This window comes from Campylobacter lari subsp. concheus, from assembly GCF_008245025.1.
Classification (GTDB): domain Bacteria; phylum Campylobacterota; class Campylobacteria; order Campylobacterales; family Campylobacteraceae; genus Campylobacter_D; species Campylobacter_D concheus.
Genome location: NZ_CP043426.1, coordinates 111323 through 226665 on the forward strand (window position 1 = coordinate 111323; position 115343 = coordinate 226665).

Annotated in this window: 124 protein-coding genes and 4 pseudogenes (1 of these 128 cut by a window edge); 77 read left to right on the forward strand and 51 right to left on the reverse strand. The window is 29.7% G+C overall.

All coding sequences use genetic code 11. The annotated features are described in order from the left end of the window. Positions 1–142 precede the first annotated feature (142 nt). The 9 genes and pseudogenes from CLCT_RS07795 to moaC form a co-directional block, all read right to left on the reverse strand. Positions 143–1240, reverse strand: a pseudogene (locus CLCT_RS07795) (inverse autotransporter beta domain-containing protein); the annotation flags it as partial. A gap of 317 nt (positions 1241–1557) precedes the next feature. Next, positions 1558–2199, reverse strand: coding sequence for a potassium channel family protein (locus CLCT_RS00675; RefSeq protein WP_149061956.1), 642 nt, complete (start codon positions 2197–2199; stop codon positions 1558–1560). Beyond that, positions 2196–3530 (reverse strand): annotated as a pseudogene (locus CLCT_RS00680) (TrkH family potassium uptake protein). The gene CLCT_RS00675 and the pseudogene CLCT_RS00680 overlap by 4 nt, the downstream one beginning before the upstream one ends. Before the next feature lie 92 nt (positions 3531–3622). Next, the gene (locus CLCT_RS00685) at positions 3623–4957 is read right to left on the reverse strand and encodes an anaerobic C4-dicarboxylate transporter (protein WP_149061957.1); all 1335 of its coding nucleotides are present in this window, start codon (positions 4955–4957) and stop codon (positions 3623–3625) included. Positions 4958–4975: 18 nt separating this feature from the next. After that, the gene (locus tag CLCT_RS00690) at positions 4976–6388 is read right to left on the reverse strand and encodes an aspartate ammonia-lyase (protein ID WP_039667880.1); all 1413 of its coding nucleotides are present in this window, start codon (positions 6386–6388) and stop codon (positions 4976–4978) included. A 384-nt stretch (positions 6389–6772) separates the two neighbouring features. Continuing rightward, positions 6773–7861: a methyl-accepting chemotaxis protein gene (locus tag CLCT_RS07800; protein WP_410689608.1), complete on the reverse strand. Its 1089-nt coding sequence runs from the start codon at positions 7859–7861 to the stop codon at positions 6773–6775. Between the two features lie 54 nt (positions 7862–7915). Further along, positions 7916–8758, reverse strand: a pseudogene (locus CLCT_RS07805) (cache domain-containing protein); the annotation flags it as partial. A gap of 309 nt (positions 8759–9067) precedes the next feature. Further along, on the reverse strand, positions 9068–9331 hold the full coding sequence (locus CLCT_RS00700) for an HP0495 family protein (protein WP_039667882.1): 264 nt from the start codon (positions 9329–9331) through the stop codon (positions 9068–9070). Next, entirely contained in the window at positions 9309–9782 is a 474-nt protein-coding gene (gene moaC / locus CLCT_RS00705; RefSeq protein ID WP_039667883.1) for a cyclic pyranopterin monophosphate synthase MoaC, read from the reverse strand. The genes CLCT_RS00700 and moaC overlap by 23 nt, the downstream gene beginning before the upstream one ends. 87 nt (positions 9783–9869) lie before the next feature. Here moaC and CLCT_RS00710 point away from each other — a divergent pair, with 87 nt between their 5' ends. Beyond that, positions 9870–10031, forward strand: coding sequence for a highly acidic protein (locus CLCT_RS00710; protein ID WP_039667884.1), 162 nt, complete (start codon positions 9870–9872; stop codon positions 10029–10031). 2 nt (positions 10032–10033) lie between these two features. Further along, entirely contained in the window at positions 10034–11344 is a 1311-nt protein-coding gene (locus CLCT_RS00715; protein WP_039667885.1) for an MFS transporter, read from the forward strand. Here the strand turns inward: CLCT_RS00715 and cheQ are convergent. Then, on the reverse strand, positions 11313–11789 hold the full coding sequence (cheQ, locus tag CLCT_RS00720; RefSeq protein WP_039667886.1) for a cheVAW transcriptional regulator CheQ: 477 nt from the start codon (positions 11787–11789) through the stop codon (positions 11313–11315). The two genes, CLCT_RS00715 and cheQ, sit on opposite strands and share 32 nt — an antisense overlap. Before the next feature lie 111 nt (positions 11790–11900). On the opposite strand from cheQ, the gene CLCT_RS00725 reads away from it, so the two are divergent. Next, positions 11901–12284: a group III truncated hemoglobin gene (locus tag CLCT_RS00725; protein ID WP_039667887.1), complete on the forward strand. Its 384-nt coding sequence runs from the start codon at positions 11901–11903 to the stop codon at positions 12282–12284. A 14-nt stretch (positions 12285–12298) separates the two neighbouring features. Here CLCT_RS00725 and CLCT_RS00730 read toward each other — a convergent pair whose 3' ends face one another. The 4 genes from CLCT_RS00730 to recA form a co-directional block, all read right to left on the reverse strand. Next, entirely contained in the window at positions 12299–12982 is a 684-nt protein-coding gene (locus tag CLCT_RS00730) for an AMIN domain-containing protein (protein ID WP_039667888.1), read from the reverse strand. Then, positions 12972–13133, reverse strand: coding sequence for a hypothetical protein (locus CLCT_RS07725; RefSeq protein ID WP_163197158.1), 162 nt, complete (start codon positions 13131–13133; stop codon positions 12972–12974). Before CLCT_RS07725 ends, CLCT_RS00730 begins: the two co-directional genes overlap by 11 nt. 116 nt (positions 13134–13249) lie before the next feature. Next, a complete protein-coding gene (gene eno, locus CLCT_RS00740; RefSeq protein ID WP_149061958.1) occupies positions 13250–14494 on the reverse strand; it encodes a phosphopyruvate hydratase in 1245 nt (414 codons plus the stop codon). Continuing rightward, positions 14494–15531, reverse strand: a complete 1038-nt coding sequence (gene recA / locus CLCT_RS00745; protein WP_039617275.1) for a recombinase RecA — start codon at positions 15529–15531, stop codon at positions 14494–14496. Before recA ends, eno begins: the two co-directional genes overlap by 1 nt. Positions 15532–15641: 110 nt before the next feature. Here recA and CLCT_RS00750 point away from each other — a divergent pair, with 110 nt between their 5' ends. Genes CLCT_RS00750 through CLCT_RS00760 form a run of 3 tightly spaced genes read left to right on the forward strand, consistent with a single transcriptional unit; the run spans position 15642 to position 17571 of the window. Next, on the forward strand, positions 15642–16505 hold the full coding sequence (locus CLCT_RS00750; RefSeq protein ID WP_039667891.1) for a menaquinone biosynthesis family protein: 864 nt from the start codon (positions 15642–15644) through the stop codon (positions 16503–16505). Between the two features lie 26 nt (positions 16506–16531). Then, a complete protein-coding gene (gene fliQ, locus CLCT_RS00755; RefSeq protein ID WP_012660903.1) occupies positions 16532–16798 on the forward strand; it encodes a flagellar biosynthesis protein FliQ in 267 nt (88 codons plus the stop codon). Continuing rightward, positions 16795–17571 carry a UDP-N-acetylmuramate dehydrogenase gene (locus tag CLCT_RS00760; protein ID WP_039667892.1) on the forward strand — a complete coding sequence of 259 codons (777 nt, stop codon included), beginning with the start codon at positions 16795–16797 and terminating at the stop codon, positions 17569–17571. The genes fliQ and CLCT_RS00760 overlap by 4 nt, the downstream gene beginning before the upstream one ends. On the opposite strand, the gene CLCT_RS00765 is transcribed toward CLCT_RS00760, so the two are convergent. Genes CLCT_RS00765 through topA form a run of 5 tightly spaced genes read right to left on the reverse strand, consistent with a single transcriptional unit; the run spans position 17564 to position 23094 of the window. Then, entirely contained in the window at positions 17564–18214 is a 651-nt protein-coding gene (locus CLCT_RS00765; protein WP_149061959.1) for a hypothetical protein, read from the reverse strand. The genes CLCT_RS00760 and CLCT_RS00765 overlap by 8 nt on opposite strands. Beyond that, complete coding sequence (locus CLCT_RS00770; RefSeq protein ID WP_149061960.1) at positions 18214–18972, reverse strand: 3'(2'),5'-bisphosphate nucleotidase CysQ family protein; 759 nt, start codon at positions 18970–18972, stop codon at positions 18214–18216. The genes CLCT_RS00765 and CLCT_RS00770 overlap by 1 nt, the downstream gene beginning before the upstream one ends. A 39-nt stretch (positions 18973–19011) precedes the next feature. Continuing rightward, complete coding sequence (locus CLCT_RS00775) at positions 19012–20190, reverse strand: sodium/hydrogen exchanger family protein (protein ID WP_052239414.1); 1179 nt, start codon at positions 20188–20190, stop codon at positions 19012–19014. Further along, complete coding sequence (locus CLCT_RS00780) at positions 20171–21007, reverse strand: biotin synthase (RefSeq protein ID WP_149061961.1); 837 nt, start codon at positions 21005–21007, stop codon at positions 20171–20173. The genes CLCT_RS00775 and CLCT_RS00780 overlap by 20 nt, the downstream gene beginning before the upstream one ends. Next, entirely contained in the window at positions 21007–23094 is a 2088-nt protein-coding gene (gene topA / locus CLCT_RS00785; protein WP_039667896.1) for a type I DNA topoisomerase, read from the reverse strand. Before topA ends, CLCT_RS00780 begins: the two co-directional genes overlap by 1 nt. A 122-nt stretch (positions 23095–23216) precedes the next feature. On the opposite strand from topA, the gene CLCT_RS00790 reads away from it, so the two are divergent. The 3 genes from CLCT_RS00790 (at position 23217) to CLCT_RS00800 (ending at position 28567) form a co-directional block, all read left to right on the forward strand. Then, on the forward strand, positions 23217–24932 hold the full coding sequence (locus CLCT_RS00790) for a motility associated factor glycosyltransferase family protein (RefSeq protein WP_149061962.1): 1716 nt from the start codon (positions 23217–23219) through the stop codon (positions 24930–24932). A gap of 74 nt (positions 24933–25006) precedes the next feature. Beyond that, a complete protein-coding gene (locus CLCT_RS00795; protein ID WP_149061963.1) occupies positions 25007–26707 on the forward strand; it encodes a flagellin A in 1701 nt (566 codons plus the stop codon). A 159-nt stretch (positions 26708–26866) separates the two neighbouring features. Next, entirely contained in the window at positions 26867–28567 is a 1701-nt protein-coding gene (locus tag CLCT_RS00800; RefSeq protein ID WP_149061964.1) for a flagellin A, read from the forward strand. Positions 28568–28601: 34 nt separating this feature from the next. Here CLCT_RS00800 and CLCT_RS00805 read toward each other — a convergent pair whose 3' ends face one another. The 4 genes from CLCT_RS00805 to pseI all read right to left on the reverse strand — a co-directional run bounded on the left by CLCT_RS00805 (position 28602) and on the right by pseI (position 35313). Beyond that, positions 28602–30482 carry a motility associated factor glycosyltransferase family protein gene (locus CLCT_RS00805; protein ID WP_149061965.1) on the reverse strand — a complete coding sequence of 627 codons (1881 nt, stop codon included), beginning with the start codon at positions 30480–30482 and terminating at the stop codon, positions 28602–28604. 72 nt (positions 30483–30554) lie between these two features. Further along, positions 30555–32288, reverse strand: a complete 1734-nt coding sequence (locus tag CLCT_RS00810) for a motility associated factor glycosyltransferase family protein (protein ID WP_149061966.1) — start codon at positions 32286–32288, stop codon at positions 30555–30557. Positions 32289–32348: 60 nt separating this feature from the next. After that, positions 32349–34271, reverse strand: a complete 1923-nt coding sequence (locus CLCT_RS00815; RefSeq protein WP_149061967.1) for a motility associated factor glycosyltransferase family protein — start codon at positions 34269–34271, stop codon at positions 32349–32351. Between the two features lie 13 nt (positions 34272–34284). Beyond that, complete coding sequence (gene pseI / locus CLCT_RS00820; protein ID WP_149061968.1) at positions 34285–35313, reverse strand: pseudaminic acid synthase; 1029 nt, start codon at positions 35311–35313, stop codon at positions 34285–34287. A 110-nt stretch (positions 35314–35423) separates the two neighbouring features. Between pseI and CLCT_RS00825 the strand changes: the two genes are divergently transcribed. Genes CLCT_RS00825 through CLCT_RS00835 form a run of 3 tightly spaced genes read left to right on the forward strand, consistent with a single transcriptional unit; the run spans position 35424 to position 36894 of the window. Continuing rightward, the gene (locus CLCT_RS00825; RefSeq protein ID WP_149061969.1) at positions 35424–35846 is read left to right on the forward strand and encodes a chemotaxis protein CheX; all 423 of its coding nucleotides are present in this window, start codon (positions 35424–35426) and stop codon (positions 35844–35846) included. Beyond that, positions 35843–36139 carry a flagellar motor switch protein FliN gene (gene fliN, locus CLCT_RS00830; protein ID WP_039667904.1) on the forward strand — a complete coding sequence of 99 codons (297 nt, stop codon included), beginning with the start codon at positions 35843–35845 and terminating at the stop codon, positions 36137–36139. Before CLCT_RS00825 ends, fliN begins: the two co-directional genes overlap by 4 nt. Beyond that, positions 36136–36894: a hypothetical protein gene (locus CLCT_RS00835; protein ID WP_149061970.1), complete on the forward strand. Its 759-nt coding sequence runs from the start codon at positions 36136–36138 to the stop codon at positions 36892–36894. Before fliN ends, CLCT_RS00835 begins: the two co-directional genes overlap by 4 nt. Here CLCT_RS00835 and CLCT_RS00840 read toward each other — a convergent pair. The 5 genes from CLCT_RS00840 to plsY form a co-directional block, all read right to left on the reverse strand. After that, entirely contained in the window at positions 36891–38387 is a 1497-nt protein-coding gene (locus tag CLCT_RS00840) for a Ppx/GppA phosphatase family protein (RefSeq protein ID WP_149061971.1), read from the reverse strand. The two genes, CLCT_RS00835 and CLCT_RS00840, sit on opposite strands and share 4 nt — an antisense overlap. After that, a complete protein-coding gene (locus CLCT_RS00845) occupies positions 38387–38632 on the reverse strand; it encodes a YfhL family 4Fe-4S dicluster ferredoxin (protein WP_012660922.1) in 246 nt (81 codons plus the stop codon). The genes CLCT_RS00840 and CLCT_RS00845 overlap by 1 nt, the downstream gene beginning before the upstream one ends. A gap of 114 nt (positions 38633–38746) precedes the next feature. Further along, positions 38747–39421: a homeostatic response regulator transcription factor HsrA gene (hsrA, locus tag CLCT_RS00850; RefSeq protein ID WP_039667907.1), complete on the reverse strand. Its 675-nt coding sequence runs from the start codon at positions 39419–39421 to the stop codon at positions 38747–38749. Between the two features lie 77 nt (positions 39422–39498). Further along, on the reverse strand, positions 39499–39816 hold the full coding sequence (locus CLCT_RS00855; protein ID WP_039667908.1) for a dihydroneopterin aldolase: 318 nt from the start codon (positions 39814–39816) through the stop codon (positions 39499–39501). After that, entirely contained in the window at positions 39801–40412 is a 612-nt protein-coding gene (plsY, locus tag CLCT_RS00860; RefSeq protein WP_149061972.1) for a glycerol-3-phosphate 1-O-acyltransferase PlsY, read from the reverse strand. The genes CLCT_RS00855 and plsY overlap by 16 nt, the downstream gene beginning before the upstream one ends. 199 nt (positions 40413–40611) lie before the next feature. On the opposite strand from plsY, the gene CLCT_RS00865 reads away from it, so the two are divergent. From CLCT_RS00865 to recO, 33 genes are all read left to right on the forward strand, one after another. Beyond that, positions 40612–41646, forward strand: a complete 1035-nt coding sequence (locus CLCT_RS00865) for a cytochrome-c peroxidase (RefSeq protein WP_149061973.1) — start codon at positions 40612–40614, stop codon at positions 41644–41646. A 92-nt stretch (positions 41647–41738) separates the two neighbouring features. Then, on the forward strand, positions 41739–43085 hold the full coding sequence (locus CLCT_RS00870; RefSeq protein WP_149061974.1) for a COG3014 family protein: 1347 nt from the start codon (positions 41739–41741) through the stop codon (positions 43083–43085). Further along, complete coding sequence (locus CLCT_RS00875; RefSeq protein ID WP_080755059.1) at positions 43082–43411, forward strand: YcfL family putative periplasmic lipoprotein; 330 nt, start codon at positions 43082–43084, stop codon at positions 43409–43411. The genes CLCT_RS00870 and CLCT_RS00875 overlap by 4 nt, the downstream gene beginning before the upstream one ends. Before the next feature lie 10 nt (positions 43412–43421). Continuing rightward, positions 43422–44051 carry an LpoB-related protein gene (locus tag CLCT_RS00880; protein ID WP_170230428.1) on the forward strand — a complete coding sequence of 210 codons (630 nt, stop codon included), beginning with the start codon at positions 43422–43424 and terminating at the stop codon, positions 44049–44051. Positions 44052–44075: 24 nt separating this feature from the next. Continuing rightward, positions 44076–45419 carry a DUF6844 domain-containing protein gene (locus CLCT_RS00885; RefSeq protein WP_149062766.1) on the forward strand — a complete coding sequence of 448 codons (1344 nt, stop codon included), beginning with the start codon at positions 44076–44078 and terminating at the stop codon, positions 45417–45419. A 9-nt stretch (positions 45420–45428) separates the two neighbouring features. Further along, positions 45429–46586, forward strand: coding sequence for a hypothetical protein (locus tag CLCT_RS00890; protein WP_149061976.1), 1158 nt, complete (start codon positions 45429–45431; stop codon positions 46584–46586). Between the two features lie 124 nt (positions 46587–46710). Next, positions 46711–47019 carry a 50S ribosomal protein L21 gene (gene rplU, locus CLCT_RS00895; RefSeq protein ID WP_012660931.1) on the forward strand — a complete coding sequence of 103 codons (309 nt, stop codon included), beginning with the start codon at positions 46711–46713 and terminating at the stop codon, positions 47017–47019. Positions 47020–47029: 10 nt separating this feature from the next. Beyond that, on the forward strand, positions 47030–47284 hold the full coding sequence (gene rpmA / locus CLCT_RS00900) for a 50S ribosomal protein L27 (protein ID WP_002862355.1): 255 nt from the start codon (positions 47030–47032) through the stop codon (positions 47282–47284). 95 nt (positions 47285–47379) lie between these two features. Then, on the forward strand, positions 47380–48423 hold the full coding sequence (gene obgE / locus CLCT_RS00905; RefSeq protein WP_149061977.1) for a GTPase ObgE: 1044 nt from the start codon (positions 47380–47382) through the stop codon (positions 48421–48423). After that, positions 48423–48890, forward strand: a complete 468-nt coding sequence (locus tag CLCT_RS00910; protein WP_149061978.1) for a DUF6194 family protein — start codon at positions 48423–48425, stop codon at positions 48888–48890. Before obgE ends, CLCT_RS00910 begins: the two co-directional genes overlap by 1 nt. After that, positions 48887–49798 (forward strand): methionyl-tRNA formyltransferase, encoded by a 912-nt coding sequence (gene fmt / locus CLCT_RS00915; RefSeq protein ID WP_039667917.1) that lies wholly within the window; start codon positions 48887–48889, stop codon positions 49796–49798. Before CLCT_RS00910 ends, fmt begins: the two co-directional genes overlap by 4 nt. Further along, complete coding sequence (locus CLCT_RS00920) at positions 49779–50414, forward strand: biotin--[acetyl-CoA-carboxylase] ligase (RefSeq protein WP_039667918.1); 636 nt, start codon at positions 49779–49781, stop codon at positions 50412–50414. The genes fmt and CLCT_RS00920 overlap by 20 nt, the downstream gene beginning before the upstream one ends. After that, positions 50411–51193: a ParA family protein gene (locus tag CLCT_RS00925; RefSeq protein WP_012660935.1), complete on the forward strand. Its 783-nt coding sequence runs from the start codon at positions 50411–50413 to the stop codon at positions 51191–51193. Before CLCT_RS00920 ends, CLCT_RS00925 begins: the two co-directional genes overlap by 4 nt. A gap of 3 nt (positions 51194–51196) precedes the next feature. Next, positions 51197–52048 carry a ParB/RepB/Spo0J family partition protein gene (locus CLCT_RS00930; protein ID WP_039667919.1) on the forward strand — a complete coding sequence of 284 codons (852 nt, stop codon included), beginning with the start codon at positions 51197–51199 and terminating at the stop codon, positions 52046–52048. Positions 52049–52111: 63 nt separating this feature from the next. Further along, positions 52112–52537, forward strand: coding sequence for a FoF1 ATP synthase subunit B' (locus tag CLCT_RS00935; RefSeq protein ID WP_039667920.1), 426 nt, complete (start codon positions 52112–52114; stop codon positions 52535–52537). Positions 52538–52546: 9 nt separating this feature from the next. After that, a complete protein-coding gene (locus CLCT_RS00940; protein WP_039667921.1) occupies positions 52547–53059 on the forward strand; it encodes a F0F1 ATP synthase subunit B in 513 nt (170 codons plus the stop codon). Continuing rightward, positions 53059–53580: a F0F1 ATP synthase subunit delta gene (locus CLCT_RS00945; RefSeq protein WP_039667922.1), complete on the forward strand. Its 522-nt coding sequence runs from the start codon at positions 53059–53061 to the stop codon at positions 53578–53580. The genes CLCT_RS00940 and CLCT_RS00945 overlap by 1 nt, the downstream gene beginning before the upstream one ends. Positions 53581–53589: 9 nt before the next feature. Further along, positions 53590–55095 (forward strand): F0F1 ATP synthase subunit alpha, encoded by a 1506-nt coding sequence (atpA, locus tag CLCT_RS00950; RefSeq protein ID WP_149061979.1) that lies wholly within the window; start codon positions 53590–53592, stop codon positions 55093–55095. A gap of 9 nt (positions 55096–55104) precedes the next feature. After that, positions 55105–55989, forward strand: coding sequence for an ATP synthase F1 subunit gamma (gene atpG, locus CLCT_RS00955; protein WP_149061980.1), 885 nt, complete (start codon positions 55105–55107; stop codon positions 55987–55989). A 14-nt stretch (positions 55990–56003) separates the two neighbouring features. Further along, a complete protein-coding gene (gene atpD / locus CLCT_RS00960) occupies positions 56004–57458 on the forward strand; it encodes a F0F1 ATP synthase subunit beta (RefSeq protein ID WP_039667925.1) in 1455 nt (484 codons plus the stop codon). A gap of 3 nt (positions 57459–57461) precedes the next feature. Then, positions 57462–57854, forward strand: a complete 393-nt coding sequence (atpC, locus tag CLCT_RS00965; protein WP_012660943.1) for an ATP synthase F1 subunit epsilon — start codon at positions 57462–57464, stop codon at positions 57852–57854. Then, entirely contained in the window at positions 57854–58414 is a 561-nt protein-coding gene (locus CLCT_RS00970) for a MotA/TolQ/ExbB proton channel family protein (protein ID WP_039667926.1), read from the forward strand. The genes atpC and CLCT_RS00970 overlap by 1 nt, the downstream gene beginning before the upstream one ends. A 3-nt stretch (positions 58415–58417) precedes the next feature. Further along, positions 58418–58804: an ExbD/TolR family protein gene (locus CLCT_RS00975; RefSeq protein WP_012660945.1), complete on the forward strand. Its 387-nt coding sequence runs from the start codon at positions 58418–58420 to the stop codon at positions 58802–58804. A gap of 3 nt (positions 58805–58807) precedes the next feature. Next, a complete protein-coding gene (locus CLCT_RS00980) occupies positions 58808–59587 on the forward strand; it encodes a Tol-Pal system subunit TolA (protein ID WP_039667927.1) in 780 nt (259 codons plus the stop codon). Further along, positions 59584–60783, forward strand: a complete 1200-nt coding sequence (gene tolB, locus CLCT_RS00985; protein ID WP_039667928.1) for a Tol-Pal system protein TolB — start codon at positions 59584–59586, stop codon at positions 60781–60783. Before CLCT_RS00980 ends, tolB begins: the two co-directional genes overlap by 4 nt. Before the next feature lie 68 nt (positions 60784–60851). Next, a complete protein-coding gene (gene pal / locus CLCT_RS00990) occupies positions 60852–61337 on the forward strand; it encodes a peptidoglycan-associated lipoprotein Pal (RefSeq protein ID WP_039667929.1) in 486 nt (161 codons plus the stop codon). An 11-nt stretch (positions 61338–61348) separates the two neighbouring features. Next, entirely contained in the window at positions 61349–62338 is a 990-nt protein-coding gene (locus tag CLCT_RS00995; protein ID WP_039667930.1) for a Tol-Pal system protein YbgF, read from the forward strand. 13 nt (positions 62339–62351) lie between these two features. Beyond that, entirely contained in the window at positions 62352–62936 is a 585-nt protein-coding gene (locus tag CLCT_RS01000; RefSeq protein ID WP_149061981.1) for an FKBP-type peptidyl-prolyl cis-trans isomerase, read from the forward strand. Beyond that, positions 62936–63856 carry an ACP S-malonyltransferase gene (gene fabD / locus CLCT_RS01005; protein WP_149061982.1) on the forward strand — a complete coding sequence of 307 codons (921 nt, stop codon included), beginning with the start codon at positions 62936–62938 and terminating at the stop codon, positions 63854–63856. Before CLCT_RS01000 ends, fabD begins: the two co-directional genes overlap by 1 nt. Then, positions 63853–64539 (forward strand): 5'-methylthioadenosine / S-adenosylhomocysteine nucleosidase / 6-amino-6-deoxyfutalosine hydrolase, encoded by a 687-nt coding sequence (locus CLCT_RS01010; RefSeq protein ID WP_039667933.1) that lies wholly within the window; start codon positions 63853–63855, stop codon positions 64537–64539. The genes fabD and CLCT_RS01010 overlap by 4 nt, the downstream gene beginning before the upstream one ends. After that, on the forward strand, positions 64536–65297 hold the full coding sequence (locus CLCT_RS01015) for a PP-loop family protein (protein ID WP_039667934.1): 762 nt from the start codon (positions 64536–64538) through the stop codon (positions 65295–65297). Before CLCT_RS01010 ends, CLCT_RS01015 begins: the two co-directional genes overlap by 4 nt. Continuing rightward, complete coding sequence (locus CLCT_RS01020) at positions 65290–65802, forward strand: cysteine hydrolase family protein (RefSeq protein ID WP_039667935.1); 513 nt, start codon at positions 65290–65292, stop codon at positions 65800–65802. Before CLCT_RS01015 ends, CLCT_RS01020 begins: the two co-directional genes overlap by 8 nt. 1 nt (position 65803) lies before the next feature. Beyond that, positions 65804–66418 (forward strand): recombination protein RecO, encoded by a 615-nt coding sequence (gene recO / locus CLCT_RS01025; protein ID WP_039667936.1) that lies wholly within the window; start codon positions 65804–65806, stop codon positions 66416–66418. Here the strand turns inward: recO and CLCT_RS01030 are convergent. From CLCT_RS01030 to bamA, 7 genes are all read right to left on the reverse strand, one after another. Then, a complete protein-coding gene (locus CLCT_RS01030; protein ID WP_070256278.1) occupies positions 66402–66722 on the reverse strand; it encodes a hypothetical protein in 321 nt (106 codons plus the stop codon). The two genes, recO and CLCT_RS01030, sit on opposite strands and share 17 nt — an antisense overlap. 61 nt (positions 66723–66783) lie before the next feature. Further along, positions 66784–67710 (reverse strand): tRNA dihydrouridine synthase, encoded by a 927-nt coding sequence (locus tag CLCT_RS01035; protein ID WP_039667938.1) that lies wholly within the window; start codon positions 67708–67710, stop codon positions 66784–66786. Then, on the reverse strand, positions 67707–68690 hold the full coding sequence (locus tag CLCT_RS01040; protein WP_039667939.1) for a hypothetical protein: 984 nt from the start codon (positions 68688–68690) through the stop codon (positions 67707–67709). Before CLCT_RS01040 ends, CLCT_RS01035 begins: the two co-directional genes overlap by 4 nt. Continuing rightward, positions 68687–69043: an RNA polymerase-binding protein DksA gene (dksA, locus tag CLCT_RS01045; RefSeq protein WP_039667940.1), complete on the reverse strand. Its 357-nt coding sequence runs from the start codon at positions 69041–69043 to the stop codon at positions 68687–68689. Before dksA ends, CLCT_RS01040 begins: the two co-directional genes overlap by 4 nt. A gap of 8 nt (positions 69044–69051) precedes the next feature. Beyond that, the gene (locus CLCT_RS01050) at positions 69052–69507 is read right to left on the reverse strand and encodes a 23S rRNA (pseudouridine(1915)-N(3))-methyltransferase RlmH (protein ID WP_039667941.1); all 456 of its coding nucleotides are present in this window, start codon (positions 69505–69507) and stop codon (positions 69052–69054) included. A 2-nt stretch (positions 69508–69509) separates the two neighbouring features. Further along, positions 69510–70352, reverse strand: coding sequence for an acetyl-CoA carboxylase, carboxyltransferase subunit beta (accD, locus tag CLCT_RS01055; protein WP_039667942.1), 843 nt, complete (start codon positions 70350–70352; stop codon positions 69510–69512). Between the two features lie 50 nt (positions 70353–70402). Next, positions 70403–72619: an outer membrane protein assembly factor BamA gene (gene bamA / locus CLCT_RS01060; RefSeq protein ID WP_149061983.1), complete on the reverse strand. Its 2217-nt coding sequence runs from the start codon at positions 72617–72619 to the stop codon at positions 70403–70405. 78 nt (positions 72620–72697) lie between these two features. Here bamA and CLCT_RS01065 point away from each other — a divergent pair, with 78 nt between their 5' ends. From CLCT_RS01065 to ribD, 13 genes and pseudogenes are all read left to right on the forward strand, one after another. Next, a complete protein-coding gene (locus CLCT_RS01065) occupies positions 72698–73525 on the forward strand; it encodes a chorismate mutase / prephenate dehydrogenase (protein ID WP_039667944.1) in 828 nt (275 codons plus the stop codon). A gap of 72 nt (positions 73526–73597) precedes the next feature. Beyond that, entirely contained in the window at positions 73598–74977 is a 1380-nt protein-coding gene (gene pgp6, locus CLCT_RS01070; protein WP_149061984.1) for a peptidoglycan metallopeptidase Pgp6, read from the forward strand. Positions 74978–74979: 2 nt separating this feature from the next. Next, positions 74980–75864 carry a UDP-3-O-acyl-N-acetylglucosamine deacetylase gene (gene lpxC, locus CLCT_RS01075; RefSeq protein WP_039667946.1) on the forward strand — a complete coding sequence of 295 codons (885 nt, stop codon included), beginning with the start codon at positions 74980–74982 and terminating at the stop codon, positions 75862–75864. A 41-nt stretch (positions 75865–75905) separates the two neighbouring features. After that, entirely contained in the window at positions 75906–76313 is a 408-nt protein-coding gene (locus CLCT_RS01080) for a tRNA threonylcarbamoyladenosine biosynthesis protein TsaB (protein WP_149061985.1), read from the forward strand. 8 nt (positions 76314–76321) lie between these two features. After that, positions 76322–77200 (forward strand): homoserine kinase, encoded by an 879-nt coding sequence (thrB, locus tag CLCT_RS01085; RefSeq protein ID WP_039667948.1) that lies wholly within the window; start codon positions 76322–76324, stop codon positions 77198–77200. A gap of 24 nt (positions 77201–77224) precedes the next feature. Further along, positions 77225–77491: a DUF448 domain-containing protein gene (locus CLCT_RS01090; RefSeq protein ID WP_012660968.1), complete on the forward strand. Its 267-nt coding sequence runs from the start codon at positions 77225–77227 to the stop codon at positions 77489–77491. After that, positions 77472–80108 carry a translation initiation factor IF-2 gene (infB, locus tag CLCT_RS01095; protein WP_149061986.1) on the forward strand — a complete coding sequence of 879 codons (2637 nt, stop codon included), beginning with the start codon at positions 77472–77474 and terminating at the stop codon, positions 80106–80108. Before CLCT_RS01090 ends, infB begins: the two co-directional genes overlap by 20 nt. Continuing rightward, complete coding sequence (gene rbfA / locus CLCT_RS01100; RefSeq protein ID WP_149061987.1) at positions 80105–80467, forward strand: 30S ribosome-binding factor RbfA; 363 nt, start codon at positions 80105–80107, stop codon at positions 80465–80467. Before infB ends, rbfA begins: the two co-directional genes overlap by 4 nt. Beyond that, a complete protein-coding gene (gene rimP, locus CLCT_RS01105) occupies positions 80457–80879 on the forward strand; it encodes a ribosome maturation factor RimP (protein ID WP_149061988.1) in 423 nt (140 codons plus the stop codon). The genes rbfA and rimP overlap by 11 nt, the downstream gene beginning before the upstream one ends. A 73-nt stretch (positions 80880–80952) precedes the next feature. Beyond that, positions 80953–81239: pseudogene (locus CLCT_RS01110) on the forward strand (hypothetical protein). An 11-nt stretch (positions 81240–81250) separates the two neighbouring features. Then, positions 81251–83212, forward strand: a complete 1962-nt coding sequence (locus CLCT_RS01115; protein WP_149061989.1) for an McrB family protein — start codon at positions 81251–81253, stop codon at positions 83210–83212. Continuing rightward, complete coding sequence (locus CLCT_RS01120; protein ID WP_149061990.1) at positions 83205–84563, forward strand: McrC family protein; 1359 nt, start codon at positions 83205–83207, stop codon at positions 84561–84563. Before CLCT_RS01115 ends, CLCT_RS01120 begins: the two co-directional genes overlap by 8 nt. A gap of 8 nt (positions 84564–84571) precedes the next feature. Next, positions 84572–85564 (forward strand): bifunctional diaminohydroxyphosphoribosylaminopyrimidine deaminase/5-amino-6-(5-phosphoribosylamino)uracil reductase RibD, encoded by a 993-nt coding sequence (ribD, locus tag CLCT_RS01125; protein WP_149061991.1) that lies wholly within the window; start codon positions 84572–84574, stop codon positions 85562–85564. Here the strand turns inward: ribD and sppA are convergent. Both sppA and mqnF read right to left on the reverse strand, forming a co-directional pair. Further along, the gene (gene sppA, locus CLCT_RS01130; protein WP_039667955.1) at positions 85561–86454 is read right to left on the reverse strand and encodes a signal peptide peptidase SppA; all 894 of its coding nucleotides are present in this window, start codon (positions 86452–86454) and stop codon (positions 85561–85563) included. The two genes, ribD and sppA, sit on opposite strands and share 4 nt — an antisense overlap. Continuing rightward, entirely contained in the window at positions 86442–87665 is a 1224-nt protein-coding gene (mqnF, locus tag CLCT_RS01135; protein WP_149061992.1) for an aminofutalosine deaminase family hydrolase, read from the reverse strand. Before mqnF ends, sppA begins: the two co-directional genes overlap by 13 nt. An 88-nt stretch (positions 87666–87753) precedes the next feature. Here mqnF and aroQ point away from each other — a divergent pair, with 88 nt between their 5' ends. From aroQ to mnmA, 11 genes are read left to right on the forward strand one after another with little or no spacing between them, the layout of a single operon-like run. Then, positions 87754–88236 (forward strand): type II 3-dehydroquinate dehydratase, encoded by a 483-nt coding sequence (aroQ, locus tag CLCT_RS01140; RefSeq protein WP_039625266.1) that lies wholly within the window; start codon positions 87754–87756, stop codon positions 88234–88236. Further along, entirely contained in the window at positions 88233–89258 is a 1026-nt protein-coding gene (locus tag CLCT_RS01145; RefSeq protein WP_149061993.1) for an aminopeptidase P family protein, read from the forward strand. Before aroQ ends, CLCT_RS01145 begins: the two co-directional genes overlap by 4 nt. Position 89259: 1 nt before the next feature. Continuing rightward, positions 89260–89733, forward strand: coding sequence for a 2-amino-4-hydroxy-6-hydroxymethyldihydropteridine diphosphokinase (folK, locus tag CLCT_RS01150; protein WP_039667959.1), 474 nt, complete (start codon positions 89260–89262; stop codon positions 89731–89733). 8 nt (positions 89734–89741) lie between these two features. Further along, entirely contained in the window at positions 89742–91124 is a 1383-nt protein-coding gene (flhF, locus tag CLCT_RS01155) for a flagellar biosynthesis GTPase FlhF (RefSeq protein ID WP_039667960.1), read from the forward strand. Continuing rightward, a complete protein-coding gene (flhG, locus tag CLCT_RS01160) occupies positions 91117–91980 on the forward strand; it encodes a flagella biosynthesis ATPase FlhG (RefSeq protein ID WP_039625269.1) in 864 nt (287 codons plus the stop codon). The genes flhF and flhG overlap by 8 nt, the downstream gene beginning before the upstream one ends. Before the next feature lie 14 nt (positions 91981–91994). After that, the gene (locus tag CLCT_RS01165) at positions 91995–92351 is read left to right on the forward strand and encodes a hypothetical protein (RefSeq protein WP_149061994.1); all 357 of its coding nucleotides are present in this window, start codon (positions 91995–91997) and stop codon (positions 92349–92351) included. After that, the gene (locus CLCT_RS01170; protein WP_039627867.1) at positions 92338–93024 is read left to right on the forward strand and encodes an RNA polymerase sigma factor FliA; all 687 of its coding nucleotides are present in this window, start codon (positions 92338–92340) and stop codon (positions 93022–93024) included. Before CLCT_RS01165 ends, CLCT_RS01170 begins: the two co-directional genes overlap by 14 nt. Further along, on the forward strand, positions 93024–94115 hold the full coding sequence (fliM, locus tag CLCT_RS01175) for a flagellar motor switch protein FliM (protein ID WP_039667962.1): 1092 nt from the start codon (positions 93024–93026) through the stop codon (positions 94113–94115). The genes CLCT_RS01170 and fliM overlap by 1 nt, the downstream gene beginning before the upstream one ends. Beyond that, on the forward strand, positions 94105–94944 hold the full coding sequence (fliY, locus tag CLCT_RS01180) for a flagellar motor switch protein FliY (RefSeq protein WP_149061995.1): 840 nt from the start codon (positions 94105–94107) through the stop codon (positions 94942–94944). Before fliM ends, fliY begins: the two co-directional genes overlap by 11 nt. Then, positions 94941–95576 carry an LOG family protein gene (locus CLCT_RS01185; RefSeq protein ID WP_149061996.1) on the forward strand — a complete coding sequence of 212 codons (636 nt, stop codon included), beginning with the start codon at positions 94941–94943 and terminating at the stop codon, positions 95574–95576. Before fliY ends, CLCT_RS01185 begins: the two co-directional genes overlap by 4 nt. After that, entirely contained in the window at positions 95539–96555 is a 1017-nt protein-coding gene (gene mnmA / locus CLCT_RS01190; protein ID WP_149061997.1) for a tRNA 2-thiouridine(34) synthase MnmA, read from the forward strand. Before CLCT_RS01185 ends, mnmA begins: the two co-directional genes overlap by 38 nt. A 36-nt stretch (positions 96556–96591) precedes the next feature. On the opposite strand, the gene CLCT_RS01195 is transcribed toward mnmA, so the two are convergent. Next, positions 96592–96843: a helix-turn-helix domain-containing protein gene (locus CLCT_RS01195; protein ID WP_039640720.1), complete on the reverse strand. Its 252-nt coding sequence runs from the start codon at positions 96841–96843 to the stop codon at positions 96592–96594. Between the two features lie 92 nt (positions 96844–96935). On the opposite strand from CLCT_RS01195, the gene CLCT_RS01200 reads away from it, so the two are divergent. Together CLCT_RS01200 and CLCT_RS01205 are read left to right on the forward strand one after the other, a co-directional pair. Further along, entirely contained in the window at positions 96936–97214 is a 279-nt protein-coding gene (locus tag CLCT_RS01200; protein ID WP_149061998.1) for a hypothetical protein, read from the forward strand. Beyond that, positions 97214–97687: a hypothetical protein gene (locus CLCT_RS01205; protein WP_149061999.1), complete on the forward strand. Its 474-nt coding sequence runs from the start codon at positions 97214–97216 to the stop codon at positions 97685–97687. The genes CLCT_RS01200 and CLCT_RS01205 overlap by 1 nt, the downstream gene beginning before the upstream one ends. 77 nt (positions 97688–97764) lie before the next feature. Here the strand turns inward: CLCT_RS01205 and CLCT_RS01210 are convergent, their stop codons facing one another. From CLCT_RS01210 to CLCT_RS01225, 4 genes are read right to left on the reverse strand one after another with little or no spacing between them, the layout of a single operon-like run. Beyond that, the gene (locus CLCT_RS01210; protein WP_012660989.1) at positions 97765–98256 is read right to left on the reverse strand and encodes a phosphatidylglycerophosphatase A family protein; all 492 of its coding nucleotides are present in this window, start codon (positions 98254–98256) and stop codon (positions 97765–97767) included. 2 nt (positions 98257–98258) lie between these two features. Continuing rightward, positions 98259–99419 (reverse strand): sulfate adenylyltransferase, encoded by a 1161-nt coding sequence (locus CLCT_RS01215; RefSeq protein WP_149062000.1) that lies wholly within the window; start codon positions 99417–99419, stop codon positions 98259–98261. Beyond that, the gene (locus CLCT_RS01220; protein ID WP_039667971.1) at positions 99397–100272 is read right to left on the reverse strand and encodes a DNA-binding transcriptional response regulator; all 876 of its coding nucleotides are present in this window, start codon (positions 100270–100272) and stop codon (positions 99397–99399) included. The genes CLCT_RS01215 and CLCT_RS01220 overlap by 23 nt, the downstream gene beginning before the upstream one ends. Further along, positions 100269–101384, reverse strand: a complete 1116-nt coding sequence (locus CLCT_RS01225) for a bifunctional 2-C-methyl-D-erythritol 4-phosphate cytidylyltransferase/2-C-methyl-D-erythritol 2,4-cyclodiphosphate synthase (protein WP_039667972.1) — start codon at positions 101382–101384, stop codon at positions 100269–100271. The genes CLCT_RS01220 and CLCT_RS01225 overlap by 4 nt, the downstream gene beginning before the upstream one ends. A 107-nt stretch (positions 101385–101491) precedes the next feature. On the opposite strand from CLCT_RS01225, the gene CLCT_RS01230 reads away from it, so the two are divergent. Continuing rightward, positions 101492–102595 carry an Mrp/NBP35 family ATP-binding protein gene (locus tag CLCT_RS01230; RefSeq protein ID WP_149062001.1) on the forward strand — a complete coding sequence of 368 codons (1104 nt, stop codon included), beginning with the start codon at positions 101492–101494 and terminating at the stop codon, positions 102593–102595. Positions 102596–102604: 9 nt separating this feature from the next. Next, positions 102605–103768, forward strand: a complete 1164-nt coding sequence (locus CLCT_RS01235; protein WP_039627879.1) for a 2,3,4,5-tetrahydropyridine-2-carboxylate N-succinyltransferase — start codon at positions 102605–102607, stop codon at positions 103766–103768. Positions 103769–103778: 10 nt separating this feature from the next. On the opposite strand, the gene CLCT_RS01240 is transcribed toward CLCT_RS01235, so the two are convergent. The 4 genes from CLCT_RS01240 to galU form a co-directional block, all read right to left on the reverse strand. Continuing rightward, the gene (locus tag CLCT_RS01240) at positions 103779–104660 is read right to left on the reverse strand and encodes an Mbeg1-like protein (protein ID WP_149062002.1); all 882 of its coding nucleotides are present in this window, start codon (positions 104658–104660) and stop codon (positions 103779–103781) included. 9 nt (positions 104661–104669) lie between these two features. Continuing rightward, positions 104670–105119, reverse strand: coding sequence for a Dps family protein (locus CLCT_RS01245; RefSeq protein ID WP_039667974.1), 450 nt, complete (start codon positions 105117–105119; stop codon positions 104670–104672). 128 nt (positions 105120–105247) lie between these two features. Continuing rightward, on the reverse strand, positions 105248–106471 hold the full coding sequence (locus CLCT_RS01250; protein ID WP_149062767.1) for a glucose-6-phosphate isomerase: 1224 nt from the start codon (positions 106469–106471) through the stop codon (positions 105248–105250). Beyond that, complete coding sequence (galU, locus tag CLCT_RS01255; RefSeq protein ID WP_149062003.1) at positions 106461–107291, reverse strand: UTP--glucose-1-phosphate uridylyltransferase GalU; 831 nt, start codon at positions 107289–107291, stop codon at positions 106461–106463. Before galU ends, CLCT_RS01250 begins: the two co-directional genes overlap by 11 nt. 74 nt (positions 107292–107365) lie before the next feature. Between galU and CLCT_RS01260 the strand changes: the two genes are divergently transcribed. After that, positions 107366–107947, forward strand: a complete 582-nt coding sequence (locus CLCT_RS01260; RefSeq protein WP_149062004.1) for an IMPACT family protein — start codon at positions 107366–107368, stop codon at positions 107945–107947. A gap of 19 nt (positions 107948–107966) precedes the next feature. Here CLCT_RS01260 and CLCT_RS01265 read toward each other — a convergent pair whose 3' ends face one another. Genes CLCT_RS01265 through CLCT_RS01275 form a run of 3 tightly spaced genes read right to left on the reverse strand, consistent with a single transcriptional unit; the run spans position 107967 to position 110253 of the window. Next, positions 107967–108299, reverse strand: coding sequence for a hypothetical protein (locus CLCT_RS01265; protein WP_149062005.1), 333 nt, complete (start codon positions 108297–108299; stop codon positions 107967–107969). Positions 108300–108349: 50 nt separating this feature from the next. Beyond that, positions 108350–108682 (reverse strand): hypothetical protein, encoded by a 333-nt coding sequence (locus CLCT_RS01270; RefSeq protein WP_039617462.1) that lies wholly within the window; start codon positions 108680–108682, stop codon positions 108350–108352. Further along, positions 108679–110253: an ABC-F family ATP-binding cassette domain-containing protein gene (locus CLCT_RS01275; RefSeq protein WP_047207957.1), complete on the reverse strand. Its 1575-nt coding sequence runs from the start codon at positions 110251–110253 to the stop codon at positions 108679–108681. Before CLCT_RS01275 ends, CLCT_RS01270 begins: the two co-directional genes overlap by 4 nt. A 53-nt stretch (positions 110254–110306) precedes the next feature. On the opposite strand from CLCT_RS01275, the gene CLCT_RS01280 reads away from it, so the two are divergent. Together CLCT_RS01280 and CLCT_RS01285 are read left to right on the forward strand one after the other, a co-directional pair. After that, on the forward strand, positions 110307–111311 hold the full coding sequence (locus tag CLCT_RS01280) for a diguanylate cyclase domain-containing protein (RefSeq protein WP_149062006.1): 1005 nt from the start codon (positions 110307–110309) through the stop codon (positions 111309–111311). Between the two features lies 1 nt (position 111312). Further along, positions 111313–112680 (forward strand): phosphomannomutase/phosphoglucomutase, encoded by a 1368-nt coding sequence (locus CLCT_RS01285; RefSeq protein ID WP_149062007.1) that lies wholly within the window; start codon positions 111313–111315, stop codon positions 112678–112680. On the opposite strand, the gene tilS is transcribed toward CLCT_RS01285, so the two are convergent. Both tilS and rimO read right to left on the reverse strand, forming a co-directional pair. Further along, entirely contained in the window at positions 112661–113620 is a 960-nt protein-coding gene (gene tilS / locus CLCT_RS01290; RefSeq protein ID WP_149062008.1) for a tRNA lysidine(34) synthetase TilS, read from the reverse strand. The two genes, CLCT_RS01285 and tilS, sit on opposite strands and share 20 nt — an antisense overlap. Beyond that, on the reverse strand, positions 113613–114929 hold the full coding sequence (gene rimO / locus CLCT_RS01295) for a 30S ribosomal protein S12 methylthiotransferase RimO (protein ID WP_149062009.1): 1317 nt from the start codon (positions 114927–114929) through the stop codon (positions 113613–113615). The genes tilS and rimO overlap by 8 nt, the downstream gene beginning before the upstream one ends. Before the next feature lie 78 nt (positions 114930–115007). Between rimO and prfB the strand changes: the two genes are divergently transcribed. Further along, positions 115008–115343, forward strand: partial view of a peptide chain release factor 2 gene (gene prfB / locus CLCT_RS01300; RefSeq protein ID WP_149062010.1) — the 5' portion only. It continues 765 nt past the right edge of the window; 336 of the gene's 1101 nt are visible here — the first part of the coding sequence; its start codon is at positions 115008–115010; the stop codon falls past the right edge of the window.

Here is a 115343-nt window from a genome sequence, read left to right on the forward strand (position 1 = left end):
TCATAGCAATATTTTTAACTGCTTGGTTAAAACCATTTTTTAGCATAATACAATGAGTATTATCTCCTAAATTTCCACAATAAGAAATATGATAAGCATTATTAATAGCTTTATATTCAAGCACCATAGAATAATCTCTATCTATAAAATGAGTTCTAGAGCCTTCAATAGTGTTATTTATACCTGCTAAGTTTGTATCAAAAGCATGTTTGAGGGCATCTTTGTCTAAAGGTATATTAAAATTCATAGCTATATTTGTACCTTGTTTATCACTTTCATTACTTCTTTTATGACTTAATGAAAAAGTTAATGCTGGACAAGGTGAATAAGTAATACCTCCTTCATACACTAAAGGATTTTTTTCTAAATCTTCATAGCAGTTTACATTGCCAAATGGAGCTACTTTTTCTCCATACCATTTACTCATATTAGCAAAAATAGCTACATTGCTCATAGCAGGGAAAGCATATTTAATACCCATATCCCAACCATTAGCAGGGCGTTCTAAGAAAGTTAGATCATTATTTGCATTTTTAAAATCATAACTATTAATCCAATCACTTAATCTTTGATAAATATTAGCATGGAAAGCTAGTGTATCTAACATACTTTCAAAGCCCAAAGATATTCTTTTATGTTCTCTACTAAAATCATGATCATAAACTAAATTTAATCCTAGCATGATATTGCCTGAATTATTTAATGCTAACGCATTAGGATAATATCTTATATCACCACCAAAATGACCTATGATTCTATTATTTTCATATCCACCTATACCGCTTTGTAAAAAATAAGATATTTTTGGATTATCTTCACTCATAATAGGTAAAAGAACTTTAGCATTACCACTTAAGCCACCTCTGTCATTATAGTTTAAATTAAACTCACTATTAATGGAGTGATTAAGAGCATGTAAATATTCTTGGATTAAAGTATTAGCTTGTAAGCTTAAATAATTACCTGCTAAATCTCTTATAAGCTCATCTCTTTCTTTATTATCTTTGGCATTATATATATTGCCTATGGTTTGAATAGTATTAATAACCTTATTAGATAATTCTTCATCTTCTTTACTAAGATTAGAATCTTTCTTTGGTTTTTCTTCTAATAGCTTTTTAACTCTTGGGTCAATGCTATTATGTTCTTTAAGTATTTGCTTTTGATCATGATTTACATGATTAAGAGCAAGAGTTTGATTGTTATCTATAATGATTTTATCTTGATTTTTTAAAATCATTATTTGAGAAAAAAGAAAAGTGTGAATTAAGTAAAACGAGTAAAAGTGTTTTTTTCATATCCCCCCCCCATAACCTACATTTAATTTTTATCTGTGATGAGAATATGATAACACAAAAAATACAAAATCGATAAAAAAGTTATAAAAATATTGAAAATTAGCCAAAAAACTATCAAATATAATAATTATTTATAAACTATAATCAAAATTACTTTTATTTTTTATTAAAAAAATGCATATATTTATTATTATTTAAATATATGAAAAAAACTTATCATTTGCTTTTTAAAAATAATGAAAAATAAGCTTTAAATTTATTAATATGCATATTGATTTAGTTCTTCTTGGGTGCCAAGTAGCATTAGTATATCATTTAAATAAGCGGTAGTTTCTAAATTTGGCATAATACTCCAAGTATCATGTTGTTTGTGTGCAATGACTTTTAAGTTTTGACCAATAGATTGCAAAGTTTTTCCTGCTAGGTTTTCATCCACTAAAAGTTTTGCTACTTTGATGGTATTGACTGAAAGATCTATGATCTCAAAATTTGGATTAGTGATAAGAATTTTAGCCAAACGCTTTGCTGATTCTTTTTCAGGATAGATGACTTTATTAACCCCAAGTTTTGAAAGAATTTGTCCGTGTGTAGAAGAGTTTGCCTTGGCAATGATGTTTTTTACTCCAATTTCTTTTAAAGCCATGAAAGTAAGTATGCTTGATTCTAAATTTTCGCCTATGCTAAGTATGACAACATCTGCATTTGCATAACCTGCTTCTTTTAAGGCTATAGTATGAGTAGAATCTAAAATATAAGCAAAGTCTGCATGATCTTGTAATTTCTTAACCACTTCTTCATCAATATCAGAAACAATAACTCTTTTACCTTGATCAATAAGCTCTTTTGCTAAAACTGAGCCAAACCTTCCAAGTCCTATAATATCATAAGTTTCTTTTTTCATAATATTATCTTTCCTTTTGGATAATTCAAGTATTTTTGTTTTTCTTTAAAAAATATACTAAATAAAAATGCAAGCACACCCACTCTACCGCTAAGCATTAACAATATGATAAGTAATTTACTTTCAGAGTTAAAAAGCGCACTAAGCGATAAAGTCCCACCATCGCCTACGGAAACTCCTACTGTAGCAAATGCTTTCAAAAAGCAAGGGTAAAAAGCTTTTATCATCTTCAATTAAGGATAAAATTAATACACAAGTGATGATATATACAATAGAACTTACTGTTATAATAAAAGCTTTGTTGATAGTTTCTGTAGGAATTTCAAAGTTGAAAATCCTTGTATTGCTATCTTTGATACTCCAATAAGCATAGATTAGCAATACAGCAATTGTAGTTACCTTAATACCCCCAGCTGTTCCACCAGGTGCACCACCTACAATCATAAATAAAGATCCAAAAAATAAGCTTGCATCTTTAAGGGTGCTAAGATCAAGAGTGTTAAACCCTGCTGTTCGGTAATTTACTGCTGTAAAATATGCACTTATAGTTTTATCAAAAAGTGAAATTCCCCTATGCTTTTTGGATTATGGTATTCAAATAAAAAGACCACTAAGCTTGCAAAAACAATCAATACAACAGTGGAAATTAAAACAAGTTTTGTGTGTAAACTTAAGTTTGCAAAACGTTTTTTAGAAAAAAAGTATAATTCTAATAATACAAAATACCCTAAACCTCCAATGATAATCAAAGAGGTAATAACAAAATTAATCCAAAAATCATCTCTATAAGGCATTAGACCGCTTTCAAATATACTAAACCCTGCATTATTAAAAGCAGAAATAGAGTGAAAAACACTAGCCCATAGAGCTTCACTTAAATTCATATCAAGCTTAAATCTTAAAAATAACAATAGAACACCTAAAAGCTCAATAGTAAATACAAAAAAATAAAACCTTTTTTAAAAATCCTATAAGACCATCGGCTTCAGGATAAATCAAGGATTCTCTTAAAAGATTTTTTTCTCCAAAACTCATCTTTTTGCGTACTAAAATATATAAAGCCATAGCTATACTCATATAACCCAAGCCACCTATTTGAATAAGCAATAAGATAACAAGTTGTCCATAAAAGCTAAAATCTAGTGAGGTATTTAATACAATAAGTCCTGTCATACTTACAGCTGAAGCACTAGTAAAAAATGCATCTAAAAAAGATATGGGCTTAGTGTGCATAATAGGAAGCATTAGAATAAAGGTGCCAAAAAGTGTAACTAGGATGTAACCTATGATAAAATTCTTATACTTTTTCTATCCAAAGATAATTTTGTCATTTTGATTCTTTAAAATTAAGAAAACATTCTACTTAAAGTTGATTAATAAACAAAAAGAGAACTTTCCACATTTTAATGTGGAAAGTTAAGTATTAAAGCATTCCTACTGCTAAGAAACCTAGAGCAACAGCTATAGCTATAGCTAATACACCAGGGATAAAGAATGCGTGGTTAAATATGAATTTTCCAATTCTTGTTGTGCCTGTATCATCCATTTGAACTGCACCTAATAAAGTAGGGTAAGTTGGAAGAACGAAAAGCGCTGAAACGGCAGCAAAACAAGCAACTAGCATATAAGAGTCTGCAGGGTTTGTAGCTGAAATTCCTAATGCAGCAATGATAACTGGAACAATAGCTTTTGCAGTAGCTGCTTGAGAATATAAAAGCATACTAGCAAAGAAGAATGCAACTGCAAGCATAGCTGGAGTTTGTTTAACCCATTCACCTGCTACTTCTTTAATACCTGCTTCATGACCCGCAACGAAAGTATTTCCAAGCCAAGCAACACCAAATACACATACACAAGCTGTCATACCTGATTTAAATACACTTGTATCTAAAATTTTTGCAGGTTCAACTTTACATAAGAATGTAATTAAAGTTGCAGCAGTTAATAAGAAGCTCATAATCGCAGCATCTCTTGGAATAACTACTGGATCGATCCATTTGATATTATTAGAAATTGCTGTAGCATAAAGAACAACTGCTAATACTGTAAATAAGAAAATAGCAACTGAAAGTTTTGCACCTGGTTTGTCTTCACTTTGTAAAACATCAGAAGCGTTTTTTACAAGACCGGCTTTTAGGCGTTCTTGATATACAGGATCTTTGCTAAGATCCATTGGAGTGATTAAACTTACAATGAAAGCTGTAATCATACAAGCAGCAAAAGTAGTTACAATCCAAATACCAATTAATGCAGGATAATTCCAACCAAGCGGTTCTAATACGCCAGTCATATAAACAACAGCAGCACTAACAGGAGAAGCCGTAATACCAATTTGTGAAGCAACAACCATTAGTGAAAGTGGAGCTGATGGTTTGATGTTTTGTGATTTTGCAACATCAATAACAACAGGCATTAATGAAAACACTGCATTACCAGTACCTGCTAAAATAGTTAGTAACCAACCACATGCTGGTGCAAGGTAATTGATAAATCTTGGATGTTTACGTAAAATTCTTTCAGTAACTTTTACCATATAATCCAAACCACCCACTTGTTGCATAGCAGAAATTGCAGCAATAGCTGCAGCAATGATTAAGATAACATCCCAAGGAATATTACCTGGCTTCATACCCAAAACAAGACCTAAAACAACAACACCCAAACCTCCAGCATAACCTATTGCTATGCCACCGAGGCGGATACCTATGAATATTGCCCCAAGAAAGACAACAAGTTGTAAAATAATCATAATATCCATGATTAAACTCCTAAATTATTAAGCTTTTCTTTTCTCTGTCATGTGAGGATTTAACATATTTTCTGGTGTTAAAATTCTTTCAATTTCTTCTTTTGGAAGATATCCTCTTTCAAGACAAATATCGCCAACTGCTTTACCGGTTTCCAAAGCTTCTTTAGCAATACTAGCAGATTTTTCATATCCTAAAATAGGATTAAATGCTGTAACAATACCGATTGAGTTAAGTACAGATTGTTTGCATGCTTCAGGATTTGCTGTCAAGCCTCTTACAGCTTTTTCGGCTAGAGATTTCATTGCATTTTCAAGCAATACTATAGAGTTAAATAAGCCATAAGCAATACCTGGTTCAAATGCATTAAGTTCGAATTCTCCTCTTTCAGAGCAAAGCATAATAGTAACATCATTTCCTATAACTTCATAGCAAGCTTCACCTACTGCTTCACAAATTACTGGGTTTACTTTACCTGGCATGATAGAACTACCTGGTTGCATTTTTGGTAGATTAATTTCACCTAAGCCGCATCTTGGACCTGAATTCATTAATCTTAAGTCGTTTGCAATTTTAGATAATCTTACTGCTGCAGTTTTTAATGCACCGCTTACATGTACAAAGTCAGCTGTATCTTGAGTTGCAGCGATAAAATCTTCAGCTGGTTTAAATTCAACACCAGTAATTTCTTTTAATTTTTTCTCAACCACAAATTTGTAATCAGGATGACAGTTAATTCCTGTACCAATAGCTGTTGCACCAAGATTTAAATAACTCATTGACTCACGAGCTGCTGTGATTTTTTCAATATCACTTTTAATATAGCTAGCAAAAGCGTTGAAAGTATTTCCTAAAGTAGTAGGGACTGCATCTTCAAGCTCAGTTCTACCCATTTTAATGATATCTTTGTATTCTTTAGCTTTAGCTTCTAATTCAGTTTTTAAAAGTTCCATGGCTTTTAAAAGATCAGTAAGTTTTGCATAGGTAGCCACTTTGATTGAACTTGGATAAGTGTCATTTGTAGATTGACCTAAATTTGTATGATCATTTGGATGAAGATATTGGTATTCACCTTTTTTGTGTCCCATACTTTCAAGAGCAATATTAGTGATAACTTCATTAGTGTTCATGTTTGTACTAGTACCAGCACCACCTTGGATCATATCTACTACGAATTGATCTAAAAATTCACCAGCAATCAATCTATCGCAAGCTTTAGCAATAGCATCAGCTTTGTTAGCATCAAGAACTCCAACTTCTTTGTTAGCAAGAGCAGCTGCTTTTTTAACTTGAGCGAAAGCTTTTACAAAATAAGGATAATCTTGTAATCTTCTGCCACTCATATGGAAGTTTTCTAGTGCTCTAAAAGTTTGCACTCCATAATAAACCTCGTCAGAAATTTCTAACTCGCCAATAAAGTCGTGTTCTTTTCTTGTTCCCATGATGTACTCCTTGTGGGTTTTATTTAAGTTTTGTTTATAAACTTAATGAGTATTATATAACAATTTTTTATAATAGTTTCATAAATTTTTCTGAATTTATCAAAAATCAATAAAAATATATAAAATAAATTAGAATATTGATATTCATTTTATAAATATAGTGCTTTTTTGGTAGATATTTGATGTTTGTAGAGTTTATTATTGCTTTTATTGTTTATTTTTAAAAAGTTTATATTGATTTTTTGTATAATTTTAAAATTTATAAAAGACAAAAAGATTATTAATTTGATAAATTAAATTTGAAAGTTTTACTAAGTTAACTAGTTTACTAATTAATCCCTGCTTTTATATCAAACTAAACCCATTAAGGGTTTAGTTAATTATTTAAAACTTTTTCTTCCTAGCATCTTCTAAGATATCACTAGCTATTTTATTTACATTGTCAGCTACTATAGCACTATCATTAGCTATTTTTAAATTCTCTTGAGTTACATGATCAATTTGTGCTACAGCATCATTAATTTGAGTAATACCTGTAGTTTGTTCTTTAATACTCTCACCCATTTCATTAATAGATTGAACTAAGATATTAGTATTAGCTTCTATTTCACCTAAAGACTTTTGAGTTCTTTCTGCTAGGTTTCTAACTTCATCAGCAACAACAGCAAAGCCACGTCCATGTTCACCTGCACGTGCTGCTTCAATAGCTGCATTTAATGCAAGTAGATTAATTTGATCTGCTATATCTCCAATAATAGAAGTAACATTTTTAATCTCTTCACTTTGAGCAATTACTTCACTAGTTTTATGAGATACATTTTGCATAGAAGAAGTAATCTCTTCTAATGCCGCTGCTGTTTCTTCTAAAGAAGAAGCTTGACTTGAAGAAGAATCTGTTAAGTTCTTAACAGCACTTTGTAATTTACCACTTTCACTAGCAAGTAAGTTAGCAAATTCAGATGATTGTCTTAGCATAGCTACGATTTCTTTACCTAATACATTGGTTGTTACTTCAACTCCACCTTTAGCATTAGCAACTTCTGTTGTAAAGTCTAATGCTTTATAACTATCAAATACTCTATTGATTTCATTCATATTAGAACCTACTTTTTGTTCTAATACATTAAGCATTTCATTTAATACATTTTTTAATTCTATTAATTGAGGATTAGCAGGCATTGCATTAATTCTTGCTGTTAGATTACCACTTTCTATTTCTCTAGCAGTTTCTACTGATTGTTCTACAGCTTTAGTATCTTGTTCTAATGCATTTTTAGTTTTAGTGATGTTTTCGTTGATAGCTTTTGCCATAGCACCAAGCTCATCATTTGTTTTAACATCTATCATAGCTGAGTCTTTGGTTTTATGATTGATGAAGTCAAAGAAAGAGTTGAGGCCGGTTTGGATTTTTTGGAGTGGTGAGATATAATAAGATATAATAAAATAAAGTAGTATTATACTTAATATAACCATTACTGTAACAGCTATAGTTTGAATTGAAGCTGTTTTAAAAATTGGTTCATTAATTATATCAGCACTTTCTGTACTACAAACAAGATATGAAGAAATTTGAGCACAAATTCCTAATCTTTCTTTATTTTTTAAACCATATTCAAAAAAAGTATAATCTCCATTTTTTTTATACGCATTTAATACAGGAGTGTGGTCTACAGAAGGATCCAATAGTTGTTTATTTTTCGCAACAAATACTTTTCCATTATGATCAAATAAGAAACTATTTCCAGGCATAGATTCAAAGTCTTTTTGAAGATCTTTAATTGGAATATCAATCCCTATAACACCAATAAATCGATTATCTTTATAAATTGCTTTTGTATAAGTTATAACATACTGATTTGTTGCTTTATCTATATAAGGAGTAGTGATAAATACGTTATTGGTCTTCTTAGCTTCTATGAACCAAGATCTTGTTCTGGTATCATAATTCATAGCTTTACCATAAATTCCAACATTTCTATTTTTTTGGTCACTATTGTTGTCACTAACAATATTTTCACCGTTATCTAAACCTATAAAAACAGCTAAAACTCCCGAGGCTTTTCTATAAGATTTTAAAGTTGATCCAATGTTTTCAATTAAAGCTTCTTCAGAGTTTAATTTTTCGTATGGATGCTCCAAAATACTTTTTTCTAAATTTGTAATTAAATTTGTATTAATATCTCTGAAAGTTTCTAAAGAAATTTTAGCAACTTGTAGAATATCATTTTGCCTTTTTAATTCATTGGAATATAGAAAATTTTTAGTAAAATAAAAACTTAGTATACCTAGAATAATCAAGCATAAAGCCGCAAATAAATTTGCTACTAACGATAATTTTATTTTTAAACTACTAAGCATTAATGTCTCCATAATTTTAAATTTTTTAAATTTTAGAACTTAAAATTAAATTTTTTATTAATATTTTGGTTTTTTTTAAAAGTCTTTTTCATTGATGTTATATTTAGATTAAATAAGTTTTTTTGAGCTATTTTATCAAAACATTTGTTTTACTTTTTAAGTAAATAATATGAATTTTATTTTAAAGTGTTATTGATAAAATTATTTTGTTTAGTCATTACACAAACCTCATTTTTTGCTTTCTAAGCATTTATTAATTGTATAAATTTAAATTTTTTTATAAATTTCAAAAAATAACATTAGCTTTTCAGATTTTCTATATTATAATACAAATTTGGCTTTGCTTTTTAATTGATTAAAGATATTTAAACGATCGCTTTTGCTATCAACATAAACACTTAAAAGATAACTTTTGTATGTTCCTTGTTTACTAGTATTTGAGATTTTGTATTTAAATTCTCTTTCATTAAGTATTTGAGTAAAAACTTCTAAGGCATCAACCCCAGCTTCAAAAACGACTTTATAATCCCAAAAAGTAGGGTAATTTATAATAGGTTCTTTTTTAAGATCGCATATATTTACCACTTTTTCCTCCTTCTTTGCTTTCTAAAACTATATTAGTAATTTGCATGCTTTTATCAATAGCCTTAACCATATCATAAATAGTTAAAAGCCCAATGCTAACAGCAGTTAAGCTTTCCATTTCAACTCCGGTTTTTCCTTCGCATTTTACGATTACAAAAAGTTTAAAAGAATATTCTTCTTTGTTTTCTTCTATGTGAGTTTGTACTTTTGAAATCATTAAAGGATGACACATTGGAATGAGATTTGAAGTTTGCTTAGCTCCCATGATAGCTGCTGCGATGGCAGTTTGTAAAACAGGTCCTTTTTTAGCTTTATTTTCGATAATAGCTTCAAATGCTTCTTTACTCATGTATATTTTACCACTTGCACAAGCTTCTCTTTGGGTAATATCTTTTTGACTTACATCTACCATTTTGGGATGATTTTTTTCATCTAAATGTGTTAAATTCATATTTTTCCTTAAGTAAAGTTTGAAAAATTATACCAAAATGTATATTTTTATATTAAAATACTACTAAAAAATTTTAAAGGATTTGTAATGGCTTATGATGATGAAGAATTTGAAAATTACGATGATGAAATGTATGATGAAACAGATGATGATACTTATGTAAACAATCAAAGATCGTATAATTATGATGATGATGATTATGAATACGATGATGATTATAGTGATGATGATACTTATGAGATGGATTAAGAGTGAGTAAAAATCTTAGTAAAAAAGATATAAAAGTTTTAGGTCTTTCTTCTTTGGGAGGGACTTTAGAATTTTATGATTTTATCATTTTTGTATTTTTTGCAAGTTATATTTCTAAAAATTTCTTTCCTGAAAATTTAAGTCCATTTTGGCAAATGTTTAATACTTATGGAATTTTTGCTGCAGGATATTTGGCTAGACCACTTGGCGGTATAGTTATGGCTCATTTTGGCGATAAATTTGGTCGCAAGAAAATGTTTATGCTTAGTATTTTGCTGATGGTTGTGCCAACTTTTATGCTCGCTTTTATACCTGCTTATGAAAGTATAGGATATTTATGTATAGTATTTTTAGTGTTTGTAAGGATTTGTCAAGGTATAGCTATAGGCGGGGAATTGCCTGGTGCTTGGGTTTTTGTGTTTGAGCATGCTCCAAAGGGTCAAAAACGCACTTATCTTGGAATTTTAACAGCTTCTGTGGTAGGTGGAATTTTACTTGGTAGTTTTGTGTTTTTGATGATGAATAAACTTTTCACGCAAGAAGAGCTTTATGAGTGGGCTTGGAGAATTCCATTTTTTCTGGGTGGAATTTTTGGGATTATTTCTGCATATTTGCGTAAATTTTTAAGAGAAACTCCTGTTTTTGAGAAAATGAAAAAAGATAAAGCCTTAGAAAAATTTCCTTTAAAAGAAGTGTTTAAAAAGGCTAAACTAGGTATAGTACTTTCTATGTTAATAACTTGGGTTTTAACTGCTTGTATTGTTGTGATGATTTTAATCATACCTTCTTTTATGGCAAAAATTTTAAGTATTGATGCAAGCATTCAAACTTATATGCAAATGCTTGGTATAGTTGTACTTGTAATTGGTTGTATATTAAGTGGAATTTTGGCTGATAAAATAGGTATGGTAAAAGCTTGTGTGATTTTTTCATTAGGATTTTTCTTAACTTGCTTGTTTTATTTTAATACTCTTTATACCAAAATACCTGATTTTAATACAGTGAGTGTGTATTATTTGTCTGCTTGTTTTTTTGCTGGAGTGATGAATTTTTGCCCTTTAATGATGAGTGAAGTATTTGATGCTAAGATTAAATTTTCAGGACTTAGTTTTTCATATAATATAGCTTATGCATTGGCCGGTGGTTTTACCCCGCAACTTGCTCTATTTTTACACACCATTGCTTTAGGAAATTTAGAAAATATTGCTCGTTTTTCTTTGGGATTTTATATGCTAGCTATGGCTATAATCTCACTTTTTTCTGCTTTGATGTTTAAATATCTTAGTAATACCCAACGCACATACTCTCAGTAATTTTAATACGCTTTTCCAAAGGAGTAGGGCTAAAAAAATGGCATTTTTCGATGTAAATATTATAATTATAATCTAGCTTTAAAAGATCGTAAAATGCCTTTAAATTTACAAATTTAACTCCACACACTTCTTTTATATCTAAGATTTTATAAATTTGAGAATTATTTTTTTCTACTAAATGAGATGGGGCTAAAGTGGTAAATGAGCAAAAAGCACTTGCTAACACGTAGCCGCTTAAATTTTCACATTTTTGTATAAGGTGTTGATGTTTTTTTAAAATACTTTTTTTGTTTAAAAATATCACCCTTGTGCCTTGATAGCGTGCTGCTTGAACATTTTTCCAAAATTTGTAGGCGTTTTTAGAGATATTTGCTAATTGATGCAACTGCACATTTAAGACATAATCATCTAAGAATTGATTAGGTGGTAAAATAGTATAAGTCATAGTTTTTTTCTTTAGTTTTGTTTTTGAAATTATACTAAAAATTGATTTTTGTTTATATTTTTAATTTATAAATTTAATACAATAAGTAAAAATTATTTTTTAAGGAAAAGCATGAAATTTGAAACTATTAATCATGATGGTATAAAAAAACTTATGAGTGTTTTTTATGCAAAGGTTAGAGTGGATAAAGATTTAGGGCCTATTTTTAATGAAAAAATCGGCACAGATGATGAGAGTTGGAAAAAGCATAAAGAAAAAATAGCAAGTTTTTGGGCAGGGATGTTTTTAGCTGATCCAAGTTATAGTGGTTCACCTTTGAGAGCCCATCATGAATTACCTCCATTTCCAAGAGAATTTTTTGATATTTGGCTTAATCTATTTGATGAGAGTTTGCAAGAAGTTTTTGAAGATGAACCAAGAAATATCATTATGGAAAGAGCCAGAATGATAGCTCAAAGATTTCAAATGATTATTTATGATCATAGATTTGCTTAAGAGTTTAAAAACTCTTAGCGATAGTTAAATGTATGTAAGTTTTCACTATGTGAATATTTATAACTATATTTTCCATCAAGATATATTACCAAACGATAATATCCTTTATGTGAACCAAATACAACTTTTCTAACTTGTGCTGTATTAACTTGCAGCGTTTTGGTGTTGAAATTTTGTTTTTTAGCAAAATCTATAATAATTTTAGTAGGATCACCTATAGATAGATGTCTTAGTATTTTATCCTGGGTTTTGATATTGATTTTGTTATTGTAAAAACCAAGAGAAATAAAATTATAAATATTTCCACTAAAAAGCGGTGTTTCTATATTTAAAGTAGTGTTATTTTCTTCTGTTTTTGAGTTTTTATTTCCTTGTTTTTGTGGCACGGTTACAGATACATCAAGTATAGGCGTGGCATTTGGACTTTTAGTTTTTATAAATGAGTAGGTATCATGCCAGTTAATACTTTTGTATATATCTAGAGTGGTTTGCTCTTCAGAGCCATCAAGGTTAATGTAAGTAATGGTAATATTTTTTAAAATTCTCGCATCAGAATTAAAGTTAAAATCTTGCCTTTGAAAAGGACTAAGTTTTGCAAATTCGGTATTTTTTTGTTCTATATTATTATCAAAAGGATTATCTTTTGCATTTAAAAATACACAAGAAAGTAAAAACAATATAAAAAATTTAATTCTCATGCGAATTTTCTCCCTTAAGTCTTAAAAGTTGCAAATATTCTTTTTGAGCTTGAGCATTTTTAGCTTTTAAAGTCATTATATTTTTTTCTAAAATTTTTTGCTCTTCTTTAAGTGTTAGTAGTACATCTAGAGAAGATTTACCAAAAAACATATTGCCAAAATACATAGCAACAATAATAGCTACAAATGATAAAGCAATAGTCTTGATGAGTTGATGATGAGCTTCCTTTTTTTTGGAATGCTCATCATACTCTTTTAATAAATCGCTCAGAGTTTATCTCCTAAATATTCATCATTATCAAGTTCTATTTCTAATAAGCGATTGTATTTAGCAGTTCTTTCACCTCTTGCTAGGGCTCCTGTTTTGATTTGTCCCGTATTAAGCGCTACTGCAAAATCAGCTATAAAAGCATCTTCGCTTTCGCCACTTCTATGACTCATAATACATCTGTAATTATTTCTATGAGCTAATCTTACTGTTCTCATAGTTTGAGTGATTGTTCCAATTTGATTAGGCTTAATCAATACAGCATTTGCCATATTTTTTATGATACCTTCTCTTAAAATATCTTCATTAGTTACAAATAAATCATCACCCACAAGTTGAATTTTATTGCCAAGCTTTTGAGTAAGTTTAATCCAACCTTCATAATCATCTTCAGCTAAACCATCTTCAATACTGAAAATAGGATATTTAGCACAAAGTTCCTCATAACGCGCGATTAAGTCTTCACTTGAGAAAACTTTACCTTCTAAGTGATATTTACCATCTTTATAAAGTTCACTACTTGCTACATCTAGAGCTAGTTTGATTTTATTTTCATAACCTGCTTTTTTAATACAAGTCATTAAAAGATCAAGAGGTTCTGTATTATTTGCTAAATTTGGTGCAAAACCACCCTCATCACCTAAAGCAGTAGAGTGACCTAGATTAGCTAGTTCTTTTTTCAACACAGCATAAATTTCACAAACTGATCTTAATCCTTCTTTAAAGCTTGAAAAACCAAAAGGCATAATCATAAATTCTTGAAAATCTACGCTATTGTTTGCATGCGCACCACCATTTATTATATTACACATTGGCACGGGTAATACGCTTGCGTTTGCCCCACCTAAATAGCGGTATAAAGGCACACCTAAAGCATTAGCAGCAGCGCGTGCTGTTGCCATAGAAATTCCTAAGGTTGCATTTGCTCCTAGGTTAGAGTAGTTTTTTGTCCCATCAAGCTCTAAAAGAGTATTATCTAGCTGGGTTTGATTAAATGCGTCAAGCCCTATAATATTTTCAGCTATAATGCCATTGATGTTTTCAATAGCTTTTAAAACACCTTTACCGCCAAATCTTTCATCATTATCTCTTAATTCTAAAGCTTCTTTTTTTCCTGTGCTTGCGCCACTTGGAACGATAGCACTTCCCACGCTGCCATCACTTAGCATGATTTCAGCTTTAATGGTAGGATTGCCTCTACTATCTAAAACTTCAAAAGCTCTTAAATCTTCAATAATCAACATTATTCCTCTCCTTCTTCATCGTCTTCTTTTGCACCCAAAATCATACTATCTATACCGATTGAGTTTTGTATAGCTTGAGTAATTTCATCTGCAATAGCTGGATTTTCTTTTAAAAAAGCTTTGGCGTTTTCTCTGCCTTGGCCAAGTTTAGAGGCCTTGTAAGAAAACCATGCGCCACTTTTATCAATAATATCAAGTTTTACACCATAGTCTATTAGTTCACCTTCGCGACTTACACCTTCACCAAACATCACATCAAATTCAGCCTGTTTAAAAGGAGGGGCTACTTTATTTTTAGCCACTTTTACCTTAACACGGTTTCCAATAGGCTCATCATTTTGTTTTAAAGTAGCTGTTTTTCTTACATCTAAACGCACTGAAGCATAAAATTTTAAAGCATTTCCACCGGTAGTTGTTTCAGGTGTTCCATAACCCATCATACCTATTTTCATACGAATTTGATTGATGAAAATTACAGTAGTGTTCATTTTATGAACGATACCGGTTAATTTTCTTAAAGCTTGGCTCATTAATCTTGCTTGAAGACCTACATGTTGATCTCCCATATCACCTTCAATTTCTGCTTTTGGAGTAAGTGCAGCAACACTATCTACTACTATTAGATCAATAGCCCCGCTTCTTGCTATAGTTTCAACGATTTCTAAAGCTTGCTCTCCAAAATCTGGTTGAGAGATATAAAGATTTTCTGTATCAACACCTAAATTTTTTGCATATCTTACATCAAGAGCGTGTTCAGCATCTATAAACGCACAAACTCCGCCTTTTTTTTGACATTCTGCTATGATGTGTAAGGTAAGTGTAGTTTTACCTGAACTTTCAGGTCCGTAAATTTCTATAATTCTTCCTTTTGGAACCCCACCAATGCCTAAAGCTAAATCAAGTCCAACAGAACCTGTAGGAATAGAATCAATTTTTTCAACTTCTTTATCGCCAAGTCTTAAAATAGTGCCTTTTCCAAAGGTTTTATCAAGACTTTTTAAAGCTGCATCAAGTGATTTTCTTTTATTATCATCCATGCTTGTTAATCCTTTTATAATATGTTTAAAATTGTATCAAAAAGAAATTTAATATAAGTTTTTATTTTGAATTTTGCTAAAATACTTTTTTAAATTTTTCAAGGAAAAAAATGAATAAAAAAATTAGCGTAGCGCACTCTCCTGATGCTGATGATATTTTTATGTATATGGCGATTAAATTTGGTTGGGTTGGGAATGCTTATGAGTATGAAAATACAGCCTTGGATATACAAACTTTAAATGAACTTGCATTAGAAAATATATACGATGTTAGTGCGATATCTTTTGCACTTTATCCTTTGATAGCTAGTGAATATGCTTTATTAAAAACTGCTGTGAGTTTTGGCGAGGGTTATGGGCCAAAGCTTATTAAGAAAAAAGATAAAAAATTAAAGCCAAATTTTAAAGTTGCTTTAAGTGGAGCGCACACTACTAATGCTTTAATCTTTCGTATAAAATACCCACAAGCTAGGATAATTTATAAGAATTTTTTAGAGATTGAAAAAGCTGTTTTAGAAAATGAGGTTGATGCGGGAGTGCTTATACATGAGAGTATTTTAGAATTTGATTCTGGTTTGTGTGTTGAGGCTGAACTTTGGGATATTTGGCAAGAATTAGCTAAGGATGATTTGCCTTTACCTTTGGGTGGTATGGCGCTTAGAAGATCTTTACCACTTAATGATGCTATAGCGGTTGAAAAAGATTTGATTAAAGCAGTAGAAGTAGCTGATCATAATAGAAAAATCTTAGCTTCCATGCTTTTAGAGCGTAATTTAATACGCGTTGATGCACAAAAACTTGATGTGTATTTAAATTTATATGCGAATAAAAACTCTATAAATATGAACGATAAACAATACAATGCCATAGATAAGCTTTTTGAGCTTGGGTTTAATCATGGATTTTATGAGAAATTAATAAAAAGCAAAGATTATCTTATACCTAGTGAGTATGAAGAATTTAGAAATTCTTGATAGAATTTAAATTTTAAGGAGTAAATATGGAAAGTACTTTAGTAGCCTTGGGTGTACAAACTTTTAAAATCACACTTATGCTTTCTTTACCTATGCTTTTAGCAGGACTTATTGCAGGGCTTATTATAAGTATTTTTCAAGCTGTAACGCAAATTAATGAAGCTACGCTTTCTTTTGTGCCAAAAATTCTACTTGTTGTTGTGGTGATAGTATTTTTAATGCCTTGGATGATAAGTTCCATGATTGATTTTACAACGAATATTTTAAATCAAATTCCAAGCTTTATTCGATGATTATTGATTTTTCTAAGTATTCTTCTGTGCGTATAGGCGAGAGCTTTGAAGTGCAAGTGCTTGAAGAGCTTTGTGAATTTGATGGTTTTTTAATAGGTGGGGCAAATAATCTTTTAATCTCTCCAAAATCCAAAAAACTAGGAATTTTAGGGAAAAGTTTTGATTATATTAAAATTTTAGAGCAAAATGAAAAAGGTATGTTTTTAGAGATAGGTTCTAGTGTGAAATCTTTTAAAATGTATCATTTTGCTAAAGAAAATAACCTAAAAGGCTTTGAGTTTTTAAGAAATATCCCAGGAACTTTGGGTGGTATTTTAAAAATGAACGCAGGATTAAAAGATGAGGATATTAGTAAAAACTTAATCAGTATTCGCACTTTTAATCAAGAAATTTTAAAACAAAATATTGCTTTTGCTTATAGGTTTAATCCTATTAAAGAAGTGATGTTTAGTGCGAAGTTTTTTTTAGAATATGGCTTTGATCCAGTTAAAGATGAACTTTTAAAAAATGCAAGAAAAAATCAACCCAAAGGCGCTAGTTTTGGTTCTATTTTTAAAAATCCCAAAAACGATCATGCAGGAAGGTTGATAGAAGCAGTTAATCTTAAAGGTTTTAGTAAAAATGATGCGATGTTTAGTAATGAACATGCAAATTTTTTAATCAATAAAAAACACGCTAGTTTTGATGATGCTATATTTTTGATAGAGCTTGCCAAAAAAAGAGTTTTTGAAGAATTTGGGATTGTTTTAGAAGAAGAAGTGGTAATTATATAGTATTTTTAATATCTTCATAAACAATTGTAGCTATCTCTTGGACTAATTCTTGATAAGATTTATTTTTATTATTTGTACTAAATTGAGTATTGATAGCAAGAATTTTATGATCTTTTAATTTTTTTGTTTTAGCATTAAAAAGTTTGTACTCTATGTCGGCTTTGACTTCAAAATTTGAAAAAAGCAAGAAATTTTGTTGAATTGCTTGAATGCTTTTTAAATCTAGTAAAATAATAAAATCAGCCTTTTTAAAACGATTAAATTCTAAAAACTCACTTGCATTGATGAAATTTTTATTTTTTTGCAAGATATTTTGGCTATTGATATAAGTTTGATTTTCTTTTTGACTAAGCAAGGTGAAATTATTTTGCTTATTTAAAATAGCACTTAATGCTTTTAGTGTGTCTTTTGCCATGGTTTTAGCATCAATTTTTAAGTTTGAAAAATAAAAATTATATTCTTTTTCATAACTTGGTACTAAAGCTAAGGTACTAATATGTGAGAGTTTGTCGTAATTTATATTTTGTTCAAGATTGATGATATTAAAATCATCGTTATTTTGTAATTTGATGATTTTTTTATTCGCAAAAGAGTTAGCATAAATAGCACTTAAAAAACAAAAAAATACTAAAAAAAATCTCACTAAAAACCTTTTAATTTAAATTCATTCTTAGCAAAAGCTATAAAACTTGGAAGTTTAAAATCAGAACTATTATAATCTAAAGCCTTTTTATTAAAATCATATAAAATTCCACCATTTTGTTTAACTAAAAAATCTCCCGCAGCTATATCCCAAGCTTTTGGACCACCAAAACGCGGGTAAATTCCAGCTTTTGCTTCAAGTAAATATACAAATTTCAAAGCAGATGAAACCTTAATACCCTCAAGATGATTTTGAATGAAAAAATCTTCATTATTATCATGATTTTTAGAGTAAAGGGCTATATTTTTAACTTTTTCATATTGCGCTAAACTAAGATTTAAAATTTTATCATTTTTATAAACCTTAGTATGAACATGTGCATAATAAAATGCATTATTTTCTACATCACCTATGAGTGAAAGTATAGGGGTGTTTTTATGGATTAATGCAATTAAAACACAATATTCTTTATCTTTTTTAGCATAAGATTTAGTGCCATCAAGTGGATCTATAAGCCAAAAATATTCTAAGTTTTTTCTTTCTTCATAAGAAAGTATATTTTCTTCAGAGCATATAGCTATATTGCTTGAAGCTAAAATCTCACTAATAGCTTCATTAGATTTTATATCAGCTAAACCTACCGGAGAATCATCGTCTTTAAGCCACAAGGTATTTTTATCCTTATATTCAAGTAATACTTTAGAGGCTTCCTTGCCTGCTTTTAAGGCTAATTCTAAAAGTGTGTCTAAATTTTTCATAAATAAAGTATAGCAATTTTATATAAATACTTAGTAGAATTATTTTCTACTAAGATTATTGATAAATTTAATTAAGCTAATGGCTAAAATTGCTTCAAGTAAAGCAGTAAGTACTAGTCCTGAGTATATATCTTGAGTGATGATATTGGTTTGATAAGAAAGCGTAGCTACTGCTATGAGTAAGGTTAGTGGCATAGAATGACTTAGGCCAAATAAAAAGGTATTTTTTAAACCAAGTATTTTTACAAAAGTCATAGCACAGAGTATCCTTAGTCCTATCATAAAGGCAGTTAGTGAAAAAGCTATGAGTAAAACTTGAGGGTTTAAAAGCATTTGGAGTTTAAAACTTGAGCCTATATAGATGAAAAATATGGGGATTAAAAAGCCATAACCAAAACTAGAAAGTTTATGTTCAAGATCTTTTTTATGATCAAAAAAAGTAGCTATAAATGAACCTGCTATAAAAGCTCCAAGTGCAACTTCAAGTTTAAAATAAATCATAATAGCAACTATGGCTATGAAAATTGCCATGCAAAATCTTATATCTTTTTCGTTTTGATCCTGCCAAGGCATGAGTATGGTTTTAAGCTGCGGATACCACCAAAAAAGCACTTCTAAAAATTTAAATCCAAAAATACAAAGTGCTAAAAATCCTACTAAATATAATAAATTTTGAGTGAGTGAGAAAAGATCGGCTCCTTTTCCCAAAAACGCTGCAGTTATGGTAAGCAAAACTATGCTTACAACTTCAGCCAAAGTGGCTACCACCATAGATATATTAAGCCACTCACAGTTTTTGCCAAAATCTCTATAAAGCGTTGAGAGTAAACCCACGCTCATAACAGGTATGATAATGACAAAAATATAAGAAATATCTATACTTTCAATTGCTAAAACACTAAAAGCATATAAAAGTATAATGTAGATAAAAGCCTTATTAAGTAAGCTTCTTTCTGTGTTTAAAAAGGTTTTAAGATTAACTTCCATACCCGCAATAAACATAAGATAATAAAATCCTGCATTAGCTAAAAGCTTAAAATTCTCACTCTCGCCTATAAAACCCAAAAATCCTATAAAAGAACCAAGCATAATTTCAGTGGCTGAAAGAGGGAGTTTTAAAAATTTAGCAATATAAGGTGAAGTAAGTAAACATCCTGCTACGACTAATAAAATTTTTAAATCCGTAGCAGCTTGAGCATCAATGGCATGAGCTAGCAAAGCTAAATCCCATTTGTTTTAGTTTTTGTATGTCTTTGCTAGGTTCTTCGCCTTTAGTTGTAAGATAATCACCCACTACTATAGCACTAGCTCCTGCATTAAAAATTTCATATTGTCTTTCCTTTAACACTACCTCTCTACCACCTGCTACCATGATATGTGTATTTGGTAAGTCTTTTTTAGTATCTTTGATGATATTTAAAGCCTCATCAGGATCAAGTAAAGCTTGTTTGAGTTTTAAATTTTCATTTGGTATGAAAAAATTAATTGGTGAAGAAAAAGGATCAAGCTCTTTTAAGCTTGCTCTAAAACTTTTTCTATCAGCTTCGCTTTCTCCAAGACCATAAATTCCACCACAACAAAGCATTAAACCTGCTTCTTTGGCATAAAGATTAGTCTGAAATCTTTGTTCCCAAGTATGCGTAGAGCAAATATTTGGGAAAAATTCTTTGGAAGTTTCTAGATTATGATTATATGAAAAAATTCCTGCTTTTTTTAATTCTTTGAGTTGCTCTAAATTTGCTATGCCATTGCAAGCTATGAGTAAAAGTCCTTCTACTTCTTTTTGCACTGCATGGGCCACTTTACACACATACTCAAGTTTTTCATTATCAAGTCCAGCACCAGCTGTAACTAAACAAAAACCCAAGGCTTCATTTTTTTTAGCCATTTTAGCTTCTAAAACAATTTGGTCTATATCTTTTCTTTTATATTTATTGATGTTGGTTTTCACATGAGCACTTTGAGTGCAGTATTTACAATCTTCCCCACATCCTCCGCTTGCTATATTAGATATAGCACAAAGCATAATTTGCATTAGATTTCCTTTTTGATTTTGCATTTTAAGCACTCTAAAAACGTGCCTTTTTTAAGTTCTTTGATGATCAAAGTTTCGCCACACTCGCTACATTTTTCTTCACTTGGTTTGTATTTGCTTATATAGTTGCATTTTGGATAAGCACTACAACCATAAAATTTACCACGCTTAGAAAAGCGCTCTACGATTTCACCTTCTTGACAGCTTGGACATTTTATACCTATGGTATTAAGTTTTTTCTCGTTTTTTTCTTCATTTTGTGTTTCTTGTTTTAAATTTCTTGAGTATTTACATTTTGGAAAATTTAAGCAAGCTATAAATTCTCCATATCTTCCTTTTCTTATAGCAAGTTCTCCACCACAATCAGGGCAGGTTTCATCTAATTTTGTAAAAGTTTTTTGGCTTTTTATATTTTTTTTGCCCTCATCAATTTTTCTCATAAAAGGAAAATAAAACTCTCTTAGAACTTCTTGCCAGTCCATTTTGCCTTCTGCGATAATATCGAGTTTATCTTCCATTTTAGAAGTAAAATCACTATCTACTATATCACTAAAGTTTTGTTCTAAAACTTCTGTTACAACAAAGGCTATTTCATTGGGTATGATTTGCTTTTTATCTATATGTACATATTCTCTTGCACTAAGTAAAGAGATGGTTGGAGCATAAGTAGAAGGGCGTCCTATACCGAGATTTTCTAGCTTTTTAACAAGTCCAGCTTCAGAATATCTTGAAGGTGGTTCGGTCAAATGTGAATTTAATTCTATATTTTGAATATGAAGCGTATCTTCTAGCTTTAAATTGGGTAAAATTTTATCTTTATCCATATCTCCATATACTTTATAATGCCCATCAAATAAAATTTTTCTACCACTTATTTTAAAACTTGCTTCGTTTGATTTTGCATATACATTTTGGGTTTGGGATATTGCAGGATTCATCTGCGAAGCTAAAAAGCGATTGTATATTAAAGTATATAATCTCGCTTCATCTTTTTCTAAAAACTCACTTGCAAGTTTTGGAGTAAAGCTAAGATTAGTTGGTCTTATAGCTTCATGTGCCTCTTGAGCGCCTTTGCTTTTAGTGGTGTAAATATTTGCTTTGCTTGGTAAATATTCTTTACCAAATTCGTTTTTGATGAGCTTTCTTACTTCTTCTAAAGCTTCTTTTGCAATATTTAAGCTATCTGTTCTCATGTAGGTTATTACGCCCATGATACCTTGATGAGTTTTTACACCCTCATAAAGCTTTTGAGCAATCATCATGGTTTTTTTAGGGTTAAAACCTAAACGATTGCTTGCACTTTGCTGCAGGGTTGAGGTCATAAAAGGAGCTTGTGGGGCTATTTTTCTATCTTTACTTTCTATATCTTTTATTTTAAAACTAGTATTTTTACAATTTTCAAATATAAGCTTAGCTCTATCTTCATTAGTTAGGCTAAGTTTTTCTATCTTTTGATTTTGAAATTCGATTAATTCTGCTTGCAAGTCTTTCTCAAAAATCATATCTATACTAAAGTATTTTAAAGGTATAAAAGCCTTGATCTCTCTTTCTCTGTCGACAATGATTTTTAAAGCCGCACTTTGCACGCGTCCAGCGCTTAGACCTTTTTGAATTTTTTGATTTAATAAAGGACTTAGTTTATAACCCACTATGCGATCAAGCAAGCGTCTAGTTTGCTGAGCATTGACACTGTTTATATTTAAAGATCTTGGATTTTTTAAAGCATTTTCTATAGCACTTTTAGTGATTTCATGAAAAACTATACGTGGTAGAGAATTTTCATCTTTGTTGATAGCTTTAGCAATATGATAAGCTATAGCCTCTCCTTCGCGATCCTCATCGGTTGCAAGGTAGATGGTTTTAGCTTTTTTAGCTTTTTCTTTGAGTTCTTTTACTAAGTTTGAATGATCATTTGAAATTCTATATTCAGGTTTAAAGTTTTCATCTTCTATTTTTATACCAAAGCTAGTTTTAGGCAAATCTCTAATGTGCCCTTTAGAGGCTATTACTTCATAGTCTTTACCTAAAAAATTACCTATAGTTTTAGCTTTGGCAGGTGATTCTACTATGATTAAATTTTTCATTATTTTCCTTGTGAGGATTAAAATTAATAAAAGTGTATAAAAAAAAGTTAAATTTTTTGCTTAGAAATATTTTTAAATGAAATACAATATAATATCAAAATTTAATTTCATTATAGGATATAATAATGTTTTTGCAAAAAAATTTACAGGCTTTAGAATTTACCAATAAACCCTTACAAGAAAAAATTTCATCTTTAAAAAAAGAAAATTTTACAGATATTTTTCCAAGTCAAACACCCTTTGTGCCTTCAAAAGATGATTTGATAAAACCTAATATATTTTTTTGTGGTATAGGTAATGGACTTTTTTTAAAAAAACTTATAAATAAACATATATTTATTTTTGATAAAGTGGAATTTTTTGCTAATGTTTTAAGCAAGATGGACTTAAGTCAAGAGCTTGCAAGTGGTAAGATATATCTTTGTGATGTGGAAGAAAAAAGATTAGAAGAATACCTTGTGCTACTTTTTTCGCAAAAAGATTGCTTTGAGTACTTAGGGCTTTTTAGGCTTTTGCCTTATAGTGAATTTTATAATGATAGTTCTATGTTTGATTTTGTCTATCAAAAATGTTTAGATGTGATAAAAAGAATAGTAGGAAATGTTGATGTAAGTTTTAAAATGGATGCTAGGATTTATAAACAATTTTTATTTAATCTACCTTTGATTTTGAAAAATATTCCATTTCAAAAGTTTATTTATGAAAATAAAGGTAAAAATAAAAGTGTTATTGTGGTATGTGCAGGTCCTTCTTTAAACAAACAACTTGAACTTTTAAAAGCAAATCAAGATGATTATGTGATATTTTCTTTAGATGCTACTTATAAAACTTTACTTAAAAATGAAATTTATCCTGATTTTGTTTTTTCTATGGATATTTATGAAGAATGTGCAAGTTTTTATGAAAATTTACCTCAAAATAAAAAAGAACCAATTTATGTTATAAGTTCAGGAGTAGAATATTCTTTAATAAAAATTTTAGAACATAAAAAAAATAAAATTTTTATTTTAAAAAATTTAGATTACCAGCAAAAATTTAATTTAAATGATTTTGGCTATTTGGATATCGGTATAAATGTAGCACATTTTGCTTACTCGTTTGCCATAGCTTTGGGATTTACTAATGTAATTATAATAGGTCAAGATTTGGCCTTTAATGAAAATGGAAAATCTCATGCAGATGTAGCTAACTTTACTTTCCGTGATGAAGAAAAAGTACAACACGAGGCTGTTAAGTTAGATGTTTTAGCTTATGGTAAAATGGGATTTGTTCAAACAAATATAGGATGGGATGAGTTTAGAAAAAGACTAGAAGTTTTGTTTTTATCTCATCCTAGTATTAATTTTTATAATGCTACAGAAGGCGGAGCTTTTATAGATTATACTATAGAAATTCCTTTTAAAGAAGTTTTATCATTATATAAAGATAAAAAACAAGATTATACACTCCCAAATACCTTAAGTCTTAATAGACAAAATAAATTACTGAAAAAAACTTTAATACTTTTACAAGAAGATTATTTAGAGTTAAACGCATTAAATCAAAAAGCAAAAAATATTTTAGAAATTTTACAAAATCAAAAAGAACTCATTGATGAACACGCATTAAATATCATTTTTGAGTTTAATGAATTATTAGATAAGGCATCGATTTTACAAAGTTTTATGTATAAACCTTTATTTTATCATAGAGGTTTTTTTAATGTAAGTTTATATCAAGATCCCCAAGATGCTCTAGTAAAATATATAGATTTTTTAAAAATATTTTTAGAAATTACATCATTAAGTTTAGAAAGTATGAAAAATTCTATAAATAAATATAAAAGTATTTTAAAACTATAAATTTTTTTTATTATATTTCGATATAGTCTAAACAACGGCATGGAAGCGGTTGAATTTATTTAAAAGGATTTAAAATGGGATTTCGTATAAATACTAACGTGTCATCTTTGAATGCTCAAAACAACGCAAATTTAAACTCAAGAGCATTGGATAATTCTTTGAGCAGACTTAGCTCAGGTCTTAGAATCAACTCTGCAGCTGATGATGCTTCGGGTATGGCTATAGCTGATAGCTTAAGATCACAAGCTAACACTTTAGGTCAAGCTATAAGCAATGGTAATGATGCTTTAGGTATTTTACAAACAGCAGATAAGGCTATGGATGAGCAGCTTAAAATCTTAGATACTATCAAAGTAAAAGCTACTCAAGCAGCACAAGATGGTCAAAGCACTAAAACAAGAAACATGCTTCAAGCTGATATTAACCGTTTGATGGAACAACTTGATAACATAGCAAATCAAACTTCATTTAATGGTAAGCAGTTATTAAGCGGTGGTTTTGTTAATCAAGAATTTCAAATAGGCTCACAATCAAATCAATCTGTTAAAGCAAGTATTGGTTCAACTCAAAGTTCTAAAATCGGTGTAACAAGATTTGAAACAGGTTCTCAGGCAAAAGAAAGTGGTGTAGCACAACTTACTATTAAAAATTACAATGGTATAGATGATTTTAAATTCCAACCTGTAGTTATTTCTACTTCAGTAGGAACAGGTCTTGGTGCTTTAGCTGAAGAGATTAACAGAGTAGCTGATATAACAGGAGTAAGAGCAAATTTCTTAGTAGAAACTACTGGTGTTGGTCCTATGAAAGCAGGAAAAACTGGGCAAGATTTTACCATAAATGGGGTAAGAATTGGTGAAGTTGAATATAAAGATGGTGATGAAAATGGAGCTTTAATCTCAGCTATTAATTCAGTAAAAGATACTACAGGTGTAGAAGCTTCTAAGGATGAAAATGGAAGACTTGTTTTAACTTCAAGAGATGGTAGAGGTATAGAGATTACTGGCGATATGGGTCCTGGATCTGGTATTAGAAAACAAGATTATACAAATTATGGTCGTTTGTCTTTGATTAAAAACGATGGTAAAGATATTTTAATCTCAGGAACTGGACTATCTCATATGGGTATGGGAGCTGCTGATATGATTTCTCAAGCTTCTGTGTCTTTAAGAGAGTCAAAAGGAACTATCGATACCAATGTTGCTGATGCTATGGGTTTTAATGCCTATAAAGGTGGTGGTAAAATGATAGTTACCCATGGAACTGTTTCTGCTTGGATGAGTGAGCAAGGTGGAATGAGTGATGGCTCTGGTTTTTCTATAGGTAGCGGTAAAAATTATTCTGCTATTTATGAAAACAATCTTGCTTTTGTAACAGCTTTTTCAGCTGCTTTTGGTGTAAGTGCTAAAGGGGATGGAACTTCCCAATTTGCTAATTTTGCTTTGACTGCTAGTATAGCAGCTAAAGATCAACAAGCCGGTGTTACTACACTTAAGGGTGCTATGGCTGTGATGGATATAGCTGAAACTGCTATTACTAATCTTGATAAAATCAGAGCTGACATTGGTTCAGTGCAAAATCAAATCACAGCTACACTTAATAACATCAGTGTAACTCAAGTAAATATTAAATCAGCTGAATCAACTATCAGAGATGTAGACTTTGCAGCAGAAAGTGCAAACTTTGCTAAATATAATATTTTAGCTCAAAGTGGTTCTTATGCTATGAGTCAGGCTAATGCTGTACAACAAAATGTAATGAGATTATTACAATAGTTAAAATCAAAACACCTTGATATCCAAGGTGTTTTGATCTAAAACATTCTAAAACATTCTAAAACATTCTAAAACATTCTAAAACATTCTAAAACATTCTTTAAATTTGGAACATTTGTTGCTTTTGCAAATATAAGCAATTTATTGAAAGGATTTAAAATGGGTTTTAGAATAAACACCAACATAGGTGCAATGAATGCACATGCAAATTCAACTATCACAGCAAGAGAGTTAGATAAATCTTTATCAAGACTTAGCTCAGGTCTTAGAATCAACTCTGCAGCTGATGATGCTTCAGGTATGGCTATAGCTGATAGTTTAAGATCACAAGCTGCTACTTTAGGTCAAGCTATTAATAATGGTAATGATGCTATAGGTATTTTACAAACAGCAGATAAGGCTATGGATGAGCAGCTTAAAATCTTAGATACTATCAAAGTAAAAGCTACTCAAGCAGCACAAGATGGTCAAAGCACTAAAACAAGAAACATGCTTCAAGCTGATATTAACCGTTTGATGGAAGAGCTTGATAATATAGCCAATACCACAGCATTTAACGGCAAACAACTTCTAAGTGGAAATTTTGTTAATCAAGAATTTCAACTAGGCTCACAATCAAACCAAACAGTAAAAGCTTCTATAGGTCCAACTCAAAGTTCTAAAATCGGTGTAACAAGATTTGAAACAGGTTCTCAGGCTAAAGAAAGTGGCGTAGCACAACTTACTATTAAAAATTACAATGGTGTAGATGATTTTAAATTCCAACCTGTAGTTATTTCTACTTCAGTAGGAACAGGTCTTGGTGCTTTAGCTGAAGAGATTAACAGAGTAGCTGATATAACAGGAGTAAGAGCAAATTTCTTAGTGGAAACCACTGGTGTTGGTCCTATGAAAGCAGGAACTACAAGTGATGATTTTAAAATAAATGGTGTGACTATAGGTAAGATAGAATATCAAGATAGTGATCAAAATGGAGCCTTGGTAGCAGCTATTAATTCAGTAAAAGATAGCACAGGTGTAGAAGCTTCAAGAGATGAAAACGGAAGACTTGTTTTAACTTCAAGAGATGGTAGAGGTATAGAGATTACTGGTGATATGGGTCCTGGATCTGGTATTAGAAAACAAGATTATACAAATTATGGTCGTTTATCTTTAGTAAAGAACGATGGTAAAGATATTTTAATCTCAGGATCTGGACTTAGTGCTATAGGTATGGGGACTACTGATATGATTTCTCAAGCTTCTGTGTCTTTAAGAGAGTCAAAAGGAAGAATCGATACCAATGTTGCTGATGCTATGGGTTTTAATGCCTATAAAGGTGGTGGTAAAATGATAGTTACCCATGGAACTGTTTCTGCTTGGATGAGTGAGCAAGGTGGAATGAGTGATGGCTCTGGTTTTTCTATAGGTAGCGGTAAAAATTATTCTGCTATTTATGAAAACAATCTTGCTTTTGTAACAGCTTTTTCAGCTGCTTTTGGTGTAAGTGCTAAAGGGGATGGAACTTCCCAATTTGCTAATTTTGCTTTGACTGCTAGTATAGCAGCTAAAGATCAAACTCCAGGTGTTACCACACTTAAGGGTGCTATGGCTGTGATGGATATAGTAGAAACTGCTACAGCAAATTTAGATGCTATCAGAGCTGACATTGGTGCAGTACAAAATCAAATCACAGCTACACTTAATAATATCAGTGTAACTCAAGTAAATATCAAATCAGCTGAATCAACCATCAGGGATGTAGACTTTGCAGCAGAAAGTGCAAACTTTTCTAAGTATAATATCTTAGCTCAAAGTGGTTCTTATGCTATGAGTCAGGCTAATGCTGTGCAACAAAATGTTCTAAAACTTTTACAATAAATCCAAAAAGTGGGTAGTATAATACCCACTTTATTTATATTAATTTTCTTTTTTCTAAGATATCTTGCAAAGGTATGATGGCTATTTTTAAAGCTTTTCCTTGAACAAAAGCTAATTCACTAATCTCTTCCAACCAAGACTTATGTGCTGTAATCCAAGCAACGAGTTTGTTTTGTTTATCATTTTCATTATGCATAGGACTAACATAAATTTTTGAAAAATTACTTTCAAGGTGAAATAACGAAGGACTTAAAACTTCTCGCAAGAAAATATATTTATTGCTTTCTAATACCTCTTTTAAATGATCTATTTTTGTGTTTAATTCATGTAAAGTGTAGCGTTTTTTACCTTGATAATTTAACTCTTTGTGTAATTTTTTACAAATTTTCAAAAAATTCTCATTGGCTTTTATATTGGTTTTGATTTGTTTATAAGCTTTTAGCATAAGATCTTGACTATCTTTGCGTTTTGGTGGATTTAGTTTTGCAAAAGGTCTTTTTATATCATCTTTTAAAAGATCTTTGCAAAGCTCTTTAAAAGGCTTTTCTATAGTTCCTTCTATCCTAGCTCCACCTTCTGTAGCATTATAAATTTTTGCTTTTGTTTGTTGATGAAATAAACCTTCAAAAATTTGTTTAAATAGTATCCAAACTTCAGAACTTTGCACATAGCCTTTTCCTCCATAAGCTAAGGTTTCATATTTGCCATGATCGCGTTCAAAATCTCCTTCATGATAACTTTCATGGATAAATCCTTCACTATGGGTTTTACCATTATCACTATAAGCTAAATCTTGTCCTATTAAAATGATATTTTCATGTCCTAGCAAAAGAGCTAATTCATAGTTTAAATGAGCTACGCTCATACCCCCGCTTACATATCCAAATTCATGTAGTCCTAAAGAATAAGCAAAAGGTAAAGATCTTGAAACTAAAATATACTTTCGTTTATTTTTTTCTAAAAATTTTATAGTATCTTTATATACCAAAGATACTAAAATAAAAGTTATATCTTTATCAAAATCTCCAAAATCATTATCAAAACATTTTGAAGTAACATCATCTCTTTCTAACATACAAACATAATCAGGTTTTATTCCATTTTGCGCTAGTATGGGGTAAGCACTATCAGCGCAAAAAATAGTTGCCTTATTTGCATATTTTTTAAGTAAAGGAAGTTGTTTTTGTAGTGATGGTCCTGTAGCTACTAAAATAGCATTTTTACTTTTATTTGATCTTTTTTTCTTAAGCTCGTTAAAGCTTGGATGGGTAAGCATTTTTGGAAGGTTTAATACAAATTGTTCTATACCCTGCATAGCATCTATAGGGTCATTTCCTCTTCTTAAAGCAATGTTTTTAATAACCTTAGAATTTAGGGTATTTATACTTCTAATTTCATCTTTTTGTCTTTCTTCATAAAAATCACAATGAATATGTAAAGTATAAGTTTTTAAGAATAAATTTAAAAAAGAACACAACATATCAGCTTTTGTATAATTAAACTCTTTTGTATGAACTACAATTAATCTGCCTTTTAAAAGTTCTTTGGAAAAATCTATCATATTAAAAACTAAAAATATTAATTCTATATCTTTCTCATAGATTATAATTCTTTTATGTTCTTCGTTTGCAAGTAAACTTTTATAAAAAATTCCATTACCTAAACCGTAAAAAAACAAAACAGGATACCTTAGGTATTCTTCGTTAAATAGTTTAATTTTTTCTTGTAATTCTTTTAAAGGATCTTTGTATAAATTTTTTATATTTTTATAACATATGTTGCAGTTTAAAGGATCTTTATCAAAAACATAAATATAATCTTTAGCTTCTTTTATTCTACTTAATCTTCTTTTGAGTGCTTGATATTCACTTCCTTTTAAGGCTTTGATATTTTTCTTAAAAATCTCTGTTTTCATTTTTATCCTTATGTTGATTAAAGAATGATATCGTCTTTTTTTATAATTTTTTTATTAAAATATTTATATTGTTTATTTTAAATTTTCTTTGATGGTTTCGCTATATTTTTCTATATATAAAATAATTTCTTCAAAAAAATCAATTTGTTGAGCTAAAAAAACTTCCACATTTTGATCTTTTTCAACCTTGTGTTTTAAAACCTCACATTCATTTTGAAAATATCTAGCTTGTAAAATATCTGAAAAAAAATCCATTTTTGGGAGTTTAATTCTCAGTTTTTCTAGTTTTTCTAAATTTTTTTCTATGATAGCTTTTTTACATTCATTAACGAATATATCGCATTGTTTTGTTTGTTTGATGAGCTTTTCTTTGCATTGTTTAATTTTTTTTTGTGGATTTTTTGGTTTTGTTAAAGTAGTTTTTTTGTTAATTTTTTCTTTTAAGAGTTCTTCGCAAAGCTCTTTAAAAGGTCTTTCTATAGTTCCTTCTATCCTAGCTCCACCTTCAGTGGCATTGTAAGTTTTTATTTTTAATATATCTCTAGCTAAAGCTATATCTTTTTCAAAACTTTTTAGAAATAAATACCATGTGAGTTGAGTTTTTACTTCGCCATTTCCTCCATAAGCACAAATTTTTTTATAAATGACTTCCTCATCTCCTTGGTCTCCATATAAATGCTCTTTTGGATGGGATTTTCCATCATCACTATAAGCTAGATCTTGTCCTATTAAAATGATATTTTTAAATCTTAAAGCTCCAGCAAATTCATAAGCCATATTGGCTACACTCATACCATTTCCCAAAAAACCATATTCATTTAAACCAAGTTTACTCTCAAAAAATAAAGGTCTCAAAACCAACATATAATTTCTATTATTTTTTTCTAAGTATTTTATAGTATTTGGGTGAGTTAAAGAAGCAATGATAAATAAAATATCTTTATCAAAATCACCAAAATCATTATTAAAAAATTCACTTGTAAAATCTACTCTTTCCAATGAAAAAACATAATCAGGTTTAATTCCTTCTTTTGCTAAAATAGCATAGGAACTATCAGCACAGAAAATCACAGCATTTTCTTGGTATTCTTTTAAAAGAGCTAATTGTTTAGTTAAAGATGGTCCTGTTGAAACTATGATAGCATTTGTTGCTTTTTCTTTTTTATCTTTTAATAAATTTTTAAATGGTGTGTGTGTGATGATTTTTTCAAGATTAATAATATTATGTTTGATCCCAATCAAAGCATCTTTTGGATCATTTCCACGAGCTAGCATTAAAGTTTTTATTATATTTAATAAAATTTGTATAACATTTTGTGCATTTGATGTGTAGAAATTAATATAAAATTCATTATAAAATTGAAAATTAAAAATTTTTAATGTATATTTGATTTGGGGATAGTTAAATAAAACTTTCAATTGAGCGGTATTGACATTGGGCGTAAAAAATAAAATAAGCTTTTCTTTTCTAAGAAATGAGGTAAAATCATTTAAATGAAAAGCTAAATATAAAATTTCTAATTCTTCTTCAAAAATAACGATATGTTTTAAATGTTGATTTTTTAAAAGTTCTATAAAAAATTTTCCATCGCCAAAGCCATAAAAAAACAATACAGGATATAGTTGAAATTTTTCAAAATCAAAAGAATGATTTTCATCTAAATAAATTTGATTTTGTGTATCAAAAATTTTATTATTTCTAAGTTGAAATCTTTGAATTTTGTTTAATTTTCTTAACTCATAAGCTAATATTTGATCAACTTCAAAAAGAGCTTGTGTGTTTTTTAGAAATAATTCTTTATTCATTTAAAATCCAAATTTTTATTTTATTATATCAAATCTACTATTTTATACAAAATAAAATTATTATATAGATATCAATAGTAAAGTATTTTTTATTTTTGTGATTTGTTTTTGAAGATTTCTATTTTCCAACTCTCTTTCTAAATTTATAATGTTTTTTTCTAGACTTTCTTGTAATTTTTTTATATGTCCTATTATAAGTTCTAACCATTCTAAGTGTTCTTTGATCCAAAGATAGTTTTTATTAAAAACATCTTCTTTTGTTTTTGGGTTGAGTACATAAATTCTAGCAAGGTTGAGTTCAAATTGAGTATTTAAAGGTATGAGCAACTCATTTAAAAAATTAATTTTTTCGAATTTGTTTTTAAAGCGGTCTAATTCTTTAATTATTGAAGAAAAGTTTTTTTCATCATTTATTAAAAAATTTAATCTATTTGATAAATAAATGCATTCTTTATGTAAAGAATCGCATAATTTTATAACTTGGTGAATTTTATAAAATGATTTTAACATTAATTCTTTTTGTTTATTTTCATTTAATTTTTCAAGTTTGGCAAAAGGTTTTTTTATTTCTTCTGTTAATAATTCTTCGCATATTTGTTTAAATGGCTTTTCTATGGTATGATCAATTCTAGCTCCACCTTCTGTGCAATTATAAGTTTTTATATTGAAATTTTTTTTTGCATTAAAAGCAGCTTCTTCTATTTCTGCCTTAAAAAGCATCCAAGTTTCATTTGTTTTTACATGATGGTTTCCATTGTAAGCTAGTGTTGTTAAACTATAATCAATCTCTTGAGGATTATAAGTATCATATTTTCCATAGTAATATTCTTCAGGATGGGAAGAACCATCATCAGCATAAGCAAGATCTTGTCCTATAAATATAATATTTTTAAATTCTAAATTTAAAGCTAAATGGTATGCCATGGTAGCTACACTATGACCCATATTTATACATCCAAAATAATTTAGCTTTAAAAAAAATGCTAGCGGTGAAAAATCTATTACACTAGTGATCTTTAATTGTTTCTTGATTAGATGAATAAAAGTATTATTATGAACCATGTGTTTTAAAATAAATATTATATTATTATCAAATTTTTCAAAATTATTGTTAAAAAATTCTGAAGTTTCTATTACTCTTTCTAAAGACAATACATAATCAGGTTTTATATTATATTTTGCTAATATAGGATAAGCACTATCTGCACAAAATATACTAGCGTAATTAGCATATTGTTTTAATAAAGGAAGCTGTTTTATTAAAGAAGGTCCTGTAGATACTATAATAGCGGTATTTGCCTGTTTTTTTCTTTTTAAAAGCAATTCATTAAAAGAATAGTTTGAAATAATATCAGGAAGATTATAAACAAAATTTTCTATACCTTGTAAAGCATCAGTAGAATCGTTTCCATGTCTGTAAATGATTGTTTTTATATATGTTTGCATATTCTTATGGATTTGCATAATATCTTTTTGATATTTTTCATAATAATCACAGTGTAAATCTAAAAAATATATTCTTAAGAAATTAAAGAAAGGACTATTTGAGCAAAGTTCTTCAAAAATATTGATATTAATTGTATTGGTATCTAAAATAATCAAAGAATTGTTTTTTAATTCTTCGCTAAAGTCTACATAATGAAAACTTAAATAAATAAATTCTAATTCTTTTTCAAAAACAACAATCTTTTGTCTGTTTTTATTTTGCAAAAGAGCTTTGTATAAAATTCCATTTCCAAATCCATAAAAATAAAGCACAGGGTATAAAAGATATTTGTCATTATATAATTTTAATTTTTCATCTAGTTCGTTAAGAGTGTTGTTATATAGTGTATACCCCCCCCCATTATGGATAAAATTAATATCGAGAGGATCTTTTCCTTGTATAGTTTTAAAATTTGAAGTTTTAATTTTTTTTAAGGTTTCTTTTAATTTTATATTATTTAAAGCTTTTAGATTTTTATTAAAAATATGTTTTTGCATAGTTATTATTCCTTTAAAAATATTTTTCTTCTAAAGCCTGTCCAAATTCTATATCGCAAGTTGCTTTTTTGCCAAGTATGTTAGGTAAAAATTTAGGATGTAAACCTAGACTCGGTCTTACACTTTTTACATTTTCTTGTGTGAAAATTTCTCCTTTTTTGATATCTTTACTAGCATATAGACTTCTTGCAAAATGGCGATTTTTTAAAGTTTTTTCATCTATTGTTAAACTAGCTTTACCTAGTGCTTGCTCACTTTTTCTTATCATATTGCACATCTGTTTAAATTCTTCATAATCAAGACTAAATTTAGCATCAGCGCTTTTTAAAGTTTTATCTAGTATAAAATGTTTTTCTATTACTTTTGCTCCAAGAGCTACTGCTAGAGTAGGTGCTAAAAATCCTTCACTATGATCACTTAAACCGATAATGGTGTTAAATTTTTTTTGTAAAGTTTTTATAGTATTTAAATTTAAATCACAAATTTGTGAAGGATAAGCTGAAGTGCATTTAAGAAAAATCAAGTTTGGATTATTTTCTTCTTGAAAAATTTTAACAACCATTTCAAGTTCTTCTTCATAAGCTATACCCGTAGAAATCAAAGTAGGTTTATTTTCTTTAGCCACATAACGCACAAAATCATAATCATTTACTTCAAAAGAAGCGATTTTATAAGCTGGGGGATTAAATTGTCTTAAAAAATTCACATCTTCTTTAGAAAAGGGACTAGAAAAACAGATTAGCCCTTCGTTTTTGGCGCATTCAAAAAGTTTTTCATGCCACTCATAAGGCGTTTTAGCCTCTTCGTATAATTCGTATAGTTTGCGTCCATGCCACAAACCACCTTCAATAATAAAATCCTTTTTATTAGAATTTAGTGTTAAGCTGTTTGGGGTGTAGGTTTGAATTTTTATAGCATCGGCCCCTGCTTCTTTAGCTGCTTTTATGGTTTTTAAAGCTACTTCAAGACTGTTTGCATGGTTAGCTGAAAGTTCAGCAATGATAAAAACTTTTTCATCTAAGTTAAAATTTTCTATAAACATTAAAGGCCTTTAGTAAGTCAAAATTATAATATTTTACATTTTAATTATTAATTATGATTAAAGGTTTATTTAGTAAAATAAATTTATTATAAGTTTATTGAGGAAAGGTCATGACTAAAACGCTTGAATATTCAATTTATCATTTTTTTGAGCATATTCTAAAATTAAAAATTTCACAAAAAAGCATGATTAGAGGTGAACTTTATGGAGCTTCTATACCTTTGTATTTTAAAGATGAGGAATATAGTTTTTATTTGTTTTTTCAAAAACAAGCTTTAAATGAAATTGCGCAATTTTTATTGCATGAAGAATTAAAAGAAGATGGATTGGCAGATTTAGTAAAAGAAGTGGCTAACCAAATCATAGGTTATGCTAAAAAGCTACTTAATGATACTAATGGAAAAGATGAGTATCGTTTAGGTGTTCCTGAGTATTTAGGGCGTATTGATGCATTTTCAAAAATTAAACTCAAAGAAAAATTTACTTATGAAGTAAAAAATGCTTCCTTTAGAATAGGTTATAAAAAAATATGATAGAAGATCAGTTAGGATTATTGCAATCTTATGAAGATATTTTAGATATTAGTGTTGATTTTGTTAGTGAGCTTGGCACAACTAATATGAGTGTGAGAGAACTCTTAAAGCTAGAAGTTGGTTCTGTGATAGATCTTGAAAAGCCAGCAGGTGAAAGTGTGGAGCTTTACTTAAATAAGAGAATTTTTGGTAAAGGTGAGGTAATGGTATATGAAAAAAACCTCGCAATAAGAATTAATGAAATTTTAGATTCTAAATCAGTATTGCAGTATTTTAAAAAAGAATTGCAATGAAATTTATTTGGATCTTGCTACTTGCTTTGCCTCTTTTTGGGGCAAAAATTCTTGATTATAATATCTATTCTAGAGAAGATAGAGTGGACATTGCTTTTTCATTTGATGTTCCTTACAAAGAAGGCATTAGTCAAAAGAGAAAAGGCGATATTATTATTTTTACACTAAATGCTCAAAGTGTTAAAGAAGAAGATAAGACATTAAATTCTAATATTATTAAAAAAATAAAAATTTTTTCAGAAGGCAAAAAAACTTTTATAGCTTTAAGTGTTGGTGATAAGATACAAATTAATGCAGATATGATTGGTGAATATGGATTGAGACTACGCGCTCAAAAAGAAGGTATGAATTTAGCAACTAAAAATAGTTTGGAAGAAAAAAATGAGGAGATAAAAATGCAAGAGTATGATTTTACAAATTATATTTTGGTTGTAAGCGTATTGATACTTTTGCTTATTGGACTTTGGTTTTTAAAAATGTATTTAAGGCAAAAACATCCTTTAGATAGAAATTTTACTTTGATTTTTCAAAGACCGCTTGATAGACATAATCAACTTGTAGTTTTTGAGTATGGTTTAAAACGCTATACCATGATCATAGGAAATTCTAATGTGGTATTAGAAACGAATGAAGCTATGATAAAAAACGATGAACAAAATAAAACATCCCAAAAACCAAAAGAAAAAGACTTTGATTCTTATTTTGAAGAAAATAAACAAAGATTACAAAATTTACTTTTAAAACAAAATGTTTAATTAGATTGATTAAAAGCTAAAATAATAAGTTTTGGCTTTGAAATTTTTTTGATTTCTTCTCTTGAAAAATAAATTTGTTTTTTTGTTGAATAAATATATAAGGTATGGTTTTTTAATGTAAAATCAAGATTTTCATCACTATCTTTGGCAAGTTTTTTTGCTAGTGCTAGAATAAAATTAAGCCAGGCTAATATATGGTTATTTGGTAATAATTCTTTAACATGTTCTACAGCAATGGGGTTTATTTTTTTACCATTGGCTTTTAAAAGAGTTGCAATAAGCAAAATTTCTTTGTGTGAAAAGCCAAAGTTTAAGCCACTCATTGCCATATAGGCGCTATGTTCATTAGCAAAATAAAAATTAATTTTTTCACCTATATGGGCTAATTTAGCAGCGCTTAAAAGGTCTTTTTTAAAATCTAAACTTATTTTGTGAAGAGGTGAAAGCACATCAAATAATTTACTTGCAAAATAAGTACTTTTATCTTTATAATCAACACCAAAGCGATCTTGTAAGGATTTTAAGCTTGGATTGAAATTTGGCGGAAATTTGGCATTAAATTGCGAAAAGTCATTAGTGTCATTTTTTATTTTAGCGTATTTTTGAAAAAGATTAGATAAAAACACGCCTTCTCTGACACCTACTGCAGAAGTGATGATATTTTTAGCTTTAAGTTTTTCAGCTAAGGCTAAAAATATCACACAACCCTCTTTTATAGTATCGAAACGATCTTTTTTAATATCAAAGTCTGTTAAATTTTTCGCATTTTGAATTTTTTCTATATAATTTTTTTCTTTTTCAAAGCTGTAGCTGAAATTATGGATTATTTTTAAAGGATAGGAATTTTTTTTCATTATAGAATTTGATAATGCTCTTAAGCTCCCGCCTATGGCAATAATATTCTCACTTTGAAAATGTTTTGGAATTTGCATTAGAGCTTCTTGTATGAATTGATCTAGAGCATTTAATCTTTTAGTGTCATAAAAAATTTCTTTTAATCTTACCGTTCCTAGATCAAGTGAAATACAATCTATAATTTTACCTTCTTTAATCAAGCAAAGTTCGGTTGATCCTCCACCTATATCTATAGTGGTGGCATTTTGAATATTTGATAGTAAATTTAACGCAGCAAGACCACCTAAAAATGATTCTGTTTTACCGTTAATGCATTTTATATTTAAACCTACATTTTTTGATATTCTAGTAATAAATTCTTTTGCATTAGGTGCATCTCTTAGCGCAGAAGTTCCAACAGCAATAATTTTCCTGCATTTTTCCTTTACAGCTTTTTCTTTAAAATAAGCTAGTGCCTTCTCAGCCTTAAGCATGGATTCTTCTTGGAGGATTTTGTTGTTATTATAAGCATTTTCTCCAAGTCTTACTTTCTTTTTGTGTTCACTGCAAATAAAAAAACCATATCTTGAGGTTCTTTCAAAAACAACCATACGAATGGAGTTAGAGCCAAGATCAATTACTGCTGTTTTTTTAGCCATTAAATATCTTTATTTTTATGTTTTAAGCGAAGCTCATCAATACTTTCTACATTATCAGGATCAGGTATGATACAATCTACTGGACAGGCTACTATACAGGCTGGTTCTGAAAATTCATTTACGCATTCAGTACACAAATCAGGATCTATGACATAGATTGGATCATTATCATAAATTGCTTCATCTGGGCATTCTTCTCTGCATGCATCACAGGATATACATTCTCTAGTGATTAAAAGTGACATACTTTTCCTTTTATTGATAATAAAGCAAACTTATACTATATAAAAACTTATAGCTAATTTAAAAAGAGATAAAAATATTTAATTTTTAGAATGATCAAATCATTCTAAAAATTTTTAGTTAGTTTTTTTAGGAAAACAAAAGCGATATCCTCTGCGGCGCACAGTTTCTATAGTGGAAATATTAAGAGGTTTATCCATTTTTTGTCTTATTTGATTGATTGCAACTTCTATAACATTTGGAGTTACAAGCTCAGGTTCTTCCCAAATAGCATCTAAAAGTTGTTCTTTTGATACGATCTGATCAGAGTGTCTAGCAAGGTGAGTTAAAACTTCAAAAGGTTTTCCTTTTAATTCTATGTCTTTTCCTTGATAAGTGATTTTTTCTTCATCAGGATCAATCACTAAATCATCAATCTTAATCACATTTGTCCCGCCAAATCTAAGTCTAGCTTCGATTCTTGCCATTAAAATTTCAAAATCCAAAGGTTTTTTTATATAATCATCCGCTCCAGCTTTTAAAGCTTTGATTTCATTTTCTTTATCTGCTTTTGTGCACATTGTTACTATAGCAGTTCTTGGAGATTTTTGTTTGATAGCATTGATCAAATCGCTTGCATCATTATTACCTATGGTCCAATTTGATAATACTAAATCATAATGTCTAATACCTATAAAATACTCAGCGTCTTTAAAATTTTCTGAAGTGTCGCTTTGGTAGCCAAACTCATTTAAAGTATTTGATAAAGTTTTATTAAGCGATGCTTCATCTTCTACAACTAAAATACGCATTTTATTCCTTTGAAGATAGTTTTAGTGCAAAAGTATAACACAAATTAAGCAAATGTTCAAAATTCTTTAAAAAATTTTTAATATTTTTTGCTTAAACTAGCTCCAACGCACGCATTTTTAATGATATCGGGCTTATAGCAAGTAATATTTATAAATTGAAGTTTTTTATGGTGCTTTTTGATATCTTTGCATATATATTTTAAAGATTTTTCTATAGTCTTAAATTTTTTCTTTTTATAGATTTTTTCTATTCTAGCACATAATTTTGCATAATCTAAAAATTTCTTGCTTTTAGCTTCTAATTCTATTAGGACTTTTTGTTCTTGAATTCTTTCAAAATCTAAAAGTCCTATAATGCATTTAAATTCTAAGCTAACTTTTATATGACTTTGCATTCTTGTTTTCCAATAAGCCTTAAAATATTTGGTATGTGTTTATAAACTACTATAAAGGCGATGATAAATATCGGCGCATGGGTATTAATCACAGGCATATCATAATGAAATATAAAAGAAGTTGCAATTAAAATAATTAAAGCTCCAAGTGAGGCTAAACTCGAAATTTTAAATATCCTACCTATAATAAACCAAGTCAAAAGTGCACATATAATCTCAAAAGGTAAAAATACCGCTAAAACCCCAGCTCCAGTAGCTACTCCTTTACCACCTTCAAATTTTAAATAAGGAGAAAAACAATGACCAAATACTGCTAAAACAGCCATAGTCCATAAGATATTTTCATCATAGCCTAAATTTTTTGCTACTAATATAGGCATAATTCCTTTAAGTGCATCTAAGACAATTGTTGCAACAGCAAGTGTTTTGGCAAGTTTAGGATCACTTTCTTTTACTACCCTTAAAACATTGGTAGCGCCTATGCTTTTGCTACCTGCATTTTTAATATTTGTTTTGGCAAAAATTTGAGCCAGTAAAAGACCAAAAGGTATAGCACCTATAAGATAAGCTAAAAGATAAATTATTAAATTTTCCATTTACTTTCTATCCTGATTCTATAAAGATTTATAATAATGATAGCAAAAAACTCTGAAATAAATATTTAAGAGATATTTTATCCTATAATAATTTTTATTGTTAAATAGAATTTTTTATTTTATTTAAAGAAAATTATAGATATATTTTCAATAAGTTTATTTTAAATAGGCTTTATTTTATCTTATTTAGGAGTGAATAATGAAAAAAATTTCATTATTAGTTGCATCATCATTATTAGTTGCATCAACTGCTTTTGCTAACGATAAAGCTTTACTTGATGAAGCAAAAGCAGCAGGTTTAGCACCTTTGCCAAAGGATCAAGCAGGTGTTGAAAAACTATTAAAAGAAATGGGTGTTAAAGCTAGCAAGTTTTCTAAAGAAAAAGCTAATCTTGGTAAAAAGTTATATTTTGAACCAAGACTTTCTAAAAGTGGTTTGATTTCTTGTAATACCTGTCATAACTTAGGCATGGGTGGTGCCGATGGTATAGCAGCTGCTGTAGGACACAAATGGACTGCTAATCCTCATCATTTAAATTCACCAACAGTTTATAACTCTGTTTTAAATTCAACTCAATTTTGGGATGGTAGAGCAGGTACTTTAGCAGATCAAGCAAAAGGACCAATCGAGGCAGAACCTGAAATGGCAACACCGGCAAAATTAGCAGTAGAAAAAATTTCTTCTATGCCAGAATATGTTAAAGAATTTAAAAAAATATATGGTAGTGATGGAGTAACTTTTGATAATATAGCAGATGCTATTGCTACATTTGAAAGAACACTTTTAACTCCATCTAAATTTGATAAATTCTTAGAAGGCGATACAAAAGCTTTAAGTAAAAAAGAAAAAGAAGGTTTAAAAACTTTCATCGATAAAGGCTGTACAGCTTGTCATACGGGAGTAAATCTAGGTGGTAGCATGCAAGCTTTCCAAGTGGCAGCTAAATATAAATTTGCAAATGTAGGTGATTTTAAAGGTGATGCAAATGGTTTAGTTAAAACTCCAACTTTAAGAAATATTGCCGAAACAGCTCCATACTTCCACAATGGTGCTATTTGGACTTTACAAGATGCGATTAAAGAAATGGGTAGTGTGCAACTTGGTATAGAAATTTCTGACAAAGAAGCAGCTTCTATAGAAACTTTCTTGCATGCTTTAACAGGTAAAAAACCAAGCATTACTTATCCTCAACTTCCAAAAGCTACTGAAAAAACTCCAAAGCCAGAGCTTTGATAAAATTTCCCCAAAGATATTTTTTGGGGAATGTTGTTTTTTGTTTATTTTTTATATATAATGCATTCTTAATTTTTAATTAGGAATTAACTATGAAAAATAAAATTTTATTTAGTATAATTGTATTAACAGCTATTTTATTTAGTGCGTGTGCTAATCATGCAAAAATGAACAATGAATTAGAACAAAAGTTAACTCAAAAGATATGCTCTGATGAATTTTTTACTCAAGAAATGACTAAGGTAGATAAAAAAGATGATCCAGTATATGTAGGATTAAATGCAGGTTTAATTGCAAAAAATTGTGGAGATTTTAATCTTAGTAATGAATTTTTTGATAAGGTTGAGGAATCTTATCAAGTTGATGTGGATTTAAGAAGTGGTGCCCAAAAAATTACTAAAACAACTGTAGCTACATTAATAAATGATTCTATATTAGACTATGATGGTTCTTTATATGAAAGAATAATGGTAAATATGTATAAGGGTTTAAATTTTATGAGCGAGGGCGATTATAATAACGCAAGAGTGGAGTTTAAAAGAGCTTTATTGCGTCAAGATAGAGCGAAAGATTATTTTAAAGCCCAAATTGCTAAAAATAAAGCAGAATTAGAAAAAGCCAAAAAAGAAGATCCAAATTTTAATAAAAATTTTAGTGAATCAACAAAACAAATAAATGCTCAATATGAAGCTTTGTTTGAAGAATTTTCAACAAGTAAAAATTTTACTAATCCTTATGCAACTTACTTAGCTTCGATTTTTTATTATATGAGTAAAGATTATACTTTAGCTAAAGATTTATTTAAAGAAATAAAAATTTTAAATCCAAAAAATAAAGAAATTAATAAAGAGTGGAAAGCAATTAGCAATGCTAAATCAAAAAATAAATATGTTTTTATTGTTTATGAGAATGGTTTTGGTGTGATAAAGGATGAGTTTAAATTAACTCTGCCTTTGATTTTAAATGACACTCTTACGACAACTTCTATTGCTCTACCTAAGCTAAAAAAAAGAAGTCAGTCTTTTGAGTATTTAAGTGTAAATGATACTAATACTACAAAATTAGTTGATTTAGATAATGTTGTAGCAAGCGAGTTTAAGTTCGAGCAACCATCAATAGTTACAAAAGCAATAGTTTCAGCTATCTTAAAAACTACTATCAATGCAGCAGTAGCTAATAATGATTCAACAGGAGGTTTTTTAAGTCTTGCTAGTGGTATTATGAATGCAGCAACAACTCAAGCTGATGTTAGATCTTGGAGAGGATTGCCACAAAGTATAGGAGTTGTTATGATTAAAAATACAGGTAAAATTATTATAAAAACTCCAAGCGATGATGTGTTATTTGAAAGACAGATTAATCCAAAGAAAAATGTATTGGTTATAGTTCGTTCTTTTGCGCCTAGTATTGCTCCAAGTATAAATATTATAGAAAAATGAAAAAGATAATTTTTTTATTGTTATTAAATTGTATGTTATTGGTTTCACAAGATACTTTTGATGCAAACTTTAAACATACAAATGTAAAAAGTGTAAAAGAAAGAATAAATAATGCAGGATTATTAGAAGTGCAGATTATTTTTTATAGTTCTGTTGATAAAAAACTTTCTTATAAAATAGAATGGTTTGATAAGGATGGGTTTGTTATAAAAAATACTATTGATAAAAACTATAAAAACATAAGATTGTTAGCTAAACAAGAGTATATTATACAAAATATAGCTAGTAATAAGCAGGCTAAAAAATATAAAATATATATCAAATAAAGGATGGATGATGAAAAAAATTAAAATTTTAACAAGCGTAATGGCTATAGGTGTTTTATTTAGTGCGTGTATGCAACAACCTACTTATGTAGATGGAACTGCAGCAAAAGTAAAACAAGGCGATTCTTTAAGCATGGCTTTAACTGGTGAAGATTTTGACAATACAGCTAAAGAGATGTTAAATAGTTTGTTTAATTCAAGTTATGTTGTGAATAAAATAGGAAATTCAGGTAAGGCTATTGTGGCAGTTTATGATGTGATAAATGATACAGCTTTAAGAATAGATACTAGAAATTTGACTGATTTGATGGTAGAAGAACTTATAAATTCAGGTAAATTTGCAGCTTCAGCTACTCAGGGCAATGATAGTGCTACTCAAAATAATATGGATGATGTAATGAGTGATAAAGATGATGATAGATATGATAAAGCCACAGTATCTAAAAATCATACGCAAATTAGTGCTTCTTTGACTTTGCAGGGAAGAATTGGTCAGCAAAATATAAAATTAAGTAATGGTAAAACCCAAGTTGAATACTTTTTTGTTATGAAATTAGCTGAAAAGGGCAGCGGTTTAGTAGTATGGCAAAAAACTAATAGAATTAATAAACTAGGATCTAGTAAAACTGTAAGCTGGTAATATAAAACAATAAGGAAAGATATGATAAAAAAAAGATTTGCTATTGGATCATTGTTGGTAGCGAGTTTTCTTTATGCTCAAGCAACTCCACAGGTTGAAATTACTCAAGAAGATATTAAAATTCAAAATGAAATGTCAGATGCTAGCTCTAAAGATATTACTCCAAAATCTTTAGACGATTTTTTTGAAGAATTTGCAGATAATTTTGGCATAAAATATGGTATTACAAAAGATGGAAAAACCTTTTATACGGGTAGAAGTGTAGTTGCGCTAAGCGATAGCGATCCTCAATTTGCTCAAGCTTTGCAAAATGCTTACCAAAAAGCTATGCTTAATTTGCAGTCTGATTTTATTGAAGATGCCTTTGGAAGAATGGCAGTGAGTAAAATTCAAAATTACGAAGCTGATAATTCTACTAATGCAAAAGAATTTGAAGAACTACCAAAAGGAAGTGTTGTAGGACAAATTTTTGATAAACTGGTTCAATTAAGCGGTGCAAAATTAGATAAAGCTTTGAGGGACTTGGGTATTAATGTAGAAGGTTTAACAGAGGAAAGAAAAAAGACTTTATTAAAAGAAGAGTTTCTTAATAAAACAATTACTAGTGCAGTTGGTTCAATGAGTGGTTTAATTCCTGTACAAACTATAGTTACGCAAAGAAGAGGGCAATATGATATTGGTGTAATTGCAGTTGTTTCTAAAAAAACTCGTCAACTTGCTAAAGATATGTCTTTAGCACGCCAAAGCAACATTAAAGGTAAAGGAAAAAATATCAACGAGTATTTACCAAAAGACACTAAAGGCTTTCTTAATGAATATGGTATTCGCTTAGTTTATGATGAAAAAGGTTCACCAGTTATTTTAAGCTATGGAAATTGGGGTTATATTGCTGATACAAATAATGCCAAGAAGACAAATATATTAGAAGATAGGGCTAAAGATACAGCTTCAACTATGGCTGATGCAGCTATAATTGAATTTATTAATACAAATTTAAGTTTAAAAGATGAAAAAACTACAGGTGAAAGTTATGAAGAAATCATCAAACAAAGCTTAAATATCAATAACAACACTACTCAAGAACAAATTCAAAATTTTACAAATATTGTAGAAAAAATCAATACAAAAATAAAAGCAAGTGCTAGTGGAAAAATCAAAGGCATAGGAACACTTAAAAGATGGAACTATACAAGCGAAAATGGTATAGAACATGTAGGTGTTGTAAGATTTTATTCTTATGATAATGTGGCAAATATTAACGAAGCTTTAAAATCAAATTCAAACACCAGTGCCTCAAAAACTGAACCTAAAAAGTCTTCTAACATACAAAGAAGTTCTAATGTTGTAAATGACATAGATGATTTTTAGGAAAAATTTATGAAGATATTACAAATTTGTATTTTGATTTTATGTTTTCATTTGGGTTTATATGCCAAAATAATTACCACAAGCACTACCAATTCAAGTATGGGCGAGGGTATAGGAGCTAGCAGAGAAGAGGCAATAAATAATGCCATAATAGAAGCTATTGGCAAATTAAATGGTATTAATATCGACTCAACCAAGCAGTCTTTTGTCGGGGTAAATTCAAATAACAAAAAGACTAATATAGAAGATAGCTATAAAGAGCAAATTATAAAAGCTACAAAAGGCAGAGTTGATGCATATGAAATTGATAGTGTGGTTCAAGAAAACGACAAATACATAGCAAATGTAACCATTTTTAAAACTATTACTCATAAAAAATATCAAATACCAGGTTATAAGCCAGATGGTAGAAGAAGTATTACGGTATTTAATACCTCTTCTAAATACCAAGAACTTGGAAATATTTTACAGCAAAAAATTATCACAGATTTGATTCAAAGTAGGAAATTTAATGTTTTAGATAGAGATTCTAAAGGTTATTATGAAATGGAGAAATCTTTGATAAATTCATCTAATACACATAAAGATGAAATTTACAAACTTAACAATGTTTTAGCTACTGATTATATTTTGTTATTTCATGTAGGTGGAGTAGATCTTAAAACTAAAGGAAATAAAAATAAAATAGATGTTGTGCTGGATTATCGTGTGCTTTTATTTGCCACCAGACAAATTAAATTTTCAAATACTTTAACCATGTCAGCCTCTGTTAAAGGTGATTCTTTGGTGGCTAATGAAAAGTTAAGTGAAAAAATTGCAAAGAAAATTTCAGATGATATTTTAAATGCTATTTATCCTTTGAAAATTGTACAGGTTAGCAATAATGAAGTAGTATTTTCACAGACTTTGGATAGTGATGAAATTTATGAGTGTTATTCTCTGGGTGAAGTGGTAAAAGATGCTTATACTAAAGAAAATACAGCAAGAATAGAAACAAAAAGTGGAAAGGTTCAAATTACCCGCTCAACACCAAAACTTTCATATGCTAAAATTCTTGAAGGAAGTGTTAAAAAAGATGATATCTGTAGGCCTTTAGATGATGTTAATATAGGTGTGGAAAAACAACATAGTGTAAATCCAAATGGTACAGTAAATTTAGGTTGGTAATTAACCTAAATTTAAAATTATTTTGAGTATAATCTCAAGTTTTAACCACTAAAGCTTTTTAAATTTATGTTTTATACATAATGCTTTATGGTGCTACCAAAATATTTTAAGAAAGGATAGCTGTATGTATGCTATTATAAAACACAGTGGAAAGCAATACAGAGTAAGCCAAGGTGATGAGCTTAAACTAGATCGTTTTGAAGCTGAAGTAAAATCAAGCGTAGAAGTAAGTGAAGTTCTTGCTGTATGTGATAAAGAATTAAAGGTAGGTGCGCCGTTTGTTGCGGGTGCAAAAGTTGTTTTAGAAGTGATTGCTCATGGAAAAGACAAAAAAGTTGTGATTTATAAAAAAAGACGTAGAAAAGACTCAAAATTAAAACGCGGTTTTAGAAGACAATTTACTCGCGTTAGAGTAGTAGATATTAAAGCTTAAGGAGTAAAGAATGGCACACAAGAAAGGTCAAGGTTCAACTCAGAATAATCGTGATTCTATAGGTCGTCGTCTAGGTGTTAAAAAATTTGGTGGAGAATTTGTTCGTGCTGGTAACATCATCATTCGCCAAAGAGGAACAGCAACTCATGCAGGTAATAACGTAGGCATGGGAAAAGATCATACAATTTTTGCTTTAATTGATGGTTTTGTAAAATTTGAAAGAAAAGATAAAAATAGAAAAAAAGTTTCTGTTTATCCTGCATAATTTTAAGGCTACTTTGTAGCCTTTTTCTTCTTTTTAATCTTAATATATTAAAAAAAATATAATATCATTTTAAAAATTTATACTTTGGTGATTGTATGTTTATAGATAATGTAAAATTAGTTTTAAGTTCAGGTAATGGTGGTAAAGGTGCTGTGAGTTTTCGCCGTGAAAAACATGTTCCGTTTGGTGGACCTGATGGTGGTGATGGCGGAAATGGTGGTGATGTGTATTTTATATGTGATAATAATACTCATACCCTAGCACACTTTAAAGGCAAAAAAGAACTTAAAGCACAAAATGGTCAACCGGGTTTGGGTCGTAACAAAAATGGCAAAAGAGGAGAGAACTTAGAATTAATAGTTCCTCAAGGTACTCAGGTAATTGATGCACAAAGTGGGGAAGTTTTACTTGATATGCTAGTAGAAGGCCAAAAAGAACTCTTTTTAAAAGGTGGTAAAGGCGGTCTTGGTAATACTCATTTTAAAAACTCTACTAATCAGCGTCCAGATTATGCTCAACCAGGCGTGGTAGGAAAAACCTTAAGTGTACGCTTAGAATTAAAACTCATAGCAGATGTTGGGCTTGTAGGCTTTCCAAATGTAGGAAAATCCACTCTTATAAGCGTAGTGTCTAATGCAAGACCTGAAATAGCTAATTATGAATTTACTACTTTAACTCCAAAACTTGGTATGGTTGAAGTAGATGATTATAATTCTTTTGTAATGGCAGATATCCCAGGTATTATAGAAGGTGCAAGCGATGGTAGGGGTTTGGGGCTTGAGTTTTTAAGACACATAGAAAGAACTTCTTTTTTACTTTTTGTACTTGATCCATTAAGAGATATGAGTTTAAAAGAACAATTTTGCATTTTAAGAAAAGAATTGGAAAAATTTTCAAGCAAACTTTATGTAAGAAATTTTGGCTTAATGCTTTCAAAAAGCGATAGTGTAAATTTGGGTGAGGAATTTGCAAAAAAAATAGAAGATGATTATAATGAACTAAAAGCTTATTTACAAAGTCAAAATAATCCACAAAGTTTTTTCATCAAGGTTTCAAGCCTTGAAAAAACAGGTTTAAAAGAGCTTAAATTTATGCTTTTAGAAGAAGTTAAAAAAATTAGAAATCAAAATAGCCTTTGATGAGTGAAAATTTAACTATAGATTTTATCCAAGAATATATCAAGTCTCATTTTAAAGGTTTGGTGTATAAATTTACCTATCAAGAACATAGCTTTTTTTATAATCTTGATAGGGTTTTAAAAAACGGAGTTTATTTTTGTACTATTAAAGAAAATGATGGCATAAATGATCAAGCTTCAAATTTAAATAGAGAGGGTGTGTTTCGTCTAAGTTGCTCTCTTTGTGACCAAGATTACCAAAATCTTTTTGGACAAAAACCTAAAAAAGCTTTAAAGGGTAAGGTTGATAGTTTAAATTATGATTTTTCTATGCTTGATTTTATCATGTCTCATTCAATTTATGCTTATATGGGATATATTTGTATCAACAACCCTTCTAGAAAAAATTTTGAAATTTTCAAAGATCATCTTGAGCTTTCATATCAAAAAGCTATAAAAACTTATCAAAAAAGGATAGTGGTATTATGAAAAATATCATTTTTATGGGAACTCCATCTTATGCAACTTGTATTTTAAAAGAGCTTGTCGATAAAGGATTTAATGTCCAAGCCTTATTTACTCAACCTGATAAACCTGTGGGAAGAAAGCAAATTTTAACTCCAAGTGATACTAAAAAATTTGTTTTAGAAAATAATTTAAATATAGAAATTTTCACTCCAAAAAGCTTAAAAGATGAAAATATAATCAATGGAATAAAAAGCTTAAAACCTGATTTTATAGTTGTTGCTGCTTATGGGAAGATTTTACCAAAAGAAATTTTAGATATTGCTCCCTGTATCAATTTGCACGCTTCCTTGCTTCCTAAATATCGTGGTGCTTCACCTATACAAAGCGCTATTTTAAATGGGGATAAAATAAGTGGGGTTTGTACTATGCTTATGGAAGAAGGGCTTGATAGTGGTGCTATTTTAGAAAACATAGAATGTGATATAGAAGGTAAAAATTCAACAGAAGTTTTTACCATGCTTTCAAATTTAGCAGCCAAACTTACTATTTCTACACTTTTGAATTTTGAAAAAATTATCCCAAAAAAACAAGATGAAAGTTTAGTTACACATTGTAAAAAAATCAAAAAAGAAAATGGGTTGATTAATTTGGATAATGCAAATGAAATTTATCAAAAATTTTTAGCTTTTACACCTTGGCCTGGAATTTTTTTAGAAAATGGTATGAAATTTTTAGATATAGAATTAATCGATGGTGAAAAAACTCAAAAATCAGGTGTGATTTTACAAGTAGAAAAGGAAGGTTTTTTGCTTTCATGTACAAAAGGTATTTTAAGGATTAAAACTTTACAAGAAAGTGGAAAAAAAGCTTTAGATGCTAAGACTTATTTGAATGGAAAAAGGTTAAAACTTGGAGATAGTTTATTTTGATGAACTTGAATCAACTCAAGTTTATTTAAGTGATAAAATTCGCAGCGGAGAAATTACTAACAATACAGCCATTTGCGCTTTTATACAAAGTGCTGGTATAGGTAGTAGGGATAATACTTGGCAAAGTAAGCAAGGAAATTTGCATGTATCTTTTTGCATAAAAACTCAAGAATTAACGCAAGATCTTCCTTTGGCTTCTGCTAGTATATACTTTGCATTTTTAATGAAAGAAGTATTACAAAGAAAAAATTCGAAAGTGTGGATTAAATGGCCTAATGATTTTTACATAGAAGATAAAAAAATAGGTGGCCTGATGAGTTCTAAAATCAATGATTTTTTGGTTGTAGGAATGGGGATTAATCTTAAATATGCTCCATTTAATGCTGAAATTTTAGACATAGAAGTAGATATAGCAAAACTTTTAAATGAGTATTTTTCTTATGTAGATGAGAAAATTTTATGGAAGAATATTTTTAGCAAGTATATGCTAGAATTTGAAAAATCAAGAAATTTTTTTATACATAATGAAGGTAAGATTTTATCTTTAAAAGATGCTTTGTTGTATAAAGATGGTTCTATATTGTTAGATAATAAAAGGATATATAGTTTAAGATGAGTGAGATAATAACTATTGCAAATCAAAAAGGTGGAGTGGGTAAAACTACTACCGCTATTAATCTAGCGGCTTCTTTGGCAGTAGCTGAAAAAAAGGTTCTTTTAATAGATATTGATCCACAAGCTAATGCTACAACAGGACTTGGTTTTAATAGAAGTAATTATGAATATAATATTTATCATGTTTTTATAGGTAGGAAAAAACTTTCTGAAATTATTTTAAAAACTGAGCTTCCACAATTATACTTAGCCCCATCAAATATTTCTTTGGTTGGAATTGAGCAAGAAGTAGTAAAAGAAAGCGGAGAATATAGAACGATTTTAAGGGAAAAAATCAAAGAAATTGCCAAAGATTATGATTTTATTATCATCGACTCACCTCCTGCGCTTGGAAGCATTACAGTAAATGCTTTTGCAGCAAGTGATAGTGTTATTATCCCTATACAATGTGAGTTTTATGCGCTTGAGGGTGTTGCGATGGTTTTAAACACTATTAAATTTGTGAAAAAAACTATCAATCCAAAACTAAAAATAAAAGGCTTTTTGCCGACTATGTATAGCTCACAAAATAATCTTTCAAAAGATACTGTAGAGGATTTAAAGCAAAATTTCAAACAAAAGCTATTTAGAACAGGTGATAATGAAGATGATTTCATCATCATACCAAGAAATGTAAAACTTGCTGAAAGTCCAAGCTATGGAAAACCTATTATACTTTATGATATAAAATCTCCAGGTTCAGTGGCATATCAAAATTTAGCACATTCTATATTAGGATAAAAAATGGCAAAAAAAAGTGCATTAGGAAGAGGTTTAAGCAGTATTTTGGCTGATATTGATGAAGCTTATGAAAAAGAATTAGGTTCTAATGAAGGTAGAATAGAAGAAATTGATATAGATTTAATTAGCCCAAACCCTTATCAGCCAAGAAAAAATTTTGATATCCAAGCTTTAGAAGAACTTGCAGGTTCTATTAAAGAATATGGTTTGATTCAGCCTGTTGTGGTTTTTAAAAAAGATGAATTTAATTATATTTTAATAGCAGGTGAGAGAAGATTTAGAGCATGTAAGCTTTTAGAGAAAGAACAGATTAAAGTTGTAGTTTTAAATGTAGATGATATAAAATTACGTGAGCTTGCTTTAATAGAAAACATTCAAAGAGAGAATCTAAATCCTATAGAATTAGCACATTCTTACAAAGAATTGCTAGAAATTCATGATATCACTCAAGAAAAATTAGCAGATCTTATCCATAAATCAAGACCTCAAATTGCCAATACCTTAAGACTTTTAAATTTAAATGAGCAAACACAAAATCTCATTATAGAAGGTAAAATTTCACAAGGGCATGCAAAAGTTTTAGTGGGACTTGAAAAAGAAGAAGAAAAAATGATAGTTGATACTATTATAGGGCAAAAACTCAATGTAAGAGATACCGAAAAATTAATTAAAAATTTTAAAAATATAAATCAATTAGAAAAAAATACAACTTCAAATAAACAATATCAATCTATAATAAATTTAAAAGAAAAAATTGAATCTTTAGGTTTAAAAGTAAATACTAAAGATTTAAAAATTACTATAAATTTTGAAAACGAAGATGAGGTTAGAGAATTTCTAAAGATGTTAAATTAAATATGTTTTTAGGTATATTTTGCTATAATTTCGAGTTCTATTTAGATTTATTTAGGAGTATTAATGTTTAATGATGTACATTTTTCCATCATGATAGCCACCGGTGTCATTTTTTTGCTTATGATAGCGATTTTAAATTCTATGCTCTATAAACCTTTGATTAAATTTATGGATTCTAGAGATTTAACCATAAAAAATGATGAAGAAAAAATGAAAAAAAATTCCGACGATGTTTCAAATGTGGAAAATGAGTTGGAAAAAATTCATATCCAAACAAGAGATGAAATCAGTCAAATCAAAGCAAAAGCTATAGAAGAAGCTAAATTAAAACAAGAAAAAGAATTATCAACAAGAAAAAGAGAATTAGAAGATCAAATGCTTGTTTTTCTTAAAAGTCTAAAAGAGAAAGAAAAAGAGTTAAAAGAAGAAATGCGTTTAAAAATGCCAGAATTTAAACAAAGCTTTAAAGATAGCTTGAGTAAAATTTAAGGAAGATAAATGTTAAAAAAAATTACATTATTATCAATACTTCCTTTTTATGCTTTTGCAGCAGGTAATGGAAGTGGTGAGTATGATATTATTCCAAGAGCGGTTAATTTTGTTTTATTTGCTGCTATTTTGTATTATTTCATAGCAACACCTTTGAAAAATTTCTATAATGGTAGAATTGCAAAGATTGCGTCTAGAATGAATGAAATTCAAGAAAAACTTATTGCAAGTAAAAATCATAAATTAGAAATGATGAAAAAATTAGATTTAGCCAAACAAGAAGCTGTTAATGCAGTTGCTCTTGCAAAAAAAGAAGCAGAAATTATTACTGAAAAAATCGAGAATGAAACAAAAATGGAAATTAAAGTTCTAGAGAAAACTTACGAAGAGCACAAAGAATATGAAATAAGAAAAATGGAAAAAGAAGTTGTACAAGCAGTTTTAGAAGAAATTTTTGAAGATCAAAATTTACAGCTACAACAAAAAGAAATTTTAAATATCATGATGAAAAAGGTGTCTTGATGGAAAAAGTAATTGCTAAAACATATGCAAAGGCAATATTAGAAAGAAATGATTTTGAAAATTTTTATTCTAATTTGTTAGAGTTAAGTTCAGCTTTTGTATCTAATAAATTTATAGATATTTTAAATTCATACGAAATAAAACAAGACAAAAAACTAGAATTAATACTTTCATTATTGGATAATCCAAGTGATGCTTTTAAAAATTTTATAAATTTAATTGTGGATAATAAAAGAGAAATGTTAATTCCAGAAATCATTAAAGAATTAAGTGAACAAAAAGCATCAAAAGAAAATACATTTTTAGGACAAGTTTATTCAAAAGAAAAATTAAGCGAAGAAGAAATTAAAAATTTAGAGGAAAAACTTAGTCTTAAATTTAATGCAAAAATTAGATTAGATAGTAAAATAAGTGATAATGACAGTGTAAAAATTAGCTTAGATGGACTTGGATATGAAATTTCATTTTCAATGCAAAGCTTAAAAGCTAAGATGAATGAATATATATTAAAAGCAATTTAAGGAGATTTGATGAAATTTAAAGCAGATGAAATTAGTTCTATTATAAAAGAAAGAATTGAAAAATTTGACTTTAATCTTGAAATAGAAGAAACCGGTAAAATTATTTCAGTTGCCGATGGTGTTGCTAAGGTATATGGCCTTAAAAATGCTATGGCTGGAGAGATGGTTGAATTTGAAAATGGCGAAAAAGGAATGGTTCTTAACCTTGAAGAATCAAGTGTTGGTATTGTTATCTTAGGTAAAGGACTTGGACTTAAAGAAGGAAGTTCTGTAAAAAGATTAAAAAAACTTTTAAAAGTTCCAGTTGGAGATGCGTTGATAGGACGTGTTGTAAATGCCTTAGGTGAGCCAATTGATGCTAAAGGCGTTATTGAAGCGAGCGAATATCGTTTTGTAGAAGAAAAAGCAAAAGGTATTATGGCTAGAAAAAGCGTTCATGAGCCATTGCACACAGGTATTAAGGCGATTGATGCTCTAGTTCCAATTGGTAGAGGACAAAGAGAATTAATCATTGGTGATAGACAAACAGGTAAAACAACTGTGGCAATCGATACAATTATTAGTCAAAAAGGTAAAGATGTTATTTGTATTTATGTTGCAATTGGTCAAAAACAAAGTACTGTAGCTCAAGTAGTTAAAAAGCTTGAAGAATATGGTGCAATGGATTATACTATAGTGGTGAATGCGGGTGCATCAGATCCTGCTGCATTACAGTATCTTGCACCATATACTGGGGTAACTATGGGTGAATATTTTAGAGATAATTCAAGACATGCATTGATTGTTTATGATGATTTAAGTAAACATGCTGTTGCATATCGTGAAATGTCTTTGATTTTACGTCGTCCTCCAGGTCGTGAGGCTTATCCAGGAGATGTGTTCTATCTGCATTCAAGATTGCTTGAAAGAGCAAGTAAATTAAGCGATGAGCTTGGCGCGGGAAGCTTGACTGCGCTTCCTATTATTGAAACTCAAGCAGGGGATGTTTCAGCTTATATTCCAACCAATGTTATTTCAATTACAGATGGTCAAATTTTCTTAGAAACAGATTTATTTAACTCAGGTATTCGCCCTGCGATTAATGTTGGTTTATCTGTATCTCGTGTTGGTGGTGCTGCACAAATTAAAGCAACAAAACAAGTTTCAGGTACATTAAGACTTGATTTAGCTCAGTATAGAGAATTGCAAGCTTTTGCACAATTTGCAAGTGATTTGGATGAAGCTAGTAGAAAACAACTTGAGCGTGGACAAAGAATGGTTGAAGTTTTAAAGCAACCTCCATATTCTCCACTTTCACCAGAAAATCAAGTTGTGATTATTTTTGCGGGTACTAAAGGTTATTTAGATGATGTTGCAGTTTCGAAAATCGGAGAATTTGAAGCAGCTTTATACCCATTTATTGAGGCTAAATATCCAGAAATTTTTGAGCAAATTAGAACTAAAAAAGCTTTAGATAAAGATTTAGAAGAAAAACTAGCTAAAGCATTGAGTGAGTTTAAAGCAAACCATATATAAGGTTTTTAAATGTCTAATTTAAAAGAAATTAAAAGAAAAATAAAAAGTGTTCACAATACACAAAAGACAACCAATGCGATGAAGCTTGTCTCTACTGCTAAATTAAGAAAAGCAGAAGAGGCAGCTAAAAAATCAAAGGTTTTTGCTCAAAAAATCGATGAAGTTTTATCAGAAATTGCATTCAAGATCAATCAATACGAAGGGCTTGATGACAAACTTCCATTTTTCAGAAAAAAAGATAATATAGAAAAAATGGATATTATTTTTGTCACAGCCGATAAGGGTTTGTGTGGTGGATTTAATATTAAAACCATTAAAGCCGTAAATGAAATGCTTGAAGATTGCAAAACAAAAAAAATCAAAGTAAGATTAAGAGCTATTGGTAAAACAGGTATAGAATATTTTAATTTTCAAAATATAGAAATTTTGGAAAAATATTTAGATACAAGTTCAAGTCCAGATTATGATAAGGCTTGTGCTATTATCCAAAAAGCTGTTGATGATTTTGTAAATGGCGTGACAGATAAAATTGTAATCATTCATAATGGTTATAAAAATATGATTTCTCAAGAAATTCGTATTAATGAGTTGTTGCCAGTAGAAGCTATTGTTGGTAAAGAAGAAGAAAAGTCTGAATCTTTAATGGATTTAGAGCCAGAAGATGAAGAAATTTTAAATGATTTGTTAAAAACTTATTTTGAATATAACATGTATTTTTCTTTGGTTGATTCTTTAGCAGCTGAACATAGTGCTAGAATGCAAGCCATGGATAATGCAACCAATAATGCAAAAGCTAGAGTTAAGCAACTTAATCTAGCTTATAATAAAGCAAGACAAGAATCTATTACCACCGAACTGATAGAAATCATCAGCGGTGTTGAGTCAATGAAATAAATTTAGGAGTGATGATGCAAGGTTTTATTTCTCAAGTTTTAGGACCAGTGGTTGATGTTGAATTTAAAGACTATCTTCCACAAATTAATGAAGCTATTATTGTTAATTATGAATTAGAAGGAAAAGAATGCAAGCTAGTTCTTGAAGTAGCTGCACATTTAGGTGATAATAAAGTAAGAACCATCGCTATGGATATGACAGATGGTCTTGTTAGAGGTTTAACAGCTGTTGCAACTGGAAATCCAATTAGCGTTCCAGTAGGCGAAAAAGTTCTTGGAAGAATTTTTAATGTAACGGGTGATTTGATTGATGAGGGCGAAGAAATCAATTTTGATAAACACTGGTCAATTCATAGAGATCCACCTCCATTTGAAGAGCAAAGTACAAAAAGTGAAATCTTTGAAACAGGTATAAAGGTTGTTGATTTGCTAGCTCCTTATGCCAAGGGTGGTAAAGTTGGTCTTTTTGGTGGTGCAGGTGTTGGCAAAACCGTTATTATCATGGAATTAATTCACAATGTTGCATTTAAACACAGCGGATATTCGGTTTTTGCAGGTGTTGGTGAAAGAACTCGTGAGGGCAATGACCTTTATAATGAAATGAAAGAAAGTAATGTATTGGATAAAGTTGCATTGTGCTATGGTCAAATGAATGAACCACCAGGGGCAAGAAATCGTATCGCGTTAACAGGTCTTACTATGGCTGAGTATTTTAGAGATGAAATGGGACTTGATGTTTTAATGTTTATTGATAATATTTTTAGATTTTCTCAATCAGGTTCAGAAATGTCAGCGCTTTTAGGAAGAATTCCTTCAGCTGTTGGTTATCAACCAACCCTAGCTAGTGAAATGGGTAAGTTCCAAGAAAGAATTACTTCAACCAAAAAAGGATCTATTACTTCAGTTCAAGCAGTTTATGTGCCAGCAGATGACTTAACAGACCCTGCACCAGCAACAGTTTTTGCGCACTTAGATGCAACAACAGTTTTAAATAGATCAATTGCTGAAAAAGGTATTTATCCAGCTGTTGATCCACTTGATTCTACTTCAAGAATGCTTGATCCACAGATTATTGGTGAAGAGCACTATAAAGTAGCACGTGGAGTACAATCAGTATTACAAAAATATAAAGATTTACAAGATATTATTGCTATTTTGGGTATGGATGAGTTAAGTGAAGAAGATAAATTGATTGTTGAAAGAGCAAGAAAAATTGAAAAATTCCTATCTCAACCATTCTTCGTTGCTGAAGTTTTCACAGGCAGCCCTGGAAAATATATCAGCTTAGAAGATACAATTGCAGGATTTAAAGGTATTTTAGAAGGTAAATACGATGATTTACCAGAAAATGCTTTTTATATGGTTGGTAATATAGATGAAGCTATAGCAAAAGCTGAAACACTTAAAGAAGTTAGCAGAAAAGACGTTTGTTTAGATAATTGTAAAGTGGATAAGGCTAAAAAAGGTTAATTTATGCAAGATTTAATATCTTTAGAAATCATTACACCCCTTGGCATGATTTATCAAGGGGATGCAAGATTGGTAGTTCTTCCTGGAAGTGAAGGTGAATTTGGTGTTTTAAAAGGACATGCATCTTTAATCTCTTCTTTAAAAGCAGGAATTATAGATATAGAAAAATCAGATTCAACTCATGAATTAGTTGCTATTGATTCAGGTCATGCAAAAGTTTCTGAAACTAAAGTGAGTGTTTTGGCAAAAGGTGCTGTATGGGTTGGAGGAAATAGTGATAGTGAAATAGCAAAAAGATTAGAAGAAGCAAAAGATTTAATTAAATCTATGAGCAGTGATAGTATTGCACTTGCTTCTACTTTTGCTAAAATGGATAATAATGTAAGGCAAAAATAGTGGATTTACAAGCAATTTTTCATTTTTTTGAAAATACAAGCTTAATCACTTATATAGTATTAGCTTGGCTTTCGGTGTATTTTATACTTAGTTTTAGTATATTATTTTCAAGGTTGATGCTTATTAATAAATGGACTCAAAATGAAAGCCAAGCTTTAGAAGCTTTAATGAGAGGCGAAAAAGATTTAAGTCAAAGTGCATCAATTTTAAAAAAATGTGTTGAAGTTGATGAGACAAAGATGAATATTTATAAAAATTCTGTTGAAAAAAAAGCTACAGTAGGGTTAACTTGGCTTAGCATTATCGCTTCAACCTCTCCTTTTATAGGTCTTTTTGGTACGGTTATTTCTATACTTGAAACTTTTGGTGGCTTAGAGATGCAAAATTCTTTAAGTATTATAGCTCCTAAAATCAGTGAAGCTTTGGTGGCTACAGGTTGTGGAATTTTGGTAGCAATTCCTGCATATAGCTTTCATTTAATTATTAAACGTAAAGCCTATGAATTGATTAATATCTTAGATAGTGAGATCAAAGTATTGGTAAGCTTTACAAAGGCATAGTTAATGTTTTTAGAAGAAAAACCTGAACTCAATATTACACCTTTAGTAGATATTATGCTTGTGTTACTTGCTATTTTAATGGTAACAGCTCCAAGTATCACATATGAAGAAAAAGTTCAACTTCCTCAAGGTTCACAAAAAACTTCAAGTGCGCCAAATATTAAAAGTTTGATTATAACAATTAATGCAAAAAAAGAAATTTTTATAGGGAAAGATAAATTTGATTTTATAAGTTTTGCAGATAATATGAATGCTTTAAAAGTTCAGTATAATACTCAAGAGACGGTTTTTATAAGAGCAGATAAGAATCTAAAATATGATGATGTAATGAGTGTTTTAAGAACAATGAAACATTTAGGTTTCCAAAAAGTTGCTTTGCAAACTGAGTAAAAAATGGAAGAAAATTCTACACATAATCTTAAAGCTTTTATTTATGCAACTTTAGTTTATTTTTTTGTTGTTTTTTTGGTATTTTTTAAGTTGGTTGAATATAAACCAAAAGCCATTGAATATACTGATGATCCTAATAGTTTTATCAATATAGAACTTGGGGATAGTATAAATCAAAATCAAGTAAATATGATACAAGAATTACAAAAAGAAAATCTACAAAGTTTATTTGAAGAAAATCTTTTGCAAAAATATACTACCAATAAAAGCGTTAACACCCAAAATATAGAGCAACAAGCAAGTGTTTTTAATGAGTTGTTTGGTAAAATAGAAGACTATCAAGAAGAAAAAACGACAAAAGTGCAATCTTCTATGCCTTCAAAAAAACCTACTTTTGCCCAAAGAGAAAAAATCAATGATTTTTCTAAGCAACTCAATGAAAATTTAAAAATAAATCAAGAATTAGGTCAATCTGTCATGGAGCAAAAAGTAGGGGTTTATGATCAATTCTTAGGTGCTGTTAGAAAATACCTTGAAGATCGATGGAGAATTTACAATCCTAGTGGTAATTTAAGTATAGAAGTAGAATTTGTAATTGATAATAATGGTTATTTTTACTTGTTAAACACTACTAGTGCGCATAGTGATAATTTTGACAAAAAAGCAAAAGAATTTTTACAAAATTTAGAAGGAAAATACATAACTTTACCTCCAAATGGTAAAATAAGAAAAATTAAAATGCAACTTAGTGATATAATTGAGTTTAAAACGGAGAAACAATGAAAAAAATACTAGTATTTTTATTTTTTTGTTCAGTATTATTTGGACAAGATGCAACAATATCTGTTGTTAATAAAGGTATGCAATTGCCAAAAATTTATATTAAAGACCAGTCTAAATTAAATGATTTAGATCTTAAAAAAAGTTTTTATAACATGCTTGTTAACGATATAAAAGTAAGTTCAAATTTTGAGATAACTCAAGATGAAAAACAAGGTGATTATATTTTTTCTTATATATTAAATAAAAATGGCAAACTTTTAGATATTGATGTTGAAATTTTAGCTGCAAATGAAACTAAAACAAGATTTTATGAACAAATTCTTTCTATCGAAGAGTATCCATTTTTAGCACATAGAAGTGTTGCTCAAATGAATAAAAAGTTAGGTTTTGCTCCGGTTGATTGGATGGATCATAAAATTTTAATAGCTAGAACACAAGGTAGTAAGCAAAGTGATATTTTATTAGCAGATTATACTTTAACTTACCAAAAAGTATTGATTTCAAAAGGTTTAAATTTGTTTCCTAAATGGGCAAATAAAGAACAAAATGCATTTTATTTTACTGCCTATGAAGATGAGATTCCAACTCTTTATAAATATAATATGAAAAATAAAAATATAACAAAAATTATTGCTAGCAAAGGTATGATGGTTGCTTCTGATGTGAGTGATGATGGTAAAAAAATTTTACTTACTATGGCTCCAAAAGACCAACCTGATGTATATTTGTATGATGTAGATTCAAAAAATCTGATACAAATTACAAACTATATGGGTATTGATGTAAATGGTAATTTTGTTGACGGTGATAAAAAAATTGTATTTGTGTCTGATCGCTTGGGTTATCCAAATATTTTTATGCAAAATTTAGATTCAAATTTAACAGAACAAGTTGTTTTTCATGGTAAAAATAATTCTTCGGTTTCTACCTATAAACACTATATGGTTTATTCTAGTAGAGAAGTAAAACAAAGCGGAGTTTTTAATCTTTATTTGATGTCAACCCAAAGTGATTACATAAGACAACTCACCGCAAATGGTAAAAATCTTTTTCCAAGATTTTCAAGTGATGGAGAAAGTGTTGTGTTTATTAAGTACTTAGGCTCTCAAAGTGCTTTAGGTGTTATTCGAATTAATGCAAATAAAGCTTTTCATTATGGCTTAAAAGTGGGTAAAATTCAATCAATTGATTGGTAAAATACTAAAATCATATTTTTTTTGTTATAATTAAATTATGATTTTTAAATAAACAAAAGGGGAAATCAATGAAAAAAATCATTTTTGCTTCAATTACTGCTTTTGCTGTTATTGTAAGTGGTTGTGCTACTAAAAACACTAGTGTTAGTAGTTCAAGTAGTGTAGATGGTTCAAAAGGTAGCGGCGGATCTGATAGATTTGAAAATCTTGAATCTTTAAATTCTGTAGCAAATGTATATTTTGATTTTGATAAATTTAATGTTAGATCAGATATGCAAAAAGTTATTGCAAATAATGCTGAAATCTTTAATAAAGAAGCTGCCAATACTGCAATAGTAGTTGAAGGAAACTGCGATGAGTGGGGAACTGATGAGTATAATCAAGCTTTAGGTTTAAAAAGAGCTAAAGCAGTAAAAGAATCTTTAGTAGCTCAAGGTGTTAGCGCAGATAGAATTAGTGTTAAAAGCTATGGAGAAACTAATCCTGTATGTACCGAAAGAACAAAAGCTTGCGATGCTCAAAATCGCCGTGCAGAATTTAAATTATCAAAATAAGTTTTAAATAAATGAAATTAAAATTATTATCAGTAGCTCTTTTGGGAGCTACTTTTTTACACGCTGAAATTTCAGCATTTGATGCAGGAAAAGTAGATACAAAAACACCTTACGGTTTAACTCAAAATGAAAAATTACAATATGAAAATCAAGAACGCCTAAGGGCATTGAATGAATATTATACAAATTTAACAAGTAAAATAAATACAGCAGTAGAGAATATAGAAGGATTGCAAAGTGTAACAGAGGGTTTGAATGCTCAGTATTCAAAAGCTAACACAAAATTGCTTTCATTGGAAGAAACTTATCAAAATTTTGATGCAAATATAACTCAAGAAATTCAAAATTTAAGAGCTTATGTGGAGGAAAATAGGCAAATTCAAGAAAAAAATCATCAAGAAATCCAAAAAGTTTTAAGCGAAATTACAACTTTGATTAATAAAATTAATGATGATTATATTTCAAAAGAAGATATGAATAAAACCATAACCTTCTTTCAATCGGAAATAGCTAGAGTGCAAAATCAAACAAAAATTACTCCAGTTGTTCCTGTTGTAAGTGATGATAATAAAACCGAAGAAATCATTCAAGATGTAAATGAAACTCAAGATAAATTGATTGAAGCAAAAGATGATAGTTGGAAAAAATTGCAATCTAGTGAAATTTTGAAAAAAGCGATAGAAGAAACCAATAAAAATCAATTTGAAGATGCAAAAGAAAAATTTGAACATCTAATAAGTATTCACTACAAACCTGCTAGATCTACTTTTTGGCTTGGAGAAATAAGATATAAGCAGCAAGATTACGCAGGTGCTTTGGGGTTTTATAAGAAAAGTTCTGCTATAAGCACTAAAGGTGATTATGTGCCAAAATTACTTTATCATACAGCTATTAGTTTAGATAAGGTTGGGGATCCAAAAAGTGCAAATAAATTTTATAAAGCTTTAAAGACGGCTTATCCTGATAGTCCTGAAGCAAAAGTTTCACCAGATAGAAAATAACAAAGGAGATAAAATGGCTATAGAAAAAAATAGTGTAGTTTCAATGTTTTATGAATTAAAAGATGCAAATACTAATGAAGTTTTAGAATCAAATATTTATGCTGAACCTATTTCTTTTATTTTAGGTAAGGGTCAAATTTTAGAAGGATTAGAAGAAGAAATTCAAAAGCTTAACGCTCCTTGTAATGCTGATATTGTGATAAAAAAAGAAAATGCTTTGGGTGAATATGATGCAAGTGCATTACAAACTTTACCAAAAGAGCAGTTTGCGGGGATTGATTTACAAGTTGGTATGGAGCTTTTTGGCGAAGGTGAAGATGGCAATACAGTAAGAGTAATTGTTAGAGAAATTACTGAAAATGAAGTTACTATTGATTACAATCATGCTTATGCAGGAAAAGACTTGTTGTTTTCATTAAATATTGTAGATGTTAGAGCTGCAAGTGAAGATGAAATTTTAACAGGAATTATTGCAGGTAGTAGAAGTTGTGGATGTGGTGGTGGAGGACATCATCACGATCATCATCACGGGCATGGCGGCGGCGGATGTTGTGGCGGCCACGGGCATGGCGGCGGCAGTTGCTGCGGTGGTCATTAATGAATAGCGCATTTATTTTCCCAGGTCAAGGCTCTCAAAGTGTTGGCATGGGTTTGAGTTTTTATGATAATTCTAAAAAAGCAAAAGAATTATTAGATAATGCTAGTGATTTTTGTAAAATTGATTTTAAAAATTTGCTTTTTAAGGAAAATGAAAATTTAAATAAAAGTGAATTTACACAAATGGCTATAGTGCTAAACTCGCTAATGGCCTATGAAGTTTTAAAAGAGCAAGTTGAGATAGAAGCTAAGTACAGCTTAGGTCATTCGCTAGGAGAATTTAGTGCTTTAGCAACTCAAGATGCATTTAGTTTTTTAGATGTTATAGCGCTTGTTAATAAACGCGGTCAATTCATGCAAGAAGATTGCTCTAAAATAGAAGCTGGTATGATGGTGATTTTAGGGCTTGAAGATAAAGTGGTAGAAGAACTTTGTCAAAAAGCATTAAGTGAGAAAAAAAATATTTTTGCGGCTAATTATAATTGTGATGGACAAATTGTAGTAGCAGGTTTAAAGCCTGATTTGGCCTCGTATGAGAGTGAGTTTAAAAATGCAGGAGCTAAAAGAGCTATGCTTTTAAATATGAGCGTTGCAAGTCATTGTCCATTATTAAAAAATGCATCTTTAAAACTTACAAAAGAATTAGAACCTATTTTAAAAGAGAGCTTTAAAAGCGTAGTGTCAAATGTTAATGCAAAAGTGTATAATGATAAAAATCAAGCTCTAACGCTTTTAAGCGAGCAACTCATCAAGCCTGTTCTTTATAAACAAAGCATTAAGGCAATAGATGAAGAAGTAGAATTTTATATAGAATTCGGTGCAAGTGTATTAAAGGGCTTAAATAAAAAAATTACTCAAAAAGAAACTTATACTTTAAGTAAAATAGAAGACATTGATGAAATTTTAAAGGTAGTTAAATGAAGATAGCTATTTTAGGAGCTATGCCTGAAGAGGTTACTCCTTTACTCGAAACATTAAAAGAGTATCAAACAATTGAATATGCAAATAATACATATTATCTTGCAAAATATAAAAATCATGAATTAATCATCGCTTATTCTAAGATAGGGAAAGTAAATTCCACTCTTAGTGCGACTATTATGATAGAAAAATTTAAAGCCGAACTTTTACTCTTTACAGGTGTAGCTGGTGCTTTTAATCCTAGTTTGGAGATAGGAGATTTAATCTATGCAACAAAATTAGCTCAATACGATTTGGATATCACAGCTTTTGGACATCCGCTTGGCTATGTTCCTGGTAATGAAATTTTTATAAAAACAGATGATAAGCTTAATAATCTTGCCATAGAAGTTGCTAAAGAACTTGGTGTTAAATTACAATCAGGTATTATCGCTACAGGCGATGAGTTTATTTGTGATGAGAATAAAAAAGCAAAAATTAGAGAAATTTTTAATGCAGATGCTTGTGAAATGGAAGGAGCTAGTGTAGCTTTGGTATGTGATGCTTTAAAAATTCCATGTTTGATTTTAAGATCAATGAGCGATAAAGCAGGTGAGAAAGCTGAATTTGACTTTGATGAGTTTGTAGAAAAATCAGCTAAAATTTCAGCTAATTTTGTCTTAAAAATTTGTGAGAAATTATGATAAATCTTAGTAAAAAATTAATCAAAGAAGTAGCTAAAGCTAATGCTAAATTTTCCTTAATAGGAGACAATGATAAAGTTTTATTAGGGCTTAGTGGTGGGAAAGACTCTCTAGCTTTAGCACATCTTTTAAAGCGTATGCAAGCACATGCACCTTTTAAATTTGAACTTAAGGCAGTAACTTTAAGTTATGGCATGGGTGAAGATTATACCAAGCTTCATAATCACTGCAAAGAGCATGGTATTGATCATGAAGTGATTGATTCTAATATTTATGAAATTTCAGGTGATACGATTAGAAAAAATTCAAGTTTTTGTAGCTATTTTTCAAGAATGAGGCGCGGTGCTTTATATACTTATGCTTTGGAAAATGGTTTTAATAAATTAGCTATAGCTCATCATTTAGATGATGCGGTAGAGAGTTTTTTTATGAATTTTATTTATAATGGCTCTCTTAGGAGTTTAGCTCCCAAGTATAAAAGCAAAAGAGGCGTAGAGGTTATTCGTCCTTTGATTTTTGTAAGAGAAAGACAATTAAGAGAAAATGCTATTAATAATGAATTAGAAGTAATTGGTAATGAATTTTGTCCTGGCATGAAGTTAAGTGAGAAAAATGTTAAATTTCCTCATGCAAGAGAAGAAGCTAAGCAGCTTTTAGCAAATTTAGAAAAAGAAAATCCAAAATTGTTTACAAGTTTAAAAACTGCATTTGAAAATATCCACACGGATAGTTTTTTTATGGTCAAGGATAATGGCTAATCTTTTAGTTGTTGTTGATTATCAAAATGACTTTATCGATGGTAGCTTGGGTTTTGAAGAAGCTACCAAGATAAAAGATAATATTCTTGCTCTTTTAAAAAATCATCAAGGTGATATTGTTTTTACTTTTGATACGCATGATGAAAATTATTTAAAAACTCAAGAAGGAAAAAATTTACCTATTTATCATTGTATTAGAGATACTTTAGGTTGGCAAATGCCAGGTGATTTTGATGTGTATTTAAAAAATGCAAAAAAAATATTTTATAAGAATGCTTTTGGTAGCTTAGAATTAGCCAATTTTTTAAAACAAAATTATTATGAAAACATAGAATTTTGTGGTCTTGTTTCACATATTTGTGTATTTAGCAATATTATTTTAGCTCAAAGTGCTAGCATCAACTCAAAAATTATATTACATAAAAATGCAACAGCGAGTTTTAGTAAGTTTTTGGAAAATAGTGCATATGAAATTTTGCAAGCTTATGGCATAGAACTTTTATAAAATGCAAGGGTATATTTTACACACTCAGAGTGTAAAAGATGAGGATTTGATTGTCTATCTTTTAAGCACTAAAAAAGTTATTAAAAGTTATAGATTTTATGGCATGCGTCATTCTAATATACTAAGTGGGTATAAGATTGATTTTGAGCTTGAAGAAAGTTCGAGATTTTTACCACGTTTAAAAGATGTTTTGCATATTGGTTTTTCTTGGATTTTAGATAGAGAGAGAATGTTTTTTTGGCAGGAATTTATTAGACTTTTTTATTTGCATTTAAAAGATGTTGAAGAAATTGATAGCTTTTACTTTGAACTTTTAGAAGACTGTGCTAAGCGTTTTGAAAAGCAAGATTGCAAACGTGTTATAGTGGATGCTTATTTAAAAATTTTAGATTTTGAAGGACGTTTGCATAAAAGTTTTGTATGTTTTTATTGTGATGAGCATATTCAAAAAAATGTTGTACTAGTAAGAGCTTTTTTGCCCGCTCATAAAAAATGTGCTTTTGGTTATGAATTTAATACTAAAGATCTTATAAAATTATATAGGAGTTTTAATTCATCGCATTTTAGCGATGAATATATTGATAATTTATATAAAATTATCAAAGAGGGTTTTTAAGGGTAATATCATACATCATAATGACTTCTTGTCTTAGTCTTGCAATGATATTTGCACTATCTTTGTGTATATTTTTTGTGATAGTATCTTGGCTATTTTTAATATTTTCAAGCAAATTTTCAAGTTCTTTTTGAGAGTTTTGTAAACAAGTTTTTATACATTTTGGTTGGGTTTGTTGTAAAACTTGCTCGAAATTTAAACTTTGATTGTTAAGCTTTGAAGCATGTGCTGCTAAATTATTCGCACTTGTTCTAATGCCGCCTAATGCTTTGTAAATCCCTTTTGAATTGATATGAGCTGCCATGAACCTTCCTTGTTTTATGGTATCTCTTCATTCATATTGCTTGATAATTTACAAGCAAAAATCATTCCTTATTAAAAAATTCTTGAATATATTTTCGCATAATTTCTGCATCATTAATGCGATTAACACAATCTCTAAAATTAGAAGCATCGTCATAGCCCTTAGAATATTCATGCAAGTGTTTTCTAAAGATGCTTATACCTTGTTCTTTGTAATGCTTTAGCATTTCTTCAAAATGTGCAAAAATGATTTTATTTTTCATAGCCTTTTCGATTTTTTTACCAATTTTTATCTCATAAAATATCCAAGGTTTTCCTATGCTTGCGCGCCCTATCATCAAAGCATCACAATTTGTTATTTTAAATACCTCTTTGGCATTATCTTCACTAATATCGCCATTTGCTACTAAAGGAATTTTGATATTTTCTTTAGCTAAAGCTATGGCTTCATAATCAGCATTTCCACTATACATTTGTTTTCTAGTACGACCATGCATACTGATAAAATCTACTCCAGCATTTTCACATGCTTTAGCGATGGCAATGGGATTTTTTTTATCAAATCCTAATCTTACTTTGACACTAGTTAGTTTTTTGTTACTTGTTTTTTTGATAAGTTCTAAAATTCTTTGTAATTTATCAAGGTCTTGTAAAAGAGCACTACCTGCACATTGTTTTATAACCTTATTTACAGGGCAACCACAATTAAAATCAATTCCATCTATAAAATCAAAACGATTTAAAATTTCTACTGCTTTTTGAATTACGCTTTCATCTGAGCCTGCAATTTGAACTATGTAAGGATTTTCAAGTTCAGCTTTTTCTAGCATTTTAAGAGTTTTTGAGCTCTCATATACCAAGGCATTAGAACTTATCATTTCACTAATGGTTACATCAGCCCCAAATTGTTTAACTAAATTTCTCAAAGGTAAGTCTGAAAAACCTGCCATAGGAGCTAAAAATAAAGGCTTTTTGCTAAAATCTATCATTGTATCAATTTTTCAAGTTCTATTTTTTTATTATGTTCTCTTAAAAAGAGCAAGAGTCTAAAGTCTTTATGTTCATTTTGATCATTTCCTAATTCATTAAGCAATTCATCATACATGCCAAATTCTGCTAAAGTATAAAGATAAGCTCTCAAAGCTTGAGAATAACTATCTTTTAACTTTTTAAATAAAGCAATTAATACTTGAGGTTTTATTTTTTTACAAAGTATTTTAGCACAGTGTAAATATGATTTATCATCTAAAGTATTCATGCTAAGTAAAACTTCGATTTCAACGTGATTTAATTCTAAGTTTTCTTTTTCAAATCTATCCAAAAGTAATAAAATATCATCTTGATTTTTTTGAGCTTTTAGTGTTTTAATCTGACTATAAGGTGCATTTTTTAATACCATTTTATAAGCAAAAATTTCTAGCTCATTAGCTAAGGTATCTTTATTTTTGATAAAAGAAAAAGCATAATTACTATCATTTTGAAAGCGATTTTTTTCATTTAAAATAAAAATTTCATTATTTGAATCTAATTTGTATTTTTTTAATTCTACAAATTCTTTTTTTTCTAAGTGTTCAAAAATATCAATAATTTCATCTATTTTAGGATTTTGAATTTTTTCTTTAAAACAAAGAGCTTGCGTATCTTTTGCTATGTTTTGAAATTCTTGAGTTTTAAATTTAACCTTACTCATTTTTTTTAAAAAAATATCAATAATAAAATTTTCATAATTTTTACTATCTTTAATTAGATTTTTATATTGTAAATGTTTTAAAAAGCCATAAAAACTCATATGTGCTAAAGCTAATATCATTAAAAATAAAGCAGGTAAAACAACCCATAAACTAATAGGCAAATTTAATTCAAAAGTAGAAATTGCAAAAGTATAATTTCCTAAATTTAGATTGTAAACTAAGGCTGCGATGATTAGAAGATAAACTAAACTTGCAAAGAAAAATAATCTAATTTTCATAGCTCTTTCCTTTTTTCTAAATTTTCACGACAATTTATGCAATATTTTGCATGAGGTTTAACTCTAAGTCTTTCAGGATGAATATCATCTTCACAATACTCACAAATACCATAAGTATTGTTATCTATTTTGCTTAATGAATGTTTAATTTCTTCTAGTTCGGCTTTTAAATTTTCATTGATTTTAAAGTCGATATGAGAGCTATTGTCAATTTGCTGTAAATCAACTTCATCTCTAGGTTCACTATCTTGTAGATTATGGATATTGTCTATATTACCTTGAAGTTCTTGTAAAATTTCTTTTTGTCTTTGAAGTAATATATTTTTAAATTCTTCAAGATTTAATTCTTGCATAAACGCTCCTATTTGTGATATGGGTGATTTGTATTAATGCAAAATGCGCGATAAATTTGCTCTAAAAGCATAGTTTTAGCAAATTTATGTACCAAGGTCATTTTACTAAGAGCTATGCTTGTATGCATTTGTGCGATAAATTCTTGCTCAAATCCATAAGCACCGCCTATAAAAAATGAAATTTCATTTTTATCTTGCAATAATTTTGCAAATTCTACGCTTGTAAATTCTTTACCCTTTTCGTCTAATGCTATGCAAAAACCTTTTTTGTAAGGATTTAGTGCATTTGTATAAGATTTTTTTGCTTCTATAGGATTAGTATTTTGTGCTTGATTAATTTTGTTATTAAAAACACATATATCATTAAAACTACAAAATTTTTTAATGAGCTTGGTATAATACTCATCTATCTTGCTAAATTCATCATTATTATTTTTTTGAATGCTTAAAAGATTAATTTGCATTTTTAGTTTTTAGAAAAAAATCTTAAAAAGTCTGCTATAAATTTTTTATGTTCACTTCTTTCTACAATTGCATCGATCAATCCATGTTCAAGTAAAAATTCAGCCTTCTGAAAGCCTTCTGGTAAATCAGCTCCTATGGTTTGTTTGATTACCCTAGCTCCTGCAAAGCCTACTAAAGCACCAGGTTCGGCCATGATGATATCTCCAAGCCAAGCAAAAGACGCGCTTACTCCACCCATAGTTGGATCAGTTAAGACTGAAATATAAGGAAGTTTTTCTTCTGCTAATAGTTTTAACGCTGCACTTGTTTTGCTCATTTGCATTAAAGAATAAGTACTTTCTTGCATTCTAGCTCCACCACTTGCACTCACTATAACAACAGGGGTTTTTTTCTCAATAGCTCTTTCAATAGCTCTAAGAATTTTTTCACCTTCTACTGAGCCTAAGCTTCCACCCATGAAAGAAAAATCAAAAACAACTAATTGAGTTTTTATTCCATCTATGGTGCATTCTCCACTTATTATGGCACTTTTTCTACCTGTTTTTTCTTCATTTTCTGCTAATCTTTTTTTGTATGATTTGCTATCTACAAATTTAAGTGGATCGATTGCATGTAAGTCTTTATCCATTTCCACAAAAGAGTCTTCATCACTGAGTAATTCAATGCGTTTTAGAGGGTTTAATCTCATGTGAAAATTACATTTAGGACAAACATTATAACAAGTTTCTATTTCTTTATAATACATTAACGCATGACAAGAATTACATTTTACCCAGTGATTTGGAGCTTCGTTTGGAGTGGCTTGCTTGCGTCTTATACTAGAAAAAATATCTAAAAAATTCATTATCTCTACCTAAAATAAAATTTCAAAATTATAGCAAGATTTTATTACTTTTAAAATCTTGCACCCAACATAAATTCAAATTTACTCAAATCATCTTTTGAGCTAGTATTAAATGGTTTAGCAAAAACTAAATTTAAAGCACCTAGTGGGGTTAACCATTCAAAGCCAATGCCTGTACTCCATCTTTGAATTTGACTTAAAGAACTCTCTCCTATAGCACCATAGTCGAAAAATACACTACCTCTAAGTTTGATTCTATCAAAAAGCGGAAAACTAAGTTCTACAGAATTTGCAAAAGCTACTGTACCACCTGTTTCATCACCCCATTCATTTTTAGGACTCACACTTCTTCTATCAAAACCTCTAATGGTTCCTATACCACCAAGATATAATTTTTCATTGATAGGTAAATAGCCTTGATCCCATACCTTATAAAAACTTGCTTTATAACGATAAATTAAATCCCAACCTATAAATTCTTCCAAGCCTTGATAATAATTAAATTTAGTGGTAGAGCTTATAAATTCTTGATCCCCACCTAAGCCTGCATATTCAAGCGAAGTTGAGGCGATAAAACCTGATCTTGGTAAATAATAATCATCTGTATTGTTAAACACTATCGAAGGCGTGATAGAACTTTTATAGGTTTTACCAAGTTTATATCCTTGAGCGATTAAGCGATCACTTAAATGATAAATATCGCTTTGTTCAAGATTATAAGTTAAATCTATGCTTGTATATCTTCCTAAAGTTTTACCAACGCTTATGTCAAAACCATAGTTTCTCTCATCATAACTATCCCATTCTAAACGGTCTGAATATAATGATCCTCCAAGAGAATAATCACTATCATTTACTCTAGGATTTCTTAAAGATACTCTACCAGAAAGTGTATCATCGCCTTTATCTATACTTACACTTCCTTTCATACCAGAGCCTAAGATATTTGCATCAGATAATGAAGCACTAAGTAAAATTCCATCACTAGTTCCATAGCCAATACCACCCGAAATGGCTCCAGTTGAAGCTTCCTTGACTTCTACTATCAAATCAATATGTGTATCATCTACTCTTTGTTCTTTAATATCTACATTTTCAAAATATGCAGTTCTTCTTAAGGCATTTCTTGAGTCTATTAAATCAGTTCTATTATAAAGATTGCCTTCAGTTAGGTAAAGCTCTCTACGAATAACTCTATCAACTGTTTTGGTATTGCCTGAAATTTCAACATTTCTAACATATACTTTTTCATTAGGTATGACTTTAAAAATAATCATAGCTTCATGATTTTCTTTATCTTTTTGTATATCAGGTATAACTTGTACAAAAGCATAGCCCAAATCAGCTGTTTTAGTTTCTATAGTCTTTATATCTTCTCTTAGTTTTTCTATATTAACTATTTTTCCAACACTTAATTTTAAATCATTTGCCAAAGCTTCATTTTCTTCATCACTAAAAATTGGATTGAAAATTTTAATTCCTTTAACTTTATAAACTTCGCCTTCATTGATAAAATAAGTCAAATCAGCTTGATAGGTATCTGTGTAGGTATTTAAAAAAGCAGGAGATACGCTTACATCAAGATAACCTTCTTTTAAATATACATCTGAAATTCTTGAGCTATCATTTGCTAAATCAAAGATTTTAAGCTTGCCATCATTAAAGCCCCACATCCAGCCTAGGGCTTCTCTTTGTTTATTTGCTACTGCAGGCTCAATATCTGAATAACTTAAATTTTTTGCACCACTTAAATGCACTTTTTCTATGATGATATTTTCCCCACGATTTACAACAAAGGTAAGTTTTAATGAACTTGAATTGCTTAATTTTTCATCTTTGATTTCTACAACAGTATCATAAAAACCTTTGGCTTGATAAAAAAGTTTGATTTTTTCAGCAGCTTCTTTAGCTGAATTTTCATCATATAAAATTCCAGGTTTTAAGCCAACAAGGCTTTCTATTTGTTTTCTATCGTTACTTGCTATACCTTGAATATCTATTTTTCCGATGGAAGGTTTTTCTACTACTTTAAAAATTAGCACTCTGTTTTTTTCTTCTACTACTATGTCTTTAAAATAATTTCTATCAAAGAGATTTTTAATCGCTGTATCTATACTAGCAGGATCAATTTTTTGTCCTATTTTTAATTTAGAAATCGCAATAGCACTTTCTTTAGAAAGTTGCGATAAGCCTTCAAATTTTATATCTTTAATTGTAGCTGCACATAAAGAACTTGAGAGTGCAAAGAAAACAAACCATTTTTTCATCAAATCTACCTAAATTTTTATATACAAAATCGTTATAATACCAAAATATTTTTAACTAATGCTTTTTAAGGAAAATTTATGAAAGTAGGTATAATCGGACTTGGTTTAATAGGTGGATCTTTGGGTCTTAGCTTAAGAGAGAATAAATTGATAGATTTAGTTTGCGGATATGATATAAACAAAGAATTTGAGCAAATTGCACTAGGGCGAAAATTAATAGATAAAATTGTTTCATTTGAAGAGTTAAAAAAATGTGATGTGATTTTTTTAGCTATTCCCGTAAGAGCTATTGTAAAAATCTTAAAAGAATTTCAAGGCATTTCTAAAGATTGTACTATCATTGAGCTTGGAAGTACAAAAGAAGAAATTATTAAAAATTTACCTTCTTATTTGAAAAGTCAATTTATCGCAGCTCATCCTATGGCAGGAACTGAAAATAGTGGTCCAAATGCAGCTATAAAAGATTTATATAAAAATGCAGTTTGTGTTTTGTGTGATGTGCAAAATGCTGATCATATTCATCAAAAAAGGGCTATAGAAATTTTTTCAGATTTAGGAATGAAGCTTGTATTTATGGATAGTATTTCACATGATCATCACGCTTCTATCATTTCACACTTACCGCATGTGATTAGTTTTTCTTTGGCAAATTTTGTGATGAAAGAAGAAAATAAAAAAAATATAGCTCACTTAGGAGGCCCTTCTTTTAAAGATATGTGCAGGATTGCTAAGTCAAATCCCCAAATGTGGAGTGGTATTTTTGAACAAAACAAACAAAATTTATTAAATTCTATTGATTTATTTCAAAAAGAATTACAAGAATGTAAAAAAATGATAGAAAAGTGTGACATAAATGAGCTTGAAACTTGGATTAAAAGTGCAAATAAATTAAGAGAAATTCTATAAAATTTTTTATAATTTACTCTTAATTTGCTAAAGAATAATATATTTTTAAAAAAATAGATTGAAAGTGAAAATATGGTTTTTGCACGTAAAAGATCAAATAAAAAATGGATTTTTGTAGTTTTTTTAATACTTTTAGCCTTTGTAGCGTTTGTTTTAAATACAAAGCTGTTTGAAAAAAATCCTCCGTTGATTCAAACAAAATCAGATGTAATTTATAGTAATCTAACAGACCCTATATCTATAGAAATAAGCGATGAAAGTGCTTTAAAAGATGTTAAAGTCACGTTGTTTAAAGCAAATGAATTAAATGGTGAAATGCTTGTCAATGAGCATGTTAAAGATAATAAAAAAAGCATTCATTTTGATTTAAAATTACCAAAACCAGCTTATAAAGAAAAAGTTGATTTATATAAACTTGTAATAGAAGCAAGTGATAGTAGTTTTTGGAATTTCTTTTTAGGAAATCAAGCGCTTAAAGAAGTGAAAGTTATCATTGATACCAAAAAACCACTTGTAGAAATTTTAGATAATTCTTATCAAATCGAACAAGGTGGAGTAGGTAGTGTGGTGTTTAAAGCAAGTGATGAGAATTTACAAGAAGTTTATATTACAACCGATAAAGATAAGATTTTTAAAGCAATTCCTTATGTAAAAGAAAGGTATTATGCTGCTTTGATTCCTTGGGAGGCAACTGATGAGCACTTTAGAGCTTATGTAGTGGCAGTAGATAAAGCAGGTAATGTAAACAAACAAAGAATTAGATATTATTTTACTAATAAAAAATACCGTGTATCAAATATAAAAGTAAGTGATAGATTTTTAGATGGTAAGATCGAATTTTTAGCACAAAAATATGCTCCAAAAGATAGAGAATTAAGCAGACTTGAAAAATTTAAATTTGTTAATGAGGACTTAAGAGCTTCTAATGAAGTTATCATTCATGATATTACAAGCAAAGTTCCTGATACTATGATTAATAATTTTAAAGTTAATCTTTTCAAACCTTTAAAAAATGGCCAAAAAGTAGCTGATTATGCCGATCATAGATTTTATTCTTATAATAATCAAGCATTTAGTAGCTCTTATCATATGGGGCTTGATTTAGCAAGCATAAAAGAAGCACCTATCATTAGTAATAACGATGGTGAAGTCGTATTCGTACAAGAAAATGGAATTTATGGATTAAATATTATTATTTATCATGGCTTTGGAATTTATACTCTTTATGGACACTGCACTAATGTGGATGTAAATGTAGGAGATAGAGTTCGAGCAGGTGATGTTATAGGTACTACAGGTACTACAGGCTTAGCACTTGGAGATCATGTGCATTTTGGTGTTTTAGTGCAAGGAGTTGAAGTGCGTCCTGAACAATGGCAAGATGCAAAATGGATAAAAGAAAATATCTATAATGTATTAGAATCAAGCAAAAAAAGAATTTTGAGTGAATAAAAATGAATCAAACAACAATAGCAAAAGAAGTTAAAGGTGTTGGCATAGGTTTGCATAAGGGTGAGCCTATTAGTATAAAATTAGAGCCATTAGAAGCTGGCAGTGGTATAGTGTTTTATAGAAGCGATTTAGGAATTTCTTATGAGGCAAGACCTGAAAATGTCATCGATACGCAAATGGCTACTGTAATAGGCGATCATAGAGGTTATGTTTCTACTATAGAACATTTAATGAGTGCAATTAATGCTTATGGTATTGACAATGTACGTATAGTTTTAGATGCTAATGAAGCTCCTGTGATGGATGGTAGTAGCATAGGCTTTTGTATGATGCTTGAAGAAGCAGGTATAAAAGAGCTTGATGTGGCTAAAAAAATTTTAGTGATTAAAAAAAGTGTAGAAGTAAAAGAAGGTAATAAATTTGTACGTTTAAGTCCTACGGATATGCCTATTATAAACTATACAATCGAATTTGATAATCCTATCATAGGTAAACAAAATTATTGTTTTGAATTTAGTAAACAAAACTACATAGAGCAAATAGCAAGAGCAAGAACTTTTGGATTTTTAAAGGATGTTCAAGCTTTAAGAGCTATGAATTTAGGTCTTGGTGGAAGTTTAGAAAATGCTGTTGTGATTGATGATAATCGTATTTTAAACCCTGAAGGTTTGCGTTTTAAAGATGAATTTGTACGCCATAAAATTTTAGACGCTATTGGAGATTTAACCTTGCTTGGATGTAGAGTTTTTGGAGATTATACTTCTTATGCAGGTTCGCACAAGCTTAATCATCTTTTGACCAAAGAACTTTTAAAAGATCCTAGTGCTTATGAAGTAGTAAGTTTAGAAAAAAGTGCATATAAAGTTTATGAAAAGGTTTTTGCATAAAAAAGGTTACTTTACTTTTAAATGCCATAGCAAAACCTTTAATGCTTGGTATTTATGAAAATGATGTATTGATAAAAACCATTGAGAATGATTTAAAAGTCAGTGAAGTTTTGCCAAAAATACTGCAAGATTTACTTTCACAATATGAGTTTGAAAAGCTTATATATGTGCATGGACCAGGCTCTTATATGGGTATAAAGATTTCTTATGTTTCTTTTAAAACACTAGCTATAGTTAAAAATATACCCTTAAAAGCTATTGGTGCTTTTGAGCTAAATCACAATATGCCTATAACTGCAAATAAACACTTATGTTTTGTAAAAAAAGATGATGATGAAATTATTTTAGAAAAGACACAAGCGGGAAGTTTTTTTATGCCCCAAAGTTTAAAAGGTTTAAACTTCAGTAAAGAAAATACACCTTTTTATGTTTTAGATGCGATTAATTAAGGTAAAAAATGAAGATTTTAGTTCCTGCTACAAGTGCAAATTTAGGTCCTGGTTTTGATTGTTTAGGTTTGAGTTTAAAATATTTTAATCAAACCATAGTTGAAAAATCTAAATTTTTTAGCATTAGCATACATGGGGAAGGTGAAAATAATATCTATCTTAAAAAAAACAATAGTTTTGTCAATATTTTTTATGAAATTTATCAAAGACTTAGTGGTAAAAAAGATAATTTTCGCTTTGTTTTTCAAAATAATATCCCTTTAGCTAGAGGCATGGGAAGTTCTTCTGCTGTGATAGTTGGAGCCATTGCTTGTGCTTATGAATTAAGTGGGTTTAAAGCGGATAAAAATACCATTTTAAATGAAGCTTTAAAATATGAAAACCATCCAGATAACATAGCTCCAGCAGCACTTGGGGGTTTTGTGTGTGCATTAACTCATAATGAAAAAGTTTTAGCTATAAAAAAAGAAGTAGATAAAGACTTACAAGCTGTTATAACCATACCAAATGTAGCGATGAATACTCAAAAATCAAGAGCGGTTTTAGCTAAAAAAATCAACCTAGAAGATAGTGTTTTTAATCTTTGTCATGCTTCGTTTTTAACCGCTTGTTTTTTAGAGAAAAAATATGACATGCTAAAATGTGCAAGTTTGGATAAACTTCATCAAAATCAAAGAATGAAACTTTTGCCCGAGCTTTTTGAAGTGCAAAAACTAGCTTTAGATAATAATGCTCTCATGAGTACGCTTTCAGGATCAGGCTCGAGCTTTTTTACTCTAGCTTATAAAGATGATGCCAAAAAAATCAAAGAAAAAATCAAAAATAAATTTGTTAAATTTAGAGTTGAGCTTTTAGAATTTGATGATGAGGGCTTTAAAATTTGCTAAAAATTCCAAAAAAAAGATATAATTTTGAAAAATCATATACCCATTAGAATGTGCATTGTTTGCAAAGGCCGTTATGAAAAGCAAAGTTTGCATCAATTCCAAATAAAAAATTCTCAAATTATCACTAAAGTGGAATTTGGCAGGAGTTTATATATTTGTAATTCATGTTTTGATAAAGATGAAAAAACATTGCAAAGGGCTTTTATGAGAGCTTGCAAAGGCAATTTTCATGGTAATATAAATCAGCAGGATTTAAAGGAGATATTTTTTAATGGCAGATGTAAAGATTAGCGAGATCGCTCAAGAGTTAGGATATACAAGTAAAGAAATTATAGAAAAAGCCAATGAAATGGGCTTGGAAGATATCAAATCCCCTAACAAAAAAGTATCTTCTGAAATCGCAGAAGCGATTTATCAATACGTTCAATCCGGTGAAATATTAGATGTGGTAAAAAAAGTGGCCAAACCTAAAAAAGAAAGTGCGGCAAAAAAAACCACAACTAAAAAAGAAGAAAGCAAAAAAGAAGAGAAAAAAACCACAACTAAAAAAGAAAGCAAAAGCTCTGCTAAAACAGCAAGTGAAAAAAAAGATGAAATAAAAATAGAAGAAAAACAACCTGAAGATCCTATAAAAAATGAAGTATTAGAAGAAAAAAAAGAAGAAATTAAACTCGATGAAAAGCTAGGTTCTAATTTAAATTTAGCCAAAAGAAGAGGCTTGGTTATCGTTAAAAAGAAAAAAGAAGAAAGCAAAGAAGCTCAAATAAACAAAGAAGAAAAGGTTAGTACGCAAGCTACTCAAGGTTTAAGCCTTAGTATGATTTTTTCAAATTCAGATGAGAATTTAAAAAGAAAGAAAAAAGAAAAGAAAAATCATCCTGTAGCAAGCAAAAAAGAAAGTACCACTAAAATGGATCTTTTAGGGGATAAAGACTTCGCTGATATTTCTTTAGAAGATGATGATATGGTTGTTTTACCTGATTTTAGTGTAAAAGAAAACAAACCAGTGCAACCAGCAAATAAAAAACAACCAAATATCTTAAAGCAATCTTTAAATAACTCTATCAACCCATTTGGCGAGGGTGGTATACAAAGAAGAAGTCGTAAAAAACCACCTAAAAAGGTAGAAAAAAAAGAAAGCGAAGCGATCACAAGTGTAAGTATACCTAAAGAAATTCGTGTGTATGAATTTGCTGAAAAACTTGGTAAAAACACCGGAGAAATTATCTCTAAACTTTTCATGCTTGGTATGATGACGACTAAAAATGACTTTTTAGACGAGGATGCTATTGAAATTCTTGCAGCTGAATTTGGAGTGGAGATTAATATCATTGATGAGGCTGATGAGTTTGATTATGTAAAAGATTATGATGAAAATCAAACAGAAGAAAATTTAAGCCAAAGAGCTCCGGTTATCACTATCATGGGGCATGTGGATCATGGTAAAACTTCTTTGCTTGATTATATAAGAAAATCACGCATTGCAAGTGGTGAAGCAGGCGGGATCACTCAGCATGTTGGTGCTTACATGGTAGAAAAAAATGGCAGAAAAATTACTTTTATCGATACTCCAGGTCACGAGGCATTTACCGCTATGCGTGCAAGAGGAGCTAGTATAACTGATATTGTTATTATCGTAGTAGCTGCAGATGATGGGGTAAAACCTCAAACTAAAGAGGCGATTAATCATGCAAAGGCGGCTAATGTGCCTATCATCATCGCTATTAATAAAATGGATAAAGAAAACGCAAATCCTGACATGGTAAAAACACAATTAGCAGAAATGGACATCATGCCAGTGGAATGGGGTGGAAGTCATGAGTTTGTGCCAGTTTCAGCTAAAAAAGGTGATGGTATAGAGGATTTACTTGAAATTGTATTATTGCAAGCTGATATTTTAGAACTTAAAGCAAATCCAAAAGCCCATGCTAAAGCAAGTATTATAGAATCTTCGGTGCAAAAAGGTAGAGGTCCTATGGCTACTATCATTGTACAAAATGGTACTTTAAGAGTAGGTAATACAGTCGTAGCAGGGGAAGCTTATGGTAAAGTGCGTGCTATGAGTGATGATCAAGGCAAAGCTTTAAAAGAAATAGGCCCAGGTGAGTGTGGGGTGATCATAGGTCTTAGTGAAGTAGCTGATGCGGGAGAAACTTTAATAGCCGTAGATAGCGATAAACAAGCAAGAGAATATGCTAATAAACGCCATGAATACAACCGCCAAAAAGAACTAAGTAAATCAACCAAAGTAAGTATAGATGAGCTTGGTGCAAAAATCAAAGAAGGCAATTTAAAAGCCCTTCCTGTGATCTTAAAAGCAGATGTGCAAGGCTCGCTTGAAGCCATTAAAGCTAGTTTGGAAAAACTTAAAAACGATGAAATTAAGGTTAATATTATCCATAGCGGGGTAGGTGGTATTACTCAAAGTGATATAGAGCTTGCAAGTGCTAGTGAAAACTCTATCGTTTTAGGCTTTAATATACGCCCAACCGGTGAGATCAAAGAACGTGCTAAAGATAAAGGCGTAGAGATAAAAACTTATAATGTTATTTATAACTTGCTTGATGATGTAAAAGCTTTACTAGGTGGTATGATGAGTCCTATTATCTCTGAAGAGCAACTTGGTCAAGCTGAAATTCGTCAAGTAATTAATGTGCCAAAACTAGGCCAAATCGCAGGTTGTATGGTAACAGAAGGCACGATCAATCGTGGCGCGAAAATCAGACTCATTAGAGATGGTGTTGTGGTATTTGAAGGCAATGTAAGCTCACTCAAACGCTTTAAAGATGATGTAAGAGAAGTTGCAAAAGGCTATGAATGCGGTGTAGGCATAGAAGGTTGTAATGATATGCGAGTGGGTGATTATATAGAAAGTTATAAAGAAGTTGAGGAACAAGTAAGCCTATGAACCCAGCTGAAATCAAAAAGCTACGCACAGAAAGCATTTTAAAAGAGCTTATACCAGAAGCTTTGGCAAATTTAGACAACGAAGTTTTAAAAAACTTATGCGTAGTGGATGTAGAGTGTAAAAAAGGCAGATATGATGCTTTTGTGTATTTAGATAAAATGTTTTTTAATACCCAAGAGCAAGAAATCATACTCAATCAACTCAAAAAAGCTGCTCGTGCTTTGCAAAATTACTGCATGAGCGAGCAAGGATGGTATAGATGCCCAAATTTTCACTTTAAATTTGATGATAGATTAGAGTATCAAAACCACATGGATGCTTTATTTGAAAAAATCAAAAAGGAACAAAATGAATCTTGAAGCACTTTGTAAAGAAGCAGGGCTTAGTTTTTATGATGATGAGCTAACGAGTGAAAATGGTAGAAAGATTTATAGAATTTATGTACAAAAAGAAGGCGGGGTAAATCTTGATGATTGTGCTAAGCTTAGTGAGATTTTATCGCCTATTTTTGATGTAGAACCACCTGTGAATGGGGAGTATTTTTTAGAAGTATCAAGCTGTGGTCTTGAAAGAAAACTTAGCAAAATTGAGCATTTTGCAAAAAGCATTAACGAACTTGTAAAAATCACAACTAATGAAAAAGAAAAAATCGAAGCAAAAATCATCACCGTAGATGATGAAAATATCACTTTAGAAAATTTAGAAACTCAAGAAAAAACTACTATAAATTTTAGCGACATAAGAAAAGCTAAAACCTTCATACAATGGTAAAAATTTAGAATTCTAAATTTTTACTTATCTTTTGTATAATTAAAGTTAAACACAAAAATAAAAAAGGCGTATAATGCTTGAAAATAAATATGATTATAAAATCAGTAAAGCAGACAAAATGGCAATGTGTATTATCATTTTCCAAAAGATAGCGATGAATTTAAAGAAGCAGTTGTAAAAAATGGTGGTATGAGTGTGTATGTTTATCAAGATGATAAATTAATAGATGAATTTCATACAAAAAGTCAAGGCTATAAATGGACTTCACCTATTTTTACCTATTTAAGAACTATGAACAAAAATGGGGAGAGATTTTATAGATATTATAAAAATTGCAAATTTTTTGCGGTTGCAGATTAAAAGGAAATAGTATGAATATTGTTGAATTTCACTTTTCAAATGGAAATAAAATACAAGCACAAATAGAAAACTCAAACGAAAAAATTTTTAGGATATTTTTGGAAAAAAGATTAAAGATTGTTAATCAATATATCAAAGCTACAAAAGATACAGTTAAAGAATGCAAAAGATTAAATATTGTCAATAGAGATGATTTTGATATATTTCAAATAAACTCTATGGAAGTTTTAATAAATTTATTATTTGAGTTAAAAAATGGATTATTGCAAGAATTTAATGACAAGAGTGGTAATGGATGTCCGCATGCTTGCATTAAATCTCATTATTTGAAATTTGTAAAATATGTCAATGCTTATAAAAATTATGTTTCAAAAGATATGGTTAAGTATTTGAAAACAAGAGGAGGTGAGAAAGAATTTAAAGTAGAAATAAAAAATCAAAAGATAGAAGTTGTAACGAGTGTCGATACTGTTAGACCGTATTCTTTAAATAGGTTTTTAGAATATAGTGTTTTAAGTAAAAACGAAGATGATTCATATGCTAAACCATTATTTGAAGATATATTAAGCAGTTCAAATCTTAGTGCAATTAAGCAAAGTGAAAATGAAAGAATTTACAAAGAACAATATTTTGAAAATGAAAAAATACCAAGTGAAAATCAAAATCCACCTTTAAATCAAATTCTTTATGGGCCTCCAGGGACAGGAAAAACTTATCATACTATAGATAAAGCTTTAGAAATTTTAGGTGAAAATTTAGCAAGTAGACACGAGAAAAAAGCAAAATTTGATGAGTATGTAAAAAATGGGCAAATAGTTTTTACCACTTTTCATCAAAGCTATGGATACGAAGAATTTGTAGAAGGTATCAAACCCATATTAAACAATGATGATAATATTCAAGAATTAAAATATGAAATAAAAGATGGAATTTTTAAGGAACTTTGTAAAAAAGCTTTGGATAATAGAGATAGTATCAAAAATTTTAACTTTTACATAGATAAATTAAAAGAAAAAACAAAAGAAGATGATAATAATCCAGAAAAATATTTTGAATTGCCAAATACTAAATATTCTATTCAATATAGAGGAGGAGAAACATTTAGAATTAAATTTGATGATATGAGTAAAAACTATAGAGATTATCCAGTAAATATAGATAATATAGAAAAACTATATAAAACCTCCAGTACAGATGAAATATATAATTCAGCATATGTTAAAGCTATATTGAATTATCTAAAATTACAGGGTTTAGAAGATTATAAAGAAAAAGATGAAAAAACAAATTTACCTTATATAATCATCATCGATGAAATCAATCGTGGAAATGTAAGTAAGATTTTTGGTGAACTTATCACTTTGATAGAGCCTAGCAAAAGAATAGGTGAAAGCGAGGGGTTAAAAGTTACTTTGCCTTATAGCGGTGAAAAATTTGGCGTACCTAAAAATGTTTATATCGTAGGCACTATGAATACAGCCGATAGAAGTATAACTTCTCTTGATACAGCGTTAAGAAGACGTTTTGAATTTGTAGAGATGATGCCTGATACGAGCAAATTATCTACAGATTGCAAAGGTGTTAATTTGCAAGAATTATTAAAAGCGATCAATACGCGTATAGAATATTTGCTAGATAGAGAAAAGATTATAGGACATGCATTTTTTATAGGTGTTGAAAATTTGAATAATTTAAAAAATGTTTTTCAAAATAAAATCATCCCACTTTTGCAAGAGTATTTTTATAATGATTATGCTTTGATAAATGTGGTTTTAAATGAAAATGGTATGATTTTTGAAGATAAAAAAGATGATATATATCTTCAAAAAATAAAGAATTTATATAATGTAGATAGTGAGAGAAATATTTATACTATCGCTCCATTTGATGATGAAATTTGGGACGATATAAAAACATATCAAGCAATTTATGATGATAAAATAACAAATAAAACAAAAAACGAAAATGAATAACACCTTTTCTATCATCGAATACCAAGCTTTTTCTAAAGAAGATTTAAAAGAAAACTTCAAAGAAAGAGCTGAAAGATTTTATAAAGAGCTAGAAGACTTCGCAAAAAACAATGAAATTTTTTTAGGCTTTAAAAATAAAAATACCTTAAAAGCTAAAAATTATGTCGGCATTATACAGACTAAAAGCGGTGTTTTAGAAATCTTGCCAAAATGCATGGATTTGGAAAAATTAGAAGAAAATGAACCATCAAGTGAAGATAAAGAAAAATTAAAAGAAGATACTAATTCAAAATACGATAAAGAAAAATTAAAAAAATACTACGAACTAGAAAATATCTCTAAAAATGATGATTGTTATAAAAAAGATTGTAAAGTTAATCCTAGTATTCTTTTAATCAACATGCTAAAAACCTTAAAAAATTCTCCCTTTAAAAAATCTCAAATTTCATCTTTGCAAATTGCTAAAATGCCTTTGTTTGAAGTATTTATCACGATGTTTTTAGATGAATTTGATAGTGTGTATAAAAAAGGTTTGATGAGATCTTATGTAAGTAGAGAAGAAAATAGAGCTTTTTTAAAAGGAAAATTACTATTTAATGAGCATATAAAATCAAATTTAATACACAAAGAAAGATTTTTCACAAGTAGCGATGAATTTGTTTTAGACATAGCGCCAAATCGTTTGATAAAATCAACATTAAATTTTTTAAAATCCAAAACAAGTTTGAATAAATTTAAAATCATCAAAGCTATGCAAATGCTTGATGAGGTAGAATTTTCTACAAATTATGAAAAAGATTTTAGTTTTAAAATTTCAAGACATTTTGATTATTATGAAAATATACTTTCTTGGTGTAAGATATTTTTGCAAAATCAAAGCTTTGCTCCATATAAAGGCAAAAACGAAGCCTTTGCTTTGCTTTTTCCTATGGAAAAGCTTTTTGAAAACTATGTGGCTTATATGTTTAAACTTGCTAATCCTAGTAAAAATATAAAAACCCAAAGTAGTGGAAAGTATTTAATCTCAAAAAATGATGAAAAATGTTTTATGTTAAAGCCTGATTTATATATAGAAAATAAAATGATCTTAGATACCAAATGGAAAATTCCAGATGATAACGAAGATGAGAAAAAGCATGGTATATCACAAAGCGATTTATACCAAATGTTTGCTTATGCAAATAAATATGAGATAAAGGAAATTTATCTTATTTATCCTCTATGTGAGAGAACTTTTGATTTAAGAGAGAAGTTAAAGACTAAAGATATTAAGTTTTTAGCACAAGGTTTTTTAAAAGCTTGCGATGAACATGTAAAGTTTAAGGTATTTTTCGCACCTTTACCTTTTTAGGAAGTAACATGAATCACGAATTTTATATGAATTTGGCCATAGATGAAGCTTGGAAATATCAGCTTTTAACCTATCCTAATCCAGCCGTAGGCTGTGTGATCTTAGATAAAAATGGTAAAATTTTAAGTATAGAAGCACACAAAGAAGCAGGTAAGGCTCATGCGGAACTTGAAGCAGTGAGTAAAGCCTTAAAAGTGCTTAATCCAAATTTAGATTTACCGCAAAATGCAAACGATTTGCATGAGTTTATTTGTCAAAATCATCAGGGGTTATTAAAAGGTGCTAGTGCTTATGTGAGTTTAGAGCCTTGCAATCATCAGGGTAAAACCCCGCCTTGTGCAAAGCTTTTTAGCGCACTTGGTTTTAGTGAAGTTTTTATCGCTACTAAAGATGAGCATAAGCTCGCAAGTGGTGGAGCAGAGTTTTTAAAAGATCAAGGTATAAAAGTTCATATGGGAATTTGCGAGCAAAGAGCCAAAGAGCTTTTAAAGCCTTTTTTAAAATGGCAAAAGTCAAGCTTTAAATTTTTTAAGCTAGCCCTTTCTTTAAATGGCTCTGCTTATGGTAAAATCGTAAGTTCTAAAGCAAGTAGAACTTATGCTCATGCATTACGCTCAAAACTTGATTTGCTAGTAGTGGGTGGAGAAACTATAAGACATGATAGGCCTATTTTAGATGCAAGGCTAGCTCAAGCTAAAGCACCAAATTTATGCATACTAAGCCGTCAAAATTTAGAAAGTTTTGATCCAAAAATTCCTTTATTTAGTGTGCCCAAAAGAGAAATTTTTACAAGCATTCCTAATGAAGCTAAGCTCATCATGTATGAGGGTGGGGAGAATTTTTTAAAAGCTTTTAAAGATGAGCTAGATATGCTTTTGATTTTTTCAAGTTCGAATTTAAATACCTTTGAAAATGTTAAGTTAGATTTAAAGCTAAAGCCTTTATACAAAGGCTTTTTAGAAAATGATACTTATGGATTTTATGAGATTATTAAATCTTAGTATATTTTTTGTGAGCTTACTTGTGTGAAAAATTGCGCTAAAGTGTTAGCAAAAAAGCTAGCGCTTTGCTCTTCTAATCGTTTTAAAAACTTATCTATAGCATCTTCTTTTTGCCAGATAGGGTTTTGCACTTTGGCTAGTTTTTCTAACTCTTTTTTGGCTTGTTCGTAATTGCCTATTTTATCAATGAGTTTTAATTTTAAAGCCTCATTAGCTAAAAACACTTTCGCATCAGCCCATGAGTCTGTTTGGTTTAGGTCTAGCTTGCGATTTTTAGCGACAAATTGTGTGAAAAGCTCATAACTTTGATTGGCCAAATTTTGCAAAAAGTCTTTTTCATCTTTGCTCCATTTACGCATGAAAGTTCCTGCTTCTTTATAGCTTCCTGCTTTGATAGTTTGCTCATTTATGCCAAGTTTTTGTGCAAGCTCACTTACTTCAAAGCCTTGCATGATTACTCCAATAGATCCCACAAAGCTAGCGGGATTAGCGATGATCATATCAGCTCCCACCGCACTTAAGTAACTCCCACTTGCTATGGTCCCACCTGCATAGACTACCACAGGTTTTTTAGCTTTAAGATCTTGTATAGCTAAGGCTATTTCCATGCTTGGTGCAAAAGCTCCACCAGGGCTATCTATAAAAAGCAAAACCCCTTTTATAGCTTTATCCTCTTTGATTTTGTAAATTTGTTCTAAAAGATTACTCGCATCGCTAATTTCACCTTTAAGATTAATTTGAGCTAAGTTTGCATTGGAAAGTTTGGTATTATCCCCGCTTGGAGCAAGGATTAAAAACACGATAAATAAAAACACAAAGGTTTTAAAATAAGTGTTGATATAAGAAATGATTTTTCCAATTCCTTTAAAAAATGATTTTATAATTTGCATTCTTTCCCTTCTATAAAAAGTTTTAACACTTCTTTGCTTTGTAAGATAAATTGCAAAGGAAGTTGTTTTAAATTTGTACTATTTGGTAAAGCAAAAAGACTAAAATCAGCGATTTTGCCTTTTTGAATTTGGCCTAGGTTTAAATTTAAAGCTTTTGCGGCTTTATTTGTCGCCATTAAAAGCAATATTTTAGCAAAATTTTCTAACTCAAAATCATCATGTATAAGTAAATTTGCTCTCATTTCATCAAGTATGCTTAAAGAAGTATTTGAGCTTAAACCATCGGTTCCTAGGTGGATATTAACACCATTTTTTAAAGCAGATTTTAATTTAAAAGTATTTTTACTCAAAAGTCTGTTTGAAAAAGCACAATGCGTGATGGAGTGTAAATTTTTATCTAGTAAATTCCATTCTTTAAAATACACACAATGTGTAAATAAAGTCCTTTGGCCTTTAAAAAGCTCTAAAAAGCTTTGTGGGGTGTAAAATGGCATAGGGTTTTTGCTAAATTTAGCCAAGCTTTTTTTAAAACTACCCTTTTTAAACCTTAGCCAGTTGTTTTCATGATTGCTTTCAAGAAAATGTGTGCTTAGTAAATGATCATTTTCTCTAGCAAGTTTTATAACAAATTTGGCAAGTTCTGGGTGGGTTGAGTAGGGTGCATGCACTGAAATAGCAGGGATAAATTTGGAAGTTTTAAAATGCATGCTTTTTTCATAACGAGTTAAAAATTCCTCTTTTTTAGCTTGGATAAAATTTACATTTGAACCTAAAATTTCATTGAAAAATATCACTCTAGCTTGTGAATTGACACAAGGGTTTAAATCACTCCCAAAACTTGAAATTTCTCCTATAGTAGCAGTGCCACTTTTTAGCATTTTATGGATATTTTGTGAGATTAATTTTTCTTTGGCTTTTTCGTTTAATTGCTCGCGGTTATTAAAAACACTATCAAGCCATTTTAAAAAATCTCCAAAGACTAAATTTCCATTATTTGCGCTAAATTCTAAATGTGTGTGCGGGTTGATAAAAGCAGGTAAAAGTAAAGCATCTTTTGGAGTTGGTATAGGCTTAGCTTGTGGGTAGGATTTTTGTAAATTTTCTAAACTATCAATTTCTAAAATATTATCATCAAAAAGAACTGCTTTGTTTTTTAAAATATTAAAATCATCATCGCAAGTTAAGATGATCTTGGGTGCTATTATAAACATTTTACCTCCTTTAAAAAGGGAAATTGTAGCTAAAATTTAGCTTTAAAATGCTATAATATAGTAAATTTTACTAAATAAAGGTTAGATTATGAAAGTTATGGTGATACAAGGACCAAACATCAATATGCTTGGTGTGAGAGAAACTCATATTTATGGTAATATGAAAATGGAAGATATCCATGAGCAAATGAAACAAGCTGCAAAACAAGCTAATGTAGAGATTGAGTTTTTTCAAAGCAATTTTGAAGGTGAGTTGGTTGATAAAATTCAAGAATGCTTAGGCAGTGTAGATGGAGTGATTATTAATGCAGCTGCTTATGCACACACTTCTATAGCAATCCGCGATGCGATTGCAGCGATTAATATGCCTGTGATTGAAGTGCATATTAGTAATACTTATAGAAGAGAAGAATTCAGACAAAAAAGTATGATAGCACCAGTTTGTGCAGGTAGTGTGGTAGGTTTTGGTCCTTTTGGCTATCATATGGCTTTAATGGGACTTTTCCAAATTTTTGATCAAATCAATGCATATAAAGCAGCTCAAGCAAAAGCACAACAAGCAAATCAATGAATTTTATCTTAAAAAACGAAAATGCACTTTTTTATGAGTGTGGCTATTCTTGCGATAATGCTTTGTTTTTAAAACTTGAAGACGAAGTATTTTTCATCACTGATGCAAGATATAGTTTTGAAGCTAGCGAAATGATAAAAAATGCTAAGGTAGTTTTAGCACAAGATCTTTTTGCTAGTGTTAGAGAGCTTTTAGAAAAAGCGGGAATTAATAGGGTGTGTTTTGACCCAAAAGACTTTAGCTATTTTGAATTTAAAGAGCTTAGTAAAAGTGCAAATATCGTTTTTGAAGAAAAATTAGACTTAAGTAAAAACAAACGCATTATAAAAAATGCTAAGGAATTACAACTTTTGCAAAAGGCTGTAAATTTTGGTAAAGAATGCTTTGAAGAATTTGCTAAATTTATCAGCCAAGAAGGCCATGGAAAAAGCGAAAAAGAATTGCATTTTAAAGCATGTGAAATTTTTCAAAAAAAAGGTGCTTTAGGACTTTCTTTTTCACCTATTGTAGCTATTAATGAAAATGCGGCTAAAGCACATGCTTTACCTAGTGATAAATGTTTAGAGTATGGGGATTTGTTATTAGTTGATGCGGGTGTGGTTTATCAAAGATATTGTTCTGATCGCACAAGAACAGCTTGTTTTGATGAGAGTGGTATAGTCTTTGATAAAAATAAGCCAAATTTTAAAAATAAAGAAATCATGCAAATTTATGAAGTGGTTAAACAAGCTCAGCTTCAAGCTATAGAAAAAGTACGCGTTGGTATGATGGCAAGTGAGCTTGATTTTATCGCAAGAGAAGTGATTAAAAACGCAGGTTTTGAAAAAGAATTTATTCATAGTTTAGGACATGGAGTGGGGCTTGATATACATGAGTTGCCAAACATTAGTCCAAGAAGTGATTATGAGTTAAAAGAAGGTATGGTATTTACTATTGAACCTGGAATTTATATCAAAGATAAATTAGGCATTAGGATAGAAGATATGGTCTATCTTGATAAAGAAAAGGCAGTGGTGTTATAATTTGTTGATTAAGGGAGCTAGAAGGTTAGAAAAAATTCGTTTTTTTCCTTTTTATTCAAAGGCAGATAAAAAAGGAAAATATATAGCCATTATAGGACTTGGAAGTAATATAGAAGATGAAAAAAAACGCTTTCGGAGTTTATTTAGGCTTTTAATGCAAGATAAACGCTTGCAAGTATTACAAACATCGCCATTTTTGATTAATAAAGCTTTTGGTTTTGAAGAGCAAAAAGACTTTACTAATGCAGTGATGGTTGTTAGTACAAATTTGCATGCAAGAGCACTTTTAAAAGTTTTGTTTTTTTATGAATTTAAATTCAAAAGAAAAAGAACTTTTAAAAATGCTCCTAGAACGCTTGATTTGGATTTGTTATATTTTTCAAAAAAAGCGCGTAAAGATGAGTATTGTACAGTGCCTCATGTGGGGGTAAATGATAGAATTAGCGTAACTTTGCCTTTGGGCTTGTTAAGATAAGGAAAAATATGGGACAATTGATTCATACTTTTACAGTTGAAAGCACAGATGAGATTATACCTAAGGTTAAGCAAGATTATGGCGATAAAGCTTTGATAGTAACTAATAAGCAAATTCGCCCAAAAACTATCAATCAAAAGCCTTTATATGAGGTTATAGTGGCGATTGAAGAAGCTGATTATGAAGAGCATTTAAAACAAAACAATTTACCTATGCCACCAAAGAAAAAACCAAACACAGCAAGTTTTCCTGAGGCTAAAATTCAAGCTCCAAAACTTGAAGATGAAAAAAAAGAAGAAGATGTAGTGCTTGATTTTTCTTCAAAAGCTAAACAAAAACCTATTAATCCTTATTTAAATACAAGTAAAAAAGATGATAATTTTTTAAATTTAAAAAATAAACTTTCTCAAGTTAGTTCAGAGATTAGTAAGGTTTCAAACTATCAAGATTTTTCTATGCCAAATCCAAATTATGATAAAAAAATTGAAGCCTTTGAAAAGCAAATGAATAAGCTTAATGATAAAATGAATTTGCTTGTGGATATGATGTGGGATGATAAGGCAGATTTACGCAAAGAACTAGCTATACCACCTGAGTTTGCAAGTATTTATAAGCAAGCTAAGGCAAGTGGCATGCAAGAAGCGCATTTAGAAGCGATTATGAAAGCGACTATTGAAAATATGCCAAGCACTATGAAAGCAAATCAAGAAGCAGTGCAAAGGTATTTTTACTCACTTTTGCGTAATATGCTTCCATGTCGTTTAGAAAGTGAAATTAAAAAGCAAAAAATCATGATGTTAGTAGGCCCAACAGGAGTGGGTAAAACTACTACTTTAGCTAAACTTGCTTTTCGCTATGCTTATGGAGATAGACGCTATAAAACCGGTATTATAACTCTTGATACTTATAGAATAGGTGCAGTAGAACAACTTTTTCAATATGCTAAGATGATGAAACTTCCTATTATTGATAGTATAGAGCCAAATGACTTAGATGATGCGATTAGAAGCTTAAATACTTGTGAGGTTATTTTAGTAGATACAACCGGAAATTCACAGTATGATAAAGCAAAACTTGAAAAAACAAAAGAATTTTTATCGCATTCTAATGCGCAAATTGATGTAAATTTGGTACTTTCAGCAAATACAAAATATGAAGATTTATTAGAAACTTATAATAATTTTTCATTTTTAAATATAGACACTTTAATCATTACAAAATTTGATGAAACAAAGGTATTTGGAAATGTATTTTCTTTGCTTTATGAAACTAGCACTCCGATGAGCTTTTTTTCCATAGGTCAAGAAGTACCTGATGATATAGAAGTGGCTAATAGTGACTTTTTAGTGCGTTGTGTGTTAGAAGGTTTTAGAAGGGATGAAAATGAGTAATCAAGCGGAAAAATTAAAAGATCTAGTAAAAAATGAAAACTCAAATGTAAAACATACTCATTTTATCGCAGTTACCAGCGGTAAAGGTGGGGTTGGAAAAAGTACTTTTAGTGCAAATTTGGGTAACATCCTAGCTAAAAATGGTTATAAAGTAGGGCTTTTTGATGCGGATATTGGGCTTGCAAATTTAGATGTGATTTTAAATGTACGTGTAGAAAAAAACCTTTTGCATGTTTTAAAGGGTGAGTGTTCATTAGAAGATATTTTAATAGAAGTAAAGCCAAATTTATGGCTTATCCCAGGTGAAAGTGGCGATGAAATTTTAAAATATAATGATAAAAACATTTATGAAAGATTTTTAAATCAAACAAGTATTTTAGATGATTTAGACTTTTTAATCATTGATACAGGAGCAGGTATAGGTGGTAATATAGGAAATTTCTTAGAAATGTCTGATGAGGTTATTGTCATCACTGTGCCTGATCCTGCCGCGATTACCGATGCTTATGCTACTATAAAAACCACTTCAAAAACTAAAGAGAATTTATTAATGGTGTTTAATGTTGTTAAGAATGAAAATGAGGCTTTGAGAATTTTTGATAATATTAAAAAAGTAGCAGATATTAACATTAAGCATAATTTAAATTTAGAATTTTTAGGATTTTTAGGTCAAAGTAAAGATATTAGTTCTAGTATTAAAAAAAGAACTTTATTTAGTGATGATGACACTAATGCAAGTGATGAGCTCAAAACCATAGCTTCTAAGCTTTTGTATAGGTTGGAACAAAAAGTGCTTAATAATGTGGGAGATAAAAGCATTATGAGTTTTTTCAAAAAGCTTTTGGATCGTTTTTAGATTGAGGGAAAAAGATGAGACCAGAGAATTTTGTTGCTTTTTTTACTGTTTGTGGTTTTTTTATAGGATTAATGTTTACCATAGTTAATATAGAAGATGCAGTAGAGATAGTCGTATATACTTGTTTGATTACTTTTGTATTTTATGTGTTAATCCATATAGTAATTATGATTTTTGTAGATGTTAATAAAATTAATGGTAGAAGCTTTAATAAAGAAAAATACGAAAATGAAAACAATAGTTTTATAGCAGAATTAGCCGCAAGAGAAAAGAAAATGGATTACTTGCTTGAAAAACTTCAAGAAGAGCGTGAAGACCTTAAAAAGCTTGAAAGCTCTTCAAAAAGAAAAGTAAAACATGCAGCCGCATAATGCCTATGCTTCTACGCTAAAAAAAGAACAAGATGACTTAGTCATCTCTTATATGCCAGCATTAAGAGCTATGGCTTTTAGACTTAAAGAACGTTTGCCTGCAAGTATTGATGTGAATGATTTAATTAGTATTGGTGTAGAGGAAATGATCAAACTCTCACGCCGTTACGATAAAGAACAAAATGATAATTTCTGGGGTTTTGCAAGAAAAAGAGTAAATGGAGCTATGCTTGATTATCTAAGAAGCCTTGATGTAATGAGTAGAAGCAATAGAAAAATCATCAAAGATATTGATGCTATTATAGATGAGTTTTATCAAGAAAATGAAAAAGAGCCTGATGATGAGTATTTAGCACAAAGATTAAATTTAGAAGTAGAAAAGGTAAAAGAAGCAAGAGCAGCTCATGCCATATCGCTTGTTATGCCTTTGGATGAACAGCTAAATTGCTTTAACGATAGCAATATCATAGAACAAATAGAAAAAGAAGAATTAATAGAAAAAATCAACGCAGTTTTGGAAGAATTTAAAGAAAGAGAAAAGCTTGTAATACAGCTTTATTATTATGAAGAATTAAATTTAAAAGAAATCGCAGAGATTTTAGAGATTAGCGAGTCAAGAATTTCACAAATTCATAAGCGTTTGCTTAAGAAGATTCGAGAAAGGCTAGTTTAATGGCTGAGATACTTTCCCAAGAAGAAATTGATGCTCTTTTAGAAGTTGTTGATGATGATAGTGATGAAAGTGCAGCTTCTTCGAAATTAGAAGAGCTAGAAGATAAAAGAGATATAGTAGTATATGATTTTAAGCGTCCAAATAGGGTTTCTAAAGAACAACTCCGTTCTATTAAAGGGATTCATGATAAATTAGCAAGAAATCTTGCTTCGCAAATTTCATCTATGATGAGAAGTATAGTTGAGATTAAACTACACTCAGTGGATCAAATGACTTATGGTGAGTTTTTGATGTCTTTGCCTTCGCCAACAAGTTTTAACGTTTTTTCGATTAAACCTTTAGATGGAAACTGCGTTTTAGAGATTAATCCAAGTATTGCTTTCCCTATGATAGATAGACTTTTAGGCGGTCAAGGGGAAAGTTTTGACACCTTAAGAGAGCTTACAGAAATCGAGCTTAATTTACTTGATTCTATTTTGCGTATTATTATGCAAAGGCTTAAAGAAAGTTGGATGAATGTTACAGAAATTTATCCAAGTGTTGAAGCAAAAGAGTCAAGCCCAAATGTTGTGCAAATTGTTTCTCAAAATGAAATTGTTATCATGGTGGTAATGGAGATTATCATCGGAAATTCAAGTGGCATGGTAAATATTTGCTATCCGGTTGTGCATTTGGAAAGTATTTTGAGCCGTTTGGCAAATCGTGATATTATGATGGGTGAAACTTCGGCTAAAAAATCAAGAAATAAAGAACTTAAAACCTTGATCGGTCGTGCTGAGGTAATTTATGAAGCTATGCTTGGTAAAACTTTTATCAATGTAAATGAATTTTTGGATTTAAAACAAGGAGATATTTTAAAGCTTGATAGAAGTGCAGATGATAAAGCTATAGTAGCTATTGATAAAAAAGAAGTATTTTTAGCTCAAGTTGGGCTTCATAGATTTAGAAAGTCAATTAAAATCTTAGAACTTATCAAAACTGATAAAGATGAGATTAAAGAAATGCTTGAAAAATATGAAGATGAAAGAAGAGCAAAAGCAAATTCGTATGATGATAATGAAGAACTAGAAGAGGAAGACGATGATCAATGATTTTTTAGGCATATTCGTCAATGAATGTGTAAGTACAATAGAAGGTTTAACAGGAAAAAATGCTGAATTTAGTGAGTATTATGAGTATGATGTAAATTCTCAAGATTCTATGACTCCACCACTAGTTAGTGCTACTTTTAGCGTTAATAATGAAATGAAAATCAAAATTCTAGCAAGTGCAGTTTTAATGAGTGCAATTGGTGAGTGGATGATGGGAGAAGAAGAAATCTCCAAAAACAGTGAGCTTAATGAAGATGAAATGGATGCTGCTAAAGAAGCTATACAAAATATCATCTCAGCATTTTCTACAACTTTAGGCGCGCAAAAAGAAATTCCAAAAATGGAGTTTAATTTAGAAAATTGTGAATTTGTTGCAGATAGTTTAGAACTTGGTGGTTTTCATAAACTATATTTATACAATGTAAAAATAGCTGATTTAGAAGAAAAAATTTCTTTGGTTTTTGATGAAAAAATTTATAAGATTTTAACCAAAACTGACTTAGAAGAAATCGTAGCAATAAATGAAGATCATACACAAGATCATAAAGCCTTGTCTAACGTAGAAGAGCTAAGAAATATCGGTTTGATTATGGATGTACGCTTACCTATAAGAGTGCGTATAGGTAGTAAAAAAATGCTTTTAAAAGATGTTTTAACCATGGATATAGGTTCGGTTATCGAGCTTGATCAATTAGCAAACGATCCTTTAGAAATTTTAATAGGTGATAAAAAAATCGCTTATGGGGAAGTAGTTATTGTAGATGGAAACTTTGGAGTGCAAATTACTGAGATAGGCTCTAAAAAAGAAAGATTAGAACAACTAAGATGAAAGAATGTATTGTTGAAGATGTTGCTTATCTTAGAGAATTAGAAAAAATCCAAAAAGGCATAACTTTTTTTGGTTCTGCACGCTTACAAGAAGATAACGAGTATTGTATTTTGGCTTCAAAATTAGCTCAGAAGTTGGCAGATCTTGGTTATAGTATCATCAGTGGCGGTGGTGGTGGTATTATGCAAGCTGCAAATTATGGGGCTATGCAAAGTCAAACTTCACACTTAAAATCTTTTGGATTTAATATACATTTACCATTTGAGCAAAAAGCAAATGACTTTTTAGAGTATAATATCACTTTTAAGAGCTTAGCCATTCGCAAAATGGCTCTTATTCAAAAGAGTCTAGCTTTTGTGATTTTCCCAGGCGGCTTTGGAACATTAGATGAATTTTTTGAAATTCTTACTCTTAAACAACTTAGTTTTAAAAAGGATGTTCCTATTATTTTAGTTGGGCAAAAATTTTGGCAACCTCTTGATGAATTTATCAAAACTTCTTTACTAGGACTTGGAACTATATCTAAAAATGATGAGTTAAAGTATAGTATAAGTGATGATTTAGATGAAATTATAAGAATGATAAAGGAAAAAGATGAAAATTCTTGTTGCAATGAGTGGGGGTGTAGATAGTACTGTAACTGCTTATAAGTTAAAACAAGCAGGACATGAGATCATAGGTTGTTATATGAAGCTTCATGGAAAAGCTAATTATCATGAAGAAAATATACAAAAAGTTGAAAAAGTTGCTAAATTTTTAGACATCAAATATCATATTTTAGACTTACAAGAAGATTTTAAAAATCAAGTTTATATGCCTTTTGTTAATACCTATAAAGAAGGTAAAACACCAAATCCTTGCGCTTTGTGCAATCGCTTTATCAAGCTTGGTAAGCTTTTAGAATTTGCTAAGAGTTTGGGTTGTGAGAAATTAGCCACAGGCCATTATGCAAGGTTAGAAAATGGTTTGATTAAAACTGCAGTTGATGAGAGTAAAGATCAAAGTTATTTTTTAGCAAATGCAGATAAAGAGGCTTTGAAATATTTGATTTTCCCTCTTGGAGAGATGAAAAAAGAAGATGTGAAAAAATTTGCTTCCACAATCGATGTTTTAAAATCTTTTGCAACGCAAAAGGAAAGTTCTGAGATTTGTTTTGTGGAAAATACTTATGTGCAAGTTTTAGATCAGTTTATGGATACTAAAATTCCAGGTATTGTAAGAGATAGTAGCGGCAAGGAAGTAGGAAAACACGAAGGTTATATGCACTATACCATAGGTAAAAGAAGAGGTTTTGAGGTACGCGGGGCTCATGAGCCACATTTTGTATTAAAAATTGATCCTAAAAAAAATGAAATCATAGTAGGTAAAAAAGAAGAACTTAAGATAAGTGAATTTAATCTTGATAATATTAATTTGTTTATCGATGCTAAAGAGTTAGATTGTGAAGTAAAAATACGCTATAGATCAAGATCGACCCCATGTAAAGTTTTGATTAATGAAGATAAAAGCGCAAAAATCATCTTACAAGAGCCCGTTTACGGGCTTGCTAGCGGACAAATGGCAGTATTTTACGATAAAGATTTAGTGCTTGCTAGTGGATTTATAAATTAACGCTAAAGGGTTGCGCCCCTTTTGGCGTTGCAGTATTTATTCTAATAAATCTTTTAGTGGAATTTCTAAACTTTTAGAAATTTTATATAAGTGTTCCAAATTAAAATGTTTACCATATCGATTACATTCGCAATTTGAATAAAACGCAACGGATTTTATACCTATATCTAATGCTAACTCAAGCTGAGAAATTCCTTTTTTCTCTCTAAAATTTCTTATATTTGATGATACTTTTTTATAAAAATTTAAAATTTCTTCTTCGCTAGAATTACTAAAGTCCTCTTCCATTTTTTATCCTATAGGATTAATATGAAATTAAACTTTACAAAGATATAATTTTTTTAAATATATCCTATAGGATAAATTAAAGAGGTAATAATATGGTAAAGAAAATTATCAGTAATGGTAGAAAGAGAATTTTTGACACGATCAATACAAAAGAAGTAAAGATAAAATATCTTGAAAATAATGAAATTTGTATTACACTAATAAATATAGAAGATAATAAGTTTAATAATTTTAGATTTAATTGTTTGGAAAATTTTAAAGATGATATTTATAAATTTCTTACAGAAGAAACACAAGAAAACTTAATGGAAATAAAAAATTCTATCGTTCAATTTAGTTATCAAGAAAAATTAATATTAGGAGTTAGTTAATGAATAAAATTATAATATTGTGTATTTTAGTAAGTGTTATTTTTGGTTTGAATAATTATAATACTAAAGAACAAGGGTATCAAGAAGAATATCAGCAAGCTATACAAGACTATGATAATCTTATGAATAATATAATGGATAGAATGACTACTGATGAAAACATAGGAACTTATTCTATGGGGTTTGATAGTGCTTTTGTTTGTGGTGTTATAAATCTTATACAAAGTGTAGCTAATATATTTTATTTTGGTGATGATCCTGATGGTTACAACTTGGAAGCGATTATAGGAAGAGATGATTATAGACCTTCTTATTATCTTGAAGGTGGATTTGGAACTGATTGGGATAAATTTTCTTTTGTTGGAGCATTAGAATATTTTGTGTATTTGTTACCAAGGATATTAGCTTACTTACTTGCGATATATTTGATATATAGATTGTTATTGAAATTGCAGGTTAAAGATAATGTTTAATTCTTTTTATAAGAAATATATCTCTTAACATGAATTTTTGCCAAAAGAGATATATTTCAATTATATTTTTTATTAGTTTAAAATATCTCCATAATACTTATATCAAACCATAAAAGATCAAATTTAAGTAAAATTCCATAAATCACAGCGCTAAATAATCCTGCGAAAATTCCTGCTAAAACATCATCTAGCATTACACCTAAACCACCTTTGGTTTTTTTGTCGATTTTACCTATGATAGAAGGTTTTGTGATATCAAAAAATCTAAATAAAACAAAAGAAAGCAAAAAAGTAAAAACACTTTGTCCACAAATTGCCAAAGCTAAAAACACCCCAACAACTTCATCTATTACAATATGCTTATCATCATGTTTACCTGTTTCTTGTTCGTATTGATCGATGATTTTTATAGAGATTAAAAAAAGCAAAATTGCAAGTAAGATCAAGGTTCCTATGCCCAAATACCTTAAAATAAAAAAAGCAGGGATTAGCGCTGCTATTGTGCCAAAAGTTCCTGGAGCTTTATTAACACTACCTGAATAAAAAAAAGTTAAAAATAATTTTTGCATGATTACACCATATATGACATTTGATGGAGTTTTATAAGTTGCTCATAAAATTCTTTATCGCCTCTATATTCTAAAATACCATGCGTAGGGAAAAGATTACTATAGATATTTTGTTTATTATGGAAACGATTTGGAAAAAGCTCTGATAAAATCAAAGCAGAAATTTCTCTTCTTATAAAAACTGCTGGCGGAATGATACCAAGTCTGAGTAAATTTTTTAAAGAATCGCCGTGATATTTCATATGATGATGAGCTCCATGTGGGCATGATTTGGTACTTACTATCATTTTACACTCATCACAAAAAACAAATTCAGGAAGTATGGTTACTTCTATATTGTAATCTTTTGCAAAATCATCAAGTACAGTAAAGGCTCTGTTTTGATTAAAATACATTCCAAGTCCTGCGTGATTTTGTCCTACAAAAAGTTTATTACAATCAAAACTTTTAGCCAAAGCACACTCAAGCACCGGATTTAAATGCGAGGCAAAAATTTTGATATTATGCAAAGGTATGAGTAAAACTCTAGAGGATGGTAAATAATTTTGCGCAAAAACATCAAAGCAACGCTTTTTAAGCTTTAAACTTAAACCATTACTTTCATAAGATTCTATAAGGAAAATAATTACTAGATCAGATTGCTCTATGGCCCATCTTAAAATTCTCTCATGTGCTCTATGAAAAGGATCAAAGCTTGAAACAATAGCAGTGATATTAGAAGGGTTTAATCTTTTTTTGATTTTTTCAAAATCTTCTTTTATAGCCTTGATACGATTGTGATAAATTTCAAATTCACCGCTAATGCAAATTTCTCCAAAATCATCAATCAAACATGTATTAGGTGTAAAAATATCATTAATGTTTTTATCGTTTTTAAATTTACTTTCTAAGATGATGTGACCTACTATTTGATCTTTACATACAAAATCTATTTTGTCTTTAACTTTGGCATTTTCTATGATTTTTTTGTTTTCATTGTGCGGAGCAAAAGTTAAGGCATAGGGAAATTTATATCCGTTTATCGCTTCATGTTTTAAAAATTCATCTCTTTCTTGTTCGTTCATCAATTTTGTAAAAGAACCAAAAATTCCTTCTTTAATGAAACATAAAACTTCGTATTCTTCTTCTGAGATTATAATGCTATTTTTTCTTTGTAATGCCATATTTTTTCCTTTTTTCCCATAAAGATTTTCTTGAAATTCCTAATTTTTTGGATAAATCCGTATCAGGAAAGATATTTTGATAACTAATGATAATATGTTTAACATAATCATCAATGGTTAAAATTCCATTACTTTCAAAACTTTTTTCATCTTCACCTAGTTCTAAAATTTGAAAATTGCTATGCTCAATATTTGTACTTGTATGTATAATAACAGCCTTTTTTAAAGCAAGGTTTAATACCTTTTCTTTTTCTAAAGGCTTTAGGGTTTGAAAATTAACCAAATAATACAAAGAATTGTCTTTGAAAATTTTATCTAAATTTTGCTGGTGTGAAAGATCTATATAAACATTTGCAATGTTGTGCTCATTAGTATAATTAAATACAAAATGATCAGCAAAAATTTGATTGTTAGTTTTTAAAATCAAAGGTAATTTGAATTTTTTATAATCAAAAGTTGGTAGTTTTGCTGTTTCAAATTTATGTTTTAAATATGCTTGATAGGTACTATTTAACATGGTGATTTTTTTAAATTCTTGAAAATGCTTAATCTTGCGCATTAATTCTTCTATCATGAAAGGTTTTTGTATGTAATCACTAGCACCAGATTTTAAAGGAGCTAAAACAGTATCTGAGCTTATGTAAGATATGAGTAAAATAATGATTTTATGCTTAAAAATTTCTATAATATGTTCAAAATTAGCCATACTAGTAGAAAGCAAAATGATTTCATAATCATGATGAGTCAACTCATTAACATTTGCGATAATATCGCAATCATAACCTATAGAATTAAGTTTTGATCCTATACTTTGGGCTAAATAAAATTCATTTTCTACTATTAAAACTTTCATAATTTCATCCAATCAAAATATTTTAAATTTACACTTGCTAAAACAGCAATCCCTTCTTTTCTTCCTACAAAACCTAGATGTTCTGTGGTTGTGGCTTTGATATTGATTTTATTTGGTGTGGTTTTTAATGTTTTAGCGATATTAAAAGCAATAGCTTCTTTAAAATCTTTCATTTTAGGTGCTTGAGCTATGATGGTAATATCAGCATTTACAAGCTCAAAACCATAATTTTGAACTAAAGTATAAGCATTTTGCAATAAAAGCATAGAATCAGCATTTTTATACTGCATATCATTATCTGGGAAAAGTTCGCCAATATCTCCAAGTCCTGCTGCACCCAAAAGTGCATCAATTAGCGCATGAGCTAGCACATCTCCATCAGAATGAGCTTTTAAACCCATATTTTCATGTACTTTTACCCCGCCTAAAAGCAAAGCTCTTTGCTCTCCAAATTCATGCACATCAAAGCCATTTCCATTAAAAATATCCCAAGATGGTTTTGGTAAATTTAAGCTTTTTAAATCTTCTTTAAAGGTAATTTTTTTAGCTAACTCATCACCTTGTACATACCAAATTTTACCGCCAATAGCTTGTATAGCTGTGCTATCATCAGTGAAATTTGAGCTTTGCTCTAAAGCTTTTTTTAGCATACTTGTGCGTGAAAGTTGAGGGGTTTGTACGAGTTTGATTTTATCTCTATCAATAACTTCTTGAGCATAAATTGTCGTATCATTTACTTTTAAAATAGGTGTAATACAATCAGCTTTGTCATGATTTTCTATGATGTTATTGAAAAGATTTTTAGAAATTAAAACTCTTGCAACATCACTAACTAAAACATATTCACTCTCAACCATGTTTAAAGCGTTGAGTAAAGATTGTGCTCTAGTTGCACCACCTTGAACAAATTTATATTCAGGAGCAAATTTTTTCATATAAGAAATATTACCAGAAGTAACAACTATTTGTTTAAAAGGATAAAAAGAACTTAAATTTTTAGTAGCATAAAGCCATAAAGGTTGTTCGCCTAGTCGTAAAAACTGCTTTTTTACCGGAGCATTAAATCTTGATGATTCTCCAGCAGATAACATAATCAAGGAAATATCTAACATTTGTTACACCTTAATTTCTTATTAATGTTACGATATTATACACAATAAAAGCCAAAATTTATATTTTTGTTAGTAGAATTAATCATTTTAAATAATAAGGAGAAAAATTGAAGGAAAAAATCGAAGAAAGACTAAAACAAGTTATATATCCAGGCTTTAAAAAAGATATAGTTAGTTTTGGTTTTGTGAAAAAAATTGAATCAAATGAAAATCAAGCTCATGTAGTAGTTGAAATTGTTTCAGCTAATGTCCAAATTGCACAAGAGCTTAGACTAAACATCGCAAACGCTTTAAAAGATTTAAATTTAGAGCTTAATTTAGAAATTATTCAACCAAAAATTCCTGAAGAAAAAAGCAATTCAAGAAGTGGTAAAAATATTGCTCCACAAATTAAAAATTTCCTTATGATTTCAAGTGGTAAAGGTGGAGTAGGCAAAAGTACTACGACTTTAAATTTAGCGATTTCTTTAGCTAAAATGGGCAAAAGAGTAGGGCTTTTGGACGCAGATATTTATGGGCCAAATATACCAAGAATGCTAGGTGAGAGCAAAAGCAAACCCGAAATTGTAGGCCAAAAAATTCGTCCTATTTTATCTCATGGGGTTTATATGATGAGTATGGGCGTGCTAATAGAAGAAGGTAAAGGTTTGATGTGGCGTGGTTCTATGATCATGAAAGCGATTGAGCAACTTTTAGCTGATGTGCTTTGGCCTGAACTTGATGTATTATTACTTGATATGCCTCCTGGAACGGGTGATGCACAAATTACCCTAGCTCAAAGCGTTCCAGTGAGTGCAGGTGTGTGCGTAAGTACTCCTCAAGTAGTGTCTTTAGATGATAGCAAAAGAGCGCTTGATATGTTTGAAAAATTACACATTCCTGTTGCGGGTATTATAGAAAACATGAGCGGCTTTTTATGTCCTGATAATGGCAAAGAATATGATATCTTTGGAAAGGGTACGACTGAAGAAATGGCAAAAGCTTATAATTGTGAAGTTTTAGCTCAAATTCCTATCGAAATGAGTGTAAGAGAAGGTGGAGATAGCGGTAAGCCTGTAAGTTTTTATATGCCTGAGAGTGTAAGTTCAAAAAGATATTTACAAGCTGCTGAAAAAATTTGGGAATTTATGGAAAAGGTTAATCAAGAAGGTAAAGTAGATAATTCAGCTATTCAACCTATAATGAATGGTAAAAGTGCGTGTTCGCAATAAGGAGAAAATATGCCAATAGAAAGTAAAGAAGAATTTTTAAATTTAATCAAGCAAATCGAACAAAGGATTAATTATAAAAAGCCTAAAGCTTTTGCTATAGCAAGGCTTGATCTAAGTCAAGTTGATCCTAGTAAAAAACTTCAAGCTAATTTTGGTGTGATTAATTTTGAGCAAAATTATGCTGCTGCAGCTGTTATGTTTGAAGCTTTTTTTAGAAGAGGGGTTGATGTTGATTTTAATGAAAGTGAGTTTGTGGCTACTTTGATTAAAGAAGATTTGGATTTTGCACTTGAATGCTTTGCGCCATTTTTGCAAGAGCAAGGTCATAAAAATATAGAAGCAATCAAAGCAGCAAAGGAAAATTTTAGAGAAAATGCTTTTTCTTTTGTTTGTATTTTTGAAGATGAAGCACCAAAAAGTTTAGAAAGTGTGTATTTAAAACTTTATTTGCTTTCCAATAAAAAAGTACCTTTGAGAAGTTTAAATTTAACAGGTGCTTTTGGGATTTTACCAAATGTTGCATGGAGCGATAATAAGCCTATTGATTTGGACTTTTTAAGAGAAAATGAGATTGATTTAAAAATGAGTGGAAGGTATCCAAGGATTGATTATGTAGATAAATTTCCAAGATTTTTAGCTCATGTTATTCCTGAGGATAATACTAGAATTTTAGAAAGTTCTAAAGTAAGAATGGGTGCGGTTTTAGCTGCAGGTACTACTATAATGCCGGGGGCTGCTTATGTGAATTTTAATGCAGGTACAACTGGAGCTTGTATGGTAGAAGGACGCATTAGTTCTTCAGCTGTTGTTGGCGAAGGTAGCGATGTAGGAGGCGGTGCTTCTATACTTGGTGTTTTAAGTGGTACAAGTGGTAATGCTATTAGCATCGGTAAAGCTTGTCTTTTGGGTGCAAATTCGGTTACGGGAATTCCTTTAGGGGATAATTGTATCGTTGATGCAGGCATTGCTGTTTTAGAAGGGACTAAATTTGCTTTAAAAAATAAAGAAGAACTTCAAAAAATCAATCCTGATTTTAAATTTGATAAAGATATATACAAAGGTTTAGAATTAGCAGGATTAAATGGCTTGCATTTTAGACAAGATTCTCAAAGTGGAGTGATGATAGCAGCTTTTAATAAAAAGGCTGTAAAACTTAATGAAGATTTACATTAATTCTTAGCCCTTATGGGTTAAGAATTTTAAATAATTCATGTAGTTTATAAATACACATACTAGGGTGATGTTTAATGCTTCCTGTATGTAGTAAAATCTCTTTGCTATCTTTTTTATAAAGCTTTTGCACAAAATTAAAATTCCACCATTTGTAAGTTTTGAAATTTAAATTATGGGTGGTGTTTATATGAAAATTTATATAAGAATGATTTTGAAAGTTTTGGTTTAAACCAGGTGCTTGAAAGGCATAGACTTCTTTTACCGTGCTAGGAAAGGTTCTTGCAAAAGTTTGAGCTAGATATCCTCCTAAAGAATGTCCTATGATGATGAGATTTTTATCAATGGTGTATTTTTGCTTGAGTTGATTGTAAAAATACTGCATGGATTGAATTTGGCCTTTTGGAATTTTGTTAAGTAAAATCAAAAAATCACTATAAAGATCTTTAAAATCAAAACACAAAGGATTTAAATCACTCCCTGCAAAGGCTAAAATATAGTTTTTTCTTTTTTTATCATAAATAAAGCTAGCTCTAAAACCCATTTTAGATTGAGGGTATGTTTCGTTGATGTGTTCAAGTATTTCATAATTTTTTACAAATTTTAAAGCTAAAAATGCATTGTTTAAACCACCTACAGGGATTTTTTCTTTTTTATAAAAAGGATTAGTTAAAGCTTTTATAATGGCTTTGTGTTTTTGCAAACCTTCTTTTTGTAAGTTTTGGTTTAAATATACATTAGCACAATAAGCTACTAGACTATAATCATATAATTTTTGCAATAAATCAATATTTTTTTCAAAATGAGTACGAAGTTTTAATAAGAGTAGTTTTTCTTGAGAGGTTAAATTTGTTTTTTGACTTAAAGCAATAAAGCTTTGCAAGTCAAAAAACATTATAAATTCTTACATAGAACAAGTATTTTGGATAGTTGAGTTAAGCATCCAAAGAACTTTTTCATATTTTGCAATATTTTCTTGAGCAAATGCTGCTGTTGTGGTATCGCTTGCTTTTTCAGCTTCTTCATTTAGCTTTTTAAATTCAGCCAAAAGATATTTATAATCTTCTCTAATAAGTTCTAAAACTTCCACTGGAGTAAAACAATCTTTTTGAGCCTTAGGTGCTTTTGCATTTTCTAGTAATGTTTTTGAGCAAACGATAGCTTTTTCTCCTAGTTGTAAAGCTCTCTCAGCGCAATCATCAAAAAGCTCTGCCATTTCTTCATAAGCTTTTTCTGTATATTCATGAATTGAGAAGAACTGTAAACCTTTTACATTCCAGTGATAATTATGAAATTTAATCCATAAACTATGAGCATCCGCTTGTAATTGCAATAATTGTTTTGTTACTGACATGTTATCTCCTTTTTTATTTTTAAAATTATAACATAAAATTCTTAAATAATAATTATTATTATCTAATAAATTTTAATATTAGTAATTATTATATTTTCATTATACTCTTTTTTTACAATAAAGCAAATTTATTTACTTAACATATTTTTGAGTATTAACTTTCCTACCTCTACACCAGGTTGATCATAAGTATTAATTCCAAGCATAATACCACATGCAGAAGTAAATAACTCATAATAATACATTAAATACCCACAATGATAAGCATCTAATTTTTCAAGTTCTATGACATCAACACTTAAATTTTCAGCAATTAATGCATGCATGGTTGCATCACATTGAGCATTTAAAAGATCATGTAAATTAACTTCATTAGTAAAATCACAATTTTGCAAATGATTAAAGCTTATATTTGGGATACTAGGAGATTTTTGACTATCTTTGATTTTTAAAAAAGTAACAGTTTTATCTTTAGGTCCATCCATGATAAGTTGTAAAAAGCTATGCTGATCTCTAGCGCCAATTAAAGCAATAGGAGTTAAACCTATGCGTTTAAAGCCTTGTTTTTTACCTAAACTTTCAGCAATTAGTTGAATATACCATTCATTAAAGCCCTTAAAAGCATCACCATAAGAAAAAAGCACATTAATATGAGCACTTTTATGCGTACAATAATGGTAAGCCTTTTGCAAAATTTGATCACATTTTTTCTCAAAAAAATCCACATAACAAGCTTTTGCACCTTCTAATAAGGTTTTGGTATCATAGCCACAAAAACTCAAAGGAACAATACCAATAGCGGATAAAACGCTAAATCTACCTCCAACATTTTTAGGTATAAAAAAGCATTTTATATTTAATTCTTCACCTAGTTTGTGAAGTTTTGATTCAAAATCAGTAATAAACACAAAGTTTTCATGCAAATTTTCATTTTTAAAATCAAAATGAGCAATGATGAGTTTAAATAAAGAAATCACCTCTATAGTTGTACCTGATTTACTTGCTATGATGAAAAGTGTTTTTTGGGGATTTATTTTTTGCATAGTTTGGGTAAAAGTATGTGAGGAGGTATTGTCAATAATAAAAAGTTTTTTTTCTTCTACTTGATCAAATAAAAGCTCTTTTAAAGCTTTAACCCCACAACTTGATCCACCCATACCTACTAAAACAATATTTTCTATATGAGTTTTAGTAGCGATAAAATCTTTGCTTTCTTTGATTAAATCAAAGCTTGTATCTACTAAATGATAATATCCTATATCGCCACTTTCTAACTCATCATTCATTCTATTTGCATAAGCGGTGATTTTTTTAAAATCTTGGGTTTTAAAAAATAAAGTATTATTTAGCATTTTTACTTTTCTCATAAAAATAATTTGTCGCTTCTACAAAGCCTTCTACGCTTCCACAATCAAATCTTTTTCCTTTAAATTTATAAGCTAAAACCATATTATTAGTTGCTTGTGAAAGTAAGGCATCGGTTAGTTGAATTTCTCCGTTTTTACCTGCTTTGGTGTTTTCTAAAATGCCAAAAATATCAGGTGTTAGAATGTATCTTCCTATGATAGCTAAGTTACTTGGAGCATCTTTTGGATCGGGTTTTTCTACCATAGAATTTACCATGATTAAATCCTCTTCCACGGCATTTCCAGCTATAACCCCATAGTTTGAAACTTGATCGGCTTCAACTTCCATTACAGCTATAACAGAGCAGCGGTATTTTTCATAAATTTTTACCATTTGAGCTAGGACATTTACCCCATCTTCATTCACACATAAATCATCTGCCAAAATTACCCCAAAAGCTTCATCTTGCACTAAAGGCTTTGCTTTTAAAACCGCATCTCCTAAGCCTTTCATTTCATTTTGTCTTGTAAAAGTAAAGGTGCAACGATCTATGAGTGTTCTTATTTCACTTAAAAGGTATTCTTTTTTAGTACCTGCGATTTGGTGTTCAAGTTCATAAGAAATATCAAAATAATCCTCCAAAGCCCTTTTTCCACGTCCTGTAACAAAGCCCATGGTTTCCATACCAGCTTCTAAAGCCTCATCTACACCATAGTGAATTAATGGTTTTATCAAAATTGGAAGCATTTCTTTAGGTAGGGTTTTTGTGGCAGGTAAAAATCTAGTACCATAACCTGCTGCAGGAAAAATACAAGTTTGAAGCATAGTTTATCCTTAAATTTTTATAAGTTGTTTTGATTATAATTTTATTTAAATATTATAGCTAAATTAAGGAAAATATGAAAACCATTGATCAAATTTATCAAGCAAAAATAGAAATCAAAAAATCAACTTTTTTGTCTTTTTTATGTCCTTTAGAAGATTTTCAAACTTTAATGCAAAAACTAAGAAACGAGCATTTAAAAGCCGTGCATTTTGTATATGCTTATAGGTATTTAAACGAATTTGGTCAAATCATAGAAGATAAAAGCGACGATGGTGAGCCAAAAGGAACTTCTGCAATGCCTTGTTTGAATGTCTTAAGAGGAGCTTTGCTTGTTAATTGCGCGGTGATTGTGGTGCGTTATTTTGGAGGGATTAAACTTGGTACAGGTGGTCTTGTAAGAGCTTATAGTGAAGCTGCAAATGAAGCTATTTTAAATGCAACGCTTTTAGAATTTGAAGCTAAAAATATTTTAATTTTAAACATTCCTTTTCATCTTTATCCAAGATTTGAGCATTTTTTAAATAAAAATAACATTTCATATGAAAAAAAATTTCAAGAAAATGTTGAATTGGTTTTAAGTGTTAATGCCAAAGAAGAAGAGGAATTTAAAAAATTTGCAAAAGAGTTCGAATTTAGTGGACTTGTTTGGAAGTAAGCGCTTGCTTACTTCATTTTTACAAAGAACTTAAAAGATCTTTTACCATATCTTTTTGCGGCTCTTGTTTTTCTTCTATATTAGCTTGTATAGGAGTTTCGTTTTGTCCTCTAAAACGATAATTATAAATATTTGACATATTTGAGCTAAAAATTCCTGTGCTAAATTGATCTTGACTCATAGCTTTTGAAAAAAGTTCATCAAGTTTTATACTTTGCTCGTTTAAATTTTTACTATTGTTTTGATTAAGTAAAGACATAAAGTCTTCATTAGCTCCTTGAGTGCTTTTATAAGCACTACTTTGACCATACCCATACTCTTTAACCGATAAATTATCATGGTTAACTTGCATGTTTTCTCCTTTCAAAATATTACAAGGAAAAAACAAGCAAAAATCATTCCTTAATCGCCATGAGTTGGGTAGTATTCAGCTTCTATTTCATTGTTTTTAATAAACTCTTCTCTAGCTTTATTACAGCGCTCATCCCTTAGTTTTCTATAAGCATTTCTACTTTCTAATTCTTGAGAAGTTAAAGGGCGATCTTCTAAAAATGAAATATGAAAATAAGTATCATCTTCTTTGCTGAATTTTTCATAAAATTCAACATAGTCAAAATAATCTTTTTCACTTTGAAAATCAATACTTTCTTCTACATAAATAGTTGGACCAAAGCCTCTGTGATTTTGAGTAAAATGTCCAAAACCAGCTGCATACTTTATCTTAAACGAATTCATTCTAAACCTCCTAAAAATTCGTCATAACTTCCTTTAAAATCTGTTAATTTTCCATCTTCTAAAAACCATATACGATTGGCAAAGGCACTAATTAGCTCTCTATCATGGCTTATACATATCACGCAACCTTTGAAATTATATAAGGCTTCACCTAATGCAATGATACTTTCAAGATCTAAATGATTATCCGGTTCATCTAAAAGTAAGAAATTTCCACGCTCTAACATTAATTTTGAAAGCATTAAGCGGTGTTTTTCGCCTCCACTTAAGCTAGAGGCCATTTTTTCTTGATCACTTCCGCTAAAGAGCATTCTACCAAGACATTTACGAATTTCATCCAAATCTTTGAATTTTTCACTCATTAGCCATTCATAAAGTTTCAAATCCTCATTAATTAAATTCGTTGTATCTTGTGAAAAATATCCCATTTCTATGGTAGCACCAAGGTGAATATGACCACTATCAGGTTCTAATTTTGATGCAATGATTTTAGCTAAAGTGCTTTTTCCAACACCATTTGCACCGATTAGGGCTATTTTATCACCTTTTTCTAATTTTAATTCTAAATTTTCAAATAAAGTTTTATCATAAGCTTTACTAATACCTTTTAATTCTAAAACTTCATTTCCTATTTCTCTATTAGTTCTAAAAACTATGCTAGGATCACGCCTACTTGAAGTTTTAATCTCTTCAAGTTCAAGTTTTTCTAAAGCTTTAGCCCTACTTGTAGCTTGTTTGGCTTTTGAAGCATTAGCACTAAAACGACGTATGAAATTTTCTAATTCTTCTCTTTCTTTTAAAGTTTTATCGCGTTTGAGTTCAGCTTGTTTAGCAAGTAAGGTTGAAGCCATGTACCAATCATCATAATTTCCAGCAAAATCGCGTATTTGTTTAAAATCCACATCTAAAATTCTTGTACAAACTTTATTTAGAAAATGTCTATCATGGCTAATTACTACTAAAGTTCCCTCATGTCTTAAAAGTTCATTTTCAAGCCAAGAAATAGCTTCTAAGTCAAGGTTGTTTGTAGGTTCATCTAAAAATAACACATCAGCACCTAAAAACAATACTTGTGCTAATAAAACTTTAAATTTATCCGCACTTTGCAAAGTACTCATGAGAGCATTAAAATCTTTTATATTTAAAGAACTAAGAATTTTTTCACATCTAAGTTCGCAATCATAGTTTGGATCTTCTTCTGCTGTTATGATTTCAAGCTCGCTTAATCTATCATTGATTTCATCGGTAAATTCTTCACTCATATAAAGTTTTTCTTTTTCTTTTAGTGCATCGTATAATCTTTTATTTGCACACATTACTGCATCTTTGATAGTGTAATTTTCAAAAGCAAATTGATCTTGTCCTAACACGGCGATTTTTAAATTTGGATCTATACAAATTTCTCCACTGCTTGATTCTATTTCGCCTGAGAGAATTTTTAAAAAGGTTGATTTTCCTGCGCCATTTGCGCCTATAAGTCCATATCTTTCACCACGGTTTAATTTTAAATTTACATCTTCAAATAAAAGTTGGTTTGCAAAACGCATAGTGAGATTTTTTACTTCTACCATTAATATCCTTAAAATATTTTTGCTATAATTTTAACAAAAAAAGGTTTATTATTTTGGATTTTTCGTATTTATTGTTAAAAACATTGCCTAGTATGACTTTGGTTTTTAATATCTTGGCTTTATTTTTAGCTTATTTTTTTAAGCAAAATAAGATTTTTTTCTTACTTTTGTTGATTTTATGTGCTAGAGCTTTATCTTTAGTAGCAAGTGAATATCAAGCGCATTTGTTTATCTCGGTGTTTTTGCCTTTTTCTTTTGTACTTTTTGTATTTTTACAAGATAGCAAACTTGTTTTTGAAAGAATTAATCTCGTTAAATTTGCGTATTTAATCTTTATGGGTTTTGTAGCGTTAATACTTAGCACAAGTACTAATTTTAATGCAAGCATTACAAGTGAGATTTTTGGTCTCTCAACGCAATTTTTTAAGCCTATTAGTGAGTTAAGTTTTTGTGTGTTTTGGGTGGGAATAATATTTTTATTATTTTCGTATTTTAAAAACAATGATTTTCATTTTTTACTAGCTTATATGGGCTTAAGTGTGCAGTTTTTATTTTACAATAGTGTTGATTTGGGTTATTATGAATTTGCTTCTTTAGTGTTGATAGGATTTTTAGCATATAAAGCTTATAAAATAGCTTTTTTTGACATTTTAACCAATTTGCCAAATTTAAAAGCCTTAAGAAGATATGCTCAAGGACTTGAAAATTTTCATTTAGCCTTGATTGAAGTAAAAAATATCAATGAAATTTATCATCAAAAAGGCTTAAAAATGGGCGAGTTTGTAATGCATGAGTTTGCTAGGATTTTAAAAAAAGCTTTGCATGCTAGGGTTTTTAAAGATGATAAGGATTATTTTATTATTGTATTTGAAAATGAAAATATAGCCTTTGTGCAAAGCAAGCTTCAAATGCTTGAAAATTTTATGCAAAAATATAGTTTTGAATTTAAAGAGCAAAATGCAAAATTAGAAATTAAACTTTGTTTATCAAGTAAAAATGAAAACATAGAAGAAAGTTTAAAACAAGCAAAATTAGAACTTAGAAAACAAAAGGATTAAAATGTTAGATTTGATTTTTAGGGAGTATGATATAAGAGGGCTTTACCCAAGTGAGTTAAATGAAAAAAGTGTAAAAGCCATAGGCTATGCCTTGGGTTTAGAAATGAAAGCAAGGGGTTGTGAGAAAGTAAGCGTAGGCTATGATGCAAGGTATAGTGCAAATGAACTTTTTAACTATTTAATTAGTGGTTTAAATAAAGCTAATATGCAAGTTTTCAATATAGGCTTAGCACCAACTCCTATGGGATATTTTAGTTTGTTTTTCGATGATATTTTTGATGCAAATATCATGATAACAGGCTCACACAATCCAAAAGAATACAATGGCTTTAAAATCACGATTAATAAAGAAAGTTTTTTTGGTACTGATTTAAAAAAACTTTCAGCTAAAGTGCAAGAGTATTTAGAACTTGAAATCAATGATGATTTAAGATATGAAAATTATGATATTAAAAGCTTATATATAGACTTTTTAGCTAAACATTTTTCACATCTTAAAGATTATAAAGAAAAAATCATTATTGATTGTGCAAATGGAGCCACTGGAGTAATTATAAAGCCTTTGGTGGAAAAATTAAATCTTAATGCGCAAATTTTATTTGAAAATCCTGATGGAAATTTTCCAAATCATGCGCCTGATCCAACAGAGCTTGAAAATTTACACGCATTACAAGTTGCGTTAAAAGAAAATGAAAATGCAAAAATGGGCTTTGCTTTTGATGGAGATGGAGATCGCTTGGTGGTTGCAAGTAAAGACTATGTGTTTAAGGGTGATGAGCTTTGCTATTTATTTGCTAAAAATATAAAAAATCCTAGAGTTTTAGGTGAAGTAAAATGTTCTAAAAATCTTTTTGATGAGGTAGCTAAATTTGGTTTTATCATGATGGGTAAGACTGGACATTCTAACATTAAAAAAATGATGAAAGAGCAAAATATCGACATAGCAGCAGAGCTTAGTGGGCATATTTTCTTTAAAGATAGATATTTTGGTTATGATGATGGAATTTATGCATTTTTAAGAACATTAGAGCTTTTAGTAAATGGTTTTGATATAGAAAAATTAGTTAAAGAATTGCCAAAACTTTATGCAAGTGAAGAGATCAAGCTTAGGGTTAGTGAGGAAAATAAATTTCAAATCATAGAAAAATTTAAAGAAAAAGTAAAAGCAAACGCTTTTGAAAATGTGCTTGATTGTAATGAAATTGACGGAGTTAGAATCACCTTTAAAGAAGGCTGGACACTTTTGCGTGCTTCTAATACAAGTCCATATCTTATCATGCGTGCCGAAGCTACAAGTGTTGAATTTAAAGACTTTTTAGAAGCAAGGGTAAAAGAACTTTTTGAAGAAATCATAAAAGAGCTTGCATAAGCTCTTTTACATCAATATTTTTTGTGTGTAAATATGCTCTTAAGAGTTTAGGGATTTTTGCTTTTCTATAAATTTCTTTAAATTCTTTTGGCATTTTTTCACAATTTACAAAAGGAAAAATCAAAACTTTTTCTTGCATATAAACAATGCCTATTTTATGTGAAATCACTCCATCGCCTTTTAATGCTTCTTGTCTTTGTTTAGCACTTAAAAGTACTCCAAGCTTTTTAAAACATTTTGCGATTAAACTTTCATCTTTATGAGTAATGTAAATATTTTTAAATTCACAAATATTTTCTTCTTTTAAGTCTTTTTCTAGGTATTTAAAGCTTTTTTTTACTCCATTTGGATAAAGTTTTAAAAACTCATTGGCAAAATTTTTGCGTATGAAATTTCTAAAATATTTCTCATTATCATTACTCTCATCATGAAAATAAGTGATATTGTTTTCTTTTAAGTAATTTGAAATTTCTTCTTTTGGAATTTCAAGCAGGGGTCTTATGATAGTAAAATATTGTCTTTTTTCAATATCTTTAAAACCAAGTAATTCTCTAAGCCCTGCACCTTTGGAAAATTGCATTAAGAACCATTCTAGTTTATCATTTAAATGATGAGCTAGTAAAAGATTATCATAAGAGTAATTTTTGCAAAGTTCTTCAAAAAATTCATAACGCAAAGTTCTTGCGTAAGCTTCGAAATTTTTTGTTATCTTGGGTGTGGTTTTGATGTAAATTTTTTTATGAAAATGCTTGGCTAATTCTTTAGCACTTTGCTCTTCTTTGTCACTATTTTTACGAGTTTTATAATTTATAAAAGCAAGATCAAAATCTATGTTTTTTTCTAAAAGCATGAAAAATAAAGCACTAGAATCACTCCCATGAGAAAACGCTAAAAGATTTCTTCCTTGCTTTAAATGATGTAAATATTTGCTATCAATCATTAAGCTTTCTTAAGGCTTTTGCAATGAGTTTTTTATCTAAATTTTGTGTGATTTCACACTCATAAAGCTTACCCATTTCTAAATCGCCACAATCACTTTCATTGATGAGAATTTCTCCATCTATATTTCTATCCCAATGCAAATCTTTCGCACCGATGAAAAATTCTCCTTCAGAGCTGTGACCTTCACAAAATGCTAAAGTTTTTTTACCGACTTGTTGATTAAAGCTTTTTTCTATGCATTCATCGACGATTTTTTCTATCACTTTTAATCTTGCATTGATGGTTTTACTAGGAATTTGTTCCATGTCAAAAGCTGCGGTATCTTCTTCTTTAGAATAAGCAAAAACACTAATTCTATCAAAACCAAATTCTTTGATAAAAGCGCATAATTCTTCAAAATCCTCATCACTCTCTCCAGGGTGACCCACGATAAAACCTGTGCGTAAAAATGAATTTGGAGCTTGTTTCATTAAATTTAAAAGCTCGATTAGTTTAGCTTTGTTAGCTCCGCGTTTCATGATTTTAAGCATATTATCGCTGATGTGCTGCAAAGGCATATCAAAATAATTTACAAAAACTTTTGATTGAATGATTTTTTCTATCACTTCTTTGCTAATGCTTGTTGGATATAGATATAAAATTCTAGCAGCTTTTACGCCTTGGATATTTTCTATAGCTTCAATAAGTTTTAAAAGTCCATCTTTTTGACCTTGATCAAATAAATACGAACTTGTATCTTGAGCGATAAAAGAAAAGTCTTTATAGCCTTTTTTAACAAGTTCTTTTACTTCATTTACAATGCTTTCTAGGCTTCTTGATTTAAGCTTGCCTTTAAAGCTTGGTATGGCGCAAAATGAACATTTTTGATTGCACCCTTCAGCTATTTTGATAAAAGCATGATAGTTTGATCCTGTGATTACACGATTGGTATTTTCATCTTGCAAGTAAGTAGAATTGGAAAAAAGATTAGTTTTTTTAAGTATCATCTCATCAATTTTTTCATAATCTCCCACACCGGTAAAAAGATCAACTTCAGGTAGTTCTTTCATTAATTCCTCGCGGTAACGTTGCATTAAACAACCTGTTACAACTAACAATGAATCTTTTTTTCTTTGCTCGTGTAAGTCTAAAATCGCATTTATGCTTTCTTTTTTAGCACTATCTATAAAGCCACAGGTATTTATAATCAAAACATCAGCTATGCTTGGCTCATCACAAATTTCATAATCACTTAATCTCCCAAGCATGATTTCACTATCAACTAAATTTTTATTACAACCTAAAGACATTAAAAAAAGTTTTGGCATATTTCTCACTTTAAATGTTTTATTTTTTTGCTAAAATTATAAGATTAAATTATATCAAAAATTAGAAAGAAAATTTTTATGGATAATTACGAATACAGCGAACTTTTAAAAAAATTAAAAAACAAAGTCGGAAATATTGCTTCTATTATTAAGCCTGAAGAGATAAAAGCAAGATTAAAAGAAATAGAAAATTTAGAAAATTCCCCTTCTTTTTGGAGTGATGTAAAACAAGCAGGCGTTATAGGTAAAGAAAAAACTAAAATTTCAAATTTACTTAAAAATTATGAAAATGCAAATAATGCTTTAAACGATGCTAGCGAGCTTTTTGATCTAGCAAATAGTGAAAATGACTTAGATACTATAGAAGCTTTATTTGAAGATGCAAACAAGCTAGAAGATCTTATTGTAAATCTT

Coding starts and splice junctions, on each gene's coding strand:
- CLCT_RS00675 (WP_149061956.1), bottom strand. CDS start 2,199: ATGAAAAAAGAAACTTATGATATTATAGGACTTGGAAGGTTTGGCTCA.
- CLCT_RS00685 (WP_149061957.1), bottom strand. CDS start 4,957: ATGGATATTATGATTATTTTACAACTTGTTGTCTTTCTTGGGGCAATA.
- CLCT_RS00690 (WP_039667880.1), bottom strand. CDS start 6,388: ATGGGAACAAGAAAAGAACACGACTTTATTGGCGAGTTAGAAATTTCT.
- CLCT_RS07800 (WP_410689608.1), bottom strand. CDS start 7,861: ATGGTTATATTAAGTATAATACTACTTTATTTTATTATATCTTATTAT.
- moaC (WP_039667883.1), bottom strand. CDS start 9,782: ATGAATTTAACACATTTAGATGAAAAAAATCATCCCAAAATGGTAGAT.
- CLCT_RS00710 (WP_039667884.1), top strand. CDS start 9,870: ATGGCTTATGATGATGAAGAATTTGAAAATTACGATGATGAAATGTAT.
- cheQ (WP_039667886.1), bottom strand. CDS start 11,789: ATGACTTATACTATTTTACCACCTAATCAATTCTTAGATGATTATGTC.
- CLCT_RS00725 (WP_039667887.1), top strand. CDS start 11,901: ATGAAATTTGAAACTATTAATCATGATGGTATAAAAAAACTTATGAGT.
- CLCT_RS00730 (WP_039667888.1), bottom strand. CDS start 12,982: ATGAGAATTAAATTTTTTATATTGTTTTTACTTTCTTGTGTATTTTTA.
- CLCT_RS07725 (WP_163197158.1), bottom strand. CDS start 13,133: ATGTTTTTTGGTAAATCTTCTCTAGATGTACTACTAACACTTAAAGAA.
- eno (WP_149061958.1), bottom strand. CDS start 14,494: ATGTTGATTATTGAAGATTTAAGAGCTTTTGAAGTTTTAGATAGTAGA.
- recA (WP_039617275.1), bottom strand. CDS start 15,531: ATGGATGATAATAAAAGAAAATCACTTGATGCAGCTTTAAAAAGTCTT.
- CLCT_RS00750 (WP_039667891.1), top strand. CDS start 15,642: ATGAATAAAAAAATTAGCGTAGCGCACTCTCCTGATGCTGATGATATT.
- fliQ (WP_012660903.1), top strand. CDS start 16,532: ATGGAAAGTACTTTAGTAGCCTTGGGTGTACAAACTTTTAAAATCACA.
- CLCT_RS00760 (WP_039667892.1), top strand. CDS start 16,795: ATGATTATTGATTTTTCTAAGTATTCTTCTGTGCGTATAGGCGAGAGC.
- CLCT_RS00770 (WP_149061960.1), bottom strand. CDS start 18,972: ATGAAAAATTTAGACACACTTTTAGAATTAGCCTTAAAAGCAGGCAAG.
- CLCT_RS00780 (WP_149061961.1), bottom strand. CDS start 21,007: ATGCAAATTATGCTTTGTGCTATATCTAATATAGCAAGCGGAGGATGT.
- CLCT_RS00790 (WP_149061962.1), top strand. CDS start 23,217: ATGTTTTTGCAAAAAAATTTACAGGCTTTAGAATTTACCAATAAACCC.
- CLCT_RS00795 (WP_149061963.1), top strand. CDS start 25,007: ATGGGATTTCGTATAAATACTAACGTGTCATCTTTGAATGCTCAAAAC.
- CLCT_RS00800 (WP_149061964.1), top strand. CDS start 26,867: ATGGGTTTTAGAATAAACACCAACATAGGTGCAATGAATGCACATGCA.
- CLCT_RS00805 (WP_149061965.1), bottom strand. CDS start 30,482: ATGAAAACAGAGATTTTTAAGAAAAATATCAAAGCCTTAAAAGGAAGT.
- CLCT_RS00810 (WP_149061966.1), bottom strand. CDS start 32,288: ATGAATAAAGAATTATTTCTAAAAAACACACAAGCTCTTTTTGAAGTT.
- CLCT_RS00815 (WP_149061967.1), bottom strand. CDS start 34,271: ATGCAAAAACATATTTTTAATAAAAATCTAAAAGCTTTAAATAATATA.
- pseI (WP_149061968.1), bottom strand. CDS start 35,313: ATGTTTATAGAAAATTTTAACTTAGATGAAAAAGTTTTTATCATTGCT.
- CLCT_RS00825 (WP_149061969.1), top strand. CDS start 35,424: ATGACTAAAACGCTTGAATATTCAATTTATCATTTTTTTGAGCATATT.
- fliN (WP_039667904.1), top strand. CDS start 35,843: ATGATAGAAGATCAGTTAGGATTATTGCAATCTTATGAAGATATTTTA.
- CLCT_RS00835 (WP_149061970.1), top strand. CDS start 36,136: ATGAAATTTATTTGGATCTTGCTACTTGCTTTGCCTCTTTTTGGGGCA.
- CLCT_RS00840 (WP_149061971.1), bottom strand. CDS start 38,387: ATGGCTAAAAAAACAGCAGTAATTGATCTTGGCTCTAACTCCATTCGT.
- CLCT_RS00845 (WP_012660922.1), bottom strand. CDS start 38,632: ATGTCACTTTTAATCACTAGAGAATGTATATCCTGTGATGCATGCAGA.
- hsrA (WP_039667907.1), bottom strand. CDS start 39,421: ATGCGTATTTTAGTTGTAGAAGATGAAGCATCGCTTAATAAAACTTTA.
- CLCT_RS00855 (WP_039667908.1), bottom strand. CDS start 39,816: ATGCAAAGTCATATAAAAGTTAGCTTAGAATTTAAATGCATTATAGGA.
- plsY (WP_149061972.1), bottom strand. CDS start 40,412: ATGGAAAATTTAATAATTTATCTTTTAGCTTATCTTATAGGTGCTATA.
- CLCT_RS00865 (WP_149061973.1), top strand. CDS start 40,612: ATGAAAAAAATTTCATTATTAGTTGCATCATCATTATTAGTTGCATCA.
- CLCT_RS00870 (WP_149061974.1), top strand. CDS start 41,739: ATGAAAAATAAAATTTTATTTAGTATAATTGTATTAACAGCTATTTTA.
- CLCT_RS00875 (WP_080755059.1), top strand. CDS start 43,082: ATGAAAAAGATAATTTTTTTATTGTTATTAAATTGTATGTTATTGGTT.
- CLCT_RS00880 (WP_170230428.1), top strand. CDS start 43,422: ATGAAAAAAATTAAAATTTTAACAAGCGTAATGGCTATAGGTGTTTTA.
- CLCT_RS00890 (WP_149061976.1), top strand. CDS start 45,429: ATGAAGATATTACAAATTTGTATTTTGATTTTATGTTTTCATTTGGGT.
- rplU (WP_012660931.1), top strand. CDS start 46,711: ATGTATGCTATTATAAAACACAGTGGAAAGCAATACAGAGTAAGCCAA.
- rpmA (WP_002862355.1), top strand. CDS start 47,030: ATGGCACACAAGAAAGGTCAAGGTTCAACTCAGAATAATCGTGATTCT.
- obgE (WP_149061977.1), top strand. CDS start 47,380: ATGTTTATAGATAATGTAAAATTAGTTTTAAGTTCAGGTAATGGTGGT.
- CLCT_RS00910 (WP_149061978.1), top strand. CDS start 48,423: ATGAGTGAAAATTTAACTATAGATTTTATCCAAGAATATATCAAGTCT.
- fmt (WP_039667917.1), top strand. CDS start 48,887: ATGAAAAATATCATTTTTATGGGAACTCCATCTTATGCAACTTGTATT.
- CLCT_RS00925 (WP_012660935.1), top strand. CDS start 50,411: ATGAGTGAGATAATAACTATTGCAAATCAAAAAGGTGGAGTGGGTAAA.
- CLCT_RS00930 (WP_039667919.1), top strand. CDS start 51,197: ATGGCAAAAAAAAGTGCATTAGGAAGAGGTTTAAGCAGTATTTTGGCT.
- CLCT_RS00935 (WP_039667920.1), top strand. CDS start 52,112: ATGTTTAATGATGTACATTTTTCCATCATGATAGCCACCGGTGTCATT.
- CLCT_RS00940 (WP_039667921.1), top strand. CDS start 52,547: ATGTTAAAAAAAATTACATTATTATCAATACTTCCTTTTTATGCTTTT.
- CLCT_RS00945 (WP_039667922.1), top strand. CDS start 53,059: ATGGAAAAAGTAATTGCTAAAACATATGCAAAGGCAATATTAGAAAGA.
- atpA (WP_149061979.1), top strand. CDS start 53,590: ATGAAATTTAAAGCAGATGAAATTAGTTCTATTATAAAAGAAAGAATT.
- atpG (WP_149061980.1), top strand. CDS start 55,105: ATGTCTAATTTAAAAGAAATTAAAAGAAAAATAAAAAGTGTTCACAAT.
- atpD (WP_039667925.1), top strand. CDS start 56,004: ATGCAAGGTTTTATTTCTCAAGTTTTAGGACCAGTGGTTGATGTTGAA.
- atpC (WP_012660943.1), top strand. CDS start 57,462: ATGCAAGATTTAATATCTTTAGAAATCATTACACCCCTTGGCATGATT.
- CLCT_RS00975 (WP_012660945.1), top strand. CDS start 58,418: ATGTTTTTAGAAGAAAAACCTGAACTCAATATTACACCTTTAGTAGAT.
- CLCT_RS00980 (WP_039667927.1), top strand. CDS start 58,808: ATGGAAGAAAATTCTACACATAATCTTAAAGCTTTTATTTATGCAACT.
- tolB (WP_039667928.1), top strand. CDS start 59,584: ATGAAAAAAATACTAGTATTTTTATTTTTTTGTTCAGTATTATTTGGA.
- pal (WP_039667929.1), top strand. CDS start 60,852: ATGAAAAAAATCATTTTTGCTTCAATTACTGCTTTTGCTGTTATTGTA.
- CLCT_RS00995 (WP_039667930.1), top strand. CDS start 61,349: ATGAAATTAAAATTATTATCAGTAGCTCTTTTGGGAGCTACTTTTTTA.
- CLCT_RS01000 (WP_149061981.1), top strand. CDS start 62,352: ATGGCTATAGAAAAAAATAGTGTAGTTTCAATGTTTTATGAATTAAAA.
- fabD (WP_149061982.1), top strand. CDS start 62,936: ATGAATAGCGCATTTATTTTCCCAGGTCAAGGCTCTCAAAGTGTTGGC.
- CLCT_RS01010 (WP_039667933.1), top strand. CDS start 63,853: ATGAAGATAGCTATTTTAGGAGCTATGCCTGAAGAGGTTACTCCTTTA.
- CLCT_RS01015 (WP_039667934.1), top strand. CDS start 64,536: ATGATAAATCTTAGTAAAAAATTAATCAAAGAAGTAGCTAAAGCTAAT.
- CLCT_RS01020 (WP_039667935.1), top strand. CDS start 65,290: ATGGCTAATCTTTTAGTTGTTGTTGATTATCAAAATGACTTTATCGAT.
- recO (WP_039667936.1), top strand. CDS start 65,804: ATGCAAGGGTATATTTTACACACTCAGAGTGTAAAAGATGAGGATTTG.
- CLCT_RS01030 (WP_070256278.1), bottom strand. CDS start 66,722: ATGGCAGCTCATATCAATTCAAAAGGGATTTACAAAGCATTAGGCGGC.
- CLCT_RS01035 (WP_039667938.1), bottom strand. CDS start 67,710: ATGATAGATTTTAGCAAAAAGCCTTTATTTTTAGCTCCTATGGCAGGT.
- CLCT_RS01040 (WP_039667939.1), bottom strand. CDS start 68,690: ATGAAAATTAGATTATTTTTCTTTGCAAGTTTAGTTTATCTTCTAATC.
- dksA (WP_039667940.1), bottom strand. CDS start 69,043: ATGCAAGAATTAAATCTTGAAGAATTTAAAAATATATTACTTCAAAGA.
- CLCT_RS01050 (WP_039667941.1), bottom strand. CDS start 69,507: ATGCAAATTAATCTTTTAAGCATTCAAAAAAATAATAATGATGAATTT.
- accD (WP_039667942.1), bottom strand. CDS start 70,352: ATGAATTTTTTAGATATTTTTTCTAGTATAAGACGCAAGCAAGCCACT.
- bamA (WP_149061983.1), bottom strand. CDS start 72,619: ATGAAAAAATGGTTTGTTTTCTTTGCACTCTCAAGTTCTTTATGTGCA.
- CLCT_RS01065 (WP_039667944.1), top strand. CDS start 72,698: ATGAAAGTAGGTATAATCGGACTTGGTTTAATAGGTGGATCTTTGGGT.
- pgp6 (WP_149061984.1), top strand. CDS start 73,598: ATGGTTTTTGCACGTAAAAGATCAAATAAAAAATGGATTTTTGTAGTT.
- lpxC (WP_039667946.1), top strand. CDS start 74,980: ATGAATCAAACAACAATAGCAAAAGAAGTTAAAGGTGTTGGCATAGGT.
- CLCT_RS01080 (WP_149061985.1), top strand. CDS start 75,906: ATGCTTGGTATTTATGAAAATGATGTATTGATAAAAACCATTGAGAAT.
- thrB (WP_039667948.1), top strand. CDS start 76,322: ATGAAGATTTTAGTTCCTGCTACAAGTGCAAATTTAGGTCCTGGTTTT.
- infB (WP_149061986.1), top strand. CDS start 77,472: ATGGCAGATGTAAAGATTAGCGAGATCGCTCAAGAGTTAGGATATACA.
- rbfA (WP_149061987.1), top strand. CDS start 80,105: ATGAACCCAGCTGAAATCAAAAAGCTACGCACAGAAAGCATTTTAAAA.
- rimP (WP_149061988.1), top strand. CDS start 80,457: ATGAATCTTGAAGCACTTTGTAAAGAAGCAGGGCTTAGTTTTTATGAT.
- CLCT_RS01115 (WP_149061989.1), top strand. CDS start 81,251: ATGAATATTGTTGAATTTCACTTTTCAAATGGAAATAAAATACAAGCA.
- CLCT_RS01120 (WP_149061990.1), top strand. CDS start 83,205: ATGAATAACACCTTTTCTATCATCGAATACCAAGCTTTTTCTAAAGAA.
- ribD (WP_149061991.1), top strand. CDS start 84,572: ATGAATCACGAATTTTATATGAATTTGGCCATAGATGAAGCTTGGAAA.
- sppA (WP_039667955.1), bottom strand. CDS start 86,454: ATGCAAATTATAAAATCATTTTTTAAAGGAATTGGAAAAATCATTTCT.
- mqnF (WP_149061992.1), bottom strand. CDS start 87,665: ATGTTTATAATAGCACCCAAGATCATCTTAACTTGCGATGATGATTTT.
- aroQ (WP_039625266.1), top strand. CDS start 87,754: ATGAAAGTTATGGTGATACAAGGACCAAACATCAATATGCTTGGTGTG.
- CLCT_RS01145 (WP_149061993.1), top strand. CDS start 88,233: ATGAATTTTATCTTAAAAAACGAAAATGCACTTTTTTATGAGTGTGGC.
- flhF (WP_039667960.1), top strand. CDS start 89,742: ATGGGACAATTGATTCATACTTTTACAGTTGAAAGCACAGATGAGATT.
- flhG (WP_039625269.1), top strand. CDS start 91,117: ATGAGTAATCAAGCGGAAAAATTAAAAGATCTAGTAAAAAATGAAAAC.
- CLCT_RS01165 (WP_149061994.1), top strand. CDS start 91,995: ATGAGACCAGAGAATTTTGTTGCTTTTTTTACTGTTTGTGGTTTTTTT.
- CLCT_RS01170 (WP_039627867.1), top strand. CDS start 92,338: ATGCAGCCGCATAATGCCTATGCTTCTACGCTAAAAAAAGAACAAGAT.
- fliM (WP_039667962.1), top strand. CDS start 93,024: ATGGCTGAGATACTTTCCCAAGAAGAAATTGATGCTCTTTTAGAAGTT.
- fliY (WP_149061995.1), top strand. CDS start 94,105: ATGATCAATGATTTTTTAGGCATATTCGTCAATGAATGTGTAAGTACA.
- CLCT_RS01185 (WP_149061996.1), top strand. CDS start 94,941: ATGAAAGAATGTATTGTTGAAGATGTTGCTTATCTTAGAGAATTAGAA.
- mnmA (WP_149061997.1), top strand. CDS start 95,539: ATGAAAATTCTTGTTGCAATGAGTGGGGGTGTAGATAGTACTGTAACT.
- CLCT_RS01195 (WP_039640720.1), bottom strand. CDS start 96,843: ATGGAAGAGGACTTTAGTAATTCTAGCGAAGAAGAAATTTTAAATTTT.
- CLCT_RS01200 (WP_149061998.1), top strand. CDS start 96,936: ATGGTAAAGAAAATTATCAGTAATGGTAGAAAGAGAATTTTTGACACG.
- CLCT_RS01205 (WP_149061999.1), top strand. CDS start 97,214: ATGAATAAAATTATAATATTGTGTATTTTAGTAAGTGTTATTTTTGGT.
- CLCT_RS01210 (WP_012660989.1), bottom strand. CDS start 98,256: ATGCAAAAATTATTTTTAACTTTTTTTTATTCAGGTAGTGTTAATAAA.
- CLCT_RS01215 (WP_149062000.1), bottom strand. CDS start 99,419: ATGGCATTACAAAGAAAAAATAGCATTATAATCTCAGAAGAAGAATAC.
- CLCT_RS01220 (WP_039667971.1), bottom strand. CDS start 100,272: ATGAAAGTTTTAATAGTAGAAAATGAATTTTATTTAGCCCAAAGTATA.
- CLCT_RS01225 (WP_039667972.1), bottom strand. CDS start 101,384: ATGTTAGATATTTCCTTGATTATGTTATCTGCTGGAGAATCATCAAGA.
- CLCT_RS01235 (WP_039627879.1), top strand. CDS start 102,605: ATGCCAATAGAAAGTAAAGAAGAATTTTTAAATTTAATCAAGCAAATC.
- CLCT_RS01240 (WP_149062002.1), bottom strand. CDS start 104,660: ATGTTTTTTGACTTGCAAAGCTTTATTGCTTTAAGTCAAAAAACAAAT.
- CLCT_RS01245 (WP_039667974.1), bottom strand. CDS start 105,119: ATGTCAGTAACAAAACAATTATTGCAATTACAAGCGGATGCTCATAGT.
- CLCT_RS01250 (WP_149062767.1), bottom strand. CDS start 106,471: ATGCTAAATAATACTTTATTTTTTAAAACCCAAGATTTTAAAAAAATC.
- galU (WP_149062003.1), bottom strand. CDS start 107,291: ATGCTTCAAACTTGTATTTTTCCTGCAGCAGGTTATGGTACTAGATTT.
- CLCT_RS01260 (WP_149062004.1), top strand. CDS start 107,366: ATGAAAACCATTGATCAAATTTATCAAGCAAAAATAGAAATCAAAAAA.
- CLCT_RS01265 (WP_149062005.1), bottom strand. CDS start 108,299: ATGCAAGTTAACCATGATAATTTATCGGTTAAAGAGTATGGGTATGGT.
- CLCT_RS01270 (WP_039617462.1), bottom strand. CDS start 108,682: ATGAATTCGTTTAAGATAAAGTATGCAGCTGGTTTTGGACATTTTACT.
- CLCT_RS01275 (WP_047207957.1), bottom strand. CDS start 110,253: ATGGTAGAAGTAAAAAATCTCACTATGCGTTTTGCAAACCAACTTTTA.
- CLCT_RS01285 (WP_149062007.1), top strand. CDS start 111,313: ATGTTAGATTTGATTTTTAGGGAGTATGATATAAGAGGGCTTTACCCA.
- tilS (WP_149062008.1), bottom strand. CDS start 113,620: ATGATTGATAGCAAATATTTACATCATTTAAAGCAAGGAAGAAATCTT.
- rimO (WP_149062009.1), bottom strand. CDS start 114,929: ATGCCAAAACTTTTTTTAATGTCTTTAGGTTGTAATAAAAATTTAGTT.